77 protein-coding genes and 6 pseudogenes (1 of these 83 running past the window's edge) are annotated in these 89,980 nt (G+C 35.2%); 72 read left to right on the top strand and 11 right to left on the bottom strand.

Translation table 11 applies throughout. The features are described 5' to 3' along the window. Positions 1-728 precede the first annotated feature (728 nt). The 6 genes from HMPREF1495_RS05640 to HMPREF1495_RS05620 all read left to right on the top strand — a co-directional run bounded on the left by HMPREF1495_RS05640 (position 729) and on the right by HMPREF1495_RS05620 (position 6,287). Positions 729-1,127, top strand: coding sequence for a sigma-70 family RNA polymerase sigma factor (locus HMPREF1495_RS05640; protein WP_034212776.1), 399 nt, complete (start codon positions 729-731; stop codon positions 1,125-1,127). A 561-nt stretch (positions 1,128-1,688) separates the two neighbouring features. Continuing rightward, positions 1,689-1,847, top strand: coding sequence for a hypothetical protein (locus tag HMPREF1495_RS13890; protein WP_009219925.1), 159 nt, complete (start codon positions 1,689-1,691; stop codon positions 1,845-1,847). Between the two features lie 37 nt (positions 1,848-1,884). Beyond that, positions 1,885-3,648, top strand: a complete 1,764-nt coding sequence (locus HMPREF1495_RS05635; RefSeq protein WP_330368669.1) for a recombinase family protein — start codon at positions 1,885-1,887, stop codon at positions 3,646-3,648. Positions 3,649-3,862: 214 nt separating this feature from the next. Then, positions 3,863-4,336 (top strand): DUF2975 domain-containing protein, encoded by a 474-nt coding sequence (locus tag HMPREF1495_RS05630; RefSeq protein WP_034212775.1) that lies wholly within the window; start codon positions 3,863-3,865, stop codon positions 4,334-4,336. Between the two features lie 11 nt (positions 4,337-4,347). Beyond that, positions 4,348-4,557, top strand: a complete 210-nt coding sequence (locus HMPREF1495_RS05625; protein ID WP_007590663.1) for a helix-turn-helix domain-containing protein — start codon at positions 4,348-4,350, stop codon at positions 4,555-4,557. A gap of 14 nt (positions 4,558-4,571) precedes the next feature. Further along, positions 4,572-6,287 (top strand): DUF4153 domain-containing protein, encoded by a 1,716-nt coding sequence (locus HMPREF1495_RS05620; RefSeq protein ID WP_034212773.1) that lies wholly within the window; start codon positions 4,572-4,574, stop codon positions 6,285-6,287. 149 nt (positions 6,288-6,436) lie between these two features. Here HMPREF1495_RS05620 and HMPREF1495_RS14065 read toward each other — a convergent pair. Continuing rightward, a pseudogene (locus HMPREF1495_RS14065) lies at positions 6,437-6,968 on the bottom strand (transposase). 389 nt (positions 6,969-7,357) lie between these two features. On the opposite strand from HMPREF1495_RS14065, the gene HMPREF1495_RS13885 reads away from it, so the two are divergent. The 3 genes from HMPREF1495_RS13885 (at position 7,358) to HMPREF1495_RS05600 (ending at position 8,285) form a co-directional block, all read left to right on the top strand. Further along, the gene (locus HMPREF1495_RS13885) at positions 7,358-7,519 is read left to right on the top strand and encodes a hypothetical protein (RefSeq protein ID WP_198013549.1); all 162 of its coding nucleotides are present in this window, start codon (positions 7,358-7,360) and stop codon (positions 7,517-7,519) included. Continuing rightward, positions 7,516-7,737, top strand: coding sequence for a hypothetical protein (locus HMPREF1495_RS05605; protein ID WP_034212770.1), 222 nt, complete (start codon positions 7,516-7,518; stop codon positions 7,735-7,737). The genes HMPREF1495_RS13885 and HMPREF1495_RS05605 overlap by 4 nt, the downstream gene beginning before the upstream one ends. A 179-nt stretch (positions 7,738-7,916) precedes the next feature. Continuing rightward, on the top strand, positions 7,917-8,285 hold the full coding sequence (locus HMPREF1495_RS05600; RefSeq protein ID WP_034212768.1) for a hypothetical protein: 369 nt from the start codon (positions 7,917-7,919) through the stop codon (positions 8,283-8,285). A gap of 242 nt (positions 8,286-8,527) precedes the next feature. Here HMPREF1495_RS05600 and HMPREF1495_RS14390 read toward each other — a convergent pair. Next, positions 8,528-8,739 (bottom strand): annotated as a pseudogene (locus HMPREF1495_RS14390) (IS1634 family transposase); the annotation flags it as partial. A 118-nt stretch (positions 8,740-8,857) separates the two neighbouring features. Here HMPREF1495_RS14390 and HMPREF1495_RS05595 point away from each other — a divergent pair. The 11 genes and pseudogenes from HMPREF1495_RS05595 to HMPREF1495_RS05545 all read left to right on the top strand — a co-directional run bounded on the left by HMPREF1495_RS05595 (position 8,858) and on the right by HMPREF1495_RS05545 (position 25,773). Then, positions 8,858-9,163, top strand: a complete 306-nt coding sequence (locus HMPREF1495_RS05595; RefSeq protein WP_034212766.1) for a type II toxin-antitoxin system RelB/DinJ family antitoxin — start codon at positions 8,858-8,860, stop codon at positions 9,161-9,163. 78 nt (positions 9,164-9,241) lie between these two features. Beyond that, the gene (locus HMPREF1495_RS13880) at positions 9,242-9,379 is read left to right on the top strand and encodes a hypothetical protein (protein WP_198013548.1); all 138 of its coding nucleotides are present in this window, start codon (positions 9,242-9,244) and stop codon (positions 9,377-9,379) included. Between the two features lie 554 nt (positions 9,380-9,933). Further along, on the top strand, positions 9,934-12,540 hold the full coding sequence (locus HMPREF1495_RS05590) for a DrmE family protein (RefSeq protein ID WP_034212764.1): 2,607 nt from the start codon (positions 9,934-9,936) through the stop codon (positions 12,538-12,540). An 11-nt stretch (positions 12,541-12,551) separates the two neighbouring features. Then, the gene (locus tag HMPREF1495_RS05585) at positions 12,552-16,199 is read left to right on the top strand and encodes a helicase-related protein (RefSeq protein WP_034212762.1); all 3,648 of its coding nucleotides are present in this window, start codon (positions 12,552-12,554) and stop codon (positions 16,197-16,199) included. A 4-nt stretch (positions 16,200-16,203) separates the two neighbouring features. Continuing rightward, complete coding sequence (drmB, locus tag HMPREF1495_RS05580; RefSeq protein ID WP_051402810.1) at positions 16,204-18,558, top strand: DUF1998 domain-containing protein; 2,355 nt, start codon at positions 16,204-16,206, stop codon at positions 18,556-18,558. Position 18,559: 1 nt separating this feature from the next. After that, complete coding sequence (locus HMPREF1495_RS05575) at positions 18,560-20,260, top strand: ATP-binding domain-containing protein (protein ID WP_034212760.1); 1,701 nt, start codon at positions 18,560-18,562, stop codon at positions 20,258-20,260. Between the two features lie 432 nt (positions 20,261-20,692). Beyond that, positions 20,693-21,739 carry a hypothetical protein gene (locus tag HMPREF1495_RS05570; RefSeq protein ID WP_034212758.1) on the top strand — a complete coding sequence of 349 codons (1,047 nt, stop codon included), beginning with the start codon at positions 20,693-20,695 and terminating at the stop codon, positions 21,737-21,739. 387 nt (positions 21,740-22,126) lie between these two features. Beyond that, positions 22,127-23,156: pseudogene (locus HMPREF1495_RS14385) on the top strand (IS66 family transposase); the annotation flags it as partial. A 500-nt stretch (positions 23,157-23,656) separates the two neighbouring features. Next, a complete protein-coding gene (locus tag HMPREF1495_RS14055) occupies positions 23,657-23,848 on the top strand; it encodes a hypothetical protein (protein WP_034212756.1) in 192 nt (63 codons plus the stop codon). Then, a pseudogene (locus tag HMPREF1495_RS05550) lies at positions 23,806-24,798 on the top strand (DUF3800 domain-containing protein); the annotation flags it as partial. The gene HMPREF1495_RS14055 and the pseudogene HMPREF1495_RS05550, both read left to right, overlap by 43 nt. 36 nt (positions 24,799-24,834) lie before the next feature. After that, on the top strand, positions 24,835-25,773 hold the full coding sequence (locus HMPREF1495_RS05545) for a bacteriophage abortive infection AbiH family protein (RefSeq protein WP_034212751.1): 939 nt from the start codon (positions 24,835-24,837) through the stop codon (positions 25,771-25,773). Between the two features lie 349 nt (positions 25,774-26,122). On the opposite strand, the pseudogene HMPREF1495_RS05540 reads toward HMPREF1495_RS05545, so the two are convergent. Then, a pseudogene (locus HMPREF1495_RS05540) lies at positions 26,123-27,220 on the bottom strand (transposase); the annotation flags it as partial. A gap of 351 nt (positions 27,221-27,571) precedes the next feature. Here HMPREF1495_RS05540 and HMPREF1495_RS05535 point away from each other — a divergent pair. The 12 genes and pseudogenes from HMPREF1495_RS05535 to HMPREF1495_RS05485 all read left to right on the top strand — a co-directional run bounded on the left by HMPREF1495_RS05535 (position 27,572) and on the right by HMPREF1495_RS05485 (position 41,155). Beyond that, positions 27,572-28,612 carry a DNA cytosine methyltransferase gene (locus tag HMPREF1495_RS05535; protein ID WP_034212749.1) on the top strand — a complete coding sequence of 347 codons (1,041 nt, stop codon included), beginning with the start codon at positions 27,572-27,574 and terminating at the stop codon, positions 28,610-28,612. A gap of 2 nt (positions 28,613-28,614) precedes the next feature. After that, positions 28,615-29,700 (top strand): HpaII family restriction endonuclease, encoded by a 1,086-nt coding sequence (locus tag HMPREF1495_RS05530; RefSeq protein WP_034212747.1) that lies wholly within the window; start codon positions 28,615-28,617, stop codon positions 29,698-29,700. Beyond that, positions 29,700-30,143, top strand: a complete 444-nt coding sequence (locus tag HMPREF1495_RS05525) for a very short patch repair endonuclease (RefSeq protein ID WP_034212745.1) — start codon at positions 29,700-29,702, stop codon at positions 30,141-30,143. The genes HMPREF1495_RS05530 and HMPREF1495_RS05525 overlap by 1 nt, the downstream gene beginning before the upstream one ends. A gap of 121 nt (positions 30,144-30,264) precedes the next feature. Then, positions 30,265-30,498, top strand: coding sequence for a hypothetical protein (locus HMPREF1495_RS05520; protein ID WP_034212743.1), 234 nt, complete (start codon positions 30,265-30,267; stop codon positions 30,496-30,498). Positions 30,499-30,506: 8 nt separating this feature from the next. Next, positions 30,507-31,226, top strand: coding sequence for a HEAT repeat domain-containing protein (locus HMPREF1495_RS05515; protein ID WP_034212742.1), 720 nt, complete (start codon positions 30,507-30,509; stop codon positions 31,224-31,226). Positions 31,227-31,434: 208 nt separating this feature from the next. Beyond that, positions 31,435-32,283, top strand: a pseudogene (locus tag HMPREF1495_RS14380) (TAXI family TRAP transporter solute-binding subunit); the annotation flags it as partial. 126 nt (positions 32,284-32,409) lie between these two features. Next, positions 32,410-33,582 (top strand): sodium/glutamate symporter, encoded by a 1,173-nt coding sequence (gene gltS / locus HMPREF1495_RS14375; RefSeq protein WP_442911239.1) that lies wholly within the window; start codon positions 32,410-32,412, stop codon positions 33,580-33,582. A 219-nt stretch (positions 33,583-33,801) separates the two neighbouring features. Next, the gene (gene gnpA, locus HMPREF1495_RS05505) at positions 33,802-35,952 is read left to right on the top strand and encodes a 1,3-beta-galactosyl-N-acetylhexosamine phosphorylase (protein WP_034212738.1); all 2,151 of its coding nucleotides are present in this window, start codon (positions 33,802-33,804) and stop codon (positions 35,950-35,952) included. Beyond that, the gene (locus tag HMPREF1495_RS05500) at positions 35,949-37,037 is read left to right on the top strand and encodes a phosphotransferase enzyme family protein (protein WP_034212735.1); all 1,089 of its coding nucleotides are present in this window, start codon (positions 35,949-35,951) and stop codon (positions 37,035-37,037) included. The genes gnpA and HMPREF1495_RS05500 overlap by 4 nt, the downstream gene beginning before the upstream one ends. Before the next feature lie 67 nt (positions 37,038-37,104). Beyond that, complete coding sequence (locus HMPREF1495_RS05495; RefSeq protein WP_034212733.1) at positions 37,105-37,614, top strand: shikimate kinase; 510 nt, start codon at positions 37,105-37,107, stop codon at positions 37,612-37,614. A gap of 64 nt (positions 37,615-37,678) precedes the next feature. After that, entirely contained in the window at positions 37,679-40,498 is a 2,820-nt protein-coding gene (gene uvrA / locus HMPREF1495_RS05490; RefSeq protein WP_034212731.1) for an excinuclease ABC subunit UvrA, read from the top strand. 213 nt (positions 40,499-40,711) lie between these two features. Further along, entirely contained in the window at positions 40,712-41,155 is a 444-nt protein-coding gene (locus HMPREF1495_RS05485; RefSeq protein WP_034212781.1) for a Dps family protein, read from the top strand. A gap of 51 nt (positions 41,156-41,206) precedes the next feature. Here the strand turns inward: HMPREF1495_RS05485 and HMPREF1495_RS05480 are convergent, their stop codons facing one another. Further along, entirely contained in the window at positions 41,207-42,073 is an 867-nt protein-coding gene (locus tag HMPREF1495_RS05480; RefSeq protein ID WP_034212728.1) for a nitroreductase family protein, read from the bottom strand. A 313-nt stretch (positions 42,074-42,386) separates the two neighbouring features. Here HMPREF1495_RS05480 and HMPREF1495_RS05475 point away from each other — a divergent pair, with 313 nt between their 5' ends. The 6 genes from HMPREF1495_RS05475 to brnQ all read left to right on the top strand — a co-directional run bounded on the left by HMPREF1495_RS05475 (position 42,387) and on the right by brnQ (position 49,238). Continuing rightward, positions 42,387-42,827: an RbsD/FucU family protein gene (locus tag HMPREF1495_RS05475; protein ID WP_034212727.1), complete on the top strand. Its 441-nt coding sequence runs from the start codon at positions 42,387-42,389 to the stop codon at positions 42,825-42,827. A gap of 228 nt (positions 42,828-43,055) precedes the next feature. After that, positions 43,056-44,447, top strand: coding sequence for a GntP family permease (locus HMPREF1495_RS05470; RefSeq protein ID WP_034212725.1), 1,392 nt, complete (start codon positions 43,056-43,058; stop codon positions 44,445-44,447). Between the two features lie 210 nt (positions 44,448-44,657). Beyond that, entirely contained in the window at positions 44,658-46,166 is a 1,509-nt protein-coding gene (locus HMPREF1495_RS05465; protein WP_034212723.1) for a tetratricopeptide repeat protein, read from the top strand. Continuing rightward, positions 46,166-47,461, top strand: coding sequence for a DUF4026 domain-containing protein (locus tag HMPREF1495_RS05460; RefSeq protein ID WP_034212721.1), 1,296 nt, complete (start codon positions 46,166-46,168; stop codon positions 47,459-47,461). The genes HMPREF1495_RS05465 and HMPREF1495_RS05460 overlap by 1 nt, the downstream gene beginning before the upstream one ends. 11 nt (positions 47,462-47,472) lie before the next feature. Beyond that, positions 47,473-47,925, top strand: a complete 453-nt coding sequence (locus HMPREF1495_RS05455; protein WP_034212719.1) for a YhcH/YjgK/YiaL family protein — start codon at positions 47,473-47,475, stop codon at positions 47,923-47,925. Further along, positions 47,922-49,238, top strand: a complete 1,317-nt coding sequence (brnQ, locus tag HMPREF1495_RS05450) for a branched-chain amino acid transport system II carrier protein (RefSeq protein ID WP_034212717.1) — start codon at positions 47,922-47,924, stop codon at positions 49,236-49,238. Before HMPREF1495_RS05455 ends, brnQ begins: the two co-directional genes overlap by 4 nt. Before the next feature lie 40 nt (positions 49,239-49,278). Here the strand turns inward: brnQ and HMPREF1495_RS05445 are convergent, their stop codons facing one another. After that, on the bottom strand, positions 49,279-50,109 hold the full coding sequence (locus HMPREF1495_RS05445) for an MBL fold metallo-hydrolase (protein ID WP_034212715.1): 831 nt from the start codon (positions 50,107-50,109) through the stop codon (positions 49,279-49,281). Positions 50,110-50,253: 144 nt separating this feature from the next. Between HMPREF1495_RS05445 and HMPREF1495_RS05440 the strand changes: the two genes are divergently transcribed. The 7 genes from HMPREF1495_RS05440 (at position 50,254) to rpsI (ending at position 55,862) form a co-directional block, all read left to right on the top strand. Further along, positions 50,254-50,883: a ribonuclease domain-containing protein gene (locus HMPREF1495_RS05440; protein ID WP_034212713.1), complete on the top strand. Its 630-nt coding sequence runs from the start codon at positions 50,254-50,256 to the stop codon at positions 50,881-50,883. Between the two features lie 10 nt (positions 50,884-50,893). After that, the gene (locus HMPREF1495_RS05435; protein ID WP_034212711.1) at positions 50,894-51,172 is read left to right on the top strand and encodes a barstar family protein; all 279 of its coding nucleotides are present in this window, start codon (positions 50,894-50,896) and stop codon (positions 51,170-51,172) included. Between the two features lie 31 nt (positions 51,173-51,203). Then, complete coding sequence (gene recJ / locus HMPREF1495_RS05430; RefSeq protein ID WP_034212709.1) at positions 51,204-52,925, top strand: single-stranded-DNA-specific exonuclease RecJ; 1,722 nt, start codon at positions 51,204-51,206, stop codon at positions 52,923-52,925. A 79-nt stretch (positions 52,926-53,004) separates the two neighbouring features. Continuing rightward, positions 53,005-54,252, top strand: a complete 1,248-nt coding sequence (glyA, locus tag HMPREF1495_RS05425) for a serine hydroxymethyltransferase (protein ID WP_034212708.1) — start codon at positions 53,005-53,007, stop codon at positions 54,250-54,252. Positions 54,253-54,313: 61 nt separating this feature from the next. Further along, complete coding sequence (locus HMPREF1495_RS05420) at positions 54,314-54,838, top strand: adenine phosphoribosyltransferase (RefSeq protein ID WP_034212707.1); 525 nt, start codon at positions 54,314-54,316, stop codon at positions 54,836-54,838. Positions 54,839-55,011: 173 nt separating this feature from the next. Further along, a complete protein-coding gene (gene rplM / locus HMPREF1495_RS05415; protein ID WP_007590782.1) occupies positions 55,012-55,446 on the top strand; it encodes a 50S ribosomal protein L13 in 435 nt (144 codons plus the stop codon). Positions 55,447-55,469: 23 nt separating this feature from the next. Further along, positions 55,470-55,862, top strand: a complete 393-nt coding sequence (rpsI, locus tag HMPREF1495_RS05410) for a 30S ribosomal protein S9 (protein WP_007590784.1) — start codon at positions 55,470-55,472, stop codon at positions 55,860-55,862. 382 nt (positions 55,863-56,244) lie between these two features. Here the strand turns inward: rpsI and glmS are convergent, their stop codons facing one another. Then, entirely contained in the window at positions 56,245-58,086 is a 1,842-nt protein-coding gene (glmS, locus tag HMPREF1495_RS05405) for a glutamine--fructose-6-phosphate transaminase (isomerizing) (protein WP_034212706.1), read from the bottom strand. A 317-nt stretch (positions 58,087-58,403) separates the two neighbouring features. On the opposite strand from glmS, the gene HMPREF1495_RS05400 reads away from it, so the two are divergent. The 4 genes from HMPREF1495_RS05400 (at position 58,404) to HMPREF1495_RS05385 (ending at position 62,447) form a co-directional block, all read left to right on the top strand. Beyond that, positions 58,404-59,417, top strand: a complete 1,014-nt coding sequence (locus HMPREF1495_RS05400; RefSeq protein WP_034212705.1) for a hypothetical protein — start codon at positions 58,404-58,406, stop codon at positions 59,415-59,417. Positions 59,418-59,515: 98 nt separating this feature from the next. Next, on the top strand, positions 59,516-61,069 hold the full coding sequence (gene guaA / locus HMPREF1495_RS05395) for a glutamine-hydrolyzing GMP synthase (RefSeq protein ID WP_034212704.1): 1,554 nt from the start codon (positions 59,516-59,518) through the stop codon (positions 61,067-61,069). Positions 61,070-61,190: 121 nt separating this feature from the next. Further along, positions 61,191-61,838: a DUF4304 domain-containing protein gene (locus HMPREF1495_RS05390; RefSeq protein WP_034212702.1), complete on the top strand. Its 648-nt coding sequence runs from the start codon at positions 61,191-61,193 to the stop codon at positions 61,836-61,838. A 75-nt stretch (positions 61,839-61,913) separates the two neighbouring features. After that, entirely contained in the window at positions 61,914-62,447 is a 534-nt protein-coding gene (locus tag HMPREF1495_RS05385) for a hypothetical protein (RefSeq protein WP_242832865.1), read from the top strand. A 56-nt stretch (positions 62,448-62,503) separates the two neighbouring features. Here HMPREF1495_RS05385 and HMPREF1495_RS05380 read toward each other — a convergent pair whose 3' ends face one another. Then, positions 62,504-63,013 (bottom strand): SMI1/KNR4 family protein, encoded by a 510-nt coding sequence (locus HMPREF1495_RS05380; RefSeq protein WP_034212700.1) that lies wholly within the window; start codon positions 63,011-63,013, stop codon positions 62,504-62,506. Between the two features lie 114 nt (positions 63,014-63,127). Between HMPREF1495_RS05380 and HMPREF1495_RS05375 the strand changes: the two genes are divergently transcribed. The 6 genes from HMPREF1495_RS05375 (at position 63,128) to HMPREF1495_RS05345 (ending at position 66,328) form a co-directional block, all read left to right on the top strand. Further along, a complete protein-coding gene (locus HMPREF1495_RS05375; protein ID WP_034212698.1) occupies positions 63,128-63,535 on the top strand; it encodes a hypothetical protein in 408 nt (135 codons plus the stop codon). A gap of 34 nt (positions 63,536-63,569) precedes the next feature. Further along, complete coding sequence (locus HMPREF1495_RS05370) at positions 63,570-64,076, top strand: YfbM family protein (RefSeq protein ID WP_034212696.1); 507 nt, start codon at positions 63,570-63,572, stop codon at positions 64,074-64,076. Positions 64,077-64,197: 121 nt separating this feature from the next. Then, positions 64,198-64,707, top strand: a complete 510-nt coding sequence (locus HMPREF1495_RS05365; protein ID WP_034212694.1) for a hypothetical protein — start codon at positions 64,198-64,200, stop codon at positions 64,705-64,707. 13 nt (positions 64,708-64,720) lie between these two features. Then, positions 64,721-64,996, top strand: a complete 276-nt coding sequence (locus HMPREF1495_RS05360; protein WP_330368668.1) for a hypothetical protein — start codon at positions 64,721-64,723, stop codon at positions 64,994-64,996. A gap of 20 nt (positions 64,997-65,016) precedes the next feature. After that, positions 65,017-65,388, top strand: coding sequence for a fluoride efflux transporter CrcB (crcB, locus tag HMPREF1495_RS05355; RefSeq protein ID WP_034212692.1), 372 nt, complete (start codon positions 65,017-65,019; stop codon positions 65,386-65,388). Positions 65,389-65,899: 511 nt separating this feature from the next. After that, on the top strand, positions 65,900-66,328 hold the full coding sequence (locus HMPREF1495_RS05345) for a hypothetical protein (RefSeq protein ID WP_034212688.1): 429 nt from the start codon (positions 65,900-65,902) through the stop codon (positions 66,326-66,328). 50 nt (positions 66,329-66,378) lie between these two features. Here HMPREF1495_RS05345 and HMPREF1495_RS05340 read toward each other — a convergent pair whose 3' ends face one another. From HMPREF1495_RS05340 to HMPREF1495_RS05330, 3 genes are all read right to left on the bottom strand, one after another. Beyond that, positions 66,379-68,067 (bottom strand): amino acid ABC transporter ATP-binding/permease protein, encoded by a 1,689-nt coding sequence (locus HMPREF1495_RS05340; protein WP_034212686.1) that lies wholly within the window; start codon positions 68,065-68,067, stop codon positions 66,379-66,381. After that, positions 68,067-69,809 (bottom strand): ABC transporter ATP-binding protein/permease, encoded by a 1,743-nt coding sequence (locus tag HMPREF1495_RS05335; protein ID WP_034212683.1) that lies wholly within the window; start codon positions 69,807-69,809, stop codon positions 68,067-68,069. Before HMPREF1495_RS05335 ends, HMPREF1495_RS05340 begins: the two co-directional genes overlap by 1 nt. Positions 69,810-69,878: 69 nt before the next feature. After that, entirely contained in the window at positions 69,879-70,214 is a 336-nt protein-coding gene (locus HMPREF1495_RS05330; protein WP_034212682.1) for a nitrous oxide-stimulated promoter family protein, read from the bottom strand. A gap of 201 nt (positions 70,215-70,415) precedes the next feature. Between HMPREF1495_RS05330 and HMPREF1495_RS05325 the strand changes: the two genes are divergently transcribed. From HMPREF1495_RS05325 to HMPREF1495_RS05270, 12 genes are all read left to right on the top strand, one after another. Further along, positions 70,416-71,168 carry a TraX family protein gene (locus HMPREF1495_RS05325; RefSeq protein WP_034212681.1) on the top strand — a complete coding sequence of 251 codons (753 nt, stop codon included), beginning with the start codon at positions 70,416-70,418 and terminating at the stop codon, positions 71,166-71,168. A 13-nt stretch (positions 71,169-71,181) separates the two neighbouring features. Next, on the top strand, positions 71,182-72,417 hold the full coding sequence (locus tag HMPREF1495_RS05320) for a VWA domain-containing protein (RefSeq protein WP_034212680.1): 1,236 nt from the start codon (positions 71,182-71,184) through the stop codon (positions 72,415-72,417). A 61-nt stretch (positions 72,418-72,478) separates the two neighbouring features. Continuing rightward, positions 72,479-73,396 carry a 1-phosphofructokinase gene (gene pfkB / locus HMPREF1495_RS05315; RefSeq protein ID WP_034212679.1) on the top strand — a complete coding sequence of 306 codons (918 nt, stop codon included), beginning with the start codon at positions 72,479-72,481 and terminating at the stop codon, positions 73,394-73,396. Between the two features lie 14 nt (positions 73,397-73,410). Further along, positions 73,411-75,354 carry a PTS fructose transporter subunit IIABC gene (locus HMPREF1495_RS05310; protein ID WP_034212678.1) on the top strand — a complete coding sequence of 648 codons (1,944 nt, stop codon included), beginning with the start codon at positions 73,411-73,413 and terminating at the stop codon, positions 75,352-75,354. Between the two features lie 72 nt (positions 75,355-75,426). After that, complete coding sequence (locus tag HMPREF1495_RS05305; protein WP_034212677.1) at positions 75,427-75,906, top strand: pyridoxamine 5'-phosphate oxidase family protein; 480 nt, start codon at positions 75,427-75,429, stop codon at positions 75,904-75,906. A gap of 73 nt (positions 75,907-75,979) precedes the next feature. Beyond that, positions 75,980-77,083, top strand: a complete 1,104-nt coding sequence (locus HMPREF1495_RS05300) for a macro domain-containing protein (RefSeq protein ID WP_034212676.1) — start codon at positions 75,980-75,982, stop codon at positions 77,081-77,083. Positions 77,084-77,169: 86 nt separating this feature from the next. Continuing rightward, on the top strand, positions 77,170-77,841 hold the full coding sequence (locus HMPREF1495_RS05295) for a vWA domain-containing protein (RefSeq protein ID WP_034212675.1): 672 nt from the start codon (positions 77,170-77,172) through the stop codon (positions 77,839-77,841). A gap of 22 nt (positions 77,842-77,863) precedes the next feature. Further along, positions 77,864-78,457 carry a zeta toxin family protein gene (locus HMPREF1495_RS05290; RefSeq protein ID WP_034212674.1) on the top strand — a complete coding sequence of 198 codons (594 nt, stop codon included), beginning with the start codon at positions 77,864-77,866 and terminating at the stop codon, positions 78,455-78,457. An 81-nt stretch (positions 78,458-78,538) separates the two neighbouring features. After that, positions 78,539-79,024: a rhodanese-like domain-containing protein gene (locus HMPREF1495_RS05285; RefSeq protein WP_034212673.1), complete on the top strand. Its 486-nt coding sequence runs from the start codon at positions 78,539-78,541 to the stop codon at positions 79,022-79,024. A 78-nt stretch (positions 79,025-79,102) separates the two neighbouring features. Next, positions 79,103-79,708 carry a ClpP family protease gene (locus tag HMPREF1495_RS05280; RefSeq protein ID WP_034212672.1) on the top strand — a complete coding sequence of 202 codons (606 nt, stop codon included), beginning with the start codon at positions 79,103-79,105 and terminating at the stop codon, positions 79,706-79,708. Further along, positions 79,708-81,249, top strand: coding sequence for a type IV secretory system conjugative DNA transfer family protein (locus HMPREF1495_RS05275; protein ID WP_034212671.1), 1,542 nt, complete (start codon positions 79,708-79,710; stop codon positions 81,247-81,249). The genes HMPREF1495_RS05280 and HMPREF1495_RS05275 overlap by 1 nt, the downstream gene beginning before the upstream one ends. A 108-nt stretch (positions 81,250-81,357) precedes the next feature. Then, positions 81,358-83,562: a hypothetical protein gene (locus tag HMPREF1495_RS05270; RefSeq protein ID WP_034212670.1), complete on the top strand. Its 2,205-nt coding sequence runs from the start codon at positions 81,358-81,360 to the stop codon at positions 83,560-83,562. Between the two features lie 35 nt (positions 83,563-83,597). Here HMPREF1495_RS05270 and HMPREF1495_RS05265 read toward each other — a convergent pair whose 3' ends face one another. Beyond that, the gene (locus HMPREF1495_RS05265; protein WP_034212668.1) at positions 83,598-84,638 is read right to left on the bottom strand and encodes a YeiH family protein; all 1,041 of its coding nucleotides are present in this window, start codon (positions 84,636-84,638) and stop codon (positions 83,598-83,600) included. Between the two features lie 149 nt (positions 84,639-84,787). Between HMPREF1495_RS05265 and HMPREF1495_RS05260 the strand changes: the two genes are divergently transcribed. From HMPREF1495_RS05260 to HMPREF1495_RS13450, 5 genes are all read left to right on the top strand, one after another. Then, positions 84,788-85,132 carry a hypothetical protein gene (locus HMPREF1495_RS05260; protein WP_007590847.1) on the top strand — a complete coding sequence of 115 codons (345 nt, stop codon included), beginning with the start codon at positions 84,788-84,790 and terminating at the stop codon, positions 85,130-85,132. A 101-nt stretch (positions 85,133-85,233) separates the two neighbouring features. Next, positions 85,234-85,578, top strand: a complete 345-nt coding sequence (locus HMPREF1495_RS05255) for a hypothetical protein (RefSeq protein WP_007590848.1) — start codon at positions 85,234-85,236, stop codon at positions 85,576-85,578. Between the two features lie 228 nt (positions 85,579-85,806). After that, a complete protein-coding gene (locus HMPREF1495_RS05250) occupies positions 85,807-87,519 on the top strand; it encodes an N-6 DNA methylase (RefSeq protein ID WP_034212665.1) in 1,713 nt (570 codons plus the stop codon). A gap of 42 nt (positions 87,520-87,561) precedes the next feature. Further along, positions 87,562-89,070 carry a class I SAM-dependent DNA methyltransferase gene (locus HMPREF1495_RS05245; protein WP_084544493.1) on the top strand — a complete coding sequence of 503 codons (1,509 nt, stop codon included), beginning with the start codon at positions 87,562-87,564 and terminating at the stop codon, positions 89,068-89,070. 20 nt (positions 89,071-89,090) lie between these two features. Further along, on the top strand, positions 89,091-89,980 hold the 5' portion of the coding sequence (locus tag HMPREF1495_RS13450) for a restriction endonuclease subunit S (protein WP_084544492.1). Its footprint extends 280 nt past the window's final position; the window shows 890 of its 1,170 coding nt (coding positions 1-890); its start codon is at positions 89,091-89,093; its stop codon lies off the right edge, out of view.

Here is an 89,980-nt window from a genome sequence, read left to right as displayed (position 1 = left end):
CCAGGATCTTATAATTATTATAAGATTTCTAAACTACTATCTATCTACTTTTTGTAATAGCTGCTTCAATGGCAGTATGTATAATAGGAATAATTGTTGATAGTTTATTTTTGGAAATATCAAGTTTTTTTATTACATTTGCTCTATATATATTTGTTTATATATATGAAGTAAATGATCATTTAAGATGATTTTTTGAAACATTATTTTTGTACAATGGTATATCAATGTTTTATATAAGGAGCTGTTGTGAAATAAGTAATTTTACTTCCCGCAGAGCGAAATAGAGATATCCTGACAAATACAAGGCGTTTTGGCTTTGTTACTTTGTCAGGATATTTTGTTTTTCAAAAATTGAAATAAATCAAGGAATGCAAAAAGATGAATGTCAAAATTATAATTATAATACTTTGTAAGTATGCTATAATAAAACCAAGTGAAATTTTGGTGAGATAATAAATTTATGCTGTAGAGATGATTCAATATCTGATGGTTGGTTCAAAGCCAAACAGAGTTGTGACAGTTTAGCACTAAAAGGAAATTAGATATGTTTAATTTAAGGATAGAAGAACTTTGTTGTTATAATTTCAACTCCAGTTTTTAAATTACATATATCTAAAATATATTTTATATTTCATAGAGGATTTTGCATGTCAAAATGCAGAAGTCCTCCTTTTTTGTTCAAAAAATTGTATTTGAAATTTTGGATAAAAAGGAGGATTTTACAAATGACAGGTGCTAGAAAATATATCTATGTAAAAGGTGAAAAGATATATGTATCCGATGAAATATATAAAGCATATAAGAAGCAAGTCAATCATGAGGCTTATTTAAATAAATCAGATAAAAAACATAAGGTTTACGGGTATGAGGATTACAAGATTGATTTGAATTCTGTTGTAGATGAAGATGTGGATATTGAAAAAATTATTGAAACTAAAATGAGAATCAAGGATCTATATCAGGCACTGCGAAAGCTAAATGATGAAGAGCTAAAGGTAATAGATTCTTTGTATTTCAAAAAAATGACCATTCGTGATTTAGCAAAAGAGCAAAATGTATCTTCTAAGAAGATTTTTAGTTTTAGAAATAAGATTTTAAAAAAGCTAAGAGAGATGCTTAAATAGTAACTAATTAAGTAGGGAGCAGACCGGATTTGTAGTTTGTTCCCTATTTTTTAAAAAAAATTTTAAAAAGTGGAAACAAAAGTATCTGAAAGTAAGGTTTATATATAGAGGGGAAAATTTTACCTTTGGAAAATTGAATATATTTTTGAAAATATAAGAATCTTGTACCTTGAAAGCTAAATAGACCAAAACAGGACATTAACCATTTATGGAGCGTCTGTCAACAAACGTTAAGACCTTTCTGCTGAGAAGATGAGGATTTGAGGGAATAACCATGTACCCTCCGATAATCTCGGTTTAAACACATACTTGCAAATACAAAGGATAAAAGAAAGTGAGCGACAAATTTGTAAGACAAAAAATAGGTTTGGCAGCCTATTTGCGATGATGTAAATGGGGATAATGATACTTCTTTAGTGAAAGCCGGCTCATCTTGAAAAGAGGCGGAGGTGAAATTCCTATGTTGTGTGCCAAGACACCTGTTAATGTCAGAAAACTTAAAGACATTTGAATTTCAAAAATCAGGGTAAACATATTTATAATATAAATACAAGGAGATTTATGAAAAGCGATATAACAAAATTACAGATTAATACAATTATAGCTTTAGCATTGATGAGATATTTATACAGAAAAAGAGAAATATCAGAAAAGGTTTATCGAAAAATCTTACAAAAATATGGAAAGGTATTGATTGCCAAAGAGAGCAAATTATGTTAATATAAAATAACAAAACGAGGAGTACAAAAAAGATGAAATGATGGTAAAGAAAAGAGTAGTGGCTATATATGCGAGAGTATCAACTGAGCATGAGGCTCAAATTTCTGCATTGGGTAATCAAATTCAGTATTATGATGATTTATTTGAAAAGCATCCTGAGTGGGAACTATATGATCGCTATATAGATGAAGGAATAACAGGTACTTCTGTTAAAAAGAGAAAAAATTTTATGAGAATGATGCAAGACGCATCAAAAAATAAATTTGATCTTATTGTAACAAGAGAGGTATCTAGGTTTGCAAGAAATACAGTTGATACACTACAGCAAACTCGTATATTAAGGCGAGAAGGTGTAGAAGTATATTTTACAGAAGATAACATATGGACAATGAATGATGAAGATGGTGAATTAAGACTGACAATTATGGCGACACTTGCACAAAATGAAAGCAAGAAAACATCCGTCAGAGTAAAAGCAGGACAAATGATTTCATTTAAAAATGGTGTTCTATATGGAAACGGTAATATACTAGGGTATGACAGAATTGGTAAAGAGTATGTGGTTAATGAATTGCAAGCAAGAACGGTGCGTAGAATTTTTGATTTATACTTGGATGGAAATGGTGTTAGAAAAATTCAATTTGTACTGGAAAAAGAAGGACATTTAACAGCTACAGGACTTACAAAATGGCAACCTGGGAATATCAGCAGAATATTAAGGAACTCCTTTTATTGTGGTACAATAGTTTATCGTAAGCAATTTGTTCCGGATTTTTTAGAACAGAAAAAAATAAATAATTTTGGTGAGGTTGATAAAGTCATTGTTGAAGGTAGACATACCCCAATTGTTACAAAAGAACAGTTTGAAAAAGTTCAGCAAATACTTAGTAGCAAGTCAGAGTCTGTGCATAATAAAGGCTGTAGAGGAAAAAAAATCTCCAAAGATGTTTGGTGTCGTAAAATGAAATGTGAATGTGGTAGTTCCTACAATCGTGTTACATGGCACAAATCGTCTGAAGGACCTCAATATGGATACCAATGTTATAGCCAGATAAGGACAGGATCATTTAAAACTCGTGAGAGAAAAGGACTTAGTACTGAAGGAATTTGTGTAACTAAAATGGTTCCAAGATGGAAATTAGAAGTTATGGCTGATATAATATTTCAAAAATTTTGGAATGATAGAGAAGGAGTCCTTGCAATTGCGAACGAAATGCTGGATAATTGCTATGAAAACGAACATGATAACGAGGTGTTAGATCGTAAGCATGATTTAGAAGATAAAATGGAACTATGGAATCGAAAGTATAACAATCTTTTAGACATGCGAATGGCTGGAGAAATTGAAAAAGACAGGTACGACGAAAAGCGTGAACAAATTCTGAAAGAACAGCAACATCTGAAAAAGCAGTTAGAAATAATAGGTGGAGAAACTGGTTTATCAGATGACATATATATGGACAAAGTTGAAATTCTTAAATACGGCTTAGAACAGAATTTCAATTTTTCAACGAGACATATTCCGGAAGAAGTTATTGATGCATTTATAAAGGAAATTATCGTATGCCAAGATGGATTTATATGGAAATTGAATTTAACTCCAGATGACGAGTTAAAGATGCAAGTGGACGGAAGAACAGACAATTATACAGTAACCCAAACAGAACTTTCCTCTGATATAACACAGCAGCACAGGCAGCAATTGCTGAGAGAAAGTAATATAATATATAGATACATTTTGGAGCAGACGCTAGCGCGTCTGCTCTTTTTTGGTTCTTTGTCAAGTTTTGGGGTGGGTTGATTTTTCAGCTCACTTTTTATTTTACAAAATGTTTTAATAAATAATATCACCTTACAACTCATCTTAAAAAACAATTCTTAAATGAATTTCAATATTTTTTTATCGAATAACAATATATTTTTATTGCTAAACATTAAATTATATGTTATCATGTTCTCAGTATTAATAAATTTTTACAGCTTGTAAATATCTATATGTAAAGTAGGAGGTTATGATGAATTGGACACAAAATAAAAGTATAGCTTTATCTAAGGTATGTGTATTTGTTTTTGCCATATTGGGTATACTGCTTAATATTTACATACACCATGATATAAAATTTATTATCTTAAGGCGCATTTATATTCCTCTTTCCAAGGAAGAACTTATCGGAAAGTATATCATTTTCAGTATGATTGCTGTTTACATACTTGATATACTTGCCTATACCGCACTGTTTCTCCTATATAAGCTCTTATGTAATATACATAAGTCTAAAGTATTTATAGCAGAAAATGTCAAGTATCTTAGAATGCTTTCATGGTGCTGTTTTATTGTCTCATTTGTATGCTTTATGTTAACATTTTTCTATCTACCTTTTGTATTACTTGTTACAGGCTCTGCATTTATGGCTCTTATACTGAGAGTAGTTAAGAATGTCTTTACAGAGGCTATAGAAATAAAGCAAGAAAATGAGTATACCATATAAGGAGAAAAGTTATGATTATGGTAAATATAGATGTGGTAATGGCAAAAAGGAAGATGTCTGCCGGAGAGCTTGCCGAGCGAATAGGTATCACAGCTGCCAATTTGTCCATTCTTAAAAATAATAAAGCCAAGGCGGTACGATTCTCCACTTTGGAGGCTATATGCAGAGAACTTAACTGCCAAGTGGCAGATATACTGGAATACATACCTGACGAAAACTAAAGGAGGTCTTTAACATGAGCGAAAATTTATCAGATAATTATACAGCTATAAATTCAGATAATGATATAACTGCAAATGCAAACAATAATGTATCTGACAGTTCAAACAACACTGCAAGTGCAGGCAATAATATAGCTGACAGTTCAAACAATACTGCAAGTACTCTCACAGTCGGCATTAATATGGAGTCTGAAACTTCAAATAAGACTCCAATAAAAAAAGAGCCTAAATATAAGTTTGAAACGTTAGATATAATAATGCTGCCCGTTGTATTTATACTCGCATTTTTATGCATAAAATATTATAACTTAAATACAGGTATGGTAACTTTAGGTTTGGGAGCTACCTTATACATAGTACTTTATGTTATCTCAGTGCTTGCATATGCTAAATTAAAGGCTGTTAAGTTCAATAGTGAAAGTATTATTTTATCGGTACTTATGATACTTTTAGCCATAAGCTTTACTGTTTTTTATAACTATTCCCTTAATATATTTATGCAAATAGCTATGAATTTTATGCTTATTTACCTTCCTGTAACGGTATTTAACAAGCTTATAAAAAGCGAAACTTCAGCGCTTATATTATATGACTATATCAATGCACTTGTATTTATTCCTATACATAATGCTACTTCTTTTTGGATTTGCATGTTTTCAAAGAGGGGAAAAAGCACTTCAAGTACAAAGACTAAGTACTTTTTGCATATTTTTCTCGGACTTTTGATTGGTACTCCGTTTATAATGATTGTCATTTTCCTGCTTTCAAGTGCAGATGCTACTTTTAAAAATATTTTTGACCATTTATTCAACTTCGATATCAATGTTCCTGAAAATATAGTAACTCTTATATGGTCACTACCTATGGCAACCTACCTGTACGCACTTATCTACGGAAGTTCCATAGAGGATAATTCAAAGTCCTTTAATATAGATAAGTTTAATAAAAGCATGGATAATGCAGCTTTCATACCAAGACTTAGTTTATATACCGTTAATGCAGTTATTTGCTGCTTTTATATTCTTTTTATAGGAATACAGACTATATATTTTATAGATATTTTAGGCGGTTCTTTGCCGGCTGATTTTACATATTCAGAATATGCAAGAAGAGGATTTTTTGAACTTCTGGCTGTTGCCTTAATCAATATAGTATTTATTGCGGTAGCTAAAATTTTTTCAGTTAAAAATGAAAATAATAAGTATTTGCGTATTCATATAATCCTAAATTCAATATTAACATTGGCACTTATATCGGTTGACTTTGCCAAGATGTATCTGTATATAAGCACTTATGGACTTACAACACTGCGCATAATTCCAAGTGTATTTATGATTTTCTTATGTTTTGTATTTGCCTTTATCATAATGGGAGAATTTAAGAAGAGCTTTCCTGTTACCAAATTAAGTTTCTATGCAGGAAATATACTTTTTGTACTTCTTTGTCTTGCCAATATAGACGCAGTGGTTGCCGGGTATAATCTTAATGCCTATATGAACGGTAATCTGCCATACTATGATATATATGATCTTAGGGAAAGTGATATGGCTGCAATGCCGGTTATTTACAAGGCTTGGAAAAACAGTTCCGATAAAGAACTTAAAGATAAGCTACACTTCTGCGCAGAAGGTATCATGGGGTATTATTCTTTTGATATAGATGAACCTATCAGTTATAATTACTCCAGAAATAAGGCTTTCGAAATAAAAAAACATATGAATCTAAATTAAGGTTCTTTGTCAAGTGTTGGGGTGGGTTGATTTTTCAGCCCACTTTTTATATTTGAATTTTTTGAACTTAGCATTTTACCTGGCATTATATATTTAAAGCCTGATAAATATTTTTTGCACAACAAAAAGACCTCGTCCCCAGACATTTTTTAAGCCGTCACCATTAAAATTCTATTCCTAAAATATGTAAAGTTACGTACACCATAAGATACTCTTTTAAGTACCTTTATCTTGTTATTAAACCCTTCTGTAGGCCCATTTGATATATGTCGATACTTAAGTGGATTTAAGATGTATTTGTAATTATTTCTAAATGCTGTGATTGCCGCATTAAACTCTTTTATGCCGGAACTTTCCACTTCAAGCAGCCATTCGCGAAGTAGCACTCGTTGCTTTGAGTATGATTTTTCATCAAGTAGCTTAATAAACAACTCTTTTATGAAGTGTGCTTTCCTTCTCCAGAGCCCAATATACCTGCCTTATAAAGTGGTACCTGTCAACAACTATTTTAGCATTTGGAAAGTATGTTTTAGCTATATCTATGAAAGTCTTATTCATATCACATGAGAAATATTTTACATTCATGCGTTTTGACTTATCAAGAGACTTAAAGTATTCAACCAAACATGCATTCTTTATTGAGTAGAGTATATCAAGAACTTTGTGTTTTATAGGATTCACAACAATAGTTTGATACTTTTCGGTTCCGGCATTCCATTTAAACTCATCTATTGATATAGCTTCCCCAATTCTATCAGATGAATTGTTAAGTGTACCAAGTATCTTATATACAGTGTGAGTAGAAACATTAGCTTTGTCGGATGCCTCTGCAATAGTTATTGCACTACGGAAAGAATGAGCAATGAACTTGGTCAGCCTTTCTTAATAAATAATTCAATACGACTGTAATGAGAACTATACACAAGAAATTCATGTCTAAATTTGGTAAAATTTGAAGTAAATGTTCAGAATATCTGAACAAGAACAAAGAACCGGTTTGGAATATCCGAAAAGTAGAGCAAATCTACTTTACAGGTGCTTCCATTGAAAGAATATATAAAGACTATAAAGTGATTGATAATATTTCAGACACGGATTTTTTGGTTAGAGTATTAGTATTAATACAAAAACCTAAAAGTCTTTTAACACAAACAGAAAGAAATATTCTGTCACAAATGAAAATACTTGCAGCTAATTTAACAAATGATTTTTCAAAAGGAGAAAAGGAATGATTACTTTAAATTCAAATGAAATGAAAGTATATGGAATGATTATAAATTATATAATTCCGGGTCTAGCTCCGGGTAATTATATGGCAAGAGATTTCTTTGGCAATACTCCGACGATTCCAAGAGTAGTACGCCGTATCTGTGAAGAAGTGAAGGCAGGAAATTTATCTAAAGTATCATTGATTGGGAGAAAATCATCGGACGGGTATAAAATAAAATAGGTGCTTTGAAAATAGAAAGAATGCTGACTCAAAATCAAATATTGGAAGATATTCTTTTTGATTTATTTCCAAATAGTATGTATTATTGTTGATGTAGTTCCTTTGGCATTAACTCGTTATGGAGAGTAAGGTTTATTTGGGTGGGACTATTAGCAAGAATTTGATTGGAGGAGTTGTTAATGCAAAATTGGGAAATGAATCCGGTAGTGATAAAAAATGATCGATATAAAAGCGCTGAAATAGCATATATGGAAATACAGAAATACTGTAAAGTTAAGGGATATATGTTTTTTCCTGATATGACAGAAGAAGAATTTGTTAATCTTACTAAGATTATGTTTAAAGTGCCGGGATGGTTAGTTCCGTTGGATAGAAAAGAAGAGTTTATTTTAGATAGTAAACTTGGAAAATATCGTGATAAATGGAAAGATTGTTATTTAATCTTAGGTGTTTTTCATGCCTTTGAGGACGATGGGAAATGGTACTTCTCTGTTAATATAGATGGAAAAAACATGGGAATGCCGGCATATAAAAAGCTTGAAAAATAAGATTTGATGCGTCTTGCTTAGTATTGTTTCGTTAAGTCCGACAGTAGAACTTTTCGTACAGATTTAAATGTGCGTATATTATCATACCGGAATTCCGTCGTTTCTCTCAAAATCTAGTTTTAGGTGTACAAGAGCGTGCAGCTTTGAAAGAGAATGTCGATTTCAGCCTGTGTTAGGTAGAGGAAATTAAGATTGCTAATGTGAACCGGCTTTTTGGTTGTCATCGCTAGAGATATCAATTTATGGGACTCTCCTATGAAAGAACACCGTCATATGCCCGGTCTTCAGAGATGGTTAAACTGCCATAAAGATATGGAAATACATGAGAGGTTGTCTTTAACTTAGATCATGGTGATATAACCCTCGTATAAATAAGCTGTGTAATTAATTCAAATAAAGAGAACTGAAAACGTATTTGAGAAGCAAGTATATCAATAGTTTCATTAACATAAAGAAAATACTTTATAGTTTTTAGTTGAGTAGATTTTGCTTTTAGATTATAGTGATATTGCTACATTGACAAGTAACGACAATGTAGTTACAATATTGACATAAGAATGGAGGTAGTACATATGGAGAAATCGGCAACATTGAACTTAAGAGTAAATCCGACACTGAAAAAAGATGCGGAATCTGTGCTGGGACGTTTGGGGGTTCCTATGTCTATAGCTGTAGATATGTTCCTTAACCAAGTTGTATTGACCGGAGGCATTCCTTTTGCCGTAACTTTACCAAGTGCACCTGAGAGTATTGATACTACTAAAATGAGCACAGAAGAGATTCATGATAAGATACAAAAAGGCTATGAGTCTTATAAAGCAGGCAGAACACAGAATGCAGTGAAGGCTTTTGAAAAATTTAGAGAGAGTCATAATTGATGGTAAAATATAGAGTTGATATTACGGATGAATCACTAAGATATGGAGATAACTATTTAAGCAGGAGTGGAGATAGTAATGAGTAGAAAATTTGATGATTTCTTAAATGAACAACTTAATGATGCTGAAATTAGAAGCGAATATGAAGCGTTGCAACCGGAACATGCCTTGATACAGGATATGATTGATGCAGGAGGCGATATCATCAAAATATAAAATTTGAATAGTAAAATTGTAAGTAATGCCTGATTATAAGTCAGGCATTATTTTTTATGCTGTTTAATATTCTTGCCTATGGCAAGGTTTTCAGATTATCTGATTTTAATAAACAATATAGAGATTGATATTATATTTTCGGAACTTGTATACTGAATCGAGAACATCAGGCAGGTGCTTATAGTACCCGGTAGTGTAAGTATACTTTTATAAAGAATTTTAGCAAAATAGGTAGGGTGATAAATCGATAGTTTAAATCGACTATGAAAATCAACAAATAAAGAATAGATTTAGTATAGTGAAACATTGTATTTTACTATCTAAAGAGTCATTGTGACTATTAGTCTAATTGTGATATACTTTCAATAGGTTAGTGTTTTTGTTTTACGCATGAAAGAGCGGGCTAAGTGAAATGAAGAAACATGTTCATTTCATACAATGGTTATGTAAAATGTTGATTGACAAGAATACGTATAAAATTGATCTTGCTACTGAATTGACTGTGCGTTCGATTATGATAACAAATAAGAATTAGATAGTTTATGGGGGGTGCTATGCAGGTGAATGAAGAGATAATGTATCGAGTTTTTGAAAAGTGTGAAATACAGATTGAAGGACAGACTATTTCAAAGGAGTTACTGTTAAAGACTTTTGGGAATTTTTTGACGCAGACAATAGCAAAAAGAGACCACAATATCGGGTTGGTTATGCATACAGGGTCGCTTTGTTTTGATGTTGTACTAATTACTTACGCAACTATTCTTAATCTAATATCAAATAAAGCTGAAACCGGAAATATGGTTAATTCTTTTTCAGATGGGGACACAATTCTTTACGGACAACAAAAGAAATGCCGTTACATTTTTAAGGGTTTTATAGACGGAAGCGAGATTGGAAGGGAAAAAGGTGAAAAGTTAATAAAACTTGTACAAGGTGAGGGATTTGATACATATCTTCCTGAAAAATGTTGGAGATACATTGAACCATATAATGGTGATTCAGTTCGCATGGATGGAAGGGGAATAAGGAAGAAAATGCCACGAAGAGATGAGTTTTATGTTGATGTGTTGGGCTTTAAGAAGGAGGATATACCTAGTATTTTAGACACGTCATGTGTGATAGTGGCACAACGTGAACATGCTGATTATTTGGTAAAGAACATAAGTTTTGGTTTTAACAAAAAGAAAATCGGCTTATTAGAATTGGTAACGGCTTCTTATTTTACAGAGGAAGATGAATACAGATACAGTGGTAATACCGGCAAAAATGAACCGACATTAAAGTTTACTGCTAAGGTTTCTGTTGCAAGACGTTTACTTTTGTCCGGACGTGGGAACAGGCATTTAGGGTTAATTGTACTTGGGGAAGATTCGATATCAAGAGGCTATTTTGAGTTACCTGAGTTGATTAATAGAAAATCGCTTCAGTATGTATATATCTGCTCATCTATGGATAGTGACTTAGGGCTTGAATTGACAGCAGATGTCGAACAGATAGAAACCTTTGCCTGTACCAAGGAATTTCTGTTGGAAAATACAACTTATGAGAAAGTCGAAAATAATCATTATATTACAGAACTAGTAACACAAGTTAATACAATTATTGATAAGAATAATGAGTTGGTCATTATTGAAAAAAATGGTATAGGATCGGATGTGATTCACGAGTTCAAGAAGAATATTCTTGAGATAAAGCGTAAAGAGTATTCTACAGAAGGGAAAGATAATTTTATAATGCTTGCACACTCGTTGATGAAATTATTTGTTACTGCACCATTTCCAATGGATAGATTTTCAGTTGCCGAAGAGAGAGGGCTTATTGAAGTTGATTCTCCGGAGAAAAAGATTTTACAGCTTAGGAGATTGGCAGAAGATTTTCCGGAAAACTTAAGAAATAATGCACTAGTCGTAGTTGAAGTCCTTGAGAGAATACTTATTGAGGAGATAAGTACTAACGGAAAGTATGAGTGGCTACGAAAATTTTTATATAATCATTTAGGCAAGAGGGTAGCCATTGTTGTTCCAAAAGCATATTATGTAACACTCATAAAGGGAACAGGACTTTTTTCGGAGTATTTGTTTAGGAATAAGGATTTTGTTACTGCAAACAGATTTGACAGTTCTAAGAAGTACGACTGTGTAATTGTGCTTGGAGATTATGAAGGAAAAGCTTTTAATGTTTTTAGATGTAATGCTGCAGCAACAATTATTTCGGTAATATATGAAAGTGAGAAAGCAGGGTATTATTTTAAGAATAAGATATTTCATAATAGGATAAACCGGCTTAATAGGAAATCGACAATTATATTATCTAATCAGGATGAAGATGAAATAATAACAACTGAAGAAGAGAATGCAAAAGGTTTCGAAAAAGAAATCGAAGATTATATTGCTAATGTTGACTTGTCATATATGGGTTCAATCTATAAAAGCGATTCCGGATATGAAGGCGCAATGAATACTGATATTGTGGCTGTAGTTATTTTTGATGATGACACCAAGGCTTATTTAAGTAGAAATTACAAAGGATATGTGCTTGAGGAAGCTACAGGCATAGTTAAGGAAGTAGGAGTACAGGAACTTTGTGAAGGAGATTCTATCATCTTTACGAAAAATAATGACGATACCAAAGACATCGTCAGTTCTATACTTGCTAAACTGTTTATAGACGGCAAGTTTGACAGCAATACGGAAGAAAAGTATAGGAAGGCAAACTTGTGGAAAAGAGCGTTGGTGGAATTTATGCATTCTAATGGACACACTGCTAGGAAAGTGGTGGATTTAATGCTCAAAGATGGAGCCGGGGTACACGAGCAAACAATATTACATTGGCTGGATGAAGATTCTTACACGGTTGGCCCAAGAGATGTTGATTCAATACGTCATATAGGAAATATTACAGGTGTTGAAGAACTTAAGGAGAGCCCGGAAGACATTTTTGAGGCCTGTAGAGATATAAGGTCTATCAGACGAAAAATATTGGACCGGGTTGGGACAGCGATTTTTGATAAACTAAGTGGCCGGACTCCGCAGAGGGGGAATTATATGGAATCAATTTACGAAAAAATAGATACGCTTGCAGAGATTAAGAGAGTTGAACGAATAGCTAAGGTTGAAACGGCAGTTCCTATGTGGATGGCAAATAGACCGATTTTGATTTAAGGGTGGTAATTATGGCAGATAAGCAAGAAATGATAAGAGCACGAGATAAGTATATAGATCTTGTTAAAAAAGAACTTATGGGACCGGGATCGGAGATATCTATTCCTGATATAGAACATGAACTTATCTCAGATGCTCCCAATACCAGATACTCAGTAGGTGTACTTTTTACAAAGAATATTAAAATGAACGCTGACAATAATGACACTTTGAGAGTTGAGGAACAGGACATTGAGGTGCATATTGACGAGACGGAAGATGTTTTAGTTAATACGGAAGAGGGATTTGTTAAACATCATCATTCAGATGCTGATGCTGACGAGGATAATCTTGACGAAGAAATTGGACTTGCCACACAAAATATGCCTTCTTCTATGGGAATAACCCTTTTTGTAAAAGGAAAATGTGAAAAGGTAAATTGTAAGGTCAGATTTGCTACTTATAAGAAGGCTGTGGCTACTGATTGTCGTATTCCTTATGGTGAAATAAGAGACGAATATGAGCTTCCAACAGAGTTTAATCATTGTGTTTATTTGGACCGCAAGGAAAAGACATTAAGGCTTACTTCGGGCGGACTTAACAGAAAGTCTATACTTGCGTTAAAAGAAAGGGACTTGTTGGGAGGAGATGAATATAACATTATTTCACTCATGTATAAACTTTCTGACCAGCTTGGAAAGGGGTACGTAAGAGAACCTCATATGTGTGAACTTGAGTTGAATTTTTCCAATTCTGATTATATTGATCAAAACAAGGAATTAGATCAAACAAATGCAAAAGTTACCGCTTTAAGGCGTAATATGGGAAATGATATTTGGTCGTTAACTATTATGCTTGTTAATGATGACTCAAGTAAATCAAGTGCAAAGCTTTGCCTTTATCAACCTGAAATAAGAATTAACAGTGAAAATAACAGTTTTGTTTTTGTAGAGTATGGTGCTAACGTAGACTGTTCAGATTTAACTGATGAAGAACAGTCTTTGGCGCTTCAATATAGAAATAAAAAAGTATATGGAACAGGATTAGGTACTTCTATTTCATGGAATGTTGATGCTATAGGAAATGGCGAAGTATTCAGTGAGTATTTTCCTGTAAGCGAAGTCCCTTCAATGGATTTCAGTTTGCCTAAAGATTCGGGTGTAACAAAAGATGCTTTGTCCATGAAATACTTATCAGATTTGATAAAGGATGAAAAAAGCATCAAGATAGAGAAATTAATATCTATTGTAGCGGCATACGATAAATGGATAAGTGAAATCAGAGATAAAACTAATTTACTACCGGAGAAATTCCATTATATTGCAGGGAAAAATATAATGGGATGCGAAGCCGCTTCAAAGCGTATGTATGAGGGAATAGAACTGCTTAAGTCAAGCGATGCGGCTTGGGATGCGTTTCAATTGGCTAACAGAGCTATGTTTATGCAGCGAGCTCATCTTAAATTGCAGGAAAAGACATCGGATGTAAACAGATATCCTTATGATGAAGAGTTAACTGAAATATTGAAGAAGATTGACTACTTTAGTGTTGAAAAGATTTTTGAAGACTTCTATGCATGGAGGCCTTTCCAAATTGCATTTTTACTTATGAGTATAAAGTCAATAGTAGATGACAGTTCAGTTGATAGAGAGTTGGTGGATTTAATTTGGTTTCCTACAGGTGGAGGTAAAACAGAAGCCTATCTTGGTCTTACTGCATTCACTATTTTTTACAGAAGACTTGCTCATAAAGAAAATGCGTACGGAACGACTGTTATTATGCGTTATACGTTACGACTCCTGGCGGCACAACAGTTTACTCGTGCATCTACGCTTATTTGTGCATGTGAGTATATTCGCGTAGATGCCACGGATAAAAAATCGATATATGGGAAATATGATCTTGGTTCAGAACCGATAACTATTGGTCTATGGATAGGAGGCAATCATACACCGAATAAAAATGCACAAGCAAAATCGGAACTTACTAAATTGACAAAAGCAACAGTAGAAGAGCTTGAGTACCAAAAGGACAGGCACAATAAGTTTCAGGTGTTGAAGTGTCCATGGTGCGGTACAAAAATGGTTCAAGATCGCAAAGGACATAAAAAAATGGGTGCATGGGGGTACAGGATGAGAAGTAACTCACACTTCGAGTTGTGGTGCCCTCAGGAAGCATGCTTTTTTAACGAACGTGGTAAGTTACCGATACAAGTTGTTGATGAAGAATTATATCAGAATCCTCCAACCCTATTATTTGGCACAGTAGATAAATTTGCAATGCTTCCTTGGAACCCACAAATTGGAGCATTTTTTGGTGTTAGAACAGATAACAGAGCACCTGAATTGATCATACAAGATGAGTTACATCTTATTTCAGGTCCATTGGGAACAATGGTTGGTTTGTATGAGGCGGCAATTGATTATATTTGTAGTAACAAAGGTTCAAAAACCAAGATTATTGCATCAACAGCAACTATAAGAAGAGCTGCAGAACAATGCTCATCTTTGTATAACAGAGAGGTTTGTCAATTTCCTCATCCGGGTATTGATGCTGAAGATTCCTTTTTCGCAAGAGAGTCGGTTATAGATTATGAAAGGGGAATATACGGAAGAAAATATGTCGGTCTTATGCCGTCCGGAAAAACAAAAGCAATGATGGAAATCAGGACTATGGCGGCATTGCTTCAAAAGATTTACACGATGGATTTGCCTTATGAAATAAAGGATAAGTATTGGACGCTTACTGTATATTTTAATAGTTTAAAAGATCTTGGAAAATGTTCAACACTTGTAGATGATGATATTAAAGATTTTATCAAAAGAATGGCTTACCGTGTGGGAACTGCAAAGGATGCTCGAATAATTACCGGTGCAGATGAATTGACCAGTCGTGTATCAACTACGCAATTAAATGAAACATTGGATAAGTTGGAGAAGCTGACCTATAGCAAGGAAAATATAGAAAATAAAAGGTGGCCTTCCAATATTTTGCTTGCAACGAATATGATTTCTGTAGGTATAGATATTGCAAGGTTGAACGTTATGCTTTTAGTGGGACAACCTAAACTGACAAGCGAATATATCCAGGCATCAAGTAGAGTTGGAAGATCATATCCCGGAGTGGCTTTTGCCATGTATGACGGTTCCAAGAGCCGAGACAGATCACATTATGAGCAGTTTTTAGGTTATCATGAATCGTTTTATAAACACGTAGAGCCTACAGGAGTTACACCCTTTTCAAAGCCTGCAAGAGATAGAGCGTTACATGCTATAGTGATTGCACTGCTTAGACAATTATTACCGGATTTGACACCTGAAAATGCAGCCGGACTTTTCTCACGCATTAAGTACAAAAAAGAAATTGATTCTATAGTTGAATATATAGTTACTCGAAATAACGACATAATCAATAGGGTTAATCCTGGAACCGACACCGGAGAATCAGATATTCGAGAGGAAATAGATATATTTTTGGAAAGTTGGGAGAAACTTAAAGAAGGTTATGATGATCATTTCTTTTACGGTGAGAAGTATATGGTTACATATCCTGAAGAGGGAGATGCAAGACTGATGAAAGCATATAACTCAAGTAAGGGTGATAGTGCATTTGATACAATGACATCAATGAGAAATGTGGATATTTCTGTCGGAAGTAGCGTTTTAATATGGAAGGAATGATAACATGTTAAATGAATTTGAGATAATTCAATTAAATAAAATAACTCACGCAGTTAGAGCATCTCAAGCAGTACTACAGTACGGAGTTGGTGCTATGGTTGATTTTCCTGAGCAAACTTTGATGACTGCAGCACCTGAAACGTGGGATGGCAGTGTAGTTGAAGTTCATGATGAGAGACTTGAGAAGGCTCTTCATGTGGATTTTTTCGGGATGCCCGGAAGTAAGGATGACACAAGATATCAAAAAGGTATCGCATATTCAAGATTTCCTGAATGGTATTTTTGTCCAAGATGCAGATCTTTTAAACCTTTAAAAGAGTGGATAAATGAATATAATTCCAATCCTAAGTGTAAAAAGATGAGAGAAAATGATCCTCATATGACTAAGAACTTAAAGTGTCCTTCTTGTTTTCAGGAACTGGTAGTGGCGCGTATTGTTGTTGCATGCGGTCATGGTCATATAGATGATTTCCCATGGATAAAATGGGTTCATGCCAAGAACGGTTTAGGTGCAAAAAAAATATGCTATAATCCTAAACTGAGGTTTACAACAAGTGCATCATCAACCGAAGGATTGGAAGGTTTGACAATAACATGTGAAACATGTCATGCCAGAGCAACTCTTAAGGGGGCTTTTGATAAGAATGCTCTTGAAAACTTGGATAAGGCTACAGGTTATGAATACGGTTTTAAGTGCACCGGAAGGCACCCCTGGAAGAACACTACAGAGATGTGTGGGAAATATCCACATGTATTACAAAGAGGTGGATCATCTGTTTATTTTCCTATTGTCGTGAGCTCGTTGGTTATTCCTCCTTATTCAAGCCAATTAACAGCAAAAATACAGGGAAGTCCTTTTTTCTCAGATTTAAAAAAGGCTATTACAGAATCGATAAAAACTGTTACATCCTTGGGAATGGAACTCACACAAGAAATTAGGGAAAATATTGTATCGCAAAAGATTAGTGAATATGCTTCAAAAATCGGTCGAGATATAGGGCATGAGGAAGCATCGGTAAAGCCTGTTTTGATACGCAGATGGAGTGGAACCACAGAAGACAGTTACACTACTACAAGTGTTAAGTATAGAGCTGAAGAATATGAAGCTTTGAGTGGAGAGGTAGTTCAAGAGGATAAAAATGGTGAATTTGTTCGTGAATCCACTGATATAAAACAATATGGTTTGCCATATGTTAAAAAGGTATCATTGATTCATAAAGTAAGAGAAGTTCAGGCGTTGGTTGGTTTTTCAAGATTGGAGCCGGTTGAGGAAGATAATGTAGACAACACAACGAAAATAAAAAAGGTGTCAATCAAAGAGGAGGATACAAATTGGTATCCGGGATACGATGTTCGAGGCGAAGGTATTTTTATTGAACTAAACGATGATGCCATTGATAAATGGAGAACGAACAATCCTCGTATACAACACCGTGTTGATCAGTTGAATGAGAATTATTCTAAATCTTATTATGGCGACATACGACCTAGGACTATTACAGCAAAATTTCTTTTATTGCACACTCTTTCACACTTGTTGATGAAACAGTTGAGTTTTGAGTGTGGATATAGTATAGCATCTATTAAAGAGAGAATATATTGCAGTGAATCTTCCGAAGGTAAAAGTATGTCAGGTATTTTGATATATACAGCGAGCGGAGACTCTGAAGGAACAATGGGTGGACTTGTTCGTCAGGGCAGATATGACATTTTTCCGAGTATTTTTAAAAAGGCAATTGAAGGTGCTATAACATGTTCAAATGATCCTGTTTGTAGTTTGAGTATGGGACAGGGACGCGATTCGCTAAATCTGTCCGCTTGTCATGCTTGTACTCTTGTACCCGAAACAAGCTGTGAAGAATTTAATGTTTTTCTGGATAGAGGAATGATAATAGGAACATACGAAGAGCGTAATATTGGATTTTTTTCAGAATATATTTATAAAAATGCAGAAATATGTAATATAGTAAAAAATTCTAAAAATGACAGTTCGAAATCTCAGATTATTATAACAGATTCAGGCACGAACTTAAAAAATACAGATTATGTAGATGTATGGAAGAATATACTTCAATTTTCATCAAATAAACATGAGAGGGAAATAATAAATGAGTTGATAGATAAAATTTTTGATTATAAAGACGGAGAGAAGCCTTTTCAAGCAGGCACATTTCAGGTCCTAGGAGATCCTAACTATTATAATGTTGATTTGTATTGGCCTAATAAGAAGGTAATGATTTTTAGTGCTGAAAATGAAGAAGAATTCGATAAGGCATCAAGAAGTGAATGGAAGTGTTTTTGCCTTAGTGGAGAAGGCGCTATCGCTGACAGTGTATTGGCAGTATTAAAGGAGATTTGAAATGGCAATAATGATACCTGATGTGGCAAGAGAATTTGACCCTGCCAGTTTGGAAGGGGTGATGTTTGATTCTTTAAAAAAGCTTCCATCTGATTATTATGTTGTACATTCTTTTAAGAATGTATATGTTGAGGATAATATACTTCATGAAGGTGAAGTAGACTTTGTTATTTTTAATCGAACTAAGGGATTGTTGTGTTTGGAAGCAAAAGCAGGAGCAGTAAGGTACGAGGGAGGATACTGGAAATACTCAAGAGGATGTATTATGAAGCATGGTGGACCTTACAATCAAGCTGCGGGAAACAAGTGGGACTTATTGAATGTGGTACAAAACAGCTCATTAAAAGATGTTGCAGGTAGATGTAAGTTTTTGCATGCTGTGTGGTTTCCTTCAATTTCACAGGAACGCTTGCGCGGAATCAAGTTTCCTAAGGAAGCAGACAGAACTATTACTCTTACAATGGAGGCGTTAGAAGATCCTGAACCATATATCAGTTCTTTGTTCGATATAGAGCCGGAAAATCATATCAAAACAGATCTCAGTGAACAGGATGTAAGAAGACTCATTAGAGAAATAATATGTCCTGAGTTTAATATCTTTCCTTCCAAAAGCTTTGATAATGATTTGAAAAAAATAGTTTTTCACAGATTGTTGAAGGAGCAGGAGGGATTGTTAAACTACCTTGTTGAACAAAAATCTGCTGTTATTAACGGAGCTGCAGGAACAGGAAAAACAATGATGGCTGTGGAAAAGGCAACCAGACATGCTTTTAACGGTGAGAGAGTATTATTTCTATGTTACAATGTAATGCTAAGGGATTATTTGGATAGAGAGTATCACCATGAGTACATAGAGTATATGACCATCGACAAATTTGCATGTAAGGTTGCTAAAACTGAGAAACCTGACTACCGGGCTGCCGGTATTAGAATTTTAGATATGTATATTTCAGGCTCATTCCGCTATAAGCATGTTATTGTAGATGAAGGACAAGATTTTGGCCGAGAAGAGATAGAAGAGGCGGATCTTCTGCAAACAATATATTATGTTGTAATTGATAATGAAGAGACCGGGGGAACATTTTATGTTTTTTATGATAAATTACAACTTATTCAGGCTAAAAATATACCTAAGTTTATAAGTGATGCCGATTGTAAATTAACATTATATAAGAACTGCAGAAACACTGAAAATATTGCAATAACATCTTTAAAAGCCATATCGGATAGAAACCCTAAATTGTATGACGGAGCGATTAAAGGAGTACCGGCAAGGATTCATTATAAAGAAAATTCTGAAGAAGTAATCAATTGCGTTGCATCGATAATTGAGGAATTAAATGAAGAAGGCATTACGGATGTAACTGTTCTTACTTGTAAAAGTGAAGCTGTCAGCATTTTAAATAATGCATGTGTCAACGGTACATTTAAGAAAAAAATATTTACCACTTGTAGAAAGTATAAGGGATTAGAAGCTGATGCAATTATACTGGTAGATGTCGACGGAGAAACGTTTGGCAGCGAGGCGGTTCAACGGTTTTATGTTGGAGCTTCGAGGGCGCGACTTCGGTTGGAAATTGTAACTACAATGACAGATACAGAATGTGAGAGTGTCCTTTTTAATGTGGTTAAGTATAAAAAGAAAATAAAAAATGCTAAAAGGGAGATGGCTTCAGCTTTCAATTCGATGCCTGTTGTTTAGTATATTGATAGGGGAATATATTTTGCAGTAATATTGGCCGATTCACCCGGTAGTATATATGCTGATAAAATGAGTTTTAATAATATCAATGATAAGGAATAAAGATGCTATGAATCATATAATACCTGTTGAAATATGGAATTCCTATATGGATTTTAAAATGTTTTATGAAGGCGCATAATTAATGGTAAAATAATTGGTAGAAAGTTCAAATGATTCAAGTACTGATATAACAACCTGTGGATATATTTTATTCAAACTACTTTCAACGGAGAATAAATAGGATCTTATGAATATAACAGTTTGAAATAATATTGTATATGCATTATATGTTTTTGACGTCTATTTAGGTAAATAAACAGTTGAAGGCCTAAGTATTAAGTTGAATCATATGAAAGATACGTGATATAATAAGAAAAAATGGAGGGATTTATGAATGTTGAGAGTGTTATAACTATATTAGGCTTTTTAGGTATACCTAGTATTATAGCCGTAGTATATGGTTTCAATTCTATGATGCTAATGGATCCGGTTAGTTTTACATTTGAAGAGTCGGATAAAAGAGAAAAATATGTTATATTGAGACCAATTGGATCAGCATCATTTGCTTTATTTATACTTGCAATTGCTGTTTTTATTTTAGTAACTTTATCATATACCAAGGTAGGAAAAGATGCTATAGGTTTAGCTTTTTTAACATATATTATATTTTTTGTATGTTCCTGTATATTACTTGTGATCAATGTTTTATTATTTGTAATCAACCTTTTTTTAAAATTCAATAAACATATTTTAGGAATATGGTTACAGATAAAATTATGTAATAGTTTGTTGTTATATTTCTCCGGATTATTTCTTATTGCCTATGTAATTGTTTGCAAATTAAGTGTTTCTTTTACAGACATTCAAAATCAAAAAGATATTATTTTGGGTTGGAAGGTATCTTTACTACTAGGTACTTTGCTTATTGTAGGTGCTTATACATATATTGTTTATAAATTGTATTCAAAGTATATTAGTATAATCAATTTATCATATTTATATTATAAAGAGGGTAATGAAATAGTATTTCTATTTAATAGGGTAGGCGATAGTTGGCTGTGTTCTTCAAAAAGAGATTATATCAGGTGCAGTACGGAAGAGAAGAAAGCGTTCAAAGATAAAATCAGAGAATGTAAAAAAGATACGAATAAAAAAGTGACAAATAAAGATGGTAAAAGTCAAATATTAGAATATATTGAAAAATTAAATAGATATAGTGATTACATACGAGTTGGCAATGAAGTCATTAAAGATTATTTGAATATTATAACACGCTGCATATGTGATTCAGGTGTAAATATACAAATACAAAATCTACATCAAAAAATTGACCTATTAGACAATATAATAGAACTTAAGCTGATTAGTAATGATGAAATTTCTAAAAAAACTTTATGTCATCACTTGGATAATAAAGATATATTCTATAACATGTAGTGATTTACCATTTTTAAGCTTTATAAATATATAAAATAAGGTGTGTAAGTAAGAATTTCTTAAGCTTGCGCACTTTTTTGTTTTACATTAATATCGGATAACTACAATTTTATGTCGTTTCTTTCAAAATCTAGTACTTTAGGTATACAAGAGCATGGAGTTTTGAAATAAATTGTAGACTTCAGTTCATTCTTGTTAAATAGGAGGTATCAAAGTTACTAAAATTAACCGTTTTTTAACAGAATGGGATGTCGGGAAATAAGCATTTCTACTTCCCGCAAAACTAAATAAAAATATCCTGACAAATACAAGGAGTTCTTGCTTCGTGACTTTGTCAGGATATTTTGTTTTTCTATGATGTTGTCTATTTTGGGGCATAAAACCCACTTGGCTGAAATTGAGTTGATTATGAATGTAATGGAATATCAAGCAGATGTATAATACTACGATTCTACAACAGGAGAGCGAATTCATGCAGCTTTTCCAAGTTGTGTTGTTGACGACGTGAACCACGATGGTAGCATCAAGGCTCTCTTGTTTTTGTTAAACACAGACTGTGCTGTTTCAATTGATAAAAGCCGACGTTTTCTGTCAGATCTTACTGGTGGAAAACTGAACATATCCAAAGGAATGATAAATAAACTCTGCCGCGAGTTCTCAAAAAAGACAAAAACAGAGAAAAAAAGATCTTTGCAGACCTGCTGTCTTCTGCGGTTATGCATACAGACTGTACAAATGCCGGGGTAAACGGAGAAAGTGCATATGTATATGTCTGTGCAACACCAGATGAACAGAAGGTTCTTTACTTTGCCCGTTAGAAAAAAGGGATGAAGGTGTAAAGGGAACTATAACAGAGGATTTCCAAGGTATTTTTGTACACGACCACGAAATTACCTTTTATAAGTATGGAAATGCCCATCAGGAATGTCTCGCACATGTACAACGGTATCTGAAGTACAGCGTGGAAAATGAGCCGTCTTTGACCTGGCACCGCAATATGAGAGAACTTATCCGGGAAGTGGTACATTACAGAAATGAGCATGCAGATGATGCGCATTTAGATTCTAAGACTGTATCTGACTTTGAAGGCAAGTACAAAGAAATCCTTGAAAAAGCCGGGGAAGAGTACATACTTCATGAGACAAGTCCTTATTATCGTGATGGATACAATCTGTATCGCCGAATGCAGAAATATAAAATGTAACATCTGCTCTTCATGTATAATATGAGAGTGCCAACTACAAACAATACAGCCGAACGCTGTTTAAGAGAGTATAAGAGGAAGCAGACTTTTGTAATGACATTTCGAAGTTTTGACAGCATCGAAGAATTATGTCAGAGCAAGGGTGTGCTGCTTGGAGTACGAAAAAATAACCCAAACCTTTACACCGCTGTCAAGGAAATTTTTAATAGATAATATGGAACCTAAACGGCGTATTAGACTCCATAAGTTTAATAGATTAAGATGTAGAAGACAAGCTTACCTGTGTACAGTAACACCCTCAAGATTGAAAGAGAAAAATTTATAAATATTGCAATAGATATGTTAAACATGGTATAATTCCCGCAAGCAAGGCTCAGTATTTACTGGCCACTCAAAAGTGAGTGAGGAACTATAAAAAGTCCGCTTTGCTCTTTTTAGATATAGATGCTGAATTATTCTAGTATGGACTTAAATTTGCAAAAATATAATAGCTTTGCAAAGATTTTTTGCTCGCACATATAGAATGGATGTGCAAATGTCATCTTCACACCAAAGTATAATTTCAAATAAATACAAAACATATATTAGGGGTATTATTAAGTTATTATACAGCTATAAAGGAATGAGGATTATAAGGAGCACTTGATACCGAATTACTTTCATATGTTAGCAATGATTAAGTTATATGTGCATATTGGAGGGATGTTTATTCCATGGATGGAGAAAAGAATATTGATTCATCAGTTGATAGGCAACAAGAATGGTATGATATGTGGGGTATTGACAATAAAAAAAGTATGTATTTTATTATGACGAAAGTAATAATTGCAGAAAATTTGGGGTTGATGATAGTAAGAGACAGTTTAATACTGATTATACAGCAGACTTTGTATTGGCTGGAGTAGTAAAAAAAGTGGAAGATACGGTTGATGTATCATTAGAATCATTCAGAAAGATTTTGAAATTGCAAGAAAATGTAAAAGAAATTAAATTTAAAAAGCTATATTCAAAAGGCGATTTTTTACAGTGTGTGAAAGAAGAACGTTTGTTTAAGACTTTATCTTGGATAGATAAATCTCCCTTTTATATTCATTACATACATGTTAACAATCTATTTTATACACTTGTTGATATATTTGACTCTATTGTAGGGATAGATGAGATAAGTGAATTTGAATATTATTGTAGAATGAAGAGTGTATTTTATTGTATGTTCAAAGACAAGGCAGAAGCGTTGCAAAATATAATGTTTAAATATAAATACCCTAATTTACAGAAAGAGAATATAGAAATATTTTGTAATGAATTACTGCTTTTACTTGGAAGTCGAAGAGAAATGAAGGCAGAGGAAAAGTTTCTTGTACGTATGCTCGCAAGAGCATCAAAGAGTAACGAATTAGTATTTTTGCATGGTAATAATGATTATATAATGCAAGAAAATTATGCGGAATTTTATTTAGATCCTATCCTAAAATATCAGAAGTCAAAACATATATTTGATGAGGAGACTACAGTACAGAACATAGTAAAAGAACAGATAGCACAAGGAGAAAACGTGAGAGATAATTTCGAATTTGTAAAATCTGAAGCAGATATATTTGTGCAATTGTCAGATGTAGTTGCAGGGATTCTGGGAAAAATGTTTAAGTACATAAATTATACAAGTGTAAATCAACAACTAAAAGATGCTGAAAGTTTATCCAAACTTCAGGAAGATAATATTTTGTTAATTTATAAGCTACGTATGGATGCAGAAGTTGAGAACCGAGGATTCTTGCATTCGATTGCTCCGCTGGCTGAAATTGAAAATCTTAATAGATTTTTTGAAATGGTAAAAAGTAGAAAAGTAAATTAGATATGAGTATAAATTACGAAAAATGGAAGGATGGATATGAGTAAATTGTTTATTATTGGCAACGGTTTTGACATTGCTCATGGTCTACCTACATCATATGATGACTTTAGAAAATATTTATGCAATACATATATGAATAACAAATGTGAAGTGGATACTATGCCAATGATTCCCACAGTTTCAATTGGATCTAAAGGGGAAGAAATTTGTGATATGGAAGAAGTTGTAAATTTTCTTGTTTATATTATATCTAAAGCAGAACCAGATGGAAATAAATGGGGGGATTTAGAAGCTTCATTGGGACGGTTAGATTATGATGAGGCATTTGAGATGTTACCTAAAGAACTTGATGATGATGGTGATATAAATTATTGGAGCGAATCACGTAATAATGAAGATATGGCTTCAAATCTATATTCTGTTGTGGTGTATGTAAAGGAACTATTTGCTGAATGGGTTGAGAACATAGATATTAAAGTTGCAAGTGCAAAAAGTAGCTTTTTTACGCTCCTCAAATCAGATGATATTTTCCTTACGTTCAATTATACAGAAACTTTGGAAGATTTATATAAGGTTAATAAAGAGAGCGTTTGTCATATACATGTTAGGCAAGGCAAAAACATATTATTTGGGCATGGGGATGCAAATGATTATACAGATGAGTATATGAGAAAAAATATTGGATCAGAAAACTCATTAACAGAATTAAATAATTTCTTAAAAAAAGATACTGAAAAAGCATTGGAAGATAATAAGCAATTTTTTGATGATATTAATAATACAATAAGAGAAGTTTATTCCATTGGGTTCTCTTTTTCATGCGTTGATTTGATATATATTAGAGAAATATGCGAAAAATTGCCAGACAATGCGGTGTGGTATTTAAATAAATTTAATCCAAATGATATCCCAATATTCAAAAAAAAGCTAAAGGAATGTGGATTTAAAGGAAGCTTTTCAACATTTATTATATGATTGCTATGTAGCTGTGAAGGTATATTAAATATTCTGATTGAAATATACTATAATGTATTTATTATACTATTTTAAGAATTGAGTATGAATTTTTCTTATTATACTACGTTACTGTACACGGGTAGTATACGGGTCTTCAACAGTTATTACTAAAATAAAAATATTAAAATTATCTTCAAAGGGCTGTCTGGAAATAAGTAATTTTACTTCCCACAGAACAAAATAGAAATATCCTGACAAATACAAGGTGTTTTGGCTTTGTGACTTTGTCAGGATATTTTATTTTTCTATAATGCTGTCTATTTTTGGGCACACCCCCTTGGCTGAAATTTTGCTTTTGCATTTTTTCTTATGCTGTTTTCTCCTGTACTTTTCCTTCAAATTTCTTTAGTTTTGCATGGAGAAAACGATGATATTTATTTATATTTCTTCCTATTGAAAAAAGCATAAATTCTTTATATACCTTATCTGAAGAACGATAATTAAAGCGTTGGAAATCTGCATTCTCTTTAATATCTCCGAAATAACCTTCTGTTTGAATAGAGCGTGTCTGTCGTTTCAGAATGCCTTTTTCACTCTGTATATTAGCATGTGACTTCTCTCGAAGCTCTTTCCATACTTCATTGATCTTCATTACTTTATTCTTATCAACATCTTTATCAGGATTATATTTATACAGGCATTTAGGCTTATGTTCACATCCACTACAGTAAGAACATCCATATACTTCATATGTTTGTGTATAACCATTCTGTTTTTTCTTCTCTGTGTTGATATGTCTCAGTTCACGACCGTCATGACAGATATAGACTTGCTCATCCTCAAATACCGTTGTTTTCATGTTGTAGTATTTACCTATATCTTTACTGTATGCTCGTGTTTTTCGCTTTTCATGATCCTGTAGTCTTATATAATTATCTATCTTATTTTCTTTTAGATATAAGAGATTTTTCTCACTACAATAGCCGCTGTCTGCCGCCACTTCTTCAAGTACTTCTCCAAATGCTTCCTTATGCTTTTCAAGAACTGGAATTAATGTATTATAATCCGTACGATCATTACTTACATAACTATGTACAATAAAATAATTCTCTACTGCTATCTGTACATTGTATGCTGGCTTTAACTGCCCGTCCAACATATGATCTTCCTTCATTCGCATAAAGGTTGCTTCCAAATCAGTTTTGGAGTAGCTGTTTCTATCTTTCACCATAATTTTAAAATATTCTTTATAGCCCATTAATTGCTGTTCACAATGTTCAAGTTCTTCATAGAGTTGTTGAAGTTCCGGCTTTCTCTTGCCCTTTCCGTTAACAAATGCAATGCCTTCTCCGTCAGCAATAGCCATAAGATTTTTCTGAAGTTTAAGCAGTTCAAGAGGCGAGCAGTTATCAATCTCTATAATACAGTTGTTAGATAACTTTTTATGTTTTGTAATTTTTATTTTAAAGGCGTTTCTTAAATGAAAAATATTTTCCACATTACAGCATACCTTAAAAGTTGAGATTTTATTTTCAATAAAAAGATGCCAGAATAAAACATAGAAACTCTGGTCGAATGAATAGAGATTATGAGGATTAACGGATTCTCATAGAATAAGCTATGAAAGATTTACTTTACAGAGACATGACTAAAAAAGATTTACGAAGACAAATCGAAATCTGACCTCCTAAAATTTCAAGAACAGTAATAGATTCCACCTGTCTACCCGAAATTTCGGGTAGAACGGGGTAGAATATTCATAAAGTTGAGTTTATAATATTGTAAGGTATTGTTGAAAACGAAAGAGGAAGATAAGATGTATAAATCAATAGATTTATTTGCAGGTATCGGGGGGATAAGACTCGGCTTTGAGCAGGCATTTAAAGGCGATATCAAAACGGTTTTTGTAAGTGAGTGGGATAAAAAAGCGGTTGAAACTTACAAGGCAAATTATAACGACGGTATAGATGTGGTAGGAGATATTACAAAAGTTGATGAGAAAGATATACCGCCACATGATATATTACTTGCAGGGTTTCCTTGTCAAGCCTTTTCTCTTGCAGGGCAGAAGAGGGGCTTTGAAGATGCAAGAGGAACTCTTTTTTTTGATGTCGCAAGGATTGTAAAATACCATAAACCTAAAGTTGTATTCTGTGAAAATGTGAAGAATCTGGTTAATCATGATAGAGGTCGTACATTTGATGTTATAAAATCTGTTTTGGAGGATTTGGGATACAAAGTGTTCTATAAAGTTCTCAACAGTAAAAACTTCGGTGTTCCACAAAACAGAGAGAGGATATATATTGTCGGATTCAGGAACGATATAGCGCCGGAAGACTTTACATTTCCTGAGAAAACGGATGATACCAGGGTAATAAAGGATATAATGGAAGAACAAGAAGTATCACCCAAATATTATTTATCCACCATTTATCTGGATTCGTTGAAAAGACATAAGGCAAGACATGCTTCCAAGGGGAACGGATTCGGATATGAAATCAGAGAATTGGACTCCGTAGCGGGAGCTATTGTTTGCGGCGGTATGGGAAGAGAAAGAAACTTGATAATTGATGATCGTTTAACCGACTTTACTCCGGTTACGCATATAAAAGGCAGTGTCAACAAAGAATATATTCGAAAGATGACACCGAGAGAATGGGCAAGGCTTCAGGGATTCCCCGACAATTTTAAGTTTGTAGTTGCCGATACACATTTATATAAGCAATTCGGAAATTCCGTTACAGTGCCTGTTATACGAGCGATTGCCGAAAAGATAAAAGCACACCTTGAAAAAGAAAATACGAAAACTAAGAAAAGCGAAGAAAAATTTGAACAATTGGCTTTTATATGGAGGTAAATATGCTTAAAGGGAATAAGGGGGAATGGTCTGAAGTATACGTCCTTTTAAGACTTTTGGCTGACGGAAAGATATATGCTGCGGACAGTGAATTGAATAAGCTTGAGGATATTTATTTTCCTATTATTAAAATAATCAGAGAAGAAACCAAGGGTGAGATCAAAGAATATACCGCAGGAGAAATGATATCAATTTATATTAACGGGTCAAAAGTGAAGGAATTGCCTGCGACAGAGTTTGAATCGGAGTCCGGAAATCTGTTGAATGAGATTAACAGTAAAGACTCTAAAGGGGCTTTCTCGGTGGAAAGCACGCAGAATTTCATGGATAAAATTTTGTGCTATAAGCTTTCAGCACCGGCAACGGATAAAAGTGATATCACGGTAAAAATAGTTGATGTAAACACAGGATACAGTCCTACTGTAGGATTCTCAATAAAATCCGAGTTGGGTTCATCTCCGACTTTGTTGAATGCAGGAAAAACTACAAACTTTATCTATAAAATAGTACATAATTATCCTGATTTGATAAGAGAAGCGAACGAGATATACAAGGTATCAGGCGGCAAAAATCATACAGATGTCAGGGGACGTATAAATAAGATAATTAAAGAAAACGGAACTCTTGAATATCGAAAGATGAATAATCAGGTTTTTGAAGATAATTTGGTACTTATCGACAGTAATATGGATAAAATTATTGCCGAGACCCTTTTATATTTTTATAAAGACGGAATCAGTAACTGTAATGAGATGGTTGAAAAGCTTGAACAGGAAAATCCTATGAACTACGGTAATGTAAACGCCTATAGATATAAGTTCAAAAAGTTTTTGACGGCCGTAGCATTGGGAATGAAACCTGCTACGGTATGGGACGGTTTGGATGAGGCTACAGGAGGATATATTGTAGTTACAAAGGAAGGTAATGTTCTCGCATATCATATATACAACAGAAATTACTTTGAAGAATATTTGTTAAGCAATACAAAGTATGAAACAGCATCCACATCAAGACATGATTTCGGAGAAGTGTACAGTGAAAACGGAGAAGACTTTATAAAGCTTAATTTGCAGGTGAGATTCAGATAGTGAAGAAGAGTAAGCCGATGACAAGAAGTGAGAATATGTCGAGGGTTAAAAGTAAGAATACAAAACCTGAAGTTTATTTGAGAAAGCTATTGTGGCACAGGGGGTTCAGATACAGATTAAATTATAAGAGCTTACCCGGAAGTCCCGATATCTATATTCCTAAATACAAGGTTGCTATATTTGTAAACGGGTGCTTTTGGCATATGCATGAAAATTGCAAATATGCTTCCATCCCTAAGAATAATCATGATTTTTGGAAAAGTAAGTTGGAGGGAAATGTTCAAAGAGATAAGCAAAACTACATCAAACTTGAGAGCATGGGCATTAATGTTATATTGGTGTGGGGATGTGAAATCAAGCAGATGATGAAAGATAAGGTGATAGAAAAGGAAAAGACGGATTATCTCGCCAACAGTATTTTTTCTACGCCAAAATACCAATAATGGCGAGATTATTCTCGCCGGTATCAGGTTTTCATAGCCAAATATTCCAAAATGGCTATGAAAAGTAATCATAAATATATCTTTTATTAACACACTGTGGCAATACCGGAGGAGTAAATATATGAAAATAATATATGCCAATGCTGACATACTGTTTTACTTTATATTTATATTTTTAACTATTGTACTTTTAGTATTAAAAATCTCAAAATATAAAAGAGACCATAAAGTGGTAAAAGTTATAAAAAATATACTCGCTATTCCTGTAGTAATTTTAAATATGTTGATTTTTGATGATTTGAATATCTCGTTTCAGCTTTTTAAAGATGAAGATAAAACAGATAACAAAAAGTGAGTATATGTATGACAGATTTACAAAAAAGATATGAAGAATTAAAAAAGCAAAACTTCCCCGACGGCGAAAGAATAAAATTTGTTGCAGATTTAGGCGCAAGTGATGAGATAGAATATCATTATAAATTGATTTGTAAAGACAGAGATGAAGGTACAGACTTAAATCTGTCCGGCAGTTTTTATAAACATGATAAAGAGGGATTAGAGTATTTGTTTACAGTTTTAGATAATGAAAAAGACGAGAGTTTAAAAGTATTTGCTGCATACCTTATGGCTGAAACTCTTTCAAAACTAAGACATAGAACTTTTTATGCAGAATATTGCAAAAGGCTTATTCCGGTTTTAACCTCATTTATAGAAACAAAAGATGCTTTGCTTCGACAAAAGATTATTATAGCTCTCGGATGGATAGGCTCTTTAAATGAGATTGATATTTTGATAAAGCAAATGTCGGAAGATAAAGACAGTTTTTGCAGAGCGTGGTCGGTATCAAGCCTTATGCAAATGTCATTTCATGGAGTTGATAAGGAAGTGATTCAGGAAAAGACAAAGCCTTGCTTTGCTTTTGTGATTGCAGCAGAGACTGATTTACATGCCTGTGGCATTATGATAGAAGCTGCACAGATTTTATTTGGAAAGAAATGGATAGGCTCATCGGCTGTGGAAGATGTGGATGCTGAGAAAATAGAAAAGGCGAGAAAGTCGGCGGTAAGATTTTTGAATAAATAGAAAACCGGAACTACAAATTGCACATTATTACATCCTATATTACAAAATAAATTTGACGTCCGGCCTAATTTTCTGTATAATACTTTTCGTCAAAAAATGACGTAGACTTAAAGGGGAGCATAATATGCTACCCTTTTATTATTCAGTTAAGGAGGTATAGTGTATTAAAGGTATAAGAAAGAACTTAAGCTTTGTATTTATTATATTGATGTTTGCACTGTTGGTTTCAGGCTGTGCAAAGGAAAGTGAAAACAATAATATTCATATCGGAACAGGTGGCACAGGCGGTACATATTTTGCATATGGAAATGCCCTAAAGGATATTGCCGAGCAGGAAAGCGATATTGACATGAGCATACAGATTAGTGCCGGTTCGGCAGCAAATCTCAGATTGCTTGAAAACAATATCGTCGGTATGGCAATAGTGCAAAATGATACTCTTACAGATGCTTACAACGGAAAAGGTGAGTTTGAGGGGAATCCTTTAAAAATAACCAAGGCTGTTGCAGGACTTTATACGGAGAGCTATCAAATAGTTGTAAATAAGAAACTGAAGCTAAACTCTGTGGAGGATTTGAGTGGACTTAGAGTTTCGGTAGGTGAAGAGGGCTCGGGCGTTTTAAAAAATGCGAAGAATATCCTGAGAGCCTACGGTATGACTGTAGATGATATTGATGTAAGATATCTGTCATTTGAAGATGCTGCAAATGCTTTAAAAAACGGTGAGTTGGATGCATTCTTTGTAACGGCGTCGGCACCTACAAAGGCAATTTCGGATTTGGCTGATTCAAATGTACCTATCGATATTCTTTCCTTGGATGACAGAGCAATAAGATTTCTTCAAAACAGTTATAGCGTATATAGTGTTACTACAATTAAAAAAGGTACATATAAGGGTATAAACAAGGATATTACCACAGTCGGAGTAATGGCTGTGCTTGTGGCAAACAACAATATGAGTTCAAGCAATATTGAAACTGTATTAAATCTTATAAAAGCACATCAAGACAGCTTCAATAAGATATCAGGTAATACTGTAAATTTTTTTGATGAAGCAACTTTAAACAGTATTGTTGTACCTTTCCATAAAGCGGCAAGTGAATGGTACAGTGCAAACGGAATAACCGGATTAAAGGCTGAGGTTAAGGCTGATAATGTTTCAAGAAAAACTTTAAATCTGGATATGTATCAGACGGTTGCGGTTGCGGTACTTGCACTGTTTATTGGAGTGCTTTTAAAGGAAAGAATAAAGTTTTTAACAACATTTTGTATTCCTGCGCCTGTGGTAGGAGGTATGATTTTTGCTATAATATTCTGTGTATTGTATTCACTTGGCATTCTTGAGATAAATTTTGATGAGACTCTAAGAAATGTATGCATGGTAATGTTCTTTACCTCGGTAGGATTTCAGGCAAATATGAAGGTGCTAAAGAGCGGCGGAAAGGGTACATTTATCTTCCTTATATTGGTACTGTTACTTATAATATCTCAAAACTTTGTAGCGGTAGGGCTTTCTAAACTTCTTGGTATAAATCCGCTTATAGGTATGTGTACAGGTTCCATACCTATGGTTGGTGGACACGGTACGGCAGGAGCTTTCGGACCTTTACTTGAGGATATGAATGTTGACGGTGCGACAACACTTGCTACAGCAGCGGCTACTTTCGGACTTGTAGCAGGTTCACTGATGGGTGGACCTTTGGCAAACAGTCTTATAAAAAAGAAAAGTCTTGTGGATACTGCAGTATATGAAGATGATAGTATGCTTGTGGAAGAGGAGATAAAGCACAGAAGAGAGGTTTCAATGTATGCACCTGCGGTGTATCAGCTGACTTTGGCAATGGGTATAGGAACTATTGTATCTTTTGTACTTTCAAAGACAGGAATGACCTTCCCTGTTTATATAGGTTCTATGATAGTTGCGGCTATAATGAGAAATATCAGTGAATATACAGACAGCTTCAGAATACATATGGGTGAAATAAACGATCTTGGAAGTATCTGTCTTTCACTTTTCCTTGGAGTGGCAATGATTACATTAAAACTTTGGCAGTTGGCAGCACTTGCCCTTCCTCTGTTTGTACTATTGGCAGGCCAGGTACTTCTTATGTATATCTTTGCAAGATTTATCGTATTCAAATCTATGGGAAGTGACTATGATGCGGCTGTTTTGGCGGCAGGCACATGTGGTTTCGGTATGGGTGCAACACCTAATGCCATGGCAAATATGCAGGCTGTTACAGAGAAATATTTGCCTTCAGTAAATGCATTCTTACTTGTACCTATAGTCGGAAGTATGTTTGCGGATTTCTTAAACAGTTTGACAATAACATTTTTCATAAATTTCTTAGGTTAAAAACAATTTAACCTGATTTAAAAGCTCACCTTATATGAGGTGAGTTTTTTATTGGAATAGTATATATTAACTGAGATTTTAGTTGAACTTTTTGTAATAAAATATTATATTGGATAGGACAGCTTTTGTAAAAAGTCTTATGTTAAATAAAAGAGAAAATGTTGGAGAGTACAAAACTTTTTGACTGAAAATATATAAAAATAATACCTAGGGGGTCAAATGTTAAAAGGAAGAGTAACTATACCTACAGATGTTGATATCATTGAAGAAACAAAGGAAATAATGGAGCTTTGGGGTGCTGATGCCATCAGAGATTGTGACGGAACAGATATGCCGAAGGAAATAGAGGAACTGGATGCAAAGATCTATGCTACTTATTATACCACCAGAAAGGATAATGAGTGGGCAAAGGCTAATCCTGATGAAGTGCAGCAGATGTATATAATGACTGACTTTCATATGGCAACTGAGGACACTCTCAGAATCAGATTGATGGAAGGCTTACATCCTGATCTCTTAAAGGTCAATGATTATGATGATATAAAAAGATGGTGGGAGGTCATTGACAGGACAATCGGAGAGCCTGTAAGTGACTGGAGTTATGAAAACGGTGAAGTGATCATAAATGCAAAGAAGTACCATGAATATACAGTAAGCTTCCTGGCATATATCATTTGGGATCCTGTACATATGTACAATGCAGTGACTAATGGTTGGACAAACTTTGAAAAGCAGATAACCTTTGATGTACGTCAGCCAAAAACAAAAGCCTATTCTATGAAGAGACTCAGAAAGTTTTTGGAAGAGCATCCAAAGGTGGATGTAATAAGATTTACCACATTCTTCCATCAGTTCACATTGATATTTGATGAACTTGCAAGACAAAAGTATGTGGATTGGTATGGATATACAGCTTCTGTAAGCCCGTATATTTTAGACCAATTTGAAAAGGAAACCGGAATCAAGTTCAGACCTGAATATATTATAGATCAGGGTTATATGAACAATACTTACAGAGTTCCTTGCAAGGAATATTTTGCCTTCATAGATTTCCAAAGAAGAGAAGTTGCAAAACTTGCCAAAGAGATGGTGGATATAGTTCACGAGTACGGCAAGGAAGCAATGATGTTTTTGGGTGATCACTGGATCGGCATGGAGCCTTATATGGAAGAGTTCAAAAATATAGGCTTGGATGCAGTGGTTGGAAGTGTAGGTAACGGTCAGACACTTAGACTTATCAGTGATATAGAAGGCGTGAAATATACAGAGGGCAGACTTTTGCCTTATTTCTTCCCGGATACATTCCATAAGGGAGGTGATCCGCTTGGAGAGGCAAAGAGAAATTGGATAACAGCCAGAAGAGCAATACTCAGAAAGCCTGTAGACAGGATAGGCTATGGCGGTTATTTGAAGCTTACACTTGATTTTCCTGAGTTTATAGATTATACAAAGCAGGTATGCGATGAGTTTAGAGAGCTGTATGCAAATGCGCAAGGTTGCAAGGCTCATTGTATAAAGAAGATTGCAGTGCTTAGCGGTTGGGGAAGATATAAGGCATGGGGAAATCATATGGTACACCATGCTATATACTATAAGAACAACTATTCATATGCAGGAGTAATAGAGGCACTTAGCGGTTCACCTTTTGATATTGACTTTATCAGTTTCGAAGATATTTTAAAAGATAAGGATATTTTAAACAGATTTGATATAGTTATGAATATCGGTGATGCGAACACAGGACAAACCGGCGGAAAGTATTGGAGTGATGAGAGAATACTTACAGCAATAAGGGATTTCATATATAATGGCGGAGGCTTTATAGGTGTAGGTGAACCAAGCGGATATAATTATCAGGGAAGAACATTGCAGCTTGCAACTCAGCTTGGAGTGGAGCTTGAAAACGGCTTTACTTTGGCAAAAGGCAAGTATTATAAAGAAGTAAAATCACATTTTATCACAGAGGAAGTTTGTGATGAGATATATTTCGGCGAAGGCAAGGACTTCATATATGCACTTGACGGTACAGAAATTCTTGCACTAAGAGGAGATTCAGTACAGCTTGCATGTAAGGAGATTGGAAAAGGGCGTACGGTTTATATCAGCGGTTTGCCTTACAGTCTTGAAAACAACAGATTGCTTTATAGAGCAATACTTTGGGCTTCACATGATGAAGAGGGTATCCACAGATGGTTTAGCACTAACTTGAATGTAGAGGTAAATGCCTATGTGGAAAATAACAAATTCTGTGTGGTAAACAATACCTATGAATCTCAGGTTACAAATATATATAAGGGGGATGGAAGTTCATTTGAACTTAAACTTGAGCCTAATGAAATAAAATGGTTTGAAATAGAGAGGAAAGTATGAAATCAAGTATAATAGAAGTATTACAGCAATATGATAATTTTACCAAACTGAAAGAGTTTTCGGAGTATGGTAACGGACATATAAATGATACCTATCTTCTGGACTATGAGGGATCGGGTAAGATTATTTTACAAAAGATAAATAAGACAATATTTAAAGAGCCGAAGAAGCTTATGGAAAATATTGCCTTGGTAACATCATTTTTGAGAGATAAGATTGAAAAAAATGGTGGAGATCCGGACCGTGAGACGCTAAATCTTATAAAGACTAAAGACGGACAAAGTTTTTATGAAGACAGTAAAGGAGAAATTTGGCGAGCTTATAATTTTATATCGGATACTATATGCTATGAACAGGTTACAAATGCTAAAGAGTTTTATGAATCAGGTTTCGCTTTTGGAAATTTTCAAAATCTTTTAGCAGACTTTCCGGTTAATAAACTTAGTGAAGTTATCAAAAACTTCCACAATACAGAGGACAGATTTGCTACATTTAAAGCACAGATAAATGAAGATCCTCTGGGTAGAGCGAAGAATGTTAAAGAAGAGATAGACTTTTTCTTAAACAGAGAGGAATATACTCATATCTTTAACAGAGCACTTGCAAATAATGAAATCTCTTTGAAGGTTACACATAATGATACCAAGCTTAACAATATTTTATTTGACAAGGATACAAAGAAGGCATTATGTGTAATAGACCTTGATACTATAATGCCGGGAGTTGCAGCATTTGACTTTGGTGATTCTATTCGCTTCGGAGCAAATAAAGGACTTGAGGATGAAGTTGATCTTTCAAAAGTAGGTCTTGATATTGAACTGTTTGAGGCTTTTACAAGGGGATTTTTGGAAGCTTGCGGTAAGAGTTTAAATAAAAGAGAGATTGAACTTTTGCATATGGGAGCAATAGTAATGACCTATGAATGCGGTATAAGATTTTTGGGAGATTATATTGCAGGAGATAAGTATTTTAAGATAGCAAGAGAAAATCATAATCTTGACCGTGCAAGAACTCAAATAAAGCTTATTTCGGATATGGAAGAACATATTGAAGAGATGAAAAAGATTGTAGAAAAGTATATTTAGTTTATGAGTTGGAAGCCACAAGTGTAGTAAAACATTTGTGGCTATTTAAAGAAACGGATACTGATATATGTTAAATAAAAAAATTATACTTTGCGGTTTTATGGCAAGCGGAAAGACAACTGTAGGAAGAGCATTGGCTAAGGAGATTAATACTCATTATATAGATACCGATGAGCTTTTGATAGAAGCTTATGAAATGGATATACCGACCATATTTACGAAACATGGTGAAGATTATTTTAGAGATTTGGAGCATGAAACAGCTAAAAAAGTTTCCGAAATGCCGGCCGGAGTTATTTCCACAGGTGGAGGAATGCTTACCTTTGACAGAAACGGCGAGGTTTTGAAAAAGGGAGGCACTATCATATGCCTTGTAAGGGATTTTGATAAGATTTATGAAGATCTGCTCTCAGATACAAACAGACCACTTGCAAGAGATAAGTCAAAGGAAGAACTTAAGCAGATGTATGATATGAGAATTTTAAAATATCAAAAGTATGCCGACTATACTGTGGAGAATAACGGCAGTATAGAAGATTGTGTAAAAAAGATAATATCCATTATTGACGGAAATTAAAATAAATTATATACTGTTACGAAAGTATGTTCGAATGCTTCGAACATTGTAATGGAGAGATGTAATGGATACAAAGTATATAAAAATAAGAGGTGCCAATGAGCACAATTTAAAAAATATATCAGTGGACATACCAAGAGGAGAATTGGTTGTTTTAACAGGGCTTTCCGGTTCCGGAAAGTCCTCTTTGGCGTTCGATACCATATATGCCGAGGGACAAAGAAGATATATGGAGTCAATGTCTTCATATGCCAGAATGTTTCTTGGGCAGATGGAAAAGCCTGATGTGGAAAGCATAGAGGGGCTGTCCCCTGCGATTTCAATAGACCAAAAGTCTACAAACAGAAACCCGAGGTCTACAGTGGGTACAGTTACGGAGATTTATGATTACCTCAGACTTTTGTATGCAAGAATAGGTATTCCTCATTGCCCTTGTTGCGGTAAGGAAATCCATAGACAGAGTATTGATCAGATGGTCGACAGAGTACTCACTCTTCCAGAAAAGACTAAGTTTATGGTACTTGCACCTGTTGTAAAGGGTAAAAAGGGAAGACATGAAAAGGTGCTTGAAAGTGCCAAAAAATCGGGCTATGTACGTGCTATGATTGACGGAAATATGTATGAACTTAGTGAAGAGATAGTACTTGAAAAGAACATTAAGCACAGCATTGATATTGTAATAGACAGACTTTCGGTAAAGGAAAATATAGAAAAAAGACTTACAGATTCGTTGGAAGCCGCTCTGAATCTTGGTGGCGGCTATGCAACCATTGATGTGATAGACGGTGAGCCTATGAAGTTTTCACAAAACTTTGCCTGTCCTGATTGCGGTATTTCAATTGATGAGGTGGAGCCGAGAACCTTTTCTTTCAACAATCCATTCGGAGCATGCCCTGACTGTGCAGGACTTGGATATACTATGGAATTTGATGAAGATCTTATGATTCCCGATAAATCACTTTCTATAAATCAGGGAGCTATAATAGTTCTTGGATGGCAGAGCAGCAATGATAAGAAAAGCTTCAGTAATGCTATGCTAAGAGCCCTTGCTGAGAAGTTTAACTTCAGTCTGGATACACCTTTTGAGGATTATCCGAAGGAAATACATGATATATTGATTTACGGTACTACCGAGCAGGTGGATGTAGCATATACCGGCCAGAGAGGAAGCGGAGTATATCCTGTTATATTTGAAGGCCTTATAAAGAACATGGAAAAACGCTATAGAGAGACATTTTCACAGTCTGCAAAGGAAGAGTATGAGCAATATATGAGAATTGCACCATGTAAGTCCTGTGGCGGAAGAAGACTAAAAAAAGAGGCTCTGGCTGTAACTCTTGGCGGAAAAAATATCTATGATGCTACAGATGCGTCTATTACCGATTTTAGAAACTTTATAGACAGCTTGGAGCTTACAAAGATGCAGGAAGCTATAGGAGCATTAATTTTAAAGGAGATCAGAGCAAGAGTTACCTTCCTTATAGATGTAGGTCTTGACTATCTAAGTCTTACCAGAGCGACAGGTACACTTAGCGGCGGTGAAGCGCAAAGAATAAGACTGGCAACTCAGATAGGTTCGGGACTTGTAGGCGTGGCTTATATTTTGGATGAGCCAAGTATAGGACTCCATCAAAGAGATAATGATAAGCTGCTTGCGACATTGAAACATCTAAGAGATATAGGAAATTCAGTTTTGGTGGTGGAGCATGATGAAGACACTATGATGGAAGCCGACTATATAGTTGATATAGGTCCGGGAGCCGGAAGTCATGGCGGAGAAGTGGTGGCTACAGGAACCGCTAAGGAAATAATGGCAAATCCGGATTCAATTACCGGTAAGTATCTTTCAGGTGAGATAAAGATACCTGTGCCTGAGAGCAGGAGAACACCTACAGGTTGGCTTAAAGTCAAAGGGGCAGCTCAAAATAATCTAAAGAATATAAATGTAGATATACCTACAGGAGTGATGACATGTGTTACAGGTGTTTCAGGCTCAGGTAAGTCATCTTTAGTAAATGAAATAGTATATAAGGCATTGGCTAAGAAGCTAAACCGTGCACATACTATTCCTGGCAAGTATAAGTCTATAGAAGGTACGGAGCAGCTTGATAAGGTAATTGCAATAGACCAGTCACCTATTGGAAGAACTCCAAGGTCAAACCCTGCTACATATACAGGTGTATTTGATATGATCAGAGATCTCTTTGCGGCAACTCAGGATGCCAAGATGAGAGGATATAAGAAGGGAAGATTCAGTTTCAATGTAAAGGGTGGAAGATGTGAGAGCTGTTCAGGTGACGGCATCATAAAGATAGAGATGCATTTTTTGCCTGATGTATATGTTCCATGTGAAGTCTGTGGCGGAAAGAGATACAATAGAGAAACTTTGGAAGTAAAGTATAAGGGAAAGTCCATATATGATGTACTTGATATGACTGTGGAGGAGGCTTTAACATTCTTTGAAAATGTGCCTACTATAGCAAGGAAAATACAGACATTATATGATGTGGGGCTTTCTTATATCAAACTAGGCCAGCCGTCTACAGAGCTAAGCGGTGGAGAGGCTCAGAGAATAAAGCTTGCAACAGAGCTTTCAAAGAGGGCTACGGGAAAGACTATTTATATCTTGGACGAGCCTACTACAGGTCTTCATTTTGCAGATGTACATAAGCTTGTGGAGATACTTAGAAGACTCTCAGACAGCGGAAATACGGTACTTGTTATAGAGCATAATTTGGATGTTATAAAATGTGCCGATTATATAATAGATATAGGTCCCGAAGGCGGTGCAGGAGGTGGAGAAGTGGTAGCCACAGGTACACCTGAGGAGATAGCTAAAATAGAGAAATCATATACCGGAAAGTATGTGAAGAGATATTTGTAGCAGGGTTAAATATAAGTATACATGTATACATGTGCAATAAGAGTTGATTTAGCAATAAAAAATGATAAAATATAATTGCCTCTTGATAGAGACTATCATTTCAAAAGTTTTATATCAGCTAAAAAATTTCAAGCTGAATATTAATTTTTGAAAAGTTGGAGGTGATAGAAACGGATTGCATAAATGGTATTGTTTTGCAGAAAGGAATATATTATGAAACAGGAATTACTTGCAAAAATGAATGCTTATTTAGCAAATCAGGAGATTATGTACATCAAGCTACATAATATGCACTGGAATCTGAAGGGACATGGATTTTTCACTCTTCATTCCAAATTGGAGGAATATTACGATCAGACAGCCGAGATTATCGACGAGGTAGCTGAGAGAATACTTGCTAAGGATGCTCTACCGATAGCTAACTTAAAAGAAGCGTTGGAAATTAGCAAGGTAAAGGAACTTCCGGACAAAGCCATCAACATTGACGAGGCTATTCGTATACTTACTATCGATGTTGAATACTGGGTAAACGATTCAAAGGAAATCGTGGAATTGGCTGATAAGGAAGGTGATGTTGTTACCGCAGATATTTTTACAGGCTATGTAAAAGAATATGAAAAGACATTGTGGATGCTTAAAGCATTTGCACAAAACTAAACACTAAAAAGCTCAAGGCACAGTCGAAAACGGCTGTGCCTTTTTAAAAACTTAGATATCCAAAGCGGCTACCAAAATGTAATCACTTGGGTTCTTAAAATCATGCTTAATATTTGAAACATCAAGACTCCAGTTTCCGATTCCTGAATACTTTGATGACAATATCATATGGAAATTGAGCATTGCAGCACCGAGTCCCAACAGATTGTCATTCTTTGTGACCACTTCATCAAATTTATTAAATAAATAAACATGAGTTCCGTTTATAACGAAACGATAATTTTGATGATTCAAAAAGCTTGGTGAAAGGCTGGCTGCATAAAGTGCATCGGCAATAACCGGGTCAGCATACTCATCATCAAAATTATAAGGAGTATCAAAATCGGAATCAAACGCCAAGGCTGTAACTGCAATCTTTGGAGCGATATGCCCTGATTTACTGCTTATACTTACATTTGAAGGTGAATGTATATCAAGCTTTGTAGTATCCTTTTCTTTTTTACCATATCCGAATGCCACCATAGCGGTTATGTCCATGTCGGATTCGATAAGTAAGACCTTCTTTACCATATCACTGTCATCACAAGTCAAAAAGCATGATGACAATCCCATTTCTTCAAGTTTTAAAATAATATGTTCAGCCATAAATCCTGCATTTACAAGATAATTATCTTTCTTCTCAGACAAAATAACCAGGTAAGCAGGAGCATTAAATGCATTCCCACGATATCCGGCCACACCTGAAAGTCTTTGAGCGGTATCTTCATTTGCGGCTATAAGCACTTTTGTATTTACATCGAAAAGCTTCTGAGCTGAATTGAAAAATCCTGTAATCTCATCTAATTTAGCTTGCTCAACAGTCTTTTTGAGAAAATCTCTGATAGAATTTCTCTTTTCAATAAGTTCTAAATAATTCATACATTTATTCCCTCCACAGTACAAATTCCAAATGATTAAATTATATATATTATACAAAAAAAAGCCTGTAAGGTCAATTTTATATATGTTTTTATTTGAAAAACATAAGAAATACAAAAGTTAACTCTTAAATATATTTGGGAGTAAAACATATAGATGATAGGATATAGTCATATAAAAGCCGATATGCATTATGCCTAATTATTTCGGTAAAGAATGGTAAAGATGCCAATATACAAAAGAACATTAAATGATATTATCATATTAATAACGATAGAATCGTATTTATAAAAAAATAAAAAGGAGCGTATTTATGTTAAAGGGTATTCCGGAAAGAATAGGATCTGATTTATTGAAGGCAATGGCAGATATGGGGCATGGAGATTTGATGGTAATTGCAGATGATTTTTATCCTCCTTACAGTAAAAGTCCGAATGCGATAAGTATACAGGCAAAAGGCAACAGTGCATCCGAGATGTTGGAGGCAATACTACAGCTGTTGCCCATAGATACCGACTATGCCGTTCATCCTGTTGAATATATGGTTCCGGATTCGGATTCAGGTGTTGTTATGGATAGTAATAAAGTATGGGAAGATATAAAAGCTGTGGCGGAAAAATATGGGTATATAGACGCTGTAGGAACTATTGAGAGAACAAAGTTTTATGAAAAAGCCGGAAGGGCATTTGTCACTGTATGTACAAGTGAAAGACAGCCATACGGCTGTATAATACTCCAAAAGGGAGTAATGTAAAAATAAAATACCGATATCAATAATAAAAACGTCAAGTCTTGCAGCTTGGCGTTTTTGTTAGAAAACAGTTGTTAAAAATTTGTTCTTTATATAAAATTTGTTATTATAATTGCATTTATTAGATATTATGATATAATAAGCTTACAATATTATTAAGTGGAGTAGGGTATAAATATTAACAATTATGAAGTGATTTTATACCCATATGTCTAGACAAGGAGGATTTATATGACAGGTTTACCACTTATATTCGTGTTTATTTTGGCGGTTATCGTTATGATAGTTGCCATCTCAAAGTTTGGTGTACATCCGTTTATATCTATTATGTGTATATCACTTATTTTGGGACTTGTAGCAGGAATACCGCTTGTAGATAAGACATTGGAAGACGGAACAAAGATACAAGGTCTTGCAAGTGTTATCGGAGCAGGATTTTCAGGTACTTTTTCAAGTATAGGTATTGTAATCATACTTGGTGCTCTGATTGGAACAATTTTGGAGAAGACAGGTGCAGCTTTTAAACTGGCAGATATGGTTATTAAGCTGGTTGGAAGAAACAATCCTGTTTTGGCGGTAGAGCTTATGGGTTGGGTAGTTTCAATTCCTGTATTCTGTGATTCGGGATTTGTTATCTTAAACCCTATCAGAAAAGCTTTGGTAAAGAGAACGGCCCAGTCATCTGTAGCTATGACAGTTGGTCTTTCAGCAGGTCTTTACATTTCACATGTATTTATACCGCCTACACCGGGACCTATAGCTGCAGCTTCTACACTTGGTATAGGTGATAACCTCTTACTTGTAATGGGTATGGGTGCTGTATGTTCCATATTCCCTCTTATAGCAGGTTTATTCTATGCTAAATTTATCGGCAAGAGTGTAAAGGCTGATGATGAGGCTGATTCAGGTGAAGTTACAAAGACATATGAAGAGCTTGTAGCTGAATACGGCAAGCTTCCAAGCGGACCGATGTCTTTAGCACCTATTTTAGTTCCTGTATTACTTATGGCTATTGCATCAATAGTTGCAATGATGAAGATAGACGGAGTATTTGCGGACGTTTTAAAGTTCCTCGGAACACCTATTATAGCCCTTGCAGTCGGTACTGTTTTCGGTGTATTACAGCTTCAGGGTGCAGGCAAGATGAAGGAGTTCTACAGTATTACAAATGAGACATTAAAGACTGTAGGACCTATATTGTTTGTTACTGCGGCAGGTGGTGTTCTTGGTAAGGTTATAGCATCTTCGGATATGGTTAACTTTATAAAGGATCATGCGGCGGTTCTCAGCACAATGGGTATGCTTTTCCCGTTCTTATTATCCGCTATTTTAAAGAGTGCACAGGGTTCATCCACAGTAGCTCTTACAACTACTGCAGGTATTGTGGCCCCGCTGTTGCCGGCACTTGGATTTGCAAGTCCTATGAGTGCTACACTTGTAACTATGGCAATCGGTGCAGGTGCAATGACTGTTTCACATGCCAATGACTCATATTTCTGGGTTGTCACAAACTTCGGTGCGATGTCACCTGAAAAGGGATATAAGACACAGACTGTATGTACATTGCTCTTAGGTATTGCAGGTATTGTTGAAATAATGCTTCTCAGCTTATTTTTACACTAATCAAATAGACTTTTATAAAGAGGCACAAATTTTATTTTTGTAAGATTTGTGCCTTATTTTTATTGAAAAATATTATATTATGAAATCTGCTGACAGTAATTTTTATATATGGTATATTTATATTGATTGCGCTTAAGGCGTTTTAAGGATGGATTCCTAGACTGATTTTATCTAATCAGAAAAATAATATAAATTTTATAGGAAAATAACATGGAATTACTTGAACAATGTAAAACCTGGAATGATGACGGTGATTATGAGAGCGTAGTTGATGCGCTTGAGATATTGCCGGAGAATGCCAGAACACCTGAAATGGATTCGGAACTTGCAAGAGCCTATAATAACCTTGGAGAACCGGGGGAATATAAGTTGTTTGCACAGGCGCTTGAACTGTTAAAGCCTCATGAAGAATATTTTAGAGGAAATCATAAGTATTATTTCAGGTTGGCATATTCATACTATTATTTGGATGAAGACGGACTTGCCCTGCACTACTTCAAAAAAGCTTTGGATTCAAAGCCGGGAGACAGTGATACTATAGAAATGATGACTTCCTGTGCCGATATGCTTTCAGAATCGGATTTAAGAATAAAAATGTCTGAAAGAGTAAGCTCGATGTGGGAAGATGTAAGAAAAGATATAAATAAGTACAATAAACTTGATAAAGACTTTTATTCAAATGCTTTGTCTATCATAGCAAAAGGTATTAAGGAAATATCAAAAAGAACCGATGCTCATATAACAGGTGATAGAGCAATGGAACTTGAGGCAGGTGATGATAAATCCTATATTTTCATGCTTCAATATGTACTTGATGTAATGCCCGGGGATTTAAGAGAGCTTTTTGATATAAGAATAGGAATATCACCGAAAACGGATATTCCCGATACATCTTTTTTTAATGACAGAGAGTATGATATAACAGGACTTAGATTTTTTGTCAGTGATGACAGGCAGATAGTTATCTATGCGGATCAATTTGATATGCCTTTAGAGGTGTTTGAAAAGCTCTTTATTGATATATTCGGTGAAATAGATTTGATGGCAAATGACTTTGAATTTGACTTTGCAGATATAGAGGACTTTGATTCTCCGAATGATGAGACATGTGAAATAGTACTTAAGTTTAAGAGCAGAGAAGATTTTTTAAAGGAATGTGTTGACTACAGAGGACTTAGAGCATGTGCCGAGGGTAAGGGCGCAAGGCTTGGAATAAATGCAAAAGACTATCTTAAAATGTATTCAGGCTATCAGTTGCCTTCTATAACTGAGGATGAGATAAGAGAGGATATATATACAGGAACCACCTGTTTACCTTCTCTTGTAAGTGAGTATATGTCCTCAAATCTGTTTGATAAAATGCCGATAATGGATGAGTTATACAGAAACGGAGTTGCGGCCGGATTTTTCTGTTTCAGCCTGGACATGAAGAAACATTCCGATGATATGCTTGAATATGAGTTTGAAATAATGAATTTACGAAGTCAGCTTATTGATTATATTATGAAAAAGCTGAAAGAAAAGAACAGAGAACATGATATCGCATTCCTTGAGGGTGCAACCGGTAAAAAATACGGATATCTTGATTTTTTAATATTTGGAAGTTTTATGCTTATAATGAATACTGCATGTGATTTTTTTGTAAAGAATAAAATACCTTTTGCAGGCTATAAAACTTTTAGAAAAATATCAAAAATAATAACTTTTGTGGAGGACTAATGTTTAATTTTTTTAAGAAAAAGCAGAATGAGGTAGAGATACCACAGGTACAACCAATGGCGGCATGGGAGGAAAACTCCTATATGCATGTACTTTCAAATCTTGTAGATGATGAAGATATTGAAGGTGCAAGGGAAAGAATTGAAGCGATTGAAGGTGTAAAACTTATAGAGTTTAATGAAAAAGATGACGGATCAGGAAATCTTACATTGGAATATAAGGGTGAAGAGTATGGTGTAGGATTCTATTTTGAGGACTTTGTTTTGGAAAGTTTGTATTCCTTGCAGAACCAAAAGATTCATGATGAGGACTTTTTAGAGATACAGGAAAAGGATACTTCATTTGTTATTCATATGAACTTTAATAAGAATTATTTTGATTCATATCATTTACAGCTAAAGCTTATAATGGCGTTTTTCCCTGATACACTTGCTGTAGTGGATGAAAGTGCAGAGAGACTTTTAAGCGGAAGATGGGTAAAACTTGCGGCAGAGTCAAGTGTTACACCTAATGCCGAAAGTTTATTTACCGTACAGGCGGTATTTGATGATGAAACAAAGAAAGTTTGGCTTCATACACATGGTATGTGCAGAACAGGCTTTTCGGAGTTTGAACTTTTAGATGTAAGTCAGGACAATGCAAATGATATTTATTACTTATTAAATACAGTGGCTTGTAGAGTACTGTATCAAAATGAGGCTATAGAAGATTACATTTTCCTGGGTGAGTTCATAGACGGAAATGAGATAGTAGTTGCACCACTTCCTTGGAATGTTGCTATTGAGAAGTATCCTTCAAATATACTTGGAGGCCCTGCGGACAGAGTCGACAGTCACAATACAAACAGTCAGGTTATTTTCCTTTTCTTATCGGAGGAGGATGCAAATAACGGTAAGTATACAAAGCCTTCCGAGATAGAGGACAAGCTTATAGAAAATCCGCTCTATTATTATACAAATGAGCAGACAGATCATATGAAGTTTATGGCAAGAGACAGATATGAACTTTTGAAAAAGGCAATTTTGGAAAATCCAAGTTACAGAGCATTGATAAAGGTTGGATTGCCTACAGACGGTGAGGATGGAAAGCCTGATTATGAAAATCTTGAGCACATCTGGTTTGAACTTATAGAGTTTACAGAGGAAGGATTTAAGGCGGTTCTTACACAGGCACCATATAGAGTTTCAGCCATGAAAGAGGGCGATGAGGGTGAATATACCGTCAATGGTGTAACAGATTGGATTATTTATACAGATGAAATGAGTATAGATCCGAATACTGCATATTTATTATAGGGGGAGAGATTATGTTTTTTACAAACATAAAGCTTGCAGAAAAGTATAATTACTTAAATGAAAAGTTTTTGGCAGCATATGACTGGCTAAGAAACAATGATTTAAAGGCATTGGAGCCGGGTAAGTATGAAATAGCGGGTGATGATGTGGTTGCAAATGTACAAGTATACGATACATTGCCTATTGAAGAAAAAAGATTTGAGGCACATGATAAATTTTTTGATATCCAGTGTCTGGTGGAGGGTGTTGAATTTTTCGGGGTATGCAATAGAGAAGGTCTTACAGTAATTGAAAGTAAGCCTGAAAAAGATGTCATTTTCTACGATAAACCGGAGGTATATGGACATGTCATTTTGTATCCCGGAGACTTTATAGTAGTAGCACCGGAAGATGCACATATGCCCGGATGCGCACTTACTGCTCCTGCAGCTGCCAAAAAGGTGGTTGTAAAAGTAAGGGTATGATAAAAAAGGGTTTTTTAATCGGGCTTTTGCTTTTCGGTATATTTTTCGGAGCGGGAAATCTGATTTTTCCGGCAGAACTCGGATTTAGAGCAGGGGTGAATTTCTATCCGGCAATACTCGGTTTTGTATTATCAGGAGTAGGTATAGCAATAATTACTCTGGTACTTGGCACAATGGTAAAAGGCGGATATAAAAATGAAATCAGTATAAAGGTGGACCCGAAGTTTGCCACATCATATCTGACAATATTATATCTTGCCATCGGACCTTTTTTTGCAATACCGAGAACTGCAGGAACATCATTTTCAATAGGAATAGCACCTGTAACAGGTAACGGGAGATTGCCGCTTCTTATATTCAGTGCAATTTATTTTTTATTTGCATACCTTATAGCAATCAATCCGTCAAAGCTGATGGACAGAGTCGGTAAAATATTTACGCCTATGTTTGCAATGCTTATAATTATTCTTATAGCTGTTGGTAATATGAATTTCCATGCATTAAATCAGGGTGAAATGAGTAATGCAATGTCGGCTCTTAAGACAGGTTTTTTGGAAGGCTACAATACTTTGGATGCACTGGCTTCAGTGAGCTTTTGCCTGATTGCAACTTCAAGTATAAAGACTTTCGGATTTTCGTCAAAGAAGGAATATATAAAGATAATGGCGATAGTCGGTATAGTAACGGCCATATTCTTCAGCAGCCTGTATATAGGTCTTGGAGCATTGGGAAATAAATTCAGTGTACCGGCAGAGGTGTTGGCAGATCCTAATACCAATATAGGAACCTATATCTTGTCAAAAAGCTCATACGAACTTTTTGGAAGCTTCGGACAGGTATTTTTAGGTGCAATGACTATACTTACCTGCTTTACAACTACTGCAGGTCTTATAGTAGTGGTGTCGGAGTATTTTGTGGACACGTTCCCAAGATTTAAGTATAAGACTTATGTGAATATATTTACTTTTATAGGTTTTGCAATGTCAAACTTCGGACTGAATACTATAATTAAGATATCCGTGCCTGTACTTAGAATTTTATATCCGATTACAATAGTTATAGTTGCAATAATTATATTAAATAAATTTGTAAGACTTTCAAAGTCCGGAATGGCTGTTACAGTGATTTTAACAACTGTTTTTTCCGGAATAGAAGTTATGGGCAGTGTTTTAAAAGTCAAGGCGATAAACACCGTTATGTCTTTCTTTATAGGAGGAGATTCGGGATTTTTCTGGATAAATATTGCGGTTTTGGGAATAGTACTTTCACTTTTAATGAGAGATAAAATAAAGGGCGAAAACTTTGAAATATAAAATGAGCTGTTATAGGGGAGACCTTATAACAGCTCGTTTTTTAGAATCTTAAAACTTTCATAGAGGTTGCTTCATGTGATGCAAGACTGTAAGCACAGTTTTTGTCAAGGGATTCCATTCTTACCCATTCAAGGGAACGCATGGTGGCCTCCTTGTCAACTGTGACAGCAGGAGGAGCAAGCTCTTTCCATGCAAGCTCTCCATATCCTGCGTCGGAGTACAATAATGTAAATTTATTATTTTCAGATGTCACTTTTACTCCAAACATTCCGGCAGAATGCCCGTAGAGCTTCATAAGCATAATGGATCCGTCACCTAAAAGATCCAAAGACTTTTCAAAAGGTCCTTCCTTACCGTTCCAGTCAAAAACAGAAATACTTGCATCCTTCCACCAGCTTCTTGAATATCTTAAAGGATTTTTCACAGCAGCCTTTGCCTCATCTCTTGAAACAAGAATTTTGGTTTCCGAAGAAATATCTGCAACACCGCTGACATTCTCAAAGTCCAAATGTGTAAGAAGCACATAGTCAATATCCTTTGGTGAAATATTGATCTCTTCAAGTCTTGACAAGAGAGATGAATCTTTTTTTAAGTGGAAATGTGTGGAAGCAAAGGTAAGAGGTGCCTTTATGGCTTTTAACTGCTTATCAAGGCTGAGAGGCTCTTCAGATTCCAATTCCATTTTTATACCTGTATCTACAAGAATATTTTTGTTACCTGTTTGTATAAGGAATGAAAGTACCGGAATATTTACTCTGTCCTCACTTTTAAGTAATAAACCATGTGTCTGCGGATTGAAGCCGGTATTTCCATTATATGCGAGAGAAGGAGCAACCATCACTTCTCCGGTTTGTAATATATGTATTTTCATAAATAACCATACCTTAAATTTATTTTTAGTTGTTTCAAATACTATTATACAAAACATAATACTTAAGGTCAAACTTAATATATTTTTTGGTTGCTAAGACCTATCTCATTACGTATAATTATAGAAATGTGAGGTAAGAGAGAAATGACAAAAAAGAAAAAAGACGGTGGAAGTTTGCTGAAAAAACTGCTTTGGTGGCTTCCGATAATAATACTTGGCTTAATGTTTGCTCTTGGTGCATGCACAAGACAGGAAGCAAAGAAAGAGAGCGCGAAAACAGAAAGCTCTAAGATAGAAAGTTCAAAAACGGAAAGTGTCAAAGACGGAAAAAGTCAAAGTAAAGAGTCGACGAGCAAAGAAGAAGAAACTACCACGATTACCGAGTCTGAAGAAGAAACGCTTCAAGAAAGTGCAACCAAAAAAGAGGTACAGGTAGAAGAAAACGGAAACTATACTTCAAAGGAAGAAGTTGCACTATACATTCATACTTATGGAAAACTTCCGGTAAACTATATTACAAAGAAAGAAGCACAGGATATGGGATGGGATCCTTCAAAGGGAAATCTCTCAGATATACTGCCGGGAATGAGTATAGGCGGAAGTGCCTTCGGAAATTATGAGGGTGCACTCCCAAGAGCAAACGGAAGAAGATATTTTGAATGTGATATTGATTATGACGGTGGATACAGAGGTGCCAAAAGGCTTGTTTATTCAAATGACGGCTTGGTATTCTACACAGAGGATCATTACAATACTTTCGAACAAATATATTAGGGAAAATTAAATGAATAATATAACTTTGAAATTAGATAAATTCAGCGAAAAAAATGAGATACATAATTATTTGAAAAAGAAAATGAAGTTTCCCGATTATTACGGGGGAAATCTTGATGCACTTTATGATTGTCTTACCGATATAAGCTCAGATACAGCTGTAGATATAAGATATGATGCCGAAAATGATATACAAAGAGCTGTGCTTGAAGTGTTCAGTGATGCGGTAGCTGCAAATACACATTTGGCTATAATAAAGACAAAGGTAAATAAGAAAAAGCAATTATAAGTTCGTTTTGAATTTTTAGATTGGAGAATAGATGGAGTCAAAGTGGATGCTTTATACAAAGCGGGCTGAGTTTGAAAAAATATCAGCCCGTTTTAATATTTCACCGGTATTGGCAAGGATTATAATAAACAGGGATATAAAGGAAGAAGATTTTCCGATATTTCTTCAAAATGATATGAGTCTAATGCATGATCCGAAAGATCTGACAGGTATAAATGAGGCTTATGATATCATAACAGAGGAAATAAATGCCGGAAAAAAGATAAGAGTAGTAGGAGACTATGATATAGACGGAGTATGTTCGTCTTATATCCTGGTAAAAGCATTAAAATATTTCGGTGCAAACGTAGATGTGAGGATACCGGACCGTATAAAGGATGGGTACGGAATCAATGATAATATCATAAACGAAGCCGCAAAAGAGAATGTAGATATGATTATTACCTGTGATAACGGTATTGCGGCACATTCCCAGATGGAGCTTGCAAGGGAGCTTGGAATTAAAGTAATTATCACCGATCATCATGAGGTGTATCAGGAGAATGATAAGGACCTTTTACCTGTTGCAAATGTAGTAATAAATCCGAAAAGAAGTGATTGTGAATATCCTTTTAAGAGTATATGTGGAGGTCTGGTGGCATATAAGCTTATGGAATATATTTATGAGAAGCGAAACAACGGAAAAAAGATTTATGATGATCCCAAACTTAAAGATCTCTTGGAAGTAGCGGCTATAGCTACTGTCGGAGATGTAATGCCTTTAATTGATGAAAACAGGATATTGGTAAAGAACGGGCTGAAAAGTTTGATGAATACAAATAATCTTGGACTTCAGGCTCTTATAAGGGCTACAGGTATGGAGGGTAAAAAACTAAGTGCGTACAGTATCGGGTTTGTACTTGGACCATGCCTAAATGCCGGAGGAAGGCTTGAAAATGCTCTGATTGCACTGAATATGTTTATGGCTGAAAGTAAAGAAGAAGCGGATGAATATGCCGCCCATCTGAAGGAATTAAATGATGAGCGAAAGGATATTACATTAAAGAATGTAAAAAGAGCAATAGAGATTGCAGAAAAAGAATATAGGGATGATGATATTCTTGTAATACATTTGGATGATTGTCATGAATCAATAGCCGGAATAATAGCCGGTAGAGTAAGAGAAGCTCTCGGAAAACCGACCATCATACTTACGGAAGCCTTCGGTGAGGAAGATATGATAAAGGGATCGGGCAGGTCTATAGAAAGCTACAACATGTTTGAAGCGCTGTATGAAGTCAAAGATGTATTTGCAAAATTTGGCGGACATCATATGGCTGCCGGAATGAGCCTTGAAAAAAACAGACTTGATGAGTTCAGAAACAGGCTTAATATGAATTCAAAGCTCTGCGAAGAGGATTTTGTGCAAAAGGTTTGGATAGATATTGCACTTCCGTTTTCGTATTTGAGTCTGGACTTTGTGAAAGAACTTGAGAAGCTGGAACCTTTCGGAAATAAGAATGAAAAACCCAAGTTTGCAAGAAAAGATATAAAAATACTTTCAAAAAAGATACTCGGAAAGAATAAAAATGTAGTAAAGATGCTTTTGGAAGATACTGACGGGACTGTAGTTGAAGGAATATATTTCGGCGACGGTGAAGAATTCTTCGAAGATATAGGGGATAGAAAAGAAATAGATATAATATATTATCCTGATATCAACGAGTATAACGGAAGAGAGAGCCTGCAGATAGTTATAAGTAATTATAGGTAAAAACATATAGCAAAGAGATTTGATTTATTGTATACTTTCATAGACAACAGCAATACAGTTGTAGTTAGGAGATAAAGATATGGTTAATGAAGTGATGAACTTTTTAAAGGAACTTGACCCTGAGGTTGGCATTGCAGTAGAAAAAGAGGCAAACAGACAGAGAAGAAATCTTGAGCTTATTGCATCAGAAAACATTGTATCTGAAGCTGTGATGATGGCAATGGGAACAGTCCTTACAAATAAATATGCTGAAGGATATCCGGGAAAGAGATACTACGGCGGATGTGAAGATGTAGATATAGTAGAAAGTATTGCAATTGAGAGAGCAAAGAAGCTTTTCGGATGTGACTATGCAAATGTACAGCCTCACTCAGGAGCTCAGGCGAATATGGCTGTATTCTTAGCAATGCTTGAGGCGGGAGATACTGTACTTGGAATGAATTTGAATCATGGAGGACATTTGACACATGGTTCAGCTGTTAACTTTTCAGGAAAATATTTTAATATAGTACCTTACGGTGTAAATGATGAAGGCTTTATAGACTATGATGAGCTTGAAAAGATTGCCGTCGAGTGTAAGCCTAAAATGATAATAGCAGGTGCAAGTGCATATGCAAGAACTATCGACTTTAAGAGATTCAGAGAAGTTGCGGATAAGGTGGGCGCATATCTTATGGTTGATATGGCTCATATTGCGGGACTTGTAGCTGCAGGACTTCATCCTTCACCTATCGGAATTGCCGATGTTGTAACTACAACAACACATAAGACACTAAGAGGACCGAGAGGCGGACTTATTTTGGCAAACAAGGAAGCCGCTGAAAAATTTAACTTCAATAAGGCTGTATTCCCGGGAATACAGGGCGGTCCGCTTGAGCACGTAATTGCATCAAAGGCTGTATGCTTCGGTGAGGCTCTAAAGCCTGAATTTAAGACATATCAGGAGCAGATAGTAAAGAATGCCAAGGCATTGGCAGATGCTTTGATAGCTGAGGGATTCAATATACTTACAGGAGGTACAGACAACCATTTGATGTTGCTTGACCTTAGAGGTACAGGTGTTACAGGAAAGGAACTTCAAAATAAATGTGATGAAGTATATATTACTTTGAACAAGAACACCGTTCCAAACGATCCTGAGAGTCCTTTTACAACAAGTGGAGTAAGAATAGGTACTCCTGCCGTAACAAGCAGAGGACTTGTGGAGGAGGATATGAAGACTATAGCAAGACTTATCAGAATGGCTGCATTTGAGTTTGATGCAAAGGCAGATGAGATAAGAGCTGAAGTTACAAAACTTATGGATAAGTATCCTATCTATAAATAATATTGTAAATATTTCAGAAAGGCCGGCCCAATAAATATTTTGGGCCGATTTGGTGTGTATTATGAAAGAATTAAAGGACTATGTAAGAAGTATCCCCGATTTTCCTGAGCCCGGAATAATTTTTAGGGATGTGACTACTATATTACAGGATCCTGACGGACTTGTTATGAGTATAGACGGCTTAAGAGCTGAACTTAAAGGTCTTGATTATGACCTGATCTTGGGACCTGAATCAAGAGGCTTCATCTTCGGTGTACCTGTGGCTTATGCAGAGCATAAAGCTTTTATCCCTGTAAGAAAAAAAGGCAAGCTTCCATGTGAGACCGTAAGTATGGATTATGATCTTGAATACGGCAAGGCTACAATAGAAATTCACAAGGATGCAATAAAGCCGGGCGACAAAGTTGTTATCATAGACGATTTGATAGCTACGGGCGGTACAATTGAGGCTATCACAAAACTTGTTGAAAGCCTTGGCGGTGAGATTGTAAAGATTGTATTTGTAATGGAACTTGAAGGTCTCAAAGGAAGAGAAAAGCTTTCAAAATACAATATTGCCAGCCTTATAAAGTATGAGGGAAAATAAAAAGGTCAAATTAAAATAAAAAAATAAAAATAAATAGCTTAAAGGATATTGACATTTAAGCTATGATTAAATATAATTATTAATTGTGACATTAGAGATTAATGCTTATTCCAATGCCCCGGAGAGCATTTATCCATATAAAGCGAAGTTAAAAGATTAATGGAGGTCAGTCAATGAAAACTTTTATGGCTAATCCGGATAAGATCGACAGAAAATGGTATGTTGTCGATGCAAAGGGAGCTACATTGGGACGACTTGCTTCAGAAGTTGCAAGTGTATTAAGAGGAAAGAACAAACCGGAATTTACACCACATGTTGATTGTGGAGACTATGTTATCGTAATCAATGCTGCTGAGGTAAAGGTTACAGGTAAAAAGTTAGATCAGAAGATTTATTACAACCATTCAGAGTATGTTGGTGGTATGAGAGAGACAACTCTTCGTGAACTTCTTGCAAAGAAGCCTGAGAGAGTAGTAGAGCTTGCCATCAAGGGCATGCTTCCAAAGGGACCACTTGGTAGAGATATGTACAGAAAGCTTCATGTTTATGCAGGCGAGACTCATGGACATCAGGCACAGAAGCCGGTAGTATTGGAAATTAAAGGCTAATAATCTTTAAGAAGGAGAATGGTATGACTAACGATAAGTTTTACGGAACAGGTAGAAGAAAAAGTTCTATCGCCAGAGTATATCTTGTACCTGGAACAGGTAAGATAACAATAAATAAAAGAGATATTGATGAGTATTTTGGTCTTGAGACATTGAAGGTTGTTGTTCGTCAGCCTTTAGTGGCTACAGACAATGTAAATAAGTTTGATGTACTTGTAAATGTTTGCGGTGGTGGTTTCACAGGCCAGGCTGGAGCTATCAGACATGGTATATCAAGAGCACTTCTTCACGCAGATGAGGAGTACAGACCAACTTTAAAGAAGGCAGGATTCCTTACAAGAGATCCAAGAATGAAAGAGCGTAAGAAATACGGTCTTAAGTCAGCAAGAAGAGCACCACAGTTCTCAAAGAGATAATCATATATTGCAATATTACACTCCGGAACAATGTTCCGGAGTTTTTTGCGTTTAAAAAAAGTATTAAGTAAAAAATAAAAACGTATAATCCGTTGACATTTTTCAATTTACAATATATATATAAGATTATATGAAAATAAAAACGAAAAATGCGTTTTTATATGAAAATGGCAGATGAAGATACTTCGCATTACGGCTAATGGACTTCCATTATTTAAAAGAGGAATTGTATATATGTTTCTATACGCAGTAACGAGTTTGTAAAGATGATAAATATAGCCTTTTAAGTATGATAATCGATAAGAAGCGGTATCTATATTGAATGAAATATTAAATATAGATGCCGCTTTAAATAAATAATAAATAATAAATAAAAAAATCTTTATTCCACCGTAACAGACTTTGCCAAGTTTCTTGGCTTATCAGGATCTAAACCCTTTAAAAGGCTTACCTGATAGGAGAGAAACTGTAGTGGAACTACCAAAAGGCTTCCGGCAAAGAGAGGATGGGTTTTCGGTACACTAAGTATTTGAGCAAAGTCATCTTCCTCGACTGAAATATCTTCCATAGTGAGAGCAAAGCATTTTGCCCCTCGACTTCTTACCTCGTGAATATTTGAAATACTTTTTCCGGCGAGTTCCTCTTGGGAAAGAAGAGCAATCACAGGACTGTCCTTTTCTATTAAGCTGATTGTACCGTGCTTTAATTCACCGCTGCTGTAACTTTCACAGTGAATATAGCTGATTTCTTTAAGTTTTAAAGCTCCTTCCATGGAGATGGCCCAGTCAAGACCTCTTCCGAGGAAGAAAATATTGTCTGAGTCCTTCAGCTTCTTTGCCATAGGTAGGATTTCACTATCCAGGGAAAGACATTGTTGAATCTTACCCGGGAGGCTGAAAAGTTCATCTCTAAGGTTTCGAGCTTCTTCATCTTTAATTTTACCCTTTGCTTTAGCTAAAAGCAGTGAGAAAATGTAACCTGCAACAAGCTGACAGCTATATGCCTTCGTAGTGGCGACTGCAATTTCAGGTCCTGCCTGTGTATAAAAGACAAAGTCGGATTCTACGGCAATTGCAGATCCCTTGACATTTACAATGGAAAGAGTTTTTGCTCCCAATTTCTTTGCTTCTTTTACTGCAGCCAAAGTATCCGCAGTTTCTCCTGACTGGCTTATACTGATAACCAGTTCGCCGTCTTCTAAAATTGGATGATTGTAGCGAAACTCACTTGCAAGCTCCACCTGTACCGGAACTCTTGCCAGGCTTTCACAAACCGACTTTAATACATAGCCTACATGGTATGCAGATCCACAAGCTATTATTCTGACTCTTCTAATATCCTTAAAATCCCTTTCACTCATAGAGAAGGCTTCATAGGAAAAGTCATCATTTTCTTTACCGCAGGCATAAAGCAGAGTATCTTTTACAGCCTGTGGTTGCTCAAAGATTTCCTTCTCCATAAAATGCAGATATTCTCCTTTATGAATTCGGCTTTGATCAAGGTCAGCTATAGTGGAAGAGCGTTTTACCTCTTCCTTATTTTTGTTATAAATATGTATTTCATTTTCTGAAAGGCTTAAAATCTCCTTGTTTTCCAAGACATATATTTCATTTGTATAGTCCAAAAATGCGGAAATATCTGAGGCAATATAAAAAGAATTTTCCCCTTTTCCTACAATCAGAGGACTGTCCTTTCTCATTGCATAAAGAGTATTTGCATCATCTCTGAACATAATTGCAAAGGCGTAAGAACCTTTCAACTCTTTTTGCACTAAGAAGAGAGTCCTTAAAATATTCTTTTCTTTCAAGTAAAAATACTCAATCAGGTTTACAGCAACCTCGGTATCAGTTTCCGAGTAGAAACTGTATCCTTTGTCCTGTAAAAAGTTCTTTAAATCTGCAAAATTTTCAATAATACCGTTATGAACCAGCACCACTTCTTTATTCATAGATAAGTGTGGATGAGAATTTTTTTCATCAGCCTTACCATGAGTTGCCCAGCGGGTGTGACCGATTCCCATAGAGCAGGGAAACTCACATTCCCTCGAAGCCGCAACCTTCTTTTTCAATTCCTCCAATTTACCTACAGATTTTACCACAGTAAAAGGATGAGAATATAGGGCTATTCCGGCAGAATCATAGCCTCTGTATTCAAGACGCGAAAGACCGGACAGTAGAATATCCTTTGTATTCCCCTGCCCAACAAAACCAACAATACCGCACATCGTATTTTTCTCCTATTTAATTGTTTATTGTGCGAAGAAAGCTTTTGTTACGATCTTGATTTCGCTTTTTTTCTTTCTCTTACGATGCACTACTCCGAAACAGCATCCGCCGAATCTTTCGATAACTGTTTACCTCGTCGACTTGGGAATCCCCGAAGTCCTGGCGCTAATTTCTCCTCATTCCTCAGTAAAGAAAAATTTGTGTTATGATAACATATGAAAAAGAAATTTGGAATGCTTTTTTGCAAAAATTAAAAAAAATTATATAAAATATGGTAGAATAATCATATGTAAATATGTAAATAGGAGGGGCAAGTATGAGCGTCAGATTATTATTTATAGGATTAATGGTATTCTTAGGAGTTTGCTTTACTGCTATAGCACTCTGGCTTAGAATTAGCTTGAAAAAAAGTTCAGTATACGGTATGAGTGGAGCGGCAAATAATCAAACAGATACAAGTAAAATGAAAATCGGTGAGATATTTTTATATATTCTAAGTATAGTTATTACGGTACTTATAGTGCTGAAGTTAATGAGCATTATGGGCTCAGGGGCTGCGGCTCTTGGTGGAATGATTATAGCAATACCTGTTAGATCTTTTTTTAATGCAAGAAAGCGTACATATAATGCTATATTTTCTCTTGCAGTATTTGCATTATTGTTTGTCTTTTTATGCTTCGGATATATTCTTATAGGTTTACCGGTAAAGCCCCCTGTAATGACTGTAGGAGGGATGAAAGTAACACTTAGTAAGACAAGTGTTGAAGACCTTTTAGACGGGGGATTTGATATATATATCATGAATGATGAGAATACATACGAATACAGTGAAATGCTGACAAGCGGTTCTTATACCAAGTATGAGAGAAATCAGAGTCTTACTGTAGAAAAGGGATATAGAAGTACCGGAGAGACTCTAAGGGGAGCACCATATTTATTAGTTAAAGATGATACACTTATAGGCGCAATAGATTTGTATGGAAGTCTTGATAAAGATGTGAATATAACAGATTCGAAGGTCGTGAATTTCTATATGGATGAGGACTGTGAGAATGCAGTGAAAAATGCCGGCATAGATATTAAGCTTGAAGATTTGGATCTGTTAGATACTTTTGATACAGATAATGTAAAAAATATTTTTAAAAAGAAACTTTGGTTAATACCGAATGAATCCGAGCCTACAGACTCTGTATATGGAATATCATGGCGTACCAACAGTGATTCTATATTCTGGAATGAGTATTATGCTTATATACGAATTGATGAAAATAAGAATATGAGAAATTTTATAGTTTCAACAAGCGTTGCGAAGGACAAACCTGAAAAGTAAAATTATACGTTTAAGAGCGAGAGAATATTTGCGTTTTTTTCCTATTTAGGATATATTATTGTATGTACAAATTAATTTATCAAGTATAGGAGATACAGATGGAATTAAAGCAGGAACTTATAATTGTTTTGGACTTTGGAGGTCAGTACAATCAATTAGTTGCAAGAAGAGTAAGAGAGAACAATGTTTATTGTGAGATTTATTCATATAAAACCCCTTTAGAAGAGATCAAGAAGAAAAATCCGAAGGGAATCATACTTACAGGAGGACCGGACAGTTGCTATCTGCCTGATTCAGCCACATATTCAAAAGAGCTTTTTGAACTTGGAGTTCCTGTACTTGGACTATGCTACGGTGCACAGCTTATGCAGCATCTTCTTGGCGGAAAGGTAGAAAGGGCAAGCGTAAGAGAATACGGTAAAATAAAGCTTACAGTTGATAAGGCTGACAGTGCATTATTTGAGAATGTGCCGAAGGAAAGCATTGTGTGGATGAGCCATACAGACTATATAAGTAAAATTGGTGAAGGATTTGAGATTACATCACATAGCGATGACTGCCCTGTAGCTTCATATGAGAATACAGCAAAGAATCTCTATGGAATTCAGTTCCACCCCGAAGTTTTGCATTCAGAGTACGGACATGTAATGCTTGGAAACTTTATAAAGAATGTCTGCAAATGTGAATGTAACTGGAAAATGGATGCCTTTGTAGAAAACAGTATAAAAGCAATCAAAGAAAAGGTAGGCAACGGTAAGGTACTTTGTGCACTTTCAGGCGGTGTTGACTCATCAGTTGCGGCAGTAATGCTCAGCAAGGCGGTAGGTGAAAATCTTACTTGTGTGTTTGTAGACCATGGACTTCTTAGAAAAAATGAAGGCGATGAGGTTGAGGCTGTATTCGGACCGAACGGCAATTATAAGCTGAACTTCATCAGAGTAAATGCAGCGGAAAGATTCTACTCAAAGCTTGCAGGTGTAAGCGAGCCTGAAAAGAAACGTAAGATAATAGGCGAGGAATTTATCAGAGTCTTTGAAGAAGAGGCTAAAAAAATCGGTAAGGTAGATTTCTTAGTTCAGGGAACTATTTACCCTGATGTTGTAGAATCGGGACTTGGTGGAGAGAGTGTAGTAATCAAGTCACATCACAATGTAGGAGGACTTCCCGACTATGTTGATTTCAAGGAAATCATAGAGCCGCTTAGAGATCTTTTCAAGGATGAGGTAAGAAAGGCGGGACTTGAACTCGGTATACCGAAGCATCTTGTATTCCGTCAACCGTTCCCGGGACCGGGGCTTGGAATCAGAATTATCGGTGAAGTTACAGCCGAGAAGGTAAAGATAGTTCAGGACGCCGACGCTATATACCGTGAGGAGATAGATAAGGCAGGACTTTCACAGGAAATCAACCAGTACTTTGCAGCTCTTACAAATATGAGAAGCGTAGGAGTAATGGGTGATTACAGAACTTATGACTATGCCATAGCACTTCGTGCAGTTAAGACAATAGACTTTATGACAGCAGAGGCTGCAAGACTCCCTTGGGAAGTACTTGAAAAGGTGACAAACAGGATTATCAATGAGGTAGACCATGTAAACAGGGTACTCTATGATATCACCAGCAAGCCACCGGGGACTATTGAGCTTGAGTAACAGAAGCAAATATAATAGTATAAGAAATAGACGAAAGCCTTCCATCATTTTTATGGAAGGCTTTTGTGGAAATAGTGGACCATAAATGAATTAATGGAATACTTAAGGAGTATATACAAGAATGAAACCAAGAGAATTATGTGAAAAAGCCTGGCAGGAAATAGCAGGTAATTTCCCTGATTTTAATATAATCAGCAAAGGACAGACACTAAAGAAAACATCTAAAAATAAGGACCTTACCTATGAAATTCATTTTCAAGCTAATAGAAACAACTATGAGTGTAGCGTAGAATTTATACCGCATATTGCCATATATTCAAAAGGAATGAAAAAAGCAAATATCAATAATGGTTTTGTATTTGGTGGGGAGATAGGCGCTCTACTAGGAAGAACACCATTTAAATGGTGGCAGTTGGCGGGGGCAAGCTATAAATATACTGTGGAAGAAATTAGCGGACTTATCAGAGAGTATATAATTCCTATATTTGACGAGTTTGAAGATAAAGAAACCAATATTGATAATATTATAAACGGTAAGCCGATTGTCCATAACCTGCTGTACTATGTCTATTACTTTGGTGGAAAAGATAAGGCTGAAAAGTATTTTAATAAGATCCTTAAAGAAGATAAGTTTAAGAATAAGTACATAAGTTTCTATAATAAGTTAAAAGAGATGTCTGAGGAAGAGATTTCTCAGGTGAGTAATGAGTTTAATGGTGCCGGATTGATACAGTTTGCCTATCTAAACGGACTAAAAATTGAAGAATAATTACGGTTAAGTATACCCTTTTCCGATAAGAGTAAGGAGGCTAAATGAACGAATTTGATAAGTACAAATTATTAAGTGAAGGCATTTGGAGATAGAGCTAAAATTGCTTTAGTATTACTTGATAGCAACACAGCTTATGAAGAGTTGAAAGTGGAAGGCGCACAAACTTCAGTTGCCGGAAGTTATAGCTGTGTCGGAGGAGATCCGGCTGCAATACTTGAAATGATAACGATAGAATTGATATGCCGCAATCCTCGTGATACATGGTATCTGCCTGACAATGTAAAATTTTGGGACAGGAGATTTGGCAGTTTGTTTGAAAAAAAGTTCTTCTGTTATGATGACGATGTGGAAACCTGGAGCAAAATACTGAATAAATACTTTATAAAGCTGCAGTGGATGCCTAAAAGAGAAGATTACAGTTCAACAAAAAGTTATAATAATGCCTGGGGATATTTTGTAGAGCTTTTAGCGGTTGTAAAAGAAAATAATCATCCTGAATTTAATATTTATTATGAGATTGCTACCGGGAAAGGTATGAGTGAATCAGTTTTTGAGAGAAAGCTAAAAGAGCTGGTTGAATTAAAACAGCCATTTGAAAAGGATTAAATGTTATCATTTAATTAAGCCGACAGAGTGTAAATTCTGCCGGCTTTTTGAAAATTTTACTCAATTTCTTCTGAGGCTCTAAGCCCCAATATAAATTCTTCAAAGTTATCTGCAAGTACAATTATCTTGAAATCATCTTCTTGTATACATATTGATACCTTCGGTTCTCCGTCTTTGCCACAATCTCTGTAGTCTAAATATATCATTTCATGTCCGCCTGAGATTGTATCGGCAATAATAACACCTACATTTCTTGGATATTCCCATTCATCATACCAAAACTCATTTCCGAATTTTCCAAATAAGGAATCTTCTCTTTCTTCCGATATACTGTAGAATTCCTCTACATCAACACGGTACCTATTCTTTTCATCAAACCAAACATTTTTATTGGGCTTACCACCGTTTTGTGTTTTCATAAGCTCTATATATGATTTAGGTAACTTAACTCCCAGTCTTTTTTCAGCTTCTTGCACCATCTCATCTTTTAAATTCTCTCCGGTACAGACTTTATTTATATGCTCACTTTCCTTCCAAAAACTTTTGAAGTCAATATTATCAAACATTGTTGATCCCCCACTTTTTCCAAACTTGAATTAACTTATCAACTTATATTATAATCATGTTTAGCAATTAAAGTAAATAATAATAAAGATAAATCCTACCTGGGGGAGGTTTTAATGAGTGAAAATGGACTTATGGATTTGAAACGACAAATGATAAAGCTGATTGAACATTTAGGCAATGAAAATATTATTACAGGAATAAGTGCAAAGGATTTAGACAGTCAAACATTTTACGGACTGGTCATTTTATTAAGAGATATGCTTAAAGAAGGATATCCGAAGACAAAGTTGAAAAGAATTATGAAAAGCGTTCATTATGCAAACGGTTTTAGTGATTTGGATTTAAAACAAAGTGCATTTATACTTGATGAAATTGAACAGTATCTTTGTATAAATAAATTTCTTAACCATGATAAGTCGGTTAAATATTTTAATAAGCGTATAGTATCAAACGAGTTTGAAATAAATCCACAAAATATGGCTTTGGTTATGATAGAAAGCTTACTTTGCAGTAAGAGTTAAGTTGTAGTTTTATAATATTTTTGGAGAATTGAAAATGGGAATAATAGCAAATTATCAATATTTAAGCGACAAAAACTTAAAAGAGATGAAGCTTTTTTATAATGAAGCAGTTGACGATATTGAAGATGATAAAGACGGTAGTAATGATATAGAAATACAACTGGATATGGATAAGATGTGGGATGCGCTTCACTTCGCACTGACTAGAGTTGGGAAGGATGATGCTATAGAAAATAATCATCTTAGTGAGGCTGTTTTTGGAGTGAACTCTATTAAAAACTCAGGGGAGTATATAGCTTATACACAAAAGTCGAAGGTTAAGGATATAGTACTTTCACTTGAAGATTTTGATATAGATAAAGCCTTGGAGAATTTAAGTATGAGCAGGCTTAAAGAAACAAATATATATCCGAATATCTGGGATTATGAAGAAGATGCTGATAAAATAAGAGAAGAACTAAGGAAATATTTCCAAAGACTAAGAGATTTTTATAAGAAAATACTTGAAGTAAATGGAAATGTAGTGATTATTATTTGCTAGTATAATGGAAGGTGGAGACCGGAAATTCAAAAAGTCTTCAATTGTTTGGAAATAGTGTGGGAATGATAAAACAGTATTTATCAGAAAATAAGTATAAAGTTATAAGAACTTAGGAGAATATATGTATTTAGGTAATCGAAAGTTTTTGAAGGATCCTTTGGAAGTGGCACATGAATATCTTAAAACTGCTATGCAGGATGAAAAATCTGCGGTCATACTTGAGAGCAGGGAGCTTTATAATCAGGCTGCGTACCTTTATGTGCAGGCTATGGAAAAACAAATTAAAGCGCAAATTGCTCAGATTGTGGATGTGACAAATGCTTATTATAAGGAAATGATAAAAAAGACTATCGGACATTCACTTGATAAGTCAATTGAGATATTGGTGCAGATATACGGCAAAGGCAATGCTATGGTTGAGGACAGGCTGAGAGAACAGCTGCTTACAAAGGTTCTAAAGGATATCAAGTTTTCGGCACTTCACAATAAAACCAGATATCCGGATTTTGATGAGAATAAGAAAAAGTATGCTGTAATAGAGATGGGCAAAATAGATTGTGTAGAGCTTGCAAAAATGCTCAAAGCACTTAAGCAATATTTAACGGACTTGGAAAGATATACTGACTTATAGGAATGGAATGATTATGGTTGGCAAAAATATGTGTGATTATTGTTCTAATATCAAAAAGATAGAATACTTTTCCTCGCCCAAACTATATGAAGAAACCATAGAGTATATTAAAGATCTGGTTGAAAACAGGGGTTTTATAGTAGTTGAGGGAAGTTGCAAATTAGGAGAACATAAAAAAGACGGACATTGGATTGATGATATTATTTACCATATTATAAAATGTCCGAAATGCGGGAAGAGATTTACCTGCATTGTAAATACATATAGGGGTGGTGGATCTTTTGAATAATATGTTAAAATAACGGAGAAATCAATGAGTTTTTATTTGTAGCGCTTGGAGGAGCTATAGGAGCAATGGCAAGATATGCGATAAGTCTTATACCCGTTAAAACCGGATTTCCGATACTTACACTTATTACAAATATAGCAGGTGCAATATTGATCGGTTTTATTGTAGGGTTTACAAGTAACAAAGACAATATATCAGAAAATACAGTATTGTTTTGGAAGACGGGTGTATGTGGCGGATTCACTACATTTTCTACATTTTCGCTTGAAGCATTTAACTTGCTTGGTAATAAGCAATACACATTAGGCGGATTATATATTGTACTAAGTGTTACATGCTGTATATTAGGCATATTATGTGGAAAGAAGCTGGCAACAGTGGTAAAGTTATAAGCAGTACAGAACAAGAAAAGTTATAGAAACAAGTTGAAGTCAAAGTAAGGAAGGATATTATGAAGAATAAAAAAGCTTTATATATATTGTATCTGATTTTATTACACAGTATTTGTATACTTTTTAGCATCACCAAGTTAGTATTTGTAAAATGGGGAGTATGGCTAGTTAATACACACTTTTTAGCATCTTCTTTCTCCGTATATATTGCAATGATAATCGTAATATTTCCTTTTTTATCTGTTTTGCCATACTATTTTCAAAATAGTTTCCCAAATGTGTCCACAAGAAAGAAGCTGGTTCTTGCTGCTTTACTTATAGGGAATTACTTATTGATATTAGCATATACTTCAATTATTCATATGACCTGTTTATAATTATTAAAACAGATAAGTGTACATATAGGCTTTTATTAAATGTACATTATATTAGAACATGATATAATTATAAAAGATCGGATGCTGTGGTAAAATTATGTTGAGAACCTATTTAACAAAAAGGAGAATAAAAAATGCTACTTGATGCAGAAAGATATGCAAGTGTTATCGAATACGGTAAGGATGCGGTAACTAAAATCAACGAAGGTAATTTAAAAGAGGGATTTGAAAATGCCGATAAAGGTTGGGATGCATTTCCTGAGTCGGGAGCCAAGTGGAATCAGGGCTATGGGTATGCTAAATCTTTCTTTAATAAAGCTATTGAAAATAATGATTTGGTAAATGCCAAAATATGGCTGGATAGAATGACTGAAAATAATGAGAATCTACATAATTTTGATGAAGAATTGGAGCATATGAAGGGAAAGTATGCATATGAAAGCGGTGAGCTTGATAAGGCGTTTGAAATATGGCAAAAAATTGTAAAGATAAAGGCGGTAAGTTACAGATATTTTGAATATGACGATCCTAAGTATAAGGAATTCTATAAGTCAAGAAAATAAAATATAAAGCACATAGCTTTGAGAAACTCTAGTCTATGTGCTTTTTAATTTTATGAGAATCTGCCATTAGCCATCTCATAGGTTTTATCTGCAAGTGACATTGTAGATTTTCTATGTGAAACGAGAACAATAGTCTTTCCGGCACTTTCCTCTGAGAGTGATTTTAAGATAATACCCTCATTTAAAACATCCAGATTGCTGGTAGGCTCATCCAAAAGCAGGAAGTCACCATCGTGTAAGAAGGCTCTGGCAAGCCCTATACGCTGCTTCTCGCCGTCAGAGAGCGAATCACCCAGCTCGCCGACATTGGTATCATAACCGTTTGGAAGGCCTGATATAAAGTCATGTATACTTGCTTTCTTAGCAGCATTTTGAATCTCTTCAAGAGTTGCATTTTGCTTTGCAACTCTTATATTATCTGCAATAGTTCCCTGAAACATTACAGTTTCCTGAGTTACATAGCCTGTTATTTCACGAAGATTCTCAGTATTAACATCCTTTATATTCTTTCCTGAAATATGCACTTCACCTGTTTTTACATCCCAGAATCTCATCAGGAGTTTTAATAGTGTAGATTTACCGGAACCGCTCACACCATGTATTCCAAGTACCTGACCTTTCTTTATATCAAGAGAAACATTATCAAGTATAGTTTCATCTCCATAGGAGAAGTTTACGCACTCAACATCAGCACCTTCAAATACAGTATTTTCTTTACCGGATACTTCTTCAACTACCGGTTCTTCTTCAAGCAGCGAAAGTACACGCTCACCACAGGCAAGAGTCTGATTGAGATTGTTTGATAAAGAAGACAGTGCAACAGTAGGTCCGAATGAACTCATCATAGCCAGGGTAGCAATCAGCATCTGAGAAAAAGTTATACTCTCATTTTTATAAAGCATCAACATAGAAAAGAACATTACCCATGAGAAAAGTTGAATAACAATATTTGTAGCTGCTCTTTGAGAACCCTCGAAAAAGCTGAGCTTTTTTTGATTATCAGACAGTTCTAAAGACTTTGAGTCCATCTCATTTAAGCGTATCTCGCCCTGATTATACTGTAATATTTCGTCAACACCATACATACTGTTTATGACAAAGTTATTTAGTTCACCTACATTATTTCTAAATTTCATTCCGGCATCTGCACTGCGACTACCGTTCCAAAGAGGAAGAGCAATTCCTACAGTCATGTATGCAAGTAATGAAATAATACCTGCAATAAGATGTTGTGACCATATAAATATAACCATTATAAGAGATGTGATAAAAGCAATGGCTATAGGTGATATGGTATGTGCAAAGAATACTTCTAAAAGTTCGATATCACTTGTGATAATGGCGATAAGATTTCCCTTTTCTTTACCCTCAAGTTTTGCAGGGCAGAGCTTTCTAAGTACTGCAAAAACCTTATGTCTTATAATTGCAAGTATTCTGAATGCGATATAGTGATTACAGTACTGCTCACCATAGTGAAGAATACCCCTTGCAACAGCCATTACGATAAGGGAAATAAATATTGTTCCTGAAAGATTTGGAGCGGAAGTAAATCCGTTATTTAACAGAGTATAAAGTCCATACAGTATACCGTAGCCACCTGTAATAGTAAGAAAGATGGCACATAAAAAGCCGATGACTCCAAGAAAAATTCCAAGTAACATAACGCCTGTCAAAGGCTTTACCAAAACAATCAGACTTCTCATAATAGAAAGCCCGGATCTTCTTGTGGTTTGTTTCATTATTTTGTCACCTCATTTCTCTTTGAGAAATTCTCAAGATTCATCTGCTCTGTAAACAGTTTCTCATAAGCATCTTTATTGTTCATAAGCTCAGAGTGAATACCGGATTCAACAATGTTTCCGTTTTTAAGCATAAATATTTTATCACTGTCAACTACATTTGCCAGTCTATGAGATATAAGTATAACAGTTTTGGTTTTTGACAACTCATGTATTACATTCATTATTATCTCTTCACTGCCTGCATCAACATTTGAAGTGGCTTCATCAAATATATATACCGGAGTATTGTGAAGAAGAGCCCTTGCAAGTGAGAGTCTTTGCTTTTGTCCTCCGGAGAGATTGCTTGCATTTGAAGTCAGTTTTGTATCAAGTCCGTCTTGAGAATTGATGAAGGCAAGAAGATTGACCTTCTCCAGTGCCTCATTCATTTCTTTTTCTGTAGCATTTGGATTGCCCATCAAAAGATTTTCTCTTACAGTACCTGCAAATATCCAACTGCGATGCCCTACCAAAGTAAAATTAGAGAGTATTGTTTCGCTTGTAAGTTCACTATGCTCGTCATTATTTATCTTCAGGCTTCCTCTGTATTTAGGATTTTTACCCATAAGTATGCCTGCTATAGTGGATTTACCGGAGCCTGAGACACCTACTATTGAAACAAAGGACGTTGGTGCAATAGTCATATCTATTCCATTTAATATGGTCTTACTTGAGTCATATGAGAAAGAAAGATTCTCAAGTGATATTTTTATTTCTTTATCACTTATTTCTTTACTACCTCTTTGTTGCTCGGGAAGATCAAGGAACGCAAATATACGATCACTTGCTTTCATTCCGTTCATACCTATATGGAAGAAACTTCCTAAAATTCGCATTGGAAGGAAAAATTCTGCCGCAAGGAATAAGATCATCAGCATTCCAAAAAGAGAAATCTCAGCTTTATAAAACTGTGAAAGGGCACTGATAATTCCTACAGCCGCACCGCCATATGCCACTATATCCATAACAGAGGTACTGTTAAGCTGCATCATCAAAACTTTCATTGTTATTTTTCTAAATTGTTCCGACTCTCTATCCATATCATCTGCAGCAGTCTTATCAGCCTGATATATCTTAAGAGTTGTCATACCTTGAAGCTTTTCAAGGAAACTGTCACCAAGACCGTAGTAGATGTCAAAGTAATGGCTTAGCAGCTTTTTAGCTACTACCATTACAAGCATTATAACTATAGGTATCAGTGGAACTGCTACAAGAAGAATAAGAGCAGATTTCATGCTGATTCTCATTACAACTACAAATAGAGTAAGTGGAGCAAGTAAGGAGTAGAAAAACTGACTCAAATATCTGCTGAAATATACTTCAAGTTGTTCCACACCCTCACCTGCCATTTGCACTATTTCAGATGTATGTACCTGTTCTCTGTAAGCAGGACCCAAGCGAAGTACCTTTTCATAGATACGGTTACGCAAGATTCTCTTTACATTTGCACCTGCATGAAAACTTGCTTTGGTGTAGAGTTTGTCACATACCGCTCTTATCAAAACACCTGCAAAGACGACAATAACAATTCTTGGAATATGTGATTCAAAGGCTGTATCTAAGAAAACTTCTTGAATAAGCCCGGTAATGTTTATTGCAATGATTATTTGCATAATAAGAGATATCCATTGCCAAATAACCTGGTAGAGGATATACTTTCCGGAGCCTTTCAAAAGACGAATAAGTCTCATTTTAATCATAAACTAAAGACCTCCATATTATTTTGTAATATCAATAAATATAGCATATTTGGAACACCTAACTTCAGGCTATATTTTTAATTTAGCTGTTAAAGATGTAAGAGCATGCTGTATACACATGATTGGGTGGTAAAACATGATACGCGGTCCTGAATAACGCATTACCTCCTTGATTTTTACTCTCATATCAGGAGAATAACAGTGAACTTTACAATTACTGCAAAAACTTTTACTTTCCATAAATGGACAATGCTCAATTCTTGAGCGTGCATAGTCCATAAGCTTCTGACAATCTTTACATAGAGCGGTATTATGGCCATGCTTCCCACGACAGTATATTTCTATCATCCGAGTTACGGCCTGTAATTCATCATGCCTTTTCTTTTCTATTTTTTCTGAATTCATACAATTTATCCTTTCAATATAGGAAAATGAAAGATTCAATAATAAACGTAGATTATGTATATATAAATATAGCATGATTTAAGGTTTTTTTCTATGATAAAATGTTAGGGAAGCCTAAAATATTAGTTGTATTTCAGCTGGAAATCAAAAAGTTAAAATGATAGAATAAAATTATGGTAAATATTGAAAGGAACATAAACTATGTTTTCAAAAATAAAAGAAAGAGGCTTAAATACAGGTGATTTAAAGTTAATTGCTGTTGTGGCAATGACAATAGATCACTTGACATGGCTGCTTTTTCCGGGACTTCAAAGGGTATGGTTTGTATGTGCACTTCATATAATAGGACGACTTACCGCTCCTATTATGTGGTTTTTTATAGCGGAGGGTTTTTATTATACTAAGGATTCTGTAAAATACATAAAGCGATTATTTTTATTTGCTGTAATATCACATTTTGCATACAGCTTTGCCTTTGGACTGAGTTCTTTGCCGTTTAAAAGCGGAATATTTAATCAGACAAGTGTTATATGGTCACTTGCAATAGGAGCAACTCTGATATTTGCAGTGCAAAAACATAAATTACCTACTTTTGTAACTGTAGCCCTTATAATACTTGCAAACCTGCTTTCATTTCCTGCCGATTGGTCATGTATTGCAGTTATGGTTCCCTTTTTCTTGTATATGCATAGAGGGGATTTTAAAAAGCAGTCAGTGGATTATATTATTTTTGCTTTAGTATATGCGGCTGTTTATTTTATATTCATCGACAGGGTTTATGCGGTATTACAGCTGTTTATTTGTTTGTGCATACCACTGCTTAGAATGTATAATGGTGAAGTCGGAAGCAATAAAAGCATGAAATGGTTGTTTTATATATACTATCCGGCACATTTATTTTTAATAGGTTTTATCAGAATATTATTATATGGAAATATAAATATTTTATTTTAAATAAGGGGGACATATGGTAAAAGGTTGGAAAGACAAGCTTGAAAATCATGTAAATCTAAATGAGAATATCTTTGTTGATATGAAGGTCAAAGGCAATGCAGAGTATGACTTTTGCTGTTTTGGAGTGGATGAAAACGGAAAACTTTCAGATGACAGATATATGATTTTCTATAATCAAAGGACAAGTCCTAATGCTGAGCTAAGTGTTGAAAATATAGCTGATGGAGTAAGGTATACTCTAAATCTGTCAACAATCCCCGATTTTATCAATAGGTTGGTATTTACTGTAAGTATTGACGGCACTCAGACTATGGGAGAGATGAATAGTCTTGATACTAAAGTATATCAATCCGTAGCTAAAGATATAGAAATGACACTTGGAGGAAATGATTTCTCCAAGGAAAAGGCGGTTATTGTTATGGAGATATACCGCAAAGATGTTTGGAGAATAGGTTGCGTGGCAAGTGGATTTGACGGCGGACTGTCTGCACTTTTGAAATACTTCGGTGGGGAAGAAGTAAGTGAGCCGGTACAGGAGCCTGTTGTGGAGAAGCCTGTAAAAGTATCTCTTGAAAAGAAAATGGAGAAAGCACCTGAGCTTGTAAGTCTTGTAAAACCTCTTGTATTTGAGCTAAAGAAAAAGAATTTGGAGACTACAGTTGCAAGAGTAGGCCTTGTTTTAGATATCTCAGGGTCTATGGTACCTAGATTTAAGAACGGCACTGTTCAGTCTATTGTAAATAAGACATTGCCTTTGGCGGTACAGTTTGATGATGACGGAGAACTTGATTTTTGGTTTTACGGAACTACAGCGAGGAAGATGAACAGCGTGAATTTAAAAAACTACACGACGGCAGTTCCCGAAGATTGGAAACATCTGATGCTGGATCTTGGTGGAAGAAATAATGAGCCGATTGTAATGAGAATGGTAGTGGATGAATACAAAGACACTAAGATTCCTGCCTATGTACTTTTTATTACAGACGGAGGTGTAAACCAAAAAAGAGAAATACAAAATATCATCACAGAGGCTTCACATCTGCCGATTTTTTGGCAGTTTGTGGGTGTAGGCGGTAAGAATTACGGTATACTTGAAAAGCTGGATACCATGACCGGAAGATATGTGGACAATGCAGGATTTTTTGCATTGGACGATTTTAAAAAGGTATCAAATGAAGAGCTCTATGCCAGGTTATTGGAAGAGTTTCCGTCATGGCTTGAGGAAATAAAGAGAAAAGGTATGATTTAGATTTATGCTATAATGTAGCTCAAATATAGGTATTTTCTGCATTTAGTTAAGGAGGTGGCGGATGTACTATACAATAACATTAAATCCGGCAATAGATATGCTTACCAAGGTTGAAAATTTTGAACTTGGTAAGTTAAACAGAACCGGAGAATCGGATTATGTTGTAGGTGGAAAGGGTATAAATATTTCACTCTTGCTTAAAAATATCGGTAAAGAAAGTAAGGCATTGGGCTTTATAGCAGGATTTACAGGATATTTTATAAAAAATGAATTAAAGAAACAGGGAATAGAATCTGATTTCGTTGAGACAAAGGGATTTACAAGAATTAATATCAAATTGACAACAGATACCGAGACTGAAATTAACTCTCAAAGCAGTAAGGTAAGTGCAGAAAATATAAAAGAGTTTTTTAATACCCTTGAAGGATTAAACAGCGAGGATACCGTTTTTTTATCAGGTAATATTATACCGGGTATGGAAAGTGATGATTTTGTAAAAATAGCTGAGAAGGTAAGGCAAAAGGGGGCAAAGCTTGTTGTTGACAGCAATAAGGATATGGTCCTTAATACTTTAAAATGCAAACCTTTTATCGTAAAGCCTAATGAATTTGAACTGGGAGAAATGTTTGGAGTTGAGTTAAGCACCATTGAAGATATAAAAAAGTATGCCGGAAAACTTCAGGAAATGGGTGCACAAAATGTACTGGTTTCAAGAGGAAGTAAGGGGGCAATACTTTTCACATCTACAGGTGAGGTCCTTGGCGCAAATATAGCAAAGGGTAAGGTTGTCTCAACTATAGCGGCAGGTGACAGTATGCTTGCAATGTTTGTAGCAAAGTATGATGAGACCAAAGATTTTAGACTCAGTTTGAAGTATGCATCAGCGGCAGGCGGCGCAACTTCATTTTCTGCAGGAGTAGGTAAAAAAGAGCTGATAGAAGAACTTTTAGTTCAAATAAAGGTTGATGAGGTACTATAATTTTAGGAGGTAAAATGAATTTAACACAACTTATTCAATTTGACTTGATTCAGTTCGGCTTTACGGCAAAAGATAAAAAAGATGCCTTGAATAAGCTTACTGATATGTTGGTAGAAGAAGGCATAATCGGAAATAAAGATGAGTTTTATAAGGCTCTTTTGGGAAGAGAAGAACTTTCAACTACCGGAGTAGGTGACGGAATAGCAATACCTCATGCCAAGGCAAGTTGCTTTGAAAAGGCTATGATAATATATGCTAAAAGTGATGAGGGAGTTGAATGGGAAAGTTTTGACGCTCAGCCGGCAAAGCATATATTTATGATTTGTGCTCCTGCAAACGGTGCTGATGAGCATTTAAAGGCACTGGCTACACTTTCCACAGCACTTATGAATCCTGAGGTTAAAGGTAAGCTTGACAATGCTACCACAAAGGAAGAGGTAAAGACAATCTTTGAGGACTTTGTAAAGTCAACCGAGAAGGTAAAAGAGAAGCCTAAGGAAGAAAACGGCAGTGAAGACAAGAAGTATATTATTGCCGTTACAGCATGTCCTACAGGTATTGCTCATACATTTATGGCTGCAGAGAAGATAAAAGAAGCGGCAAAGGAGATGGGACTTGATGTCAAGGTTGAAACCAACGGTCAAATCGGTGTAGAAAATAAACTTACTAAAGATGATATTGAAAGAGCTGTAGGTATTATCGTTGCGGCTGATAAGAAGGTTGAAATCGCAAGATTTGACGGACATCCGACTTTATTTACCAAGGTGGCTGACGGAATAAATAAGCCTAAGGAATTGATACAGACCGTTTTGGACGGAAATGCAGCTATATATCATCATAGTGGAGAAAAGAGCAGTAGCGAAAGCACAGAGGGTGAGAGCGTAGGACGTAAGATATATAAGTATCTTATGGAAGGTGTCAGCAATATGCTTCCATTTGTTGTGGCAGGCGGAATACTTATAGCTTTGTCATTTTTCTGGGGTATTAATGCTTTCAATCCGGAGGATCCAAGCTACAATAAATTTGCTGAACTTTTGTTTGTGCTCGGTAAGCTTGCATTCAGTATGATGCTACCTATATTGGCAGGTTTCATAGGAAGAAGTATCGCCGACAGACCCGGATTTATAGTCGGTATGGTAGGTGGAATTCTGGCAGATCCAAGTATACTCGGATTAAAGAGTGTGGCATGGCTTAATTACACACCTTCGGGATTTTTAGGTGCTTTGGTGGCCGGATTTTTGGCAGGCGGTATTATTATCGCACTCAGATATATATTCTCATGGATTCCACGTTCACTTGACGGAATAAAACCGATATTCTTATTCCCTGTACTTGGATCATTTATAATGGGTGTTTTGATGCTATTTGTAGTAAATGCTCCGATGGCATTTATTATGACATCTTTTAAGAATTTTATCGAAGCTTTGAGCGGTGGAGAAAAGGTTATCTTAGGATTTGTTGTAGGCTCCATGATGGCTATAGATATGGGAGGCCCTATAAATAAGGCTGCATATGTTACAGCAACAGCGCTTGTTACAACATCCGGAACGGCAGGCAGTGATGTTATGGCTGCAAGTATGGTAGGAGGAATGATACCGCCGCTTGCTATTGCACTTTCAGCTACGATTTATAAGAATCTTTGGCCTGAAACACAAAGAGGAAGTGCTCTTGTAAATTATGTAATGGGATTTGCATTTATAACAGAGGGAGCAATACCTTTTGCGGCAAGTAATCCGATAAGAGTAATACCGCCACTGTTTTTATCAAGTGGTGTGGCAGGTGCGCTCAGCATGATTTTTGATTGCAGATCAAGGGCTCCACATGGTGGAATGTTTGCAGTTTTGGTAGGTGCTGTGACAAATCCTGTAATATATTTGATTGCATTAGTTATAGGAACCGTAATGGGTGCATTCCTGTTGATAGTATCACTGAATCTTGGAAAAAAGAAAGAAAACTAGAAATTACAGGCTTATGGGTTTTACCATAGGCCTGTTTATGAATTAAGATATTTAAAATTGAATGGAGATAAGATGGAATTTAGAGCAATGAGAAGATTTAAACAGCAGCTGTCAAAAGAGGAGTGCTTTGAAATACTAAGGAGTGCACCAAGAGGAGTTATTGCTATGAACGGTGAGAACGGATATCCTTATGCTGTTACGATAAATCAATATTTTGATGAAACTGAAGGAAGAATATATTTTCACGGTGCACTGCAGGGGCTTAAGGTAGATCTTTTGGGAAAAGATAACAAGGTATGTTTTACAACTACAGATGAGGGCCATATAGAAGAGGGAGACTGGGCAAATACATTCAAAAGTGTTGTATGTCTGGGGCATGTAGAAGAAGTGAGTGACAAGGAAAAGATATATGATCAGTTGAGAAGACTTGCTAAAAGATTTTATCCAAGCCCGGAATCCATTGAAAAGGAAATTGAAAGCGCAGGCAGCAGAGTGAAAATGTATGTAATGAGTATTGAACATATAACCGGTAAACTGGTGCATGAAAAGTAAAGAGGCTTTATATAGGTGGAATGAGCGGATAGATTAGTATATAATTGGAATATAAATAAATGGAGGTAGTATAGTGCCTTTTAAAATTATTAGAAATGATATTACTAATGTAAAAGCGGATGCCATTGTAAATACGGTAAATCCTTACGGTTTTATCGGACGTGGAGTTGAGACCGCCATATATAATGCGGCAGGAAGTAAAGCGCTTTTAGAGGAGCGAAGAAAGCTTGGAAATTTATATCCCGGAGATGTCGGTATTACACCTGCATTCAATCTTGATGCCAAATACATTATTCATGTAAGCGGTCCTGTTTGGAAGGACGGAAGAAGTAACGAACTTTCTATACTTAGGCAGTGCTATGATAAAGCGCTGCATATGGCAGTTGAAAACAATTGCAAGTCCATAGCATTTCCTTTGCTTGCAACAGGTACATACAGATTTCCGGAAGAAATCGGTGTAGCTATAGCTGTAGAAGCCTTCACGGAATTTTTAAAAGATTTTGAAATAGAAATATTTCTTGTGGTTTTCGGAAGTGATGCGGTACGGGTATCCGGTACTCTGGTGGATAAAGTTACAGAGTTTATAGATGATGATTATGTAGCTGCGGCAAATGCTACAGAGTATCTGCCTGTGGATGAAGATTACAACGCATATGAAGATGATAAGGAATGTTTCGGTTACAAAGAGCCTCCATATCCGAGTCTGAAAGAATTTGAAACAGGAGTAGGAGAATCTCAATATGAGTATAGTACTTCAGCTTTAAACGTACCGGATTTCTTGAGAAAAAAGAAGGCTAAGAATGTTTCAGAATCACTGGAGGATGTATTAAAGAAGATATATACTGAATCTTTTGAAAAACATTTGCAGCAGCTTATAAACAAGAAGGGATTGAAAAACTCCGAGGTTTACGCAACTTCAAATATATCAAAGCAGTATTTTTCAAAGCTTCTAAAGGGAAAGGTAAAGCCTTCAAAAGAGAAAGTACTGGCACTTGCAGTAGGGCTTAGATTAAATATTGATGAGACTGTGGATTTTTTAAGAATTGCAGGATATGCACTTTCACCTATTTCACAGACCGACAAGGTGGTGGAATACTTTATAAAAAATAAAGATTACAATGTAATAAAAATAGACATTGTACTGTTTGACTTTGGATTGGAACCGCTTTCAAGTTAAATGCAAAAGGTCGCCTTAGGGTTGACCTTTTTTTACTTCGATTAATGTATCATAAGCTTACAAAACAATTTTAAAGGAGAAATCTTATGAAAAAGACATTAACAGAAATAGTTTATATTTTGGACAGAAGCGGATCAATGAGCGGTCTTGAGGCTGATACAATCGGAGGATTCAATTCAATGATTGAAAAGCAAAAACAGACGGGAGAAAAGGCATATGTATCAACAGTATTGTTTGATGATAGAACCGAGGTTATTCATGACAGAGTGCCGATTGAAAAAGTGGATAAGATAACAAATAAAGAGTATTTTGTAAGAGGATCGACTGCACTTTTGGACGCAGTTGGTGGTGCAATCAAACATATAATCAATATTCATAAATATGCAAGGGAAGAAGACAGACCTGATAAGACCATATTTGTTATCACAACAGACGGAATGGAAAATGCAAGTATAAATTATAATTATGATCAGGTTAAGAAGATGATTGAAAAAGAGCAGAAAGAGTATGGCTGGGAATTTATCTTCATAGGAGCAAATATAGATGCATGTGCAGAAGCTGAGAGGTTTGGAATACGTAGAGAAAGAGCCGTGAACTATATACATGATGATAGGGGTACAAAGCTTATATATGAAGGAGTATCACAGGCTATGTGCGCTGCAATGGAAGCAGATTCTCCAATGGCTATGGAAGAGAATTTGTCTAAAAATAAATGGAAAAAAGAAATAGTTTTTGATTATTTGAAACGCAAGAAATAAAACATAGTAGAGGATTAAAATTATGCCAACATATACGATATTTGCCGGAGTAAACGGTGCAGGAAAGTCAACTTTATATAGTATATTACTACAGGAAAATCATGATTTCGGTGTAAGAGTAAATTCAGATGAAATCGTAATATCCAATAGTGGAGATTGGAGAAATAAATCCGATCAGGCCAAGGCAATGAAGATGGCTGTAAAGATTATAAAAGACTGTATGAATAAATGCATTTCATTCAATCAGGAAACCACATTGACCGGAAGAAGTATGCTAAATAATATACTGAAGGCAAAGAAACTCGGCTACAAGATAATTATGAACTATGTAGGACTTAACAGTCCTGAGTTGGCAATTCAAAGAGTTGCCCATAGAGTCAGTATGGGTGGACATGGTATTCCGGAGGAGGATATAAAAAGAAGATATTATGTTTCATTGTCAAAACTTAAGGAATTAATGTCGCTTATAGATGAATTATATATTTATGATAATTCGAAGCATATGAAGTTGGTAGCCAAGGAGATTGCAGGATGCCGGACATTGCTTGAGAATAACTGCTTGTGGTTGAGTTCTTCGCACTTATTTGATAGATACACAAATGAATTCATGCTATAATGGAAGATGTGCGATATTGTAACATAGTGATGTTAATATATTGTACAGAAAGAAATCAAATATAAGAGAGGTATTATTTATATGAAGAAGATAGCAGGAGTTATATTAACAGGAGTTTTACTCACAGTTGTAGGATGTTCAAATAATGCAAGTATGCAGGAGACTACAGCAAAGGAAACAGCTGCAAGCAGTGTAGCTACAAGTGAAAAAGCGGGGGAAACTATGAAGGAAAGTGAGGAAGCTAAAAAAGACAGCTATACACATATTGATCAGGAAACTGCAAAGCAGATGATGGCAAATGAAGACGGACATATCGTTGTCGATGTAAGAAGCAAGGATGAGTATGCAGCAGGACATATTCCGGGTGCTATATGTATACCTAATGAGAGTATAACAAATACTCAGCCGGAAGAGCTTCCTGACCTTGATCAGGTGATACTTGTATATTGCAGAAGCGGAAACAGAAGCAGACAGGCTTCACAAAAGCTTTATGATATGGGTTATACAAATGTATATGAATTTGGAGGTATCAAAGACTGGACAGGAGAAACAGTAGCAGGAAACTGATAAAAATAGGAATTAAGATAAGCATAGAGTGAAACTCTGTGGACGGATCTTTAACAGGCATTGATTAGAGGAGATATTATGAGTACAAGTACATTGATAAAGACAAACAGCGGTATTACACAGGTATCACTGGAAGCAAAGTTTTTCAGTAAAAGATGTATAAATATCAACGGTGAAATAACAGATGAGTCGGCTGTCGATTTTACCGACAAGATATTGGAGCTGAATCTTGAGTCAAACGAGCCTATTACAGTGCTTATAAACAGTATCGGAGGAGAAATAAACAGCGGTCTTTTGATATATGATGCAATAGTAGGCTCAAGAGCGCCTGTAAGAATTATATGCAGGGGAAAAGCCTACAGCATGGGTGCGGTGCTTTTGGCATGTGCAGGTAAAAGATATATGCTTCCAAATAGTGAACTTATGCTGCATCAACCGATGCTTGGTGGAAGAGTTTCAGGTAATGCTTCAAGTATCAAGAGTATTTCCGACAGCATGCTTGAAACGAAGAAGAAAATCAACAGTCTATTGGCAAAACATACAGGAAAAACTGAAGAAGAGATTGACAAAGCTACTGATTTTGATCATTATTTCTCACCCGATGAAGCAATTGCATTTAATTTATGTGATGAAATAATAGAGTTCTCAAAGGTCATTGATTTTGTAAAAGAAGTGGAGTGGTAATGAGAGATAAAAAAGGTAAGCAGATACAATCCCAAATTGACAGGGTGATTTTAGGTGAAGGCGAAGATTGTATATTTTCTACAGACAGTAATATAACCGGTATCAACAATAATATTTTGGTGGTCGGAGGTTCAGGTTCGGGTAAAACCCTTTCCATAACGGAAGCATTTCTTCTGGAATCATATAACAGAAATATTATTACTTCTGTAACAAAGAGAAGAATTGTGAATAAATATTTTTCATTATTGGAAGAAAGAGATTATAAGGTCTGGGATCTTGACTTTGTACATCCTGAAAACGGAAATATAGGTTATGATCCGCTTGATTTTATCAAGAGTTATCAGGATATAGTCTTTGTGGCTAAGAGCATTGTCACAGCAAATAAGAAAAAAGAAAACAGCAATGCGGATCCGTTCTGGGATGAGGCGGCTACTTCACTTTTTGCGGCATTTATATCCTATGTACTGATGAAAAAAGATAATCCGAGTTTTATTGATGTTCTTGAGATGCTTGATAAGCTTAGCTTTGAAGATGATACAAGCGAGATAAAGACTAATTATGATTACGATTTTTTAGAGCTTGAAATGACAAACACTTTTAACTTTGCTACGGTTAACTGGAAATCTTTTAGGAGATTGCCTATAAAAACCGCAAGTTGTGTTTTTGGTACATTAAATACGGCCATCGGATATGTCTTTACACCTGAGCTTAGAAGAATGTTCAAGATGGAAAATAAGATAAGCTTTGAGAAGCTGGCAATGGAAAAGAGAGCATTGTTTGTGACTACAAGTCCCGTGAACCCAAGCTTAAACAGTTTTATAAATATGTTTTATGCACATATATTTAAAGAGCTGTTTGAAATTGGAGAAAGACAGGCTGAAGGCGTATTGCCAATACCTATACATTTTCTGGCGGACGACTTTGCAACCGGATGTCCGGTACCTTTATTTGACCAGTATATTTCAATATTCAGGGAAAAGGGTATCTCGGTGACACTTTTGATACAGTCGGAGTCACAATTGTCATCACTTTATGGAAATGACAGTGCTACAACCATTATTAACAACTGTGATACATATGTCTATATGGGTTCAAATGATTTGGATACTGCAAGAAATATCGGAATGAGAGCCGGAATAATGACGGAGGATTGCCTGAATATGAAACTTGGAAATCAGATTATATTCAGAAGAGGCTCAAAACCTAAGTTTTCAAAAAGATATAATATCACGGAAAACGAACTGTATAAGAAGCTTACAAATAATATGAAAGAGCCGAAGGTATTTGAAGGATTTACCCAAGAAAGAAGCTTATTTATAGAAGAACTTAAAAACAGTGTAAAGCCATTTGAAATAGAGCCATACGAAATAGATCCGTATGAACCGAAGTCATATAAAATAAAGCCCGACCCTGAAATGGTAAAACTATATGAGGGAAGGGAAAATAGAACAGATGAAAATTTTGATGACTCTTTTGAAGACTCTTTTGAAGATAATGATGAATACTTTGAAGATGACGATGACTTTTTCGACATTTTCTAGGTATTAGAGACAAAATTTAAAATACAGGGTGAAGAGGGAGAGTATTGATGAAAATAGGTGGTAATTTGATGAGAAAGATTTGTGTTACAAGAGGTATGGAGTTTATATATGAATATTAAGAAAACAGGATATTTGCTTATTTTTATATGTGCCGCCATCCTTAGTATATACAGTTTTTCTTTATTGGCTGAAAAGACTTATATATTATTTGATATCGGAGAGATGGAAACAAAAATGCTTTATTTTGAACATATATTGCTATTTGTTATATTTTATCTGATATTAAGATTGGTAAAAAACAATTATATAAGACTTATAGGTATAGGATTTTTTAGTCTGATATATATGATTTTACATCAGGCCGCCACCGCTTTTATAGTAGATTGTATCTTCCTATTGGTGCTCATTTGGCTTGGTGAAATAATGCTTGTAAAGGTGAGAAAAAGCTGTGTGGAAGATGGCATTATAGCCCGTTATTTAAACAGCTTTAGTACAGGAAGTCTTACATATATTATTTTCATATGTGTACTTTCAGCACTTCATCTTGCTTCAAAAAATGGAGTAAGATACTTTACTCTGGGACTTGCAATGCTTGTTGTAGTCACTTATATTTTGATGAGATTTTTCAAAATAATAGTACCGGTAGTAAAGAATAATACAGAAAAAAAGAAAGATTTTGAAAATAAAAATTTTTTCTGCATAGGTTCTGCAATATCACTTTCAGCAATACTGTTGCAAATTGGAAGAATCAATATTACTTTGGACTATGATTCTTTAAGGTACGGACTTAGAAGTTTGTCGGTACTTATCGGAAATACCGGAATATATGACAATCTGGGAACCGTAAACGATGTATATGTTTACCCGAAGGGACTTGAGATACTTACACTTGCACTTAATACAAAGAAAAGCTTCGGATTTGTACTGAGTTTTTCTTACATATGTGCAATAATGGTGCTTTTTACGGTATTTGAGATAGTAAAAGTCTGCAGTGAAAAAAGAGATGATAAGTCATGGCTTTCAGTAGTACTGGTATCCGTGACACCTGCAATTATGAATATGGGATTATCTGCAAAGACTGATATGATCACATTATTAATGCAGCTGATATCAATACTGAATATGTGCCTGTATGTGAAAAAAAGACATAGTTACTATATTACATTTGCATTGATAGCCCTGCTTGCAAGTATTATATATAAGCCTACGAGTCTATTGTTCAGCTTAGGTATAGGAATTGCAAATATTATTTATCTTGTTACAGACCTTATAAAGAATAAAAGTAAAATCAAAAATTTATTCGGATTTGCCTACCTGTCAGTCCTTCCGATAGTTGCAATTGTACTTGTATATGCAAGAACATATATACTTACCGGACATATTATTACTTCGGTATATTCTTCTGTATGGTATAAGCTTGGAATAGAGACAAAATATCCTTATACTATCGGAGATTATAGAAGTGCAGGTATGAATATGTCATCAGGTGAGAGCGTGGATATATTTTACAGATTATTCCAGCTTTTCATATCACCGACAAATGAGACGCATATTTATATAGCCTCACCTACCGTACTGATAACTGTATTATTTATAATCCTGGCTGTATTTACTGTAAGATACTGCATTAAGAATAAGAGTAATAGAGATATATTCACATATATAATGATTATTCTCGGAGTAGGTGCTACGGTCAGTCTGTTTAGCTTATTTATATTAAATCAGGTAGACGGTAATTATTTCATATTGTTGTTTGCTTTGGTGATCATTGCGGTTTGTTTTCTGGTAGAAGATTCAGGGGTTAAGAGTTTATTCTATTCATTGATACCATGTATAGCATTTTCACTTCTTATAACGGGGGTTACAAACTGGGCAGGTATCAGAGGGCTTACTGAAAGTCCGAAGTATATAAGAGAACTTGGAATATATAATCATCATGACATATATATCGACAAAGAAGTGTTGGGAAATACAGACAGCAACTTTGTAGATGTATATATGGATTTGATGAAATTGGGGAATCCGAGAACACTATTATTGTCAGAGGATAACTTACTTAAAATATTGAGTGCGGATATAAGGACTTATACAGATATTACAGGAAGTGGAGGTAATTCAGCGGTTGTAAGAACACTTGATAATTTTAAGGATTATCTGCATTATGCGGATATAAAATATATCTGTGTTGAAGATGAGTATCTGGAAGGCAGAGAAAGAGCGGCGGATGTTGTAAGATACCTATTGGAGGATGGAAGTACCGAGGTTTATAAAGATTATGGAGATGTAATACTTTATAAAGTGATAATAAATTAAAAAAATGTGCAAGTTTTGGGGCTTGCACACTTTTTTTACCATATACCAAGTATATGCTGCATTATAAGGCTTACTGTGGTGATACCTATCCAACATATTCCGCCAAGTATAATAGGTTTGCCACCGGATTTTATAAGCTTAATCAGATTGCTGTTAAGTCCGATTGCAGCCATTGCCATAATGATACAAAACTTGCTGAAATCCTTTAAAGGAGCAAATGAATGTGAAGGTACACCTGCACTTAAAGCAATAGTAGTGATAACGGATGCAACAATAAAAAATATAATAAACATCGGAAATGATCTTTTAAGGCTGAAACCGTTTTGATTATCATTTGACTTCTTTGCATTGATTATTGCAAGTACCAAAGTAATGGGGATGATTGCCAGAGTTCTGGTAAGCTTTACAGTAACAGCCTTATCAAGAGTCTGAGTGCCGAGACTCCACATACTGTCCCAAGTGGAAGCGGCGGCAGTAACGGATGAAGTGTCATTTATAGCAGTGCCTGAGAATATTCCGAAAGCCTCTCCGCTCAGAGTATCAAATCCCATCATCTTTCCGAAAACAGGAAAAAGCAGTGCGGCCAGTACATTGAAAAAGAAGATAACCGATATAGCCTGTGCTACCTCGTCATCATCGGCATTTATTACAGGTGCGGTAGCCGCTATGGCGGAACCTCCGCATATGGAAGAACCTACTCCCACAAGAGTTGAAATATTGCCGGGGATATTCATCAGCTTATGTAAAATAAAGGCAATTATAAGTGCGGTGGATATCGTGCATATGATTATAGGGAGCGACTGTCTGCCGGTTTGAAGTACAACACTCAGGTTAAGGCCGAACCCCAGAAAAACCACAGCCGCCTGCAAAATATATTTTGAAGTGAACTTTATTCCGGCACCTGCCCTGCCCTTCTCATTCCAAAAAAGTGTAATGATCATACCTGCAATAATCGCAATAACCGGCCCTCCGATTATAGGAAATCTCTTCCCCAGAAACCACGCCGGCAGAGCAATGAGAAAGCATATAAGCATACCGAATAAGTTTTTTGATAAGAAAGATTTTATTGAATTCATCTTAATGTCCTTTCTGAATTTTATATTATGATTATAGTACAATGAGGGGAGATGTGGGGAGAAAATTTTGTGCTGAAATTTTTTTCAAGAAATGTATTGCAAAAACAATATTTTGAAATTTAAAATTTTTAAAGATTAAAGGAGCTATTATGTTTAAAGTTTTACTACAGATTAATGAAGAACAGGTAAAAAAAGATAAAGAGTTTGATTTAAATGATATCTATAAAGAGATAGATGCTCTTTATCGTAAAGCCGGATGTTATCTTCTTGAAAATGATGGAAATAAGTATATCTATACTATTGATAATATAGAGGAAGCGCCGGCAAGACTTGGTGTACCGAGTCTTGATATAAGGAAATTGCCTTGGTTTAAATATATGGATAAATTTTTTCTTGTACATAATGAATACTCTAAAGATGAATGGGTATATGAAGATATGATACCTGACTGGGAAGAACAGCTTGAAGACGAAGAAGATGATGAAGAAAGCTAGAAAAATGTCCGGAGTGGGATATAACAATAGATAATATATTTAGTGCTTTTATTAAGTTTCAGAAGGCCTATATGTATTTTTGCAAAGAAAAAGGAGAATGAATGTATAAAGTATTATTACAACTTGATGAAGATAGTATAAAACAAGATAAGAACTATAATATAAAAGATATTTATACTGAAATAGATAATCTATATAAAAAAGCCGGATGTTATCTTCTAAATAAAACTAATGATAAATATATCTATACCATTGATAATTTTGAAGAAGCTCCGGCAAGATTGGGTGCTCCCAGTTTAAAAATACGAAGAGCATCTTGGTTTAAGTATATGAAAGAATTTTGGCTTATACATAAATCATCTTATAACTCCAACATGCTAATATATGAAGATATGATAAATATCGATGAATATAAAGAGGTGCCTGTAAAGGATGAAAACTACTAATAGGCAGGTGTAAGCGAATTGTATATAGGTGTCTTTGTCGTCAGATAAGGCACCTTTTTCTTGTAAGTAAATATAATTCGTGTATTTGTAATAAACTTATAGAGAATATCATACTCAGTAAAAATCATAAGGTTATTAAAAACCTTAAAACTAGGATTGACTTTCGTATTTTTTAGGTTTATTATAACCTTATAAAATAAAGGTTATTAAAAACCTAGAAGGAGTGGCATGAATATATCATATCTTAAGAGATTGGAAAAGATTGATACTTCAGATATTTCAGATGCTATAAGCAGTGAGCTTCGTAAAATATCAGGTGATAATAAATCAAGATATTCAACAGTATTAGCATATTTATTGTACAGGGTAGCTAAGGACAAAATTAAAGACCTTGACAGTATTGAATTGTTTGAGAATATCTGTGATGTAGATGACAGCATAAAAAGTGAGTTAATTTATTATTTTCCTGAGATATCGCCTGTATTAGATAGATTAAAGGTATATGGATTTGATGCAGAGAATCTCCTTGCATATCTGTTATTTAATAATGACTTAGAAGATGTTTTCCAAGAGTCATCTACGCCAAGAGGAATATTAAAGCTGGTTGCTAAGATATTGGATGTACAGGAAAATGATAGTGTATTGGAGCTTTGTTCAGGCAAGGGTAATTTTTTTATTGAGCTAGCATTATTAAGAGAAAATCTAAAATATACCGGCATAGAGTATAATATGGCGTTTAACTTTATTGCAAATATAAGGGCATCACTATTGGACAGGGATATATCTTTAGTTTTAAATGATGCTATGACATACAAAGCGGAAAAGAAGGTAGATAAGCTTTTTGCAAATTATCCTTTTATGATCTCTATTCCTGATATTGAAGATATTGTAAAAGATTTTGTGGATTTTCCGGATAATATAAAGAGAGTTTCTTCAGACTGGATATTTAACTTGAAATTAGTTGAGCAGATGAAATTGAATGGAAGGGCTGTAGCCATTATGACAAATGGAACAACATGGAATTCTACAGACGGAAAAATAAGGGAATACTTTGTTGAAAACGGTCTTATAGAAGCAACAGTTTTATTGCCGGCAAAACTACTACCCGGAACGTCTATTGCAACAACTCTTGTGATTTTCAGTCATGGAAACACTAATATTAAGATGATTGATGCCGGTGAGAATTTTACAAAAGATGGAAGAAGAACTATATTATCGGACAATGACATATCAGATATTATGGAATTATTACAAAAGAACAGTAATAAATCTATAACAATAAGTATACATGAGATTGCAGAAAATGATTATATTATTAATGCAAGTAGATATTTGGATAAAGCGCCGGAGATTAAAGATGGAGTGGAGCTTGCGAGTATTGTAAAGAGTATAACAAGGGGAGCACAGGTAAAAGCATCATATTTAGATGAAAATAGAGCAGGTGAACCCACACCTTATAGATATATAATGATTTCAAACATCAGTGATGGAGATATTTTCTTTACGGATAATCAGTACTTAAAGGATATACAGGCTAATGTAAAAAAGTTTTGTATAAGAAATAATTCAATCGTTTTGACCAAGACAGGATCACCGGACTTTAAATCAGCGGTTGTAAAGGTAGCAGAAGGTATGGAAATATTGGCAACCGGAAATATGTTTATTCTTGAAATAGATGAGACAAAGGTTAATCCATATTATTTGCAAGCACTTTTTGACAGTGAGCTTGGAAGAGCTTTATTTAAAAGTATATATGTAGGCAGCGTAATACCAACAATTTCTTTAGAAAAGTTGAGAAAACTTGAGATTCCTTTGCCTTCGCCGGAAGAACAGAATATAATAGGGGAGAAATACAAAGAGGAACTTGAGAGGATAGCTGACCTGAAAGCAAAGTTGGAAACTTCCAGAAAAAAATTGAAGCAAATTTACAATAAAAAATAATTTAGATCAAAATAAATATTTTAAAAATCAGAAAGGGAAATTATGACAGGAGAATTAAAAAATAAAATAGACGGATTATGGGAGATATTTTGGACAGGGGGTATTACAAATCCACTCGAGGTTGTAGAACAGATGACATATTTGATGTTCATCAAAGATATCGATAGTGCCGACAATATAAGAGCAAAAGAAGCATCTATGCTTGGATTACCTTTTAAGAGTATTTTCGACGGTGAGGTAGTGATAGGAGATAGAAAGGTAGAAGGAGAACAGCTTAAGTGGTCTGTTTTTCACGATTTTCCTGCACAAAGAATGTACAGTATAATGCAAGAATGGGTGTTTCCATTTATAAAAAATCTTCACGGTGATAAGAATAGCGCCTACAGTAAGTATATGGGAGATGCTATATTTAAAGTAAGTACACCTCTAATGCTTTCAAAGATAGTGGATGCCATGGATGAGATATATGCCATGATGGATAAGATACAGAGTACGGATGTAAGAGGAGATGTATATGAGTACCTGCTTTCTAAAATTGCACAGTCAGGTGTAAACGGTCAGTTTAGAACACCAAGGCATATCATAAGGATGATGGTAGAAATGATGGATCCACAGCCAAATGAGACTATATGTGATCCTGCATGCGGTACATCAGGATTTCTTGTAATGAGTGGTGAGTACTTAAAGGAAAAGTATAAAAAAGAAGTACTTATGGACAAAAAGAATAAAGAACATTTTATGAATAACATGTTCTATGGATTTGATATGGATAGAACCATGCTTCGTATAGGTGCTATGAATATGATGACTCATGGTATAGAAAATCCTTGTATAGAATATAGGGATAGTCTATCCGATCAAAACCCCGATAAGGATATGTACTCTCTTATACTTGCAAACCCACCATTTAAGGGCAGCCTTGATGCTGACATAGTATCTACAGATATTCTAAAAATATGTAAGACTAAAAAAACAGAGCTTTTATTCCTTGCACTCTTCACACGAATGCTAAAGATAGGTGGAAGATGTGCCTGTATAGTACCTGACGGTGTGCTTTTTGGTTCTTCCAATGCTCATAAGGCTATAAGAAAAGAATTGATAGAAAATCAAAAGCTGGAAGCAGTAATATCGATGCCTTCCGGAGTCTTTAAACCGTACGCGGGAGTGTCCACAGGTATACTTATATTTACAAAGACTAATCATGGCGGAACTGATAATGTATGGTTTTATGATATGACAGCTGACGGTAAGAGTCTTGACGATAAGCGAACACCGGTAGCAGAAAATGACATACCGGATATCATAGACCGCTTTAAGAATCTTGATGGAGAAAAGGATAGAAAACGTACAGATAAGTCATTTATGGTACCGAAGAGTGAAATCATAGAAAAAGATTATGATTTATCAATCAATAAATACAAGGAAGTGGAGTATGTTCCAGTAGAATATCCACCAACATCAGAGATTTTGGATGAAATAGAGAAGCTGAATGAGCAGATAATGGAAGAGACCAGAGTGTTGAGAGAATTATTGAAAGGGATCTCAAATTGAGATTTGTGTGTGAATGATAGATGGCAAAATATAAGTTAGGAGACATCTGTGAAATTGTATCAGGGAGTACCCCTAAAACTGAAATAGAAGAGTACTGGAATGGAGATATTAAGTGGATTACACCTGCTGAATTGGATGATGAGTCTTATATTGTCTATGATACAACAAGGAAAATTACAGAGCTAGCTGTGAAGAAAACTGGACTTTCATCATTTCCAGAAGGAACAGTAATTTTGTCCTCGAGAGCACCTATAGGAAAGGTGGCAATTGCTGGATGTGAGATGTATTGTAATCAGGGATTTAAGAATCTGATTTGTTCAGAGAAGATATACAACCGATATCTTTTCTGGTTCCTTAAAGGTAATACAGAATATCTTAATTCATTTGGAAGAGGTGCAACATTTAAGGAAATATCGAAAAAGATTGTTTCAGATATAGAAATAAATGTTCCAGAAATGAATCTGCAAAAAAAGGCAGTGCTTAATCTTGAACGACTATCAAAGATAATCAGTTTAAGAAAGTCTGAAATCGATAAATTAGATGCTCTCATCAGAGCCCGATTTTTCGAGCTCTTTGGTGATTTGGTAGAGGGTGATAAGATTAAAGAAAATAGGCGAAAAATTGGTGATATTGCTTCTGTAACTAAATTGGCAGGCTTTGAGTTTACTAAGTATATAAAATATAAAGATATAGGTTCAATTGGTGATGTTATAATGCTGAGAGGATTGAATTGTAAAAGAGGAAAAATTATTCTAGATGATATAAAATGGATTGAAAGAGAAACTTCTGACCTTTTACCTAGATCAAAGTTGTATATTGGAGATATTCTTATAACATATGCAGGTACAATTGGTGATGTTGCTTTAGTTGATGAGGATAATAAATATCATCTGGCACCTAATGTTGGGAA

The sequence above is a fragment of the Lachnoanaerobaculum sp. MSX33 genome, assembly GCF_000512995.1.
Taxonomy (GTDB): Bacteria; Bacillota; Clostridia; order Lachnospirales; family Lachnospiraceae; genus Lachnoanaerobaculum.
The sequence above is the reverse complement of the archived record's forward strand: the minus strand, read 5'-3'. Positions and strand labels throughout refer to the sequence as shown.

Excerpts from the sequence above, each read along its gene's own strand:
- HMPREF1495_RS05640 (WP_034212776.1), top strand. The coding sequence starts at position 729 with ATGACAGGTGCTAGAAAATATATCTATGTAAAAGGTGAAAAGATATAT.
- HMPREF1495_RS13890 (WP_009219925.1), top strand. The coding sequence starts at position 1,689 with ATGAAAAGCGATATAACAAAATTACAGATTAATACAATTATAGCTTTA.
- HMPREF1495_RS05635 (WP_330368669.1), top strand. The coding sequence starts at position 1,885 with ATGATGGTAAAGAAAAGAGTAGTGGCTATATATGCGAGAGTATCAACT.
- HMPREF1495_RS05630 (WP_034212775.1), top strand. The coding sequence starts at position 3,863 with ATGAATTGGACACAAAATAAAAGTATAGCTTTATCTAAGGTATGTGTA.
- HMPREF1495_RS05625 (WP_007590663.1), top strand. The coding sequence starts at position 4,348 with ATGATTATGGTAAATATAGATGTGGTAATGGCAAAAAGGAAGATGTCT.
- HMPREF1495_RS05620 (WP_034212773.1), top strand. The coding sequence starts at position 4,572 with ATGAGCGAAAATTTATCAGATAATTATACAGCTATAAATTCAGATAAT.
- HMPREF1495_RS05605 (WP_034212770.1), top strand. The coding sequence starts at position 7,516 with ATGATTACTTTAAATTCAAATGAAATGAAAGTATATGGAATGATTATA.
- HMPREF1495_RS05600 (WP_034212768.1), top strand. The coding sequence starts at position 7,917 with ATGCAAAATTGGGAAATGAATCCGGTAGTGATAAAAAATGATCGATAT.
- HMPREF1495_RS05595 (WP_034212766.1), top strand. The coding sequence starts at position 8,858 with ATGGAGAAATCGGCAACATTGAACTTAAGAGTAAATCCGACACTGAAA.
- HMPREF1495_RS13880 (WP_198013548.1), top strand. The coding sequence starts at position 9,242 with ATGAGTAGAAAATTTGATGATTTCTTAAATGAACAACTTAATGATGCT.
- HMPREF1495_RS05590 (WP_034212764.1), top strand. The coding sequence starts at position 9,934 with ATGCAGGTGAATGAAGAGATAATGTATCGAGTTTTTGAAAAGTGTGAA.
- HMPREF1495_RS05585 (WP_034212762.1), top strand. The coding sequence starts at position 12,552 with ATGGCAGATAAGCAAGAAATGATAAGAGCACGAGATAAGTATATAGAT.
- drmB (WP_051402810.1), top strand. The coding sequence starts at position 16,204 with ATGTTAAATGAATTTGAGATAATTCAATTAAATAAAATAACTCACGCA.
- HMPREF1495_RS05575 (WP_034212760.1), top strand. The coding sequence starts at position 18,560 with ATGGCAATAATGATACCTGATGTGGCAAGAGAATTTGACCCTGCCAGT.
- HMPREF1495_RS05570 (WP_034212758.1), top strand. The coding sequence starts at position 20,693 with ATGAATGTTGAGAGTGTTATAACTATATTAGGCTTTTTAGGTATACCT.
- HMPREF1495_RS14055 (WP_034212756.1), top strand. The coding sequence starts at position 23,657 with ATGGATGGAGAAAAGAATATTGATTCATCAGTTGATAGGCAACAAGAA.
- HMPREF1495_RS05545 (WP_034212751.1), top strand. The coding sequence starts at position 24,835 with ATGAGTAAATTGTTTATTATTGGCAACGGTTTTGACATTGCTCATGGT.
- HMPREF1495_RS05535 (WP_034212749.1), top strand. The coding sequence starts at position 27,572 with ATGTATAAATCAATAGATTTATTTGCAGGTATCGGGGGGATAAGACTC.
- HMPREF1495_RS05530 (WP_034212747.1), top strand. The coding sequence starts at position 28,615 with ATGCTTAAAGGGAATAAGGGGGAATGGTCTGAAGTATACGTCCTTTTA.
- HMPREF1495_RS05520 (WP_034212743.1), top strand. The coding sequence starts at position 30,265 with ATGAAAATAATATATGCCAATGCTGACATACTGTTTTACTTTATATTT.
- HMPREF1495_RS05515 (WP_034212742.1), top strand. The coding sequence starts at position 30,507 with ATGACAGATTTACAAAAAAGATATGAAGAATTAAAAAAGCAAAACTTC.
- gltS (WP_442911239.1), top strand. The coding sequence starts at position 32,410 with ATGTATCAGACGGTTGCGGTTGCGGTACTTGCACTGTTTATTGGAGTG.
- gnpA (WP_034212738.1), top strand. The coding sequence starts at position 33,802 with ATGTTAAAAGGAAGAGTAACTATACCTACAGATGTTGATATCATTGAA.
- HMPREF1495_RS05500 (WP_034212735.1), top strand. The coding sequence starts at position 35,949 with ATGAAATCAAGTATAATAGAAGTATTACAGCAATATGATAATTTTACC.
- HMPREF1495_RS05495 (WP_034212733.1), top strand. The coding sequence starts at position 37,105 with ATGTTAAATAAAAAAATTATACTTTGCGGTTTTATGGCAAGCGGAAAG.
- uvrA (WP_034212731.1), top strand. The coding sequence starts at position 37,679 with ATGGATACAAAGTATATAAAAATAAGAGGTGCCAATGAGCACAATTTA.
- HMPREF1495_RS05485 (WP_034212781.1), top strand. The coding sequence starts at position 40,712 with ATGAAACAGGAATTACTTGCAAAAATGAATGCTTATTTAGCAAATCAG.
- HMPREF1495_RS05480 (WP_034212728.1), bottom strand. The coding sequence starts at position 42,073 with ATGAATTATTTAGAACTTATTGAAAAGAGAAATTCTATCAGAGATTTT.
- HMPREF1495_RS05475 (WP_034212727.1), top strand. The coding sequence starts at position 42,387 with ATGTTAAAGGGTATTCCGGAAAGAATAGGATCTGATTTATTGAAGGCA.
- HMPREF1495_RS05470 (WP_034212725.1), top strand. The coding sequence starts at position 43,056 with ATGACAGGTTTACCACTTATATTCGTGTTTATTTTGGCGGTTATCGTT.
- HMPREF1495_RS05465 (WP_034212723.1), top strand. The coding sequence starts at position 44,658 with ATGGAATTACTTGAACAATGTAAAACCTGGAATGATGACGGTGATTAT.
- HMPREF1495_RS05460 (WP_034212721.1), top strand. The coding sequence starts at position 46,166 with ATGTTTAATTTTTTTAAGAAAAAGCAGAATGAGGTAGAGATACCACAG.
- HMPREF1495_RS05455 (WP_034212719.1), top strand. The coding sequence starts at position 47,473 with ATGTTTTTTACAAACATAAAGCTTGCAGAAAAGTATAATTACTTAAAT.
- brnQ (WP_034212717.1), top strand. The coding sequence starts at position 47,922 with ATGATAAAAAAGGGTTTTTTAATCGGGCTTTTGCTTTTCGGTATATTT.
- HMPREF1495_RS05445 (WP_034212715.1), bottom strand. The coding sequence starts at position 50,109 with ATGAAAATACATATATTACAAACCGGAGAAGTGATGGTTGCTCCTTCT.
- HMPREF1495_RS05440 (WP_034212713.1), top strand. The coding sequence starts at position 50,254 with ATGACAAAAAAGAAAAAAGACGGTGGAAGTTTGCTGAAAAAACTGCTT.
- HMPREF1495_RS05435 (WP_034212711.1), top strand. The coding sequence starts at position 50,894 with ATGAATAATATAACTTTGAAATTAGATAAATTCAGCGAAAAAAATGAG.
- recJ (WP_034212709.1), top strand. The coding sequence starts at position 51,204 with ATGGAGTCAAAGTGGATGCTTTATACAAAGCGGGCTGAGTTTGAAAAA.
- glyA (WP_034212708.1), top strand. The coding sequence starts at position 53,005 with ATGGTTAATGAAGTGATGAACTTTTTAAAGGAACTTGACCCTGAGGTT.
- HMPREF1495_RS05420 (WP_034212707.1), top strand. The coding sequence starts at position 54,314 with ATGAAAGAATTAAAGGACTATGTAAGAAGTATCCCCGATTTTCCTGAG.
- rplM (WP_007590782.1), top strand. The coding sequence starts at position 55,012 with ATGAAAACTTTTATGGCTAATCCGGATAAGATCGACAGAAAATGGTAT.
- rpsI (WP_007590784.1), top strand. The coding sequence starts at position 55,470 with ATGACTAACGATAAGTTTTACGGAACAGGTAGAAGAAAAAGTTCTATC.
- glmS (WP_034212706.1), bottom strand. The coding sequence starts at position 58,086 with ATGTGCGGTATTGTTGGTTTTGTTGGGCAGGGGAATACAAAGGATATT.
- HMPREF1495_RS05400 (WP_034212705.1), top strand. The coding sequence starts at position 58,404 with ATGAGCGTCAGATTATTATTTATAGGATTAATGGTATTCTTAGGAGTT.
- guaA (WP_034212704.1), top strand. The coding sequence starts at position 59,516 with ATGGAATTAAAGCAGGAACTTATAATTGTTTTGGACTTTGGAGGTCAG.
- HMPREF1495_RS05390 (WP_034212702.1), top strand. The coding sequence starts at position 61,191 with ATGAAACCAAGAGAATTATGTGAAAAAGCCTGGCAGGAAATAGCAGGT.
- HMPREF1495_RS05380 (WP_034212700.1), bottom strand. The coding sequence starts at position 63,013 with ATGTTTGATAATATTGACTTCAAAAGTTTTTGGAAGGAAAGTGAGCAT.
- HMPREF1495_RS05375 (WP_034212698.1), top strand. The coding sequence starts at position 63,128 with ATGAGTGAAAATGGACTTATGGATTTGAAACGACAAATGATAAAGCTG.
- HMPREF1495_RS05370 (WP_034212696.1), top strand. The coding sequence starts at position 63,570 with ATGGGAATAATAGCAAATTATCAATATTTAAGCGACAAAAACTTAAAA.
- HMPREF1495_RS05365 (WP_034212694.1), top strand. The coding sequence starts at position 64,198 with ATGTATTTAGGTAATCGAAAGTTTTTGAAGGATCCTTTGGAAGTGGCA.
- HMPREF1495_RS05360 (WP_330368668.1), top strand. The coding sequence starts at position 64,721 with ATGGTTGGCAAAAATATGTGTGATTATTGTTCTAATATCAAAAAGATA.
- HMPREF1495_RS05345 (WP_034212688.1), top strand. The coding sequence starts at position 65,900 with ATGCTACTTGATGCAGAAAGATATGCAAGTGTTATCGAATACGGTAAG.
- HMPREF1495_RS05340 (WP_034212686.1), bottom strand. The coding sequence starts at position 68,067 with ATGAAACAAACCACAAGAAGATCCGGGCTTTCTATTATGAGAAGTCTG.
- HMPREF1495_RS05335 (WP_034212683.1), bottom strand. The coding sequence starts at position 69,809 with ATGATTAAAATGAGACTTATTCGTCTTTTGAAAGGCTCCGGAAAGTAT.
- HMPREF1495_RS05330 (WP_034212682.1), bottom strand. The coding sequence starts at position 70,214 with ATGAATTCAGAAAAAATAGAAAAGAAAAGGCATGATGAATTACAGGCC.
- HMPREF1495_RS05325 (WP_034212681.1), top strand. The coding sequence starts at position 70,416 with ATGTTTTCAAAAATAAAAGAAAGAGGCTTAAATACAGGTGATTTAAAG.
- HMPREF1495_RS05320 (WP_034212680.1), top strand. The coding sequence starts at position 71,182 with ATGGTAAAAGGTTGGAAAGACAAGCTTGAAAATCATGTAAATCTAAAT.
- pfkB (WP_034212679.1), top strand. The coding sequence starts at position 72,479 with ATGTACTATACAATAACATTAAATCCGGCAATAGATATGCTTACCAAG.
- HMPREF1495_RS05310 (WP_034212678.1), top strand. The coding sequence starts at position 73,411 with ATGAATTTAACACAACTTATTCAATTTGACTTGATTCAGTTCGGCTTT.
- HMPREF1495_RS05305 (WP_034212677.1), top strand. The coding sequence starts at position 75,427 with ATGGAATTTAGAGCAATGAGAAGATTTAAACAGCAGCTGTCAAAAGAG.
- HMPREF1495_RS05295 (WP_034212675.1), top strand. The coding sequence starts at position 77,170 with ATGAAAAAGACATTAACAGAAATAGTTTATATTTTGGACAGAAGCGGA.
- HMPREF1495_RS05290 (WP_034212674.1), top strand. The coding sequence starts at position 77,864 with ATGCCAACATATACGATATTTGCCGGAGTAAACGGTGCAGGAAAGTCA.
- HMPREF1495_RS05285 (WP_034212673.1), top strand. The coding sequence starts at position 78,539 with ATGAAGAAGATAGCAGGAGTTATATTAACAGGAGTTTTACTCACAGTT.
- HMPREF1495_RS05280 (WP_034212672.1), top strand. The coding sequence starts at position 79,103 with ATGAGTACAAGTACATTGATAAAGACAAACAGCGGTATTACACAGGTA.
- HMPREF1495_RS05275 (WP_034212671.1), top strand. The coding sequence starts at position 79,708 with ATGAGAGATAAAAAAGGTAAGCAGATACAATCCCAAATTGACAGGGTG.
- HMPREF1495_RS05270 (WP_034212670.1), top strand. The coding sequence starts at position 81,358 with ATGAATATTAAGAAAACAGGATATTTGCTTATTTTTATATGTGCCGCC.
- HMPREF1495_RS05265 (WP_034212668.1), bottom strand. The coding sequence starts at position 84,638 with ATGAATTCAATAAAATCTTTCTTATCAAAAAACTTATTCGGTATGCTT.
- HMPREF1495_RS05260 (WP_007590847.1), top strand. The coding sequence starts at position 84,788 with ATGTTTAAAGTTTTACTACAGATTAATGAAGAACAGGTAAAAAAAGAT.
- HMPREF1495_RS05255 (WP_007590848.1), top strand. The coding sequence starts at position 85,234 with ATGTATAAAGTATTATTACAACTTGATGAAGATAGTATAAAACAAGAT.
- HMPREF1495_RS05250 (WP_034212665.1), top strand. The coding sequence starts at position 85,807 with ATGAATATATCATATCTTAAGAGATTGGAAAAGATTGATACTTCAGAT.
- HMPREF1495_RS05245 (WP_084544493.1), top strand. The coding sequence starts at position 87,562 with ATGACAGGAGAATTAAAAAATAAAATAGACGGATTATGGGAGATATTT.